The 113,304-nt window shown below is 63.5% G+C and carries 110 protein-coding genes and 2 pseudogenes (2 of these 112 cut by a window edge); 57 read left to right on the top strand and 55 right to left on the bottom strand.

Annotated elements, in window-relative coordinates; genetic code table 11:
- The 7 genes in view from DM872_RS07015 to DM872_RS07045 are tightly spaced (at most 20 nt apart) and all read left to right on the top strand, a layout consistent with a single transcriptional unit that may run on beyond the window.
- Positions 1-340 carry the end of an alpha/beta fold hydrolase gene (locus DM872_RS07015; protein WP_179058781.1) on the top strand. Its footprint begins 530 nt before the window's first position, so the window shows 340 of its 870 coding nt (coding positions 531-870); its start codon lies off the left edge, out of view; it ends in the stop codon at positions 338-340.
- A gap of 19 nt (positions 341-359) precedes the next feature.
- Complete coding sequence (locus DM872_RS07020; RefSeq protein WP_218649109.1) at positions 360-1,361, top strand: VOC family protein; 1,002 nt, start codon at positions 360-362, stop codon at positions 1,359-1,361.
- Positions 1,358-3,109, top strand: a complete 1,752-nt coding sequence (mhpA, locus tag DM872_RS07025; protein WP_179058782.1) for a bifunctional 3-(3-hydroxy-phenyl)propionate/3-hydroxycinnamic acid hydroxylase MhpA — start codon at positions 1,358-1,360, stop codon at positions 3,107-3,109. The genes DM872_RS07020 and mhpA overlap by 4 nt, the downstream gene beginning before the upstream one ends.
- Positions 3,106-3,903: a 2-keto-4-pentenoate hydratase gene (locus tag DM872_RS07030; protein ID WP_179058783.1), complete on the top strand. Its 798-nt coding sequence runs from the start codon at positions 3,106-3,108 to the stop codon at positions 3,901-3,903. The genes mhpA and DM872_RS07030 overlap by 4 nt, the downstream gene beginning before the upstream one ends.
- Before the next feature lie 20 nt (positions 3,904-3,923).
- Positions 3,924-4,874, top strand: coding sequence for an acetaldehyde dehydrogenase (acetylating) (locus DM872_RS07035; protein ID WP_179058784.1), 951 nt, complete (start codon positions 3,924-3,926; stop codon positions 4,872-4,874).
- Positions 4,871-5,899 carry a 4-hydroxy-2-oxovalerate aldolase gene (dmpG, locus tag DM872_RS07040; protein ID WP_179058785.1) on the top strand — a complete coding sequence of 343 codons (1,029 nt, stop codon included), beginning with the start codon at positions 4,871-4,873 and terminating at the stop codon, positions 5,897-5,899. Before DM872_RS07035 ends, dmpG (DM872_RS07040) begins: the two co-directional genes overlap by 4 nt.
- Before the next feature lie 14 nt (positions 5,900-5,913).
- On the top strand, positions 5,914-6,762 hold the full coding sequence (locus DM872_RS07045) for an SDR family NAD(P)-dependent oxidoreductase (protein WP_179058786.1): 849 nt from the start codon (positions 5,914-5,916) through the stop codon (positions 6,760-6,762).
- 68 nt (positions 6,763-6,830) lie between these two features.
- Here DM872_RS07045 and DM872_RS07050 read toward each other — a convergent pair whose 3' ends face one another.
- The 9 genes from DM872_RS07050 to DM872_RS07090 form a co-directional block, all read right to left on the bottom strand.
- Positions 6,831-8,075, bottom strand: a complete 1,245-nt coding sequence (locus DM872_RS07050) for an OprD family porin (protein ID WP_179058787.1) — start codon at positions 8,073-8,075, stop codon at positions 6,831-6,833.
- A gap of 74 nt (positions 8,076-8,149) precedes the next feature.
- On the bottom strand, positions 8,150-9,220 hold the full coding sequence (locus DM872_RS07055) for an amidohydrolase family protein (protein ID WP_179058788.1): 1,071 nt from the start codon (positions 9,218-9,220) through the stop codon (positions 8,150-8,152).
- A gap of 59 nt (positions 9,221-9,279) precedes the next feature.
- Positions 9,280-10,491, bottom strand: coding sequence for a 3-(3-hydroxy-phenyl)propionate transporter MhpT (gene mhpT, locus DM872_RS07060; protein WP_179058789.1), 1,212 nt, complete (start codon positions 10,489-10,491; stop codon positions 9,280-9,282).
- Positions 10,492-10,653: 162 nt separating this feature from the next.
- Positions 10,654-11,670, bottom strand: coding sequence for a 4-hydroxy-2-oxovalerate aldolase (dmpG, locus tag DM872_RS07065; RefSeq protein WP_179058790.1), 1,017 nt, complete (start codon positions 11,668-11,670; stop codon positions 10,654-10,656).
- Positions 11,671-11,681: 11 nt separating this feature from the next.
- Positions 11,682-12,611 (bottom strand): acetaldehyde dehydrogenase (acetylating), encoded by a 930-nt coding sequence (locus DM872_RS07070; protein ID WP_179058791.1) that lies wholly within the window; start codon positions 12,609-12,611, stop codon positions 11,682-11,684.
- An 18-nt stretch (positions 12,612-12,629) separates the two neighbouring features.
- Positions 12,630-13,424 carry a 2-keto-4-pentenoate hydratase gene (mhpD, locus tag DM872_RS07075; RefSeq protein ID WP_179058792.1) on the bottom strand — a complete coding sequence of 265 codons (795 nt, stop codon included), beginning with the start codon at positions 13,422-13,424 and terminating at the stop codon, positions 12,630-12,632.
- Positions 13,425-13,439: 15 nt separating this feature from the next.
- Positions 13,440-14,297, bottom strand: coding sequence for an alpha/beta fold hydrolase (locus DM872_RS07080; RefSeq protein ID WP_179058793.1), 858 nt, complete (start codon positions 14,295-14,297; stop codon positions 13,440-13,442).
- A 20-nt stretch (positions 14,298-14,317) separates the two neighbouring features.
- A complete protein-coding gene (mhpB, locus tag DM872_RS07085; RefSeq protein WP_179058794.1) occupies positions 14,318-15,268 on the bottom strand; it encodes a 3-carboxyethylcatechol 2,3-dioxygenase in 951 nt (316 codons plus the stop codon).
- 1 nt (position 15,269) lies between these two features.
- Complete coding sequence (locus DM872_RS07090; RefSeq protein ID WP_179058795.1) at positions 15,270-16,985, bottom strand: bifunctional 3-(3-hydroxy-phenyl)propionate/3-hydroxycinnamic acid hydroxylase; 1,716 nt, start codon at positions 16,983-16,985, stop codon at positions 15,270-15,272.
- 398 nt (positions 16,986-17,383) lie between these two features.
- Here DM872_RS07090 and DM872_RS07095 point away from each other — a divergent pair, with 398 nt between their 5' ends.
- Positions 17,384-18,199, top strand: a complete 816-nt coding sequence (locus tag DM872_RS07095) for a DNA-binding transcriptional regulator (protein WP_179058911.1) — start codon at positions 17,384-17,386, stop codon at positions 18,197-18,199.
- A 503-nt stretch (positions 18,200-18,702) separates the two neighbouring features.
- Positions 18,703-19,392 (top strand): GNAT family N-acetyltransferase, encoded by a 690-nt coding sequence (locus tag DM872_RS07100; protein WP_179058796.1) that lies wholly within the window; start codon positions 18,703-18,705, stop codon positions 19,390-19,392.
- Positions 19,393-19,534: 142 nt separating this feature from the next.
- On the opposite strand, the gene DM872_RS07105 is transcribed toward DM872_RS07100, so the two are convergent.
- Entirely contained in the window at positions 19,535-20,032 is a 498-nt protein-coding gene (locus tag DM872_RS07105; RefSeq protein ID WP_179058797.1) for a ProQ/FinO family protein, read from the bottom strand.
- 550 nt (positions 20,033-20,582) lie between these two features.
- Here DM872_RS07105 and DM872_RS07110 point away from each other — a divergent pair.
- Positions 20,583-21,758 (top strand): lactonase family protein, encoded by a 1,176-nt coding sequence (locus tag DM872_RS07110; RefSeq protein ID WP_256873307.1) that lies wholly within the window; start codon positions 20,583-20,585, stop codon positions 21,756-21,758.
- A 23-nt stretch (positions 21,759-21,781) separates the two neighbouring features.
- On the opposite strand, the gene DM872_RS07115 is transcribed toward DM872_RS07110, so the two are convergent.
- From DM872_RS07115 to DM872_RS07130, 4 genes are all read right to left on the bottom strand, one after another.
- On the bottom strand, positions 21,782-22,456 hold the full coding sequence (locus DM872_RS07115; RefSeq protein ID WP_179058798.1) for a nitroreductase: 675 nt from the start codon (positions 22,454-22,456) through the stop codon (positions 21,782-21,784).
- Positions 22,457-22,514: 58 nt separating this feature from the next.
- Positions 22,515-23,213, bottom strand: coding sequence for an ArsR/SmtB family transcription factor (locus tag DM872_RS07120; protein WP_179058799.1), 699 nt, complete (start codon positions 23,211-23,213; stop codon positions 22,515-22,517).
- Between the two features lie 79 nt (positions 23,214-23,292).
- Positions 23,293-23,481 (bottom strand): hypothetical protein, encoded by a 189-nt coding sequence (locus tag DM872_RS07125; RefSeq protein WP_179058800.1) that lies wholly within the window; start codon positions 23,479-23,481, stop codon positions 23,293-23,295.
- Positions 23,482-23,768: 287 nt separating this feature from the next.
- On the bottom strand, positions 23,769-24,050 hold the full coding sequence (locus DM872_RS07130) for a hypothetical protein (protein ID WP_179058801.1): 282 nt from the start codon (positions 24,048-24,050) through the stop codon (positions 23,769-23,771).
- Between the two features lie 5 nt (positions 24,051-24,055).
- On the opposite strand from DM872_RS07130, the gene DM872_RS07135 reads away from it, so the two are divergent.
- The 4 genes from DM872_RS07135 (at position 24,056) to DM872_RS07150 (ending at position 28,680) form a co-directional block, all read left to right on the top strand.
- On the top strand, positions 24,056-25,312 hold the full coding sequence (locus DM872_RS07135; RefSeq protein ID WP_179058802.1) for an OprD family porin: 1,257 nt from the start codon (positions 24,056-24,058) through the stop codon (positions 25,310-25,312).
- 223 nt (positions 25,313-25,535) lie between these two features.
- Positions 25,536-26,102 (top strand): GNAT family N-acetyltransferase, encoded by a 567-nt coding sequence (locus tag DM872_RS07140; RefSeq protein ID WP_179058803.1) that lies wholly within the window; start codon positions 25,536-25,538, stop codon positions 26,100-26,102.
- A 174-nt stretch (positions 26,103-26,276) separates the two neighbouring features.
- Complete coding sequence (gene nhaA, locus DM872_RS07145; RefSeq protein ID WP_179058804.1) at positions 26,277-27,626, top strand: Na+/H+ antiporter NhaA; 1,350 nt, start codon at positions 26,277-26,279, stop codon at positions 27,624-27,626.
- Between the two features lie 208 nt (positions 27,627-27,834).
- Positions 27,835-28,680 (top strand): alpha/beta fold hydrolase, encoded by an 846-nt coding sequence (locus DM872_RS07150; RefSeq protein WP_179058805.1) that lies wholly within the window; start codon positions 27,835-27,837, stop codon positions 28,678-28,680.
- A gap of 109 nt (positions 28,681-28,789) precedes the next feature.
- Here the strand turns inward: DM872_RS07150 and DM872_RS07155 are convergent, their stop codons facing one another.
- Positions 28,790-29,266 carry an Lrp/AsnC family transcriptional regulator gene (locus tag DM872_RS07155; protein WP_179058806.1) on the bottom strand — a complete coding sequence of 159 codons (477 nt, stop codon included), beginning with the start codon at positions 29,264-29,266 and terminating at the stop codon, positions 28,790-28,792.
- Between the two features lie 142 nt (positions 29,267-29,408).
- Here DM872_RS07155 and DM872_RS07160 point away from each other — a divergent pair, with 142 nt between their 5' ends.
- Positions 29,409-30,656: a Zn-dependent hydrolase gene (locus DM872_RS07160; protein WP_179058807.1), complete on the top strand. Its 1,248-nt coding sequence runs from the start codon at positions 29,409-29,411 to the stop codon at positions 30,654-30,656.
- Between the two features lie 34 nt (positions 30,657-30,690).
- Positions 30,691-31,911, top strand: coding sequence for a diaminopropionate ammonia-lyase (locus DM872_RS07165; RefSeq protein WP_179058808.1), 1,221 nt, complete (start codon positions 30,691-30,693; stop codon positions 31,909-31,911).
- Between the two features lie 9 nt (positions 31,912-31,920).
- Here the strand turns inward: DM872_RS07165 and DM872_RS07170 are convergent, their stop codons facing one another.
- Positions 31,921-32,532 (bottom strand): TetR/AcrR family transcriptional regulator, encoded by a 612-nt coding sequence (locus DM872_RS07170; protein ID WP_179058809.1) that lies wholly within the window; start codon positions 32,530-32,532, stop codon positions 31,921-31,923.
- A 109-nt stretch (positions 32,533-32,641) separates the two neighbouring features.
- Here DM872_RS07170 and DM872_RS07175 point away from each other — a divergent pair, with 109 nt between their 5' ends.
- Positions 32,642-33,256 (top strand): NAD(P)H-dependent oxidoreductase, encoded by a 615-nt coding sequence (locus DM872_RS07175; RefSeq protein WP_179058810.1) that lies wholly within the window; start codon positions 32,642-32,644, stop codon positions 33,254-33,256.
- 170 nt (positions 33,257-33,426) lie between these two features.
- On the opposite strand, the gene DM872_RS07180 is transcribed toward DM872_RS07175, so the two are convergent.
- A complete protein-coding gene (locus DM872_RS07180) occupies positions 33,427-34,206 on the bottom strand; it encodes a CHAD domain-containing protein (RefSeq protein WP_179058811.1) in 780 nt (259 codons plus the stop codon).
- A 146-nt stretch (positions 34,207-34,352) separates the two neighbouring features.
- On the opposite strand from DM872_RS07180, the gene DM872_RS07185 reads away from it, so the two are divergent.
- Positions 34,353-34,769: a PaaI family thioesterase gene (locus DM872_RS07185; RefSeq protein WP_179058812.1), complete on the top strand. Its 417-nt coding sequence runs from the start codon at positions 34,353-34,355 to the stop codon at positions 34,767-34,769.
- An 8-nt stretch (positions 34,770-34,777) separates the two neighbouring features.
- On the opposite strand, the gene DM872_RS07190 is transcribed toward DM872_RS07185, so the two are convergent.
- On the bottom strand, positions 34,778-35,224 hold the full coding sequence (locus tag DM872_RS07190; protein ID WP_256873308.1) for a sigma-70 family RNA polymerase sigma factor: 447 nt from the start codon (positions 35,222-35,224) through the stop codon (positions 34,778-34,780).
- 245 nt (positions 35,225-35,469) lie between these two features.
- Between DM872_RS07190 and DM872_RS07195 the strand changes: the two genes are divergently transcribed.
- The 3 genes from DM872_RS07195 to DM872_RS07205 all read left to right on the top strand — a co-directional run bounded on the left by DM872_RS07195 (position 35,470) and on the right by DM872_RS07205 (position 41,196).
- Positions 35,470-36,438 carry a FecR family protein gene (locus tag DM872_RS07195; protein WP_179058814.1) on the top strand — a complete coding sequence of 323 codons (969 nt, stop codon included), beginning with the start codon at positions 35,470-35,472 and terminating at the stop codon, positions 36,436-36,438.
- Between the two features lie 235 nt (positions 36,439-36,673).
- The gene (locus DM872_RS07200; RefSeq protein WP_179058815.1) at positions 36,674-39,058 is read left to right on the top strand and encodes a TonB-dependent siderophore receptor; all 2,385 of its coding nucleotides are present in this window, start codon (positions 36,674-36,676) and stop codon (positions 39,056-39,058) included.
- 134 nt (positions 39,059-39,192) lie between these two features.
- Entirely contained in the window at positions 39,193-41,196 is a 2,004-nt protein-coding gene (locus DM872_RS07205; RefSeq protein WP_179058816.1) for a peptidase U32 family protein, read from the top strand.
- A 108-nt stretch (positions 41,197-41,304) separates the two neighbouring features.
- On the opposite strand, the gene DM872_RS07210 is transcribed toward DM872_RS07205, so the two are convergent.
- The 5 genes from DM872_RS07210 to DM872_RS07230 form a co-directional block, all read right to left on the bottom strand.
- Complete coding sequence (locus DM872_RS07210; protein ID WP_179058817.1) at positions 41,305-41,973, bottom strand: TIGR04211 family SH3 domain-containing protein; 669 nt, start codon at positions 41,971-41,973, stop codon at positions 41,305-41,307.
- A gap of 509 nt (positions 41,974-42,482) precedes the next feature.
- Positions 42,483-43,133, bottom strand: coding sequence for an oxygen-insensitive NAD(P)H nitroreductase (nfsB, locus tag DM872_RS07215; protein ID WP_179058818.1), 651 nt, complete (start codon positions 43,131-43,133; stop codon positions 42,483-42,485).
- 137 nt (positions 43,134-43,270) lie between these two features.
- Complete coding sequence (locus tag DM872_RS07220) at positions 43,271-44,023, bottom strand: hypothetical protein (RefSeq protein WP_179058819.1); 753 nt, start codon at positions 44,021-44,023, stop codon at positions 43,271-43,273.
- A gap of 111 nt (positions 44,024-44,134) precedes the next feature.
- Positions 44,135-45,649 carry a DUF5666 domain-containing protein gene (locus tag DM872_RS07225; RefSeq protein WP_179058820.1) on the bottom strand — a complete coding sequence of 505 codons (1,515 nt, stop codon included), beginning with the start codon at positions 45,647-45,649 and terminating at the stop codon, positions 44,135-44,137.
- Positions 45,646-46,500 (bottom strand): DUF6502 family protein, encoded by an 855-nt coding sequence (locus DM872_RS07230; protein WP_179058821.1) that lies wholly within the window; start codon positions 46,498-46,500, stop codon positions 45,646-45,648. Before DM872_RS07230 ends, DM872_RS07225 begins: the two co-directional genes overlap by 4 nt.
- Positions 46,501-46,730: 230 nt before the next feature.
- On the opposite strand from DM872_RS07230, the gene DM872_RS30865 reads away from it, so the two are divergent.
- Positions 46,731-47,339, top strand: a complete 609-nt coding sequence (locus DM872_RS30865) for a hypothetical protein (RefSeq protein ID WP_179058822.1) — start codon at positions 46,731-46,733, stop codon at positions 47,337-47,339.
- A 720-nt stretch (positions 47,340-48,059) separates the two neighbouring features.
- Here DM872_RS30865 and katG read toward each other — a convergent pair.
- Together katG and DM872_RS07245 are read right to left on the bottom strand one after the other, a co-directional pair.
- Positions 48,060-50,255, bottom strand: coding sequence for a catalase/peroxidase HPI (gene katG / locus DM872_RS07240; RefSeq protein ID WP_179058823.1), 2,196 nt, complete (start codon positions 50,253-50,255; stop codon positions 48,060-48,062).
- 298 nt (positions 50,256-50,553) lie between these two features.
- Entirely contained in the window at positions 50,554-51,474 is a 921-nt protein-coding gene (locus DM872_RS07245) for a LysR family transcriptional regulator (protein ID WP_179058824.1), read from the bottom strand.
- Between the two features lie 192 nt (positions 51,475-51,666).
- On the opposite strand from DM872_RS07245, the gene DM872_RS07250 reads away from it, so the two are divergent.
- On the top strand, positions 51,667-51,873 hold the full coding sequence (locus tag DM872_RS07250; RefSeq protein ID WP_077521251.1) for a tautomerase family protein: 207 nt from the start codon (positions 51,667-51,669) through the stop codon (positions 51,871-51,873).
- Positions 51,874-51,950: 77 nt separating this feature from the next.
- Positions 51,951-52,979 (top strand): D-cysteine desulfhydrase family protein, encoded by a 1,029-nt coding sequence (locus DM872_RS07255; RefSeq protein WP_179058825.1) that lies wholly within the window; start codon positions 51,951-51,953, stop codon positions 52,977-52,979.
- A gap of 75 nt (positions 52,980-53,054) precedes the next feature.
- On the opposite strand, the gene DM872_RS07260 is transcribed toward DM872_RS07255, so the two are convergent.
- Entirely contained in the window at positions 53,055-53,267 is a 213-nt protein-coding gene (locus tag DM872_RS07260; RefSeq protein ID WP_179058826.1) for a hypothetical protein, read from the bottom strand.
- Between the two features lie 287 nt (positions 53,268-53,554).
- Between DM872_RS07260 and DM872_RS07265 the strand changes: the two genes are divergently transcribed.
- Positions 53,555-54,286 (top strand): SDR family NAD(P)-dependent oxidoreductase, encoded by a 732-nt coding sequence (locus tag DM872_RS07265; RefSeq protein WP_179058827.1) that lies wholly within the window; start codon positions 53,555-53,557, stop codon positions 54,284-54,286.
- Positions 54,287-54,451: 165 nt separating this feature from the next.
- On the opposite strand, the gene ampC is transcribed toward DM872_RS07265, so the two are convergent.
- Together ampC and DM872_RS07275 are read right to left on the bottom strand one after the other, a co-directional pair.
- Positions 54,452-55,582 carry a class C beta-lactamase gene (ampC, locus tag DM872_RS07270; protein ID WP_444860446.1) on the bottom strand — a complete coding sequence of 377 codons (1,131 nt, stop codon included), beginning with the start codon at positions 55,580-55,582 and terminating at the stop codon, positions 54,452-54,454.
- 161 nt (positions 55,583-55,743) lie between these two features.
- Positions 55,744-56,967 carry a cytochrome c biogenesis protein DipZ gene (locus DM872_RS07275; protein WP_179058829.1) on the bottom strand — a complete coding sequence of 408 codons (1,224 nt, stop codon included), beginning with the start codon at positions 56,965-56,967 and terminating at the stop codon, positions 55,744-55,746.
- Positions 56,968-57,203: 236 nt separating this feature from the next.
- On the opposite strand from DM872_RS07275, the gene DM872_RS07280 reads away from it, so the two are divergent.
- Positions 57,204-57,944, top strand: coding sequence for a response regulator (locus DM872_RS07280; protein ID WP_179058830.1), 741 nt, complete (start codon positions 57,204-57,206; stop codon positions 57,942-57,944).
- The gene (locus DM872_RS07285; RefSeq protein ID WP_179058913.1) at positions 57,944-59,251 is read left to right on the top strand and encodes a sensor histidine kinase; all 1,308 of its coding nucleotides are present in this window, start codon (positions 57,944-57,946) and stop codon (positions 59,249-59,251) included. The genes DM872_RS07280 and DM872_RS07285 overlap by 1 nt, the downstream gene beginning before the upstream one ends.
- A 245-nt stretch (positions 59,252-59,496) precedes the next feature.
- On the opposite strand, the gene DM872_RS07290 is transcribed toward DM872_RS07285, so the two are convergent.
- From DM872_RS07290 to DM872_RS07305, 4 genes are all read right to left on the bottom strand, one after another.
- Complete coding sequence (locus tag DM872_RS07290) at positions 59,497-59,919, bottom strand: organic hydroperoxide resistance protein (RefSeq protein WP_179058831.1); 423 nt, start codon at positions 59,917-59,919, stop codon at positions 59,497-59,499.
- Positions 59,920-59,979: 60 nt separating this feature from the next.
- Positions 59,980-60,726, bottom strand: a complete 747-nt coding sequence (locus DM872_RS07295; protein WP_179058832.1) for an HvfC family RiPP maturation protein — start codon at positions 60,724-60,726, stop codon at positions 59,980-59,982.
- Complete coding sequence (locus DM872_RS07300) at positions 60,719-61,567, bottom strand: HvfB family MNIO-type RiPP peptide maturase (protein WP_179058833.1); 849 nt, start codon at positions 61,565-61,567, stop codon at positions 60,719-60,721. Before DM872_RS07300 ends, DM872_RS07295 begins: the two co-directional genes overlap by 8 nt.
- A 69-nt stretch (positions 61,568-61,636) precedes the next feature.
- On the bottom strand, positions 61,637-62,155 hold the full coding sequence (locus DM872_RS07305) for an HvfA family oxazolone/thioamide-modified RiPP metallophore (RefSeq protein WP_179058834.1): 519 nt from the start codon (positions 62,153-62,155) through the stop codon (positions 61,637-61,639).
- A 345-nt stretch (positions 62,156-62,500) separates the two neighbouring features.
- Here DM872_RS07305 and DM872_RS07310 point away from each other — a divergent pair, with 345 nt between their 5' ends.
- Complete coding sequence (locus tag DM872_RS07310; RefSeq protein WP_179058835.1) at positions 62,501-63,730, top strand: NADH:flavin oxidoreductase/NADH oxidase family protein; 1,230 nt, start codon at positions 62,501-62,503, stop codon at positions 63,728-63,730.
- A gap of 45 nt (positions 63,731-63,775) precedes the next feature.
- Here DM872_RS07310 and DM872_RS07315 read toward each other — a convergent pair whose 3' ends face one another.
- The 5 genes from DM872_RS07315 to DM872_RS07335 all read right to left on the bottom strand — a co-directional run bounded on the left by DM872_RS07315 (position 63,776) and on the right by DM872_RS07335 (position 66,893).
- Entirely contained in the window at positions 63,776-64,210 is a 435-nt protein-coding gene (locus DM872_RS07315) for a nuclear transport factor 2 family protein (protein WP_179058836.1), read from the bottom strand.
- 156 nt (positions 64,211-64,366) lie between these two features.
- Entirely contained in the window at positions 64,367-64,867 is a 501-nt protein-coding gene (locus DM872_RS07320; RefSeq protein WP_179058837.1) for a GNAT family N-acetyltransferase, read from the bottom strand.
- 216 nt (positions 64,868-65,083) lie between these two features.
- Entirely contained in the window at positions 65,084-65,500 is a 417-nt protein-coding gene (locus tag DM872_RS07325) for a cupin domain-containing protein (RefSeq protein WP_179058838.1), read from the bottom strand.
- Between the two features lie 135 nt (positions 65,501-65,635).
- Complete coding sequence (locus DM872_RS07330) at positions 65,636-66,457, bottom strand: AraC family transcriptional regulator (protein ID WP_179058839.1); 822 nt, start codon at positions 66,455-66,457, stop codon at positions 65,636-65,638.
- 94 nt (positions 66,458-66,551) lie between these two features.
- Positions 66,552-66,893 carry a hypothetical protein gene (locus DM872_RS07335; protein ID WP_179058840.1) on the bottom strand — a complete coding sequence of 114 codons (342 nt, stop codon included), beginning with the start codon at positions 66,891-66,893 and terminating at the stop codon, positions 66,552-66,554.
- Between the two features lie 263 nt (positions 66,894-67,156).
- Between DM872_RS07335 and DM872_RS07340 the strand changes: the two genes are divergently transcribed.
- On the top strand, positions 67,157-67,711 hold the full coding sequence (locus tag DM872_RS07340; protein WP_179058841.1) for a magnesium transporter: 555 nt from the start codon (positions 67,157-67,159) through the stop codon (positions 67,709-67,711).
- A gap of 415 nt (positions 67,712-68,126) precedes the next feature.
- On the opposite strand, the gene DM872_RS07345 is transcribed toward DM872_RS07340, so the two are convergent.
- The 5 genes from DM872_RS07345 to DM872_RS07365 are packed head-to-tail and all read right to left on the bottom strand — an operon-like array spanning position 68,127 to position 73,107.
- Positions 68,127-68,444, bottom strand: coding sequence for a cytochrome C oxidase subunit IV family protein (locus DM872_RS07345; RefSeq protein ID WP_179058842.1), 318 nt, complete (start codon positions 68,442-68,444; stop codon positions 68,127-68,129).
- Positions 68,445-68,461: 17 nt separating this feature from the next.
- Complete coding sequence (locus DM872_RS07350) at positions 68,462-69,139, bottom strand: heme-copper oxidase subunit III family protein (RefSeq protein ID WP_179058843.1); 678 nt, start codon at positions 69,137-69,139, stop codon at positions 68,462-68,464.
- A 4-nt stretch (positions 69,140-69,143) separates the two neighbouring features.
- The gene (locus DM872_RS07355; RefSeq protein ID WP_179058844.1) at positions 69,144-69,833 is read right to left on the bottom strand and encodes a cytochrome c oxidase subunit 3; all 690 of its coding nucleotides are present in this window, start codon (positions 69,831-69,833) and stop codon (positions 69,144-69,146) included.
- Positions 69,830-71,605: a cytochrome c oxidase subunit I gene (gene ctaD, locus DM872_RS07360; protein ID WP_179058845.1), complete on the bottom strand. Its 1,776-nt coding sequence runs from the start codon at positions 71,603-71,605 to the stop codon at positions 69,830-69,832. The genes DM872_RS07355 and ctaD overlap by 4 nt, the downstream gene beginning before the upstream one ends.
- 38 nt (positions 71,606-71,643) lie before the next feature.
- Positions 71,644-73,107 carry a cytochrome c oxidase subunit II gene (locus tag DM872_RS07365; RefSeq protein ID WP_179058846.1) on the bottom strand — a complete coding sequence of 488 codons (1,464 nt, stop codon included), beginning with the start codon at positions 73,105-73,107 and terminating at the stop codon, positions 71,644-71,646.
- 321 nt (positions 73,108-73,428) lie between these two features.
- Here DM872_RS07365 and DM872_RS07370 point away from each other — a divergent pair, with 321 nt between their 5' ends.
- From DM872_RS07370 to DM872_RS07385, 4 genes are all read left to right on the top strand, one after another.
- Complete coding sequence (locus tag DM872_RS07370; RefSeq protein ID WP_179058914.1) at positions 73,429-73,992, top strand: TetR/AcrR family transcriptional regulator; 564 nt, start codon at positions 73,429-73,431, stop codon at positions 73,990-73,992.
- 59 nt (positions 73,993-74,051) lie between these two features.
- Positions 74,052-74,531: a nuclear transport factor 2 family protein gene (locus DM872_RS07375; RefSeq protein ID WP_179058847.1), complete on the top strand. Its 480-nt coding sequence runs from the start codon at positions 74,052-74,054 to the stop codon at positions 74,529-74,531.
- Between the two features lie 196 nt (positions 74,532-74,727).
- Positions 74,728-75,627 (top strand): bestrophin family protein, encoded by a 900-nt coding sequence (locus DM872_RS07380; protein ID WP_179058848.1) that lies wholly within the window; start codon positions 74,728-74,730, stop codon positions 75,625-75,627.
- Between the two features lie 93 nt (positions 75,628-75,720).
- Positions 75,721-76,410: an alpha/beta hydrolase gene (locus DM872_RS07385; RefSeq protein ID WP_179058849.1), complete on the top strand. Its 690-nt coding sequence runs from the start codon at positions 75,721-75,723 to the stop codon at positions 76,408-76,410.
- A 7-nt stretch (positions 76,411-76,417) separates the two neighbouring features.
- On the opposite strand, the gene DM872_RS07390 is transcribed toward DM872_RS07385, so the two are convergent.
- Positions 76,418-77,218 (bottom strand): lipase family protein, encoded by an 801-nt coding sequence (locus DM872_RS07390; protein WP_179058850.1) that lies wholly within the window; start codon positions 77,216-77,218, stop codon positions 76,418-76,420.
- Between the two features lie 157 nt (positions 77,219-77,375).
- Between DM872_RS07390 and DM872_RS07395 the strand changes: the two genes are divergently transcribed.
- Positions 77,376-78,272, top strand: coding sequence for a LysR family transcriptional regulator (locus DM872_RS07395; RefSeq protein WP_179058851.1), 897 nt, complete (start codon positions 77,376-77,378; stop codon positions 78,270-78,272).
- A gap of 165 nt (positions 78,273-78,437) precedes the next feature.
- On the opposite strand, the gene DM872_RS07400 is transcribed toward DM872_RS07395, so the two are convergent.
- Entirely contained in the window at positions 78,438-79,781 is a 1,344-nt protein-coding gene (locus DM872_RS07400; protein WP_179058852.1) for an MFS transporter, read from the bottom strand.
- A 318-nt stretch (positions 79,782-80,099) separates the two neighbouring features.
- On the opposite strand from DM872_RS07400, the gene DM872_RS07405 reads away from it, so the two are divergent.
- On the top strand, positions 80,100-81,536 hold the full coding sequence (locus DM872_RS07405; RefSeq protein WP_179058853.1) for an aldehyde dehydrogenase family protein: 1,437 nt from the start codon (positions 80,100-80,102) through the stop codon (positions 81,534-81,536).
- Positions 81,537-81,830: 294 nt separating this feature from the next.
- Here the strand turns inward: DM872_RS07405 and DM872_RS07410 are convergent, their stop codons facing one another.
- Positions 81,831-83,084 (bottom strand): OprD family porin, encoded by a 1,254-nt coding sequence (locus DM872_RS07410; RefSeq protein ID WP_218649138.1) that lies wholly within the window; start codon positions 83,082-83,084, stop codon positions 81,831-81,833.
- Between the two features lie 191 nt (positions 83,085-83,275).
- On the opposite strand from DM872_RS07410, the gene gcvA reads away from it, so the two are divergent.
- Together gcvA and DM872_RS07420 are read left to right on the top strand one after the other, a co-directional pair.
- Positions 83,276-84,181 (top strand): transcriptional regulator GcvA, encoded by a 906-nt coding sequence (gene gcvA / locus DM872_RS07415; RefSeq protein WP_179058855.1) that lies wholly within the window; start codon positions 83,276-83,278, stop codon positions 84,179-84,181.
- A gap of 119 nt (positions 84,182-84,300) precedes the next feature.
- Complete coding sequence (locus DM872_RS07420; protein ID WP_179058856.1) at positions 84,301-85,191, top strand: NAD(P)-dependent oxidoreductase; 891 nt, start codon at positions 84,301-84,303, stop codon at positions 85,189-85,191.
- Between the two features lie 517 nt (positions 85,192-85,708).
- On the opposite strand, the gene DM872_RS07425 is transcribed toward DM872_RS07420, so the two are convergent.
- The 8 genes from DM872_RS07425 to DM872_RS07460 form a co-directional block, all read right to left on the bottom strand.
- Positions 85,709-86,905, bottom strand: coding sequence for a CaiB/BaiF CoA transferase family protein (locus tag DM872_RS07425; protein ID WP_179058857.1), 1,197 nt, complete (start codon positions 86,903-86,905; stop codon positions 85,709-85,711).
- Complete coding sequence (locus DM872_RS07430) at positions 86,895-87,290, bottom strand: PaaI family thioesterase (RefSeq protein WP_179058858.1); 396 nt, start codon at positions 87,288-87,290, stop codon at positions 86,895-86,897. Before DM872_RS07430 ends, DM872_RS07425 begins: the two co-directional genes overlap by 11 nt.
- Before the next feature lie 18 nt (positions 87,291-87,308).
- The gene (locus DM872_RS07435; RefSeq protein ID WP_179058859.1) at positions 87,309-88,115 is read right to left on the bottom strand and encodes an enoyl-CoA hydratase/isomerase family protein; all 807 of its coding nucleotides are present in this window, start codon (positions 88,113-88,115) and stop codon (positions 87,309-87,311) included.
- Positions 88,116-88,125: 10 nt separating this feature from the next.
- Positions 88,126-88,890, bottom strand: coding sequence for an SDR family NAD(P)-dependent oxidoreductase (locus tag DM872_RS07440; protein ID WP_179058860.1), 765 nt, complete (start codon positions 88,888-88,890; stop codon positions 88,126-88,128).
- A 1-nt stretch (position 88,891) separates the two neighbouring features.
- Positions 88,892-90,037, bottom strand: coding sequence for a thiolase family protein (locus DM872_RS07445; RefSeq protein WP_179058861.1), 1,146 nt, complete (start codon positions 90,035-90,037; stop codon positions 88,892-88,894).
- Positions 90,034-90,390 carry a Zn-ribbon domain-containing OB-fold protein gene (locus DM872_RS07450; RefSeq protein WP_179058862.1) on the bottom strand — a complete coding sequence of 119 codons (357 nt, stop codon included), beginning with the start codon at positions 90,388-90,390 and terminating at the stop codon, positions 90,034-90,036. The genes DM872_RS07445 and DM872_RS07450 overlap by 4 nt, the downstream gene beginning before the upstream one ends.
- A 229-nt stretch (positions 90,391-90,619) precedes the next feature.
- Positions 90,620-92,779, bottom strand: a complete 2,160-nt coding sequence (locus DM872_RS07455) for a xanthine dehydrogenase family protein molybdopterin-binding subunit (protein WP_179058863.1) — start codon at positions 92,777-92,779, stop codon at positions 90,620-90,622.
- Complete coding sequence (locus DM872_RS07460) at positions 92,776-93,258, bottom strand: (2Fe-2S)-binding protein (protein WP_179058864.1); 483 nt, start codon at positions 93,256-93,258, stop codon at positions 92,776-92,778. Before DM872_RS07460 ends, DM872_RS07455 begins: the two co-directional genes overlap by 4 nt.
- 399 nt (positions 93,259-93,657) lie before the next feature.
- On the opposite strand from DM872_RS07460, the gene DM872_RS07465 reads away from it, so the two are divergent.
- From DM872_RS07465 to DM872_RS07485, 5 genes are all read left to right on the top strand, one after another.
- Entirely contained in the window at positions 93,658-95,601 is a 1,944-nt protein-coding gene (locus DM872_RS07465) for an alkaline phosphatase D family protein (protein ID WP_179058865.1), read from the top strand.
- Positions 95,602-95,633: 32 nt separating this feature from the next.
- On the top strand, positions 95,634-96,053 hold the full coding sequence (locus DM872_RS07470) for a group II truncated hemoglobin (RefSeq protein ID WP_179058866.1): 420 nt from the start codon (positions 95,634-95,636) through the stop codon (positions 96,051-96,053).
- A gap of 280 nt (positions 96,054-96,333) precedes the next feature.
- A complete protein-coding gene (locus DM872_RS07475; protein WP_179058867.1) occupies positions 96,334-96,762 on the top strand; it encodes a MarR family winged helix-turn-helix transcriptional regulator in 429 nt (142 codons plus the stop codon).
- Positions 96,763-96,784: 22 nt separating this feature from the next.
- The gene (locus tag DM872_RS07480; RefSeq protein WP_179058868.1) at positions 96,785-97,858 is read left to right on the top strand and encodes an HlyD family secretion protein; all 1,074 of its coding nucleotides are present in this window, start codon (positions 96,785-96,787) and stop codon (positions 97,856-97,858) included.
- Between the two features lie 5 nt (positions 97,859-97,863).
- Complete coding sequence (locus DM872_RS07485) at positions 97,864-99,405, top strand: DHA2 family efflux MFS transporter permease subunit (RefSeq protein ID WP_179058869.1); 1,542 nt, start codon at positions 97,864-97,866, stop codon at positions 99,403-99,405.
- A gap of 1 nt (position 99,406) precedes the next feature.
- Here the strand turns inward: DM872_RS07485 and DM872_RS07490 are convergent, their stop codons facing one another.
- Positions 99,407-100,378: an AraC family transcriptional regulator gene (locus DM872_RS07490; protein WP_179058870.1), complete on the bottom strand. Its 972-nt coding sequence runs from the start codon at positions 100,376-100,378 to the stop codon at positions 99,407-99,409.
- Positions 100,379-100,602: 224 nt separating this feature from the next.
- On the opposite strand from DM872_RS07490, the gene DM872_RS07495 reads away from it, so the two are divergent.
- From DM872_RS07495 to DM872_RS30870, 14 genes and pseudogenes are all read left to right on the top strand, one after another.
- A complete protein-coding gene (locus DM872_RS07495) occupies positions 100,603-100,875 on the top strand; it encodes a DUF4242 domain-containing protein (protein ID WP_179058871.1) in 273 nt (90 codons plus the stop codon).
- 8 nt (positions 100,876-100,883) lie between these two features.
- Positions 100,884-101,696, top strand: coding sequence for a class I SAM-dependent methyltransferase (locus DM872_RS07500; protein ID WP_179058872.1), 813 nt, complete (start codon positions 100,884-100,886; stop codon positions 101,694-101,696).
- Between the two features lie 221 nt (positions 101,697-101,917).
- Positions 101,918-102,388, top strand: a complete 471-nt coding sequence (locus tag DM872_RS07505) for an Lrp/AsnC family transcriptional regulator (protein ID WP_179058873.1) — start codon at positions 101,918-101,920, stop codon at positions 102,386-102,388.
- A gap of 425 nt (positions 102,389-102,813) precedes the next feature.
- On the top strand, positions 102,814-104,229 hold the full coding sequence (locus DM872_RS07510) for an APC family permease (protein WP_179058874.1): 1,416 nt from the start codon (positions 102,814-102,816) through the stop codon (positions 104,227-104,229).
- Positions 104,230-104,258: 29 nt separating this feature from the next.
- Positions 104,259-105,095 carry a polysaccharide deacetylase family protein gene (locus tag DM872_RS07515; protein WP_179058875.1) on the top strand — a complete coding sequence of 279 codons (837 nt, stop codon included), beginning with the start codon at positions 104,259-104,261 and terminating at the stop codon, positions 105,093-105,095.
- A complete protein-coding gene (locus tag DM872_RS07520) occupies positions 105,095-106,168 on the top strand; it encodes a C45 family autoproteolytic acyltransferase/hydolase (RefSeq protein ID WP_218649113.1) in 1,074 nt (357 codons plus the stop codon). Before DM872_RS07515 ends, DM872_RS07520 begins: the two co-directional genes overlap by 1 nt.
- 28 nt (positions 106,169-106,196) lie before the next feature.
- Positions 106,197-106,613 carry a VOC family protein gene (locus DM872_RS30335; RefSeq protein WP_218649115.1) on the top strand — a complete coding sequence of 139 codons (417 nt, stop codon included), beginning with the start codon at positions 106,197-106,199 and terminating at the stop codon, positions 106,611-106,613.
- A gap of 25 nt (positions 106,614-106,638) precedes the next feature.
- Entirely contained in the window at positions 106,639-107,454 is an 816-nt protein-coding gene (locus DM872_RS07525; RefSeq protein ID WP_179058876.1) for an SDR family NAD(P)-dependent oxidoreductase, read from the top strand.
- Positions 107,455-107,489: 35 nt separating this feature from the next.
- On the top strand, positions 107,490-108,506 hold the full coding sequence (locus DM872_RS07530; protein WP_179058877.1) for a Rieske 2Fe-2S domain-containing protein: 1,017 nt from the start codon (positions 107,490-107,492) through the stop codon (positions 108,504-108,506).
- A complete protein-coding gene (locus DM872_RS07535; RefSeq protein WP_373273687.1) occupies positions 108,503-109,456 on the top strand; it encodes a PDR/VanB family oxidoreductase in 954 nt (317 codons plus the stop codon). Before DM872_RS07530 ends, DM872_RS07535 begins: the two co-directional genes overlap by 4 nt.
- 15 nt (positions 109,457-109,471) lie before the next feature.
- Positions 109,472-110,371: a cation diffusion facilitator family transporter gene (locus tag DM872_RS07540; protein WP_179058878.1), complete on the top strand. Its 900-nt coding sequence runs from the start codon at positions 109,472-109,474 to the stop codon at positions 110,369-110,371.
- Between the two features lie 38 nt (positions 110,372-110,409).
- Positions 110,410-111,141, top strand: coding sequence for a TorF family putative porin (locus DM872_RS07545; RefSeq protein WP_256873310.1), 732 nt, complete (start codon positions 110,410-110,412; stop codon positions 111,139-111,141).
- A 44-nt stretch (positions 111,142-111,185) separates the two neighbouring features.
- A pseudogene (locus DM872_RS07550) lies at positions 111,186-111,908 on the top strand (PAS domain-containing protein); the annotation flags it as partial.
- A pseudogene (locus DM872_RS30870) lies at positions 111,891-112,145 on the top strand (methyl-accepting chemotaxis protein); the annotation flags it as partial. The pseudogenes DM872_RS07550 and DM872_RS30870, both read left to right, overlap by 18 nt.
- Positions 112,146-112,289: 144 nt before the next feature.
- Here the strand turns inward: DM872_RS30870 and DM872_RS07555 are convergent.
- A complete protein-coding gene (locus tag DM872_RS07555; RefSeq protein WP_179058880.1) occupies positions 112,290-113,090 on the bottom strand; it encodes an aminoglycoside phosphotransferase family protein in 801 nt (266 codons plus the stop codon).
- Positions 113,091-113,284: 194 nt separating this feature from the next.
- Here DM872_RS07555 and aroQ point away from each other — a divergent pair, with 194 nt between their 5' ends.
- Positions 113,285-113,304 carry the 5' portion of a type II 3-dehydroquinate dehydratase gene (aroQ, locus tag DM872_RS07560; protein WP_179058881.1) on the top strand. It continues 424 nt past the right edge of the window, so the window shows 20 of its 444 coding nt (coding positions 1-20); it begins with the start codon at positions 113,285-113,287; its stop codon lies off the right edge, out of view.

Raw genomic sequence — 113,304 nt, forward strand, 5'->3', positions numbered from 1 at the left:
CCAGGTGTCAGACGCGATGATTGAAGAACGCTTCCGCTCCAGCATTGACCCGGAAGTTGTCGCCGCCCCACCACTGCGCCGCCCCAAGGGTCTGAAAGCAGCACTGCGCATGGATTTCACCCGTGATGCCCGACTGGCGCAGTGCCAGGTCCCCACGTTGGTGCTCTGGGGCACCGCTGACAAGGTGAACCGTCCGAGCGGCGGCGAAACGCTGCAAAAACGCATGCCGAACTGCGACCTCTACCTGTTCAACAAAACCGGGCACTGGGTGCAGTGGGAGCGTGCGGAAGAGTTCAACGCGGTTACCACCGGGTTCCTGATGAACCGGGTTCCGGCCTGATCCCCGAGGAGTCGTGCAGATGAATCAGGATATTTTCGGCGCCAGCAGCATGGGCTATGCGCTGATCGAGTCGAATCGGATCGACCATTGGAAGACCTTCCTCAAGGATGGCATCGGGCTCCATCTGCAGCATGCGGACCGGGACTCCCTGGCCTTCCGCATGGACGCGCATCAACGCCGGGTCATCATCCAGCGCGGGCCGGCAGAAGACTTTGTCGCCGTGGGTTGGCAACTGCGCGACCAGGCGACGCTCGACATTGTGCTGCAGCGCCTGAAGGCACGCGGAATCGCGGTCCAGGCCAGCTCTGTGCGAGAAGCAGCGGTACGGGGCGTGGCGCATTTCTGGCGGATTATCGGCCCCAAGCGTTTGGCCATCGAACTGTTCATTGAGCCGCTGACCACCGACGAGCCACTCGACATGCTCTGCGCCGGTTTCATTACCGGCGAGGCTGGCATGGGCCACCTGGCGATCACCAGTCGCCGGGGCAAGGCCATGCGTCGTTTCTGGCAGGAAATTTTCGATGCACGCCAGAGCGACAGCATTGTCGAGCAACTGGCGGGCGTCACCGTGGACATCGACTTCTTCCGGGTCAATCCACGCCACCACTCCATCGCGATCGCCCAGGTCCGTGGTCTGCCAATGGACCCGATCCGCACCAAGGCGCAGCACATGAATCTGCTGACGACCTCGGTAAGCGAACTCACCGATGCCTTCCTGCGCTGCCGCGCCTTGGGCTTCGAGATGGCCCATGAAATCGGCGAGCACCCGAACGATCGCGAACAGTCCTTCTATGTCCTCTGCCCTTCCGGCTTCGAAATCGAGCTTGGCTGGAACGCACTGGAAGTGGATGAGCGCTCCTGGCAGCCCACCACACACCAGGGCATCAGCCTGTGGGGACATCGCCCCGAGAAGACGGGGACCTGGAACAAGCTTTCCACCAATCTGGGCAATTTCGGGCGCGGCCTGCGCTCGCTGCTCTCCCCTGAGTACTCCCCGCTGCAGGAGTCGCATTCGAAATGAACAGCTACAACAACGACAACAAGCTCATAGACGTGGTCATTGCCGGTCTCGGCCCGACGGGCGCCACCCTCGCGCACCTGCTGGGCAAACGCGGCCTTTCCGTACTGGTACTTGAGCGTGAACCGGCCTTCTACGGCAATGCACGGGCTGTCTACACCGACGACGAGTGCATGCGGGTGATGCAGTCGGCGGGGGTGGCCAACGAGCTCGCCCAGGATATGCAGGTGGATACTCCCGCCCAGTGGACCCATGCCGACGGCCGCGTGATCGGACGCTACTGGCAACTCAAGCGTCCGTTCGGCTGGCCCGTGATCAATTTCCTTTACCAGCCCTGGATGGAGACCAAGCTCAGCGAACTGCTTTCGCGCTATCCGCAGGTGCAGGTGCTGCGTGGCCGGGAACTGGTGGACTTTCAGCAGGAAGGTGAGTTCGTCACCCTCACCCACCAGGCCACCCGTAGCTACCGCTTCTCGGACGGTAGCGATGCGCGTGTTGAAGCCGACAGCGATCCCGCGCCTGTCACCCTGAAGGCACGCTACCTGGTCGGTGCCGACGGCGGCCGCAGCACCGTGCGGGAAAAGCTCGGTATTGGCATGGATGGCAAGAACTTCCCTGAGCCCTGGTTGGTGGTCGACCTGGAAATGAAGCAAGGCGAAGACGCCTTGCGCCACATCCCTTACTTCAACTTCGTCTGCGATCCGCAAGGTCCCGTAGTCAGTTGCCCGCAGCCTGGCCGGTTCCACCGTTTCGAATTCATGCTGATGCCCGGTCAGACCAAGGAACACATGGAGGACCCGGCGACCGTACGGGCGCTGATCAGCCGCTTCGTCGACCCCGACAAGTTCGAGGTCAAACGCCGCCTGGTCTACACCTTCAATGCGCTGGTAGCCCGCGAGTGGCGCAAGGGTCGCGTGTTCCTGGCCGGCGATGCCGCCCACATGACGCCCCAGTTCATGGGCCAGGGAATGAGCTCGGGTGTACGCGACGCCTACAACCTGGCGTGGAAGCTGGATGCGGTACTGCGGGGCCAGGCTACCGACAAACTGCTCGACACCTACGGTAGCGAGCGATATCACCATGCCAAGTCGATGATCGACATCTCGGTGCTGATGAAAGATTTCGTCTCCATGTCCAACCCGGTGGCGAGCACGCTTCGCAACCTGGCGGTCAAGGTGCTCGAGGCCACCCCAATCGCCGGTCAATGGCTGCGCGAAGGCGGTTTCAAACCTACCCCAACCTACAAGCCTGGCACCTATCTCGGCCTCCGCCGCAAGGGACGCAAGGGTGTCGAGGGCACGCCGATTCCGCAGCCTCAGGTACGCACATTCAAAGGCAAGCGAGTCCTGCTCGATGAAATCCTGGGTGAGGGCTACGCCTTGATCGGATTGGAAAACAATCCGCTGGACGCCCTCTCGCCTGACTCTCGGAAGATGCTTGAAGCGCTGGATACCCGCTTCGTGACGCTCTATCCCTTCGGCGGCCGCCCCCAGGGCCTGCATGAGAATCGCCGGACGCCTGATGGGTTGGTGGAAGTCGAAGAGCCCGACGGCGACCTGGCCAAGTGGTTCCGCCGCAATGGCCGCAAACACCAACCGGTCGCCATCATCCGTCCGGACAAGTTCGTCTTCGGACTGGTTGAAGCCGAAGACCTCGATGCAGCCCTTTCCGAGTTGAGGGACCAACTGGGCTGGCGGCCGGACCTGGCAACCCGTGACAGCGGCTTCGCATCCCTGAGGAAAAGCGCATGAACCACATCCAGGAATCTCTGAAGCACCTGGAGCAGGCTGCTGCCGCACTGAGACAGGCGCGCCAGGACCGAACGCCTTGTGACCAGATTTCCAGCACTTTCGGCATAGATAGCCTTTCCGGTGCCTACGCGGTTCAGGAGATCAATACCCGACAGGCACTGGAACAAGGTTGCCGTCTGGTCGGCCGAAAGATCGGTCTCACCTCGCAAGCGGTGCAACAGCAACTGGGCGTCGATCGTCCGGACTTCGGCATGCTCTTCGCCGATATGGAAATCGCCGACGGGGAGTCTGTCGATTGCAGCCGACTGATCCAGCCCAAAGCCGAGGGTGAAATTGCCTTCGTGCTCGGCCGCGACCTGCCCAATGCCGATACCACCTTGGCCGAATTGCTTCATGCCACGGAGTACCTGCTCCCTGCGATCGAGATCGTCGATTCGGCCATTCGCGACTGGAAGATCACCCTGGTCGACACCGTGGCCGACAACGCCTCCTCCGCGCTCTACGTGCTGGGCAAGCAACCTACCAGGTTGTCGGCGATGGACCTGCGTCTTGAGGGCATGCTGCTGGAGAAGAACGGTACCCAGGCGTCCATCGGCGTTGGCGCCGCCTGCCTGGGTAATCCGTTGGATGCGTGCCTGTGGTTGGCACGCACGATGGCCGAAGTCGGCCGACCCTTGAAGGCTGGCGACGTACTGCTTTCCGGTGCCCTGGGCCCGATGACCCCGGTCAAAGCCGACGATCACCTCCATCTACGCCTGACGCGCCTGGGCGAAGTCAGCTGCCGGTTTTACTGAGCCTGATCCTGGAAACCCGAATGAACAGTCAAAAGAAACTCAAGGTCGCCATTGTCGGCTCCGGCAACATCGGCACCGACCTGATGATCAAGGTTATGCGTCATGGCCAGCACCTGGAAATGGGGGCCATGGTGGGTATCGACCCAGCATCAGATGGTCTGGCCCGTGCCGCGCGACTGGGCGTGGCCACAACCCATGAGGGCGTGGAAGGCCTGACCCGTCTGCCGATATTCGACGAGATCGACTTCGTTTTCGATGCGACCTCGGCTTCAGCCCACGTGAAAAACGATGCCTTCCTGCGGGCCATCAAACCCAGAATTCGTCTGGTCGATCTGACCCCCGCGGCGATTGGCCCCTACTGTGTTCCGGTAGTAAACGTGGAGGAGCATCGAAATGAGCTCAACGTGAATATGGTGACCTGCGGCGGCCAGGCCACCATCCCCATGGTGGCGGCGGTGTCGCGGGTGGCAAAGGTGCACTACGCCGAGATCATCGCTTCCATCGCCAGCAAGTCCGCCGGCCCGGGGACCCGTGCCAATATCGACGAGTTCACGGAAACCACCAGCAAGGCCATCCAAGTGATCGGCGGGGCGGCCAAGGGCAAGGCGATCATCATCATGAATCCGGCCGAACCGCCCTTGATGATGCGGGATACCGTGTTCGTACTCAGCGCAGCCGCCGATCAAGTTGAAGTCGAAGCGAGCATCGAAGACATGGCGGCCGCCGTGCAGGCCTATGTACCGGGATACCGGCTGAAGCAGCGGGTGCAGTTCGACGAGGTCCGGGACCTGAACATCCCCGGCCATGGCCGCTTCAGCGGGCTGAAGACCTCCATCTTCCTCGAAGTGGAAGGCGCTGCTCACTACCTGCCGAGCTATGCCGGCAATCTCGACATCATGACCTCTGCCGCGCTGGCCACTGCCGAGCGGATGGCGCAGTCACTAAAAAGCTCACGAGGGGATCAGGCATGAATGGGAAGAAGCTCTATATCTCCGATGTGACCCTGCGCGACGGCAACCACGCGATTCGCCACCGGTACTCGATCGAGCAGGTTCAGGCCATCGCCCGCGCGCTGGACCAGGCCAAGGTGGACGCCATCGAAGTCACTCACGGTGACGGCCTGCAAGGCTCCAGCTTCAACTACGGCTTCGGTGCCCACACCGATCTGGAGTGGATCGAAGCGGCGGCAGACGTCATCGAACACGCCACCCTGACCGTGCTGTTACTGCCTGGGATCGGCACCGTACACGACCTGAAGGCTGCCTACGACGCCGGCGCCCGATCCGTGCGCGTGGCCACCCACTGCACCGAGGCAGATGTATCCAAGCAACACATCGAATACGCCCGCTCGCTCGGCATGGACACCGTGGGCTTCCTGATGATGAGCCACATGATTCCGGCCGAGCAGTTGGCCGCCCAGGGCAAGCTGATGGAAAGCTATGGTGCGCAGTGCATCTACATGGCCGACTCCGGTGGCGCGATGAACATGAACGACATCCGCGACCGCATGCGCGCCTTCAAGGCGGTGCTGAAGCCGGAAACCCAGGCCGGTATGCATGCCCACCACAACCTGAGCCTCGGCGTGGCCAACTCCATCGTCGCCGTGGAGGAGGGTTGCGACCGCATTGACGCCAGCCTCGCCGGCATGGGCGCGGGGGCCGGCAATGCGCCGCTGGAGGTGTTCATCGCCGCCGCCGAGCGCCTCGGCTGGAACCACGGCACCGACCTCTACCGGCTGATGGATGCCGCCGACGACCTGGTGCGGCCGCTGCAGGACCGCCCGGTTCGGGTCGACCGCGAGACCCTAGGTCTCGGCTACGCCGGGGTGTACTCGAGCTTCCTGCGCCACGCCGAAGTGGCGGCGGCGAAGTACGGGCTGAAAACCCTCGACATCCTCGTCGAGCTGGGCAAACGGCGCATGGTCGGCGGTCAAGAGGATATGATCGTCGACGTGGCCTTGGATCTCGTGAAGCAGCTGAACCATGCGACTCACTGAAAGGAGCTAAGTACGTGGGTAAAGTCATTCCCAATGGGAAGGTGGCGTTGATCACTGGGGCCAACTCCGGCATTGGCCGTATCACTGCACGGGAGCTGGCACTGCAAGGCTATCGAGTGTTTCTCGCCTGTCGCTCGGCGGAACGCACTCGCCCCGTCCTGGATGAAATTGCCCAAGCCAGCGATGGGACCGCTAAAGCTGCCTACATCCCACTGGATCTTGCAGATCTGGACTCCGTACGGCGTTGCGCGGAGGCGTTTCTCAAACTTCGCCTTCCACTGCACCTGTTGGTGGGGAATGCCGGACTGGCCGGCCAACGCGGGCTGACAAGATCCGGATTCGAGCTGACATTCGGCACCTGTCACGTTGGCCACTTCCTGCTGGTACAGCTCCTGCTCGAAAGCCTCAAGGAATCTGCGCCTGCGCGGGTCGTCATGGTCTCCAGCAAAGCTCATCGCCATGCACGGACCATCGACATGAGCGCTGTACGTCAGTCTACGGCCAGTCGGACCGGACTCAAGGAATATGCCGAAGCCAAGCTCGCCAATCTGTTGTTCACACGGGAATTGGCAAAGCGCCTGGACGGGAGCGGAGTGACTACCTACGCAGTGCACCCTGGTGTCGTTGCCACCAACGTCTGGCGCGCCCTCCCCGCGCCAGCTGCCTGGCTAGTCAAGCAATTCATGCGCAGTGAATCTGATGGAGCAGCCACCACTCTGTACTGCGCAACAGAACCTACCTTGACCAACCAGAGCGGTCAGTACTACGTGGACTGCAAGGAGGCCGAACCATCCGCCGTAGCGCAAGATGTTGCTCTAGCTGCCAAGCTTTGGGAATTGAGCCAGGAGTGGGTCTCCAGGTGATAGCGCCCTTCTCCATGGAAAGCTCCTGATGGCCGACTGCGTTGGCGCAGTCGGCCAGTTCTATCGCCTCACCATAACTTGAACGTGTAATCGATGTTGATGCGAAGTTCATCCACGTCTCTGGCGAAATCGCTCTGATAGTTCGCCTGGCGCAGTCGTACGGCTACACCGCGTAGTGGACCACTCTGTACGGCATAGGCCAGTTCGATGTCGCGCTCAGACTCCTCAACAGAGGAGGCGAAGCCAGGAAGCTCTATGTCGGTTCCCTTCACGTAGCGCCACATGGCACGGAGACCGGGAGCACCAAACGCTGCGAAGTCGTAGTCGTAACGCAGCTGCCAGGTGCGCTCCTTCGGATTCACGAATTCACTGACCAACAGCCCCTCCGAGTTCACATTGACGCTGGTGCCGCCAACGTAAGGCAGCGCGGTGTCGCCCCAAAGCTGCATATAGCCCACGCCGAGGGCATGAGGCCCGGACTGCAACGTGAACATGCTGCTCAACGTCCGATTGTCTACCTTGCCCGCGGCTCCTTTTCCATCCTCGCGGCTACTGAAGACACGGATGTCACTCTTCAGCTTGTACTGCCCAAACGGTACGGTGTGTAGCGCATCAACATAGTCCTGGACGTAGAGGTTCTTCAGCTGGGCGTGGTAGTAGCGCGTGGATAGCTGATCGCTCCAGAGGTAGTCAGCACCAAGGACATTCAGCTCATCTGACGTGGCTGCCCCATTGAAGCGTCGATTTGGACTACTGATCGTGAAGTGTTCACTGTTGGTCGAGTCACGGAGGGTAATGCGATCAAACGCTGCAGCATGCAATGTTAAACGGTCAATTTCCTGCGACTTCAAATAGGCCCCCTCCAGTAACGGGGGAAAGAGTCGCATGGTATTGGCCAGAGCTACCGGTAGCGTCGGCTGCATGGTGCCGACCTGCACCTCGCTCTTCGAGATCCTGACCTTCCCCGCAACACCAAACTTGGAGTATTCGTCGTTGACTTCGCGGCTTGCACTATCGAAGGACAACAGACCCGTACCCGTTCTTCCTGGCCCGGAATCGAGCTTGATGCCCAGCATGCCCACCGCATTGAGTCCGAAACCGACAGGCCCCTCCGTATAACCAGAAGCAAGATTCAGAATGAATCCCTGCGCCCACTCTTGAGCCTGGGACTGCCCTGCACCAGAACGGAAGTCCCGGTCGAAATAGAAGTTTCTAACCTGAAGCTGCGCGGAACTGTCCGCTATGAAACTGCTTGCGTGAGCGCCATGGCAAAGCACAGCCAGCATCACGCCGATGGAGGCATGACTGTTCATGATTGTCTGTTCTTGTATTTGTAGACAGGGAAACTCAAGGCCTACCCGCGAATGGGCGGATAGGCCTGAATCGACTATTTGGATAGGCGTGGGAACAACGGCAGGGCAGATTGGCGGTTGATCGCTTCCAGATTCCCTGCGGCAAAGCCTTCGTAGTTATCGAGTCGACGCGTAAACCATTCGACCTTCGGGTTGATGGCATACGGAATATCGCTGCCAAACAGCACATGGCCGGGCTTGGCGAACGCCATGAGACTTGGCAGAACTGTCGCGCTGGCGGACAGGGCCGTGTCGAAGTAGAAGCTACGCATCTGCTCGATCAATTCGTCTGGAGTGAAGCCAAGGCCCAAATTGCCCAGACTCTGGGCGAACCTGTCAGCGCCGTATGGGATAAAGCCACCGGCATGAGACAGGATGATGCGAACCTTAGAAAATCGCGTCGTTATGCGATTGCTCAACAGACTCAACGCAGCACGTGTAGTGTCGAATGGGTAGTCGACTGTAGGTCCGGGAATCCCAGGAATCAGTTCCAGTTTCGGCTGGGTTGGATGTACCAGGACAACGGCCTCGCGACGGTTCAGCTCTTCCCAGATCGGTTCGAAGCGCTTGTCGCCTAAATAGATGCCCTCGTAATTGGAAAGCAGGATCACACCGTCAGCTTTCAGACGCCCAAGGCAGTAGTCGAGTTCCTTGATAGCTCCGTCGATATCTTGCATCGGCAGCGTCACGAAGCTGCCGAAACGCCCCTGATAATCCTGGCCCAATCCTGCAGCGTACTCGTTGACACGCCTTGCCATGTCTCTCGCCGCCTGCCCTTTCCAGCCGGCCACTCCTGGGGCCGTGAGGGACAGCATGGCAACGTCGATACCCAACTCATCCATGAACTCGATATCCGATTCCGGGCTCCACTTCGGCATCTTCCAGCCCGATGGGTCCCCCCCGTTCTTGGCAAGGTCCTCGGCCCAGAACGAAGGGACGAAATGGTGATGAACATCCACTCGACGTGCCTTCGCATTGATACTTCCCGAGCGGAAAGGTGACGAGCCGGTGTCTGTAGCGCTGGCTGCCGAGACTGGAAGCGCACCCAATACGGCCGAGCCGCCGATAATTACACCTGCTGAAGAAATGAAGTTTCTGCGGTTCATTGTTGTTGTCCTGTTGTACCGAGGTAATACATGTTCGACGTGATTGCGAAGTCGGAATGTCAGGCTGGTGTCGCGGTGGCTTGACTGCGCTTCAGGAGGTAGAAAACCACCCCTCCTGCGATGACGATTCCGGGAGCGGCCGCCAGCATCACACCGGCTGTCCCTGTGCCCAGAGCCAGCATCTTTCCGGCCACCAGCGGACCGCTCATGGCGCCGAGGCGTCCGACGGCCACGGCACTGCCAACGCCAGTGGCTCGCACTTCGGTGCCGTAAAACTGTGGTGCCATCGCATAGAGCACACCCTGCCCTCCCGTGGCGAAAAGCCCTGCAACGAAACCGGCTACCAGCATGCTGTCGAAGCTCTGGGATAGGCCCAGGGCGGCCAGAGAAATGAGGATGCCAACGTAGATCAGCGCGGCCATGGCCCAAGGCGGCAGTCGGTCGAGCAAGGCGCCCAGTGCCAGGGTGCCGACCGCCGCGCCCAGTTGCAGCGCGAGCATCACCCAACTGGCCTGGCTGGGGCTGTAGCCCTGTCCCACCAGCAGGCTAGGCAGCCAGTTGATGAGGATGTAGACCACCATCAAGGTAAAGAAGTAACTGACCCAGAGCAGCAGCGTCGAACGGGCCGCGCCCGCGCGGAACAGTCCATGCCAGACGCCACTGCGCACCGGTTCGAGCTTGCGCTGGTGGAACTGGCTGGATTCGGGCAGGTACAGGCCCAGCAGCGGCACGATCAACAGAGGCACCACCCCACCAACGTAGAACACCAGTTGCCAGCCACCATTGAAGCCGGCGATGCCAATGCAGGCGGCCAGGGCCGCACCCAGGGGCACACCGCAGTACATCATGCTCACTGCTGAGCCACGCAGTCGTTCGCCCGCCACTTCAGACGTCAGGGCAATCAGGTTGGGCAAGGCTGCACCCAAGCCCACGCCAGTGAGTAGACGCGCCAATAACAGACTCTCAAGACTCCAAGCCTGGGCGGTGACTAGAGAGAACAGCCCGAATAGGGCCACCGAGCCCATCAGTACCGCCTTGCGGCCGACACGGTCGGCCAGCCAGCCACCGACGAAGGCGCCGGGCAACAGTCCGAGGATGCCGGCGCTGAAGACCCAGCCCATCTGCATCTTCGACAGTTCGAATGCAGCCGCCATGCCTTGCGCGGCGATGCCGGCGGCCTGCAGGTCGAGGCCTTCCATCAGCGCTACCAGGAAGCACAGGCCGATGGTGGTGTAGACACGACGGGAGTCGTGGGCAGTGGTTTCGATCATGATTCAAGGCACCCGTAATTGTTTTTGTAGGGAGTCGCAGTGTTGTTTTTGTGGGGGCGATTTCAATCGCTGAGGGCAGCGCAGCTACCCCCTTCAAACCTCGACAGGCAGACCTGCGGCCTGCTTAGCGAATGAATTCGCCCCCACAGGTTGCTGCCGCCCTCAGGCCCGGCGCGCCAGCAAGTCCAGGGCCACGTCGACGATCATGTCTTCCTGGCCGCCGACCATCCGGCGTTTGCCCAGCTCGACGAGGATGTCGAGGGTCTTCAACCCGTATTTCTCGGCGGCCACTTCGGCATGACGCAGGAAGCTGGAGTAGACGCCGGCATAGCCGAGGCCGAGGGTCTCGCGGTCGACCCGAACCGGGCGGTCCTGCAGCGGCCGCACCAGGTCGTCGGCGGCGTCCATCAGCCGGTAGAGGTCGGTGCCGTGGTTCCAGCCCAGGCGTTCGGCGGCGGCGATAAAGACTTCCAACGGCGCATTGCCGGCCCCGGCACCCATGCCGGCGAGGCTGGCGTCGATGCGGTCGCAGCCCTCCTCTACGGCGACTATGGAGTTGGCCACGCCGAGGCTGAGGTTGTGGTGGGCGTGCATGCCGGTCTGGGTTTCCGGCTTGAGCACCGCCTTGAAGGCGCGCATGCGGTCGCGGATGTCGTTCATGTTCATCGCGCCGCCGGAGTCGGCCATGTAGATGCACTGGGCGCCGTAGCTTTCCATCAACTTGCCCTGCGCGGCCAGCTGCTCGGCCGGAATCATGTGGCTCATCATCAGGAAGCCGACGGTGTCCATGCCGAGGCTGCGGGCGTATTCGATGTGCTGCTTGGACACGTCCGCCTCGGTGCAGTGGGTGGCCACCCGTACGGAACGGGCGCCAGCGTCATAGGCGGCCTTCAGGTCGTGCACGGTGCCGATGCCGGGCAGCAGCAGCACGGTCAGGCGCGCGTGCTGAATGACATCGGCAGCCGCTTCGATCCACTCCAGGTCGGTGTGGGCGCCGAAGCCGTAGTTGAAGGACGAACCCTGCAGGCCGTCGCCGTGGGTGACTTCGATGGCGTCGACCTTGGCCTCATCCAGGGCGCGGGCGATGGTCTGCACCTGCGGGATGGAGTACTGGTGGCGGATCGCGTGGCTGCCGTCGCGCAGGGTCACGTCGGAGATGTAGAGCTTCTTGCCGTTCATGGGCGGTCTCCTCAAGCCTTGAGCATGGATTGCGCCATGCGCTCGGCGGTGGCCAGCGCGGCGGAGGTCATGATGTCGAGGTTGCCGGCGTAGCTCGGCAGGTAGTGGGCGGCGCCTTCGACTTCGAGGAAGATCGAGGTCTTCAGCCCGCTGAAGCGGCCGTGGCCGGGGATATTCAGGTCGTGGACCTCATCGAACTGCACCCGTTGCTTCAGGCGATAGCCCGGCACATAGGCCTGCACGGCGGCGGCCATTTCTTCGATGCTCGCCTCGACCCTGGCCTGATCGGCTGCTTCCGAGAGCACGAACACGGTGTCGCGCATCATCAGCGGCGGTTCGGCCGGGTTCATGACGATGATGGCCTTGCCCTTGGCCGCCCCGCCGATCACTTCGATGGCTTTCGAGGTGGTCTCGGTGAACTCGTCGATATTGGCGCGGGTGCCGGGGCCTGCGGATTTGCTGGCAATCGACGCGATGATCTCGGCGTAGTGGACCTTCGCCACGCGGGACACGGCGGCGACCATTGGGATGGTGGCCTGGCCGCCGCAGGTGACCATGTTGACGTTGAGTTGCTGGAGGTTCTGCTCCAGGTTCACCACCGGCACGCAGTACGGGCCAATGGCGGCCGGGGTCAGGTCGATCAGGCGAATCCCCGGCTTCACGCTGCGCAGAAAGGCGTCGTTCTTCACGTGGGCGGAGGCCGAGGTGGCGTCGAAGACGAAATCGATCTCGTTGAAGATCGGCAGGCGGGTCAGGCCTTCCACGCCTTCATGGGTAGTGGCCACGCCCAGTCGTGCTGCGCGGGCCAGACCATCGGACGCCGGGTCGATACCGACCATGGCGCCCATTTCCAGGTGTTGCGCGTTGCGCAGCACCTTGATCATCAGGTCGGTGCCGATGTTGCCGGAGCCGACGATGGCGACTTTGCGTTTCTTGCTCATGGGGAGTTCTCTCTGCAATCAGTCGGCGCTGAACTGGACGGCCACTTGGCCGATACCGTCGATCACCGTTTCGAAGCGGTCGCCCGCAGCTACGGCGGACATCGGGCCCAGCGCGCCGGTCAGGATCAGGTCACCGGCCTTTAGTGGTTCGCCCAATCGGGCCATGGTGCGGGCCAGCCAGACGGCGGCGTTGAGCGGATGGCCGAGGCATTCGGCACCGCTGCCACTGGACACCAGATCGCCGTTGCGGGTCATGCGCATGGCGGCCTGGCGCAGGTCCAGGGCGTCAAGGCGACGGGCCGGACCGCCGAGCACGAAGCAGCCGCTGGAGGCGTTGTCAGCCACGGTGTCGACGAAGCGGATGTTCCAACCCGCCACGCGGCTGCCGACGATCTCCAGGGCCGGCAATACCCAGCCGGTCGCGGCCAGGACATCGGCAAACCCGGTGTCGGCGCGCGGCAGGTCACGGTCGAGGATCAGGGCGATCTCCGCCTCGATTTTCGGCTGCAACACGCGACCGAAAGGCACCACTTCGTTGTCGCCGTAGCTCATGTCGGCGAACAGGGTGCCGAAGTCCGGCTGGTCCACGCCCAGTTGGGCCTGCACCTTGGGATTGGTCAGGCCGATCTTGCGGCCCACTACGCGACGCCCGGCCGCAATGCCGTGGGCCACGTTCAGGCGCTGGATGGCGTAGGCGGCTTCGCCGTTGTCTTCGCCGATGCGCTCACGCAACGGGCCGATGGCCTCGCCGTTGGCTTCAGCCGTGCGCAGGCCAGCGGCCAGTTGTTCCAGGGAATCTCGGGAAAGGGTCATCTCGCACCTCGGGACTCAGTGGGTGAGGAAGTCCAGCACCATGCGGTTGAACTTGTCCGCGTGTTCCCACTGGGCCCAGTGGCCGCAGTTGTTGAACACGTGGAGTTCGGAGTTGGGGATGCCGGCTACCAGGCGCAGGCCGGTGTCCATGGGCACGAAGCGGTCGTTGCGGCCCCAGATCACCAGGGTTTCGGCCTTGATCTCCGCCAGGCGCGCGCCGAAATCGGGGAACTGCTTGGGGTTGGCCGCAAGGCTCCTGACGAAGTTTTCCAGGTGATCGCGGCGCGCCAGCATGTTGTCCAGACGGGACTGGAACAGCGCCTCGGTGAGGTCGCTGGGGTCATAGACGAAGACGTTCATCATCTTCTTCAGGTTGTCGATGGTCGGCTCGCGGTACAGGCCTTGGAGCAGCTTGATGCCCTCGGTGGGCATCGGCACGAAGGGGCTGGCGCCGCCGGTGCCACCGCCCATCAGCACCAACTTGCCGACCCGTTCCGGCCAGCTCAGGGCGAACGCCACGGCACTGTGACCGCCCATGGAGTTACCGACGATATGCACCCGGTCCAGGTCAAGCTGATCCACCAGGCCCTTGAGGATGCGGGCGTTGAGGTCCGAGCGAGAGCCGCTGCAGACGATGGAATCGCTTTTGCTCCAGCCCGGGCAGTCCAGCAGGATCACGCGGAAACCGGCGTTCACCAGTGGTTCGATGTTGCGATTGAAGTTGGCCCAACCACTGGCACCGGGGCCGGAGCCGTGGAGCATGACCACGGTTTCGCCGCCCTGGCCGCAGTCGTTGAAGTGGATGTTCAGCTCCTGCTCGCCTTCCTGGATGCGGATGAACTGGCTGGTGGTTGCTTCGGTAATGGCAGACATGTCGGATTCTCCGGAAGGGTTCAGGAATGCGCCAACGGGCGGGCGCCAAGGGCGCCGAAGCCGGCGATCCATTCAGGGATCGGGCGGTAGTAGTGGCCTTCAGCCTGATAAGGGCCGAAGGCGGACAACGCGGCGAAGGCGGCCACCCAGGTTTTCACTTCATGGGTGGACTTGCCGGCGATGGCCGAAAGCTCGGCGTTGCCAAGGCCATCCAGCTCAGTCAGCCGGGCATCGGCGAGGGTGTCGAGGAACTGCTGGTCCCAGACAGGGTTCAGCGGGTGAAGACTGTTCTGGTCTTCCACGAAGCGCTCGGCAGCGGTGATCACCCGCTGTTGCCGAGCCTCGCGTTCATCGGCCGGCAGGTTTCGGCCGCTGCCCATCAGCCGGTCGGCCATGCGGGCGTCGACTTTGGCCAGTTCCGGCACCGGCGGCTGGTGCGACAGCCCACCGGAACCGAGAAACAGGACCTTCTTGTCCAGCGTCCGGGCGAAGCGCCCGATGGCCTCGCCGAGCAGGCGGGCACGCTGGAAACTCGGCAGCGGGATGGCCACCGAGTTGACGAAGACCGGGATCACCGGGCAACGATCGAGGCCGCCAAGCAGCAGCTCCAGCGGTTGTGCAAAGCCGTGGTCCACCTGCATGCGGTAGGACACGGCGACGTCCACGCCAGCCTCCAGCACCGCGTCGGCGCAGGCCTCGGCGATGTCTTTCGGCACGCTCAGGGTGCCTGCGGCAGTGCCGAAGTCGCCGATGGCGTCGGCGGCCATGCCGATGCAGAAGGACGGCATCACGTCGTAGAAAAAGCCGTTGTAGTGGTCCGGGGCGAACAGCACCACCAGCTCCGGGCCGAACTCAGCAATTCGAGCGCGGGCTTCGGCCAAGACCGCATCGACTTCGGCGAGTACCTCCGGCGTCGGGTCGACGTGGCCCACCAGTGGTGTGTGGGACAGGCATTGCACCAGGGCACTCATCTCAGGCCACCTTGCTCGCCAGCGGCTGCTGGCTGATCTGGGGCAGCGCCGAGAGCGCGCGGGACAGGGCGTCGCAGGTGCGGCCGACGGTCTGCGGAATGGCCAGGCCGGCGACGAAACGGTCCGGACGCAAGATCACGATAGAAGCCGGGTAGCAGCCGAACCAGGTCTTCAGGCGGCCCGTGTGATCGCCAACGCGGATTACCCCTTCCGCCACCTCACGCTCGGCCCTGAGCTGGGTTTCCGGGAGCACCTGGATGAAGCGAGTGCCGAGATTCCGCCAGAAGGCCACCTGTTCGGCAGACAGACCCCAGGTCGGGTCCACGCCCCAGGCGATGATCGCGAAGTGGCTGCCGATCACGTCGTCCAGCAGCTTCTCTTCGCCGCCGTCAGCCACAACGCGCGGTTGGATGAACATCCGCCCCACAGGGGAGTCCTTCACCTCGGAACCTGCCGCCACCAGCGCGCCCTGGTGGTACTGCGGCATCGGCTTGAAGCGCATTTCCAGGAAGTAGCGTTTGATCGGCGGCAGGTAGTTCAACAGCCAGGAAATGCCGTCACGCAGTGTGCCCTGCCAGCGCTTTGGCGGCGCCAGGACATGCCCGGCCAGTACCGACAGATCGATCATCGCCTTGGCGTGGTCGCGGCGCTCCTGCTGGTAGCTGTCCAGCAGCTCCTCACCCGCCAGGCCCTTGACCACCAGGGCCAGTTTCCACGCGAGGTTGCAGGCATCGCGCATGCCGCTGTTGTAACCCTGGCCCTGCCACACCGGCATGATGTGCGCGGCGTCCCCGGCGAGGACGATGCGTTTGACGCGGAACTCCCCGGCCAGACGGGCGTTGTGGGTGTAGACGCGCTTGCGGATCAGCTCGACGCGGTCCGGGTCCGGCAGCACCTTGGCCAGCAGCTTGCGCATGTTCTCCGGCTTGCCCAGTTCCTCTTCGGTCTCACCGGGCATCACCATGAATTCGAAACGGCGCACGCCATGAGGCAACGCCGCCGAGACGTAGGGACGTACCGGGTCGCAGCAGAGGTAGACGTTGGGCGTGGCCAGCGGGTCGTTGGCGATGTCGATGACGATCCACTGGTTGGGCGCGGTCTTGCCTTCGAAGGAAATACCCAAGGTGCGGCGCACGTAGCTGTTGCCGCCATCGCACGCCACCAGGTAGCTGGCACGCACGCTCTCGCGACCTTTGGGTCCGTCCATCTCGAGGCTGACGCCATCGGCGTCCTGGCTGAAGCCGACCAGATCGCGAGAGAACAGCACCTTCACGTTGGAGAAACGCGACAGGCCCTGATGCAACACCGCATCGACCTGAGGCTGGATGAAGGCGTTGCGGCGGGACCAGCCGAACTCGTCGGTCATCGGCTGAATATCGGCGAAACAGCGGCCCTTGGGGGTCAGGAAGCGCATCGCGTGCCATGGCGTGGTGTGCGGCAGGACCTTGTCCACCAGGCCAATGGCCTGGACGGTGCGCAGGGATTCGTCATCGATGCCGATAGCACGCGGGTAGTCGATCAGCTTGTCGAGTTTCTCGATCACCAGAACCTCGACGCCGGATTGGCCCAGGTAGTTGGCAATGGTCAATCCCACGGGGCCCGCGCCCACCACCACCACGTCGGCGTGGTACTCGGCAGGTTGAGCGTTGTCGGGTCGATTGGCGTTCATTGTTTTCATGGTTCTCACCGCGTGGATCAGAGTTGCGAAGCCCGGCATCCCGGAAAGCGGGCAAGCCGGTCCCAGCCCACGGCCTGGCGGGAGGCCGCGGGAAAGAAAATTCAGGAGTGCTAGAGGTGTTGGGCGTCAGGCCGGGATGGCTGACCGGTGCCTTCGTCGGGCACCGACGTGCAGATCAGGGGAAGTCGGGACGCGATGAACGTCGCAGGCGGACTCGACAGCGGGAGCCGTCTCGCGGGGAACGGCGAAACGTCCGCGGAAGGGCTCGGCAGGCAAGGCAGTCAGGTGCGCTGGTTTCATGATTCGTCCCCGCTTGGGTCAGGGTTTTTAGTTGTTGCGGCGAGTATAGGAATCGCCTTACTTGTCCTACAATGAAAAACAACCTTGATGTGCACCTAGTGCACATCGTTGATTTAAAACGCTTTTATGGTGAATTCATGGCAAGTGATCAGGGCTCTGACTACAAGACGGTGCGCGGTCTGACACGTGGACTGGCCCTGCTCAACACCCTCAACCGTCTGGACGGTGGCGCCAGTACGGCGCGCTTGGCGGAGCTCACCGGCCTGCACCGCACCACGGTGCGCCGGCTGCTGGAAACCCTGCAGGACGAAGGCTATGTACGCCGTAGCGAGTCCGACGACAGTTATCGCCTGTGCCTGAAAGTGCGCGAGCTGAGCGAGGGTTTCCGCGACGAGCAGTGGATCTCGGCCATTGCCGCACCACTGCTCGCCGAGCTGCTGCAGGAAGTCGTCTGGCCCACCGACCTCTGTTCCCTTGATGTGGATGCCATGGTCGTGAGGGAGACCACGCATCGCTTCAGTCGGCTGTCATTCCATCGGAACATGGTGGGACGCCGCTTGCCATTGCTGCTGACCGCCACGGGATTGGCTTACTTGGCATTCTGTCCGGAAGTGGAGCGAGAACAAATCATCGCGCTGCTGGCCAGCCGCAATGACGAAGAGACCCGCCTGGCACGCGAGCCCGTCGCACTGGACAATTTGCTGAGGAAGATTCGTCACAATGGCTATGCGGAGAACTTCATGAACTGGAATCGAGAGGAGAAAATCGCCGCCATCGCCATTCCTGTGCGCCATAAGGAGCAGGTCCTGGGCTGCTTGAACGTGGTTTATGTGGCGAAGGCAATGACCATTGCGCAAGCGGTCCAACGCTTTCTGCCGGCGCTTCAACGTACTGCCGTAAGCATCGAAGCGGCTATTGGCAGTAACGATCAGTTCTCGACTCGTTCCCAGTAGCGCCCAATCAGTTGCTTTGAATTCGCCATAAACCGCGCGGGATGATCTCTATTCAGTTGCCACCGCGCCCCCTCCTCGCTCGGTTGTCCCGCTCTCGCGTAGTCTGACTCTGGTTGTCTCGGTCACTCTTGTTCAATGGCAGGAGTAGTGCCGGCCTCGACGTGAATGCTCTGTGTGGACTGTCCCGAGCTGGATAGACGTAAACCGATGCCTGCCATAGCCAGACGCGGCCCAGGGTGAACGGTAGCTACCGGGCCACATGCGGACATTCAGAAACGAGAAGAAATTGGTCGCCCCGCTTCGCCTCCAGTACACACCTTGAATCCGCCCACCAACATTGCCGCGCTCAACCCATGCACGTCCGGTCGACAAACAGCTCCCGAGCACTATCCCGGCTCTGCCGACTTTCTCGGGCGTTTCGTTGACAACGCGCGATGCTCTCGGGCGTTACAATGGCGCCCGCGCCGATTCCTCGAATCGGGCACGCCAGGAGCCAGCTTCAGATGTTCACCCTTGTATACCTGGACACATCGCCGCCCGAATCCCTGAAGAGTCAGGTTCTACAGATGGTGGTGGATTACTTCAGCGACATCAGCCCAGTGCCGCTGACGCCCAGCAATCCGCTCTATCAGCTGTATCAGTACGTGATTGGCTACGAGGTGCACCTGTATCTGCAGGCCATGAACAACGCCTCGGAAAGCACCGCGCGGTTGATCCTGGCCCTGGATGATGAAGATCCCTCCCAGGTGCTGGGTTTTGCCCTGTACCTGCCGAGCCCGGATGATGCCGAGGCCTGCACCCTGGCCTATATGGCCGTCAAGGCCAGCCACCGCCGACGCGGTATTGCCCGGGCGATGTTGCAGCAGATGATTGAATATCGGCCCCACGCCGAACTGGCCTGCGCGGCGAACAAGGTGCCGACCTTCGAGTCGATGGGATTTCAGATACTGGCAGCGCAAGGACCGCACGTGCTGCTGAACACCCGCGATCACCGCTCGGACGGCATGGTGGCGGTGCAGGATCTGGCTCCGATATTCCAATCCAAGGAAGTACGACAGATCCACGCCTACCTGGTGCAACAACACGGCAAGAAGGCCATGAGCGAGGCCGAGAACAAACGCGACCGCCTGCTCGACCAGATGGCCCATCAGGCTCAGGCATTGGTGAAAGAGCGTTTCCCTACGATCCACTGACGACCAAAGGGACAGCTGCTTCTTTGCGTAGAGCGACCATTCTCGACAAGAAGCGGCCCGTCGAATCGCCTTCAGAGCACCACATGCCCCTGCGGGCACTGGTTAACTTGGGCGACTCGACTCCGGGCTCAGATGCTTCCAATCATTCCGCTACGGTATCGACGGCAGGGTCCTGGATGGCTTTTTTGGGTTTCGAACGGTTACGTCGTTCTTGCCCGCGGTGCCGCGAGGCTTGCTGCTTCGCATGCAGCGCCTGACTTGCCGTTACCGTGCCAGCGGCTTGGCCGTTCAGGTCCAGGCGCGGCGCGTTCTCGACCATGCTCGCCCAATAACGCGTTCCGCGGCACCAGGTAGAGATCCCCAATTTGAGCTGTTCGCTGGTAATTCCGAGCAATTCCAGATGCTGCTCAGCATCCTTGAAAATGCCCTCCTTCAGCGGAACCTTGGGGGCCGGATTGACTGGAAACGCCAAGGGGAAGTGCTTCTGCAAGCGCCAGATCGCTTCCACTGCAGGATCCTGCTCACGCGGCTTTGCCTGGGGAGAGGGCTTCCGTTTGGCAGGCTTGGGGCTGGCAGTCTTTTCTTGCTTTGCTTCAGCCCGCAGGCGGTCACGTAGTTCAGCTAGTTGTTCAAAACCCATTATTCAGTTCACAGCTTCATGGTTGAGTCGTGGCGCAAGGTTATCCCATGCAGCCTTGAAGGTGCACACACGTCGGTCTGAGACCAGGGATGGCTTGCGATAATTCCCGGCCTTTTTGGCAAGTCACGGCACGCAAGGCCGGAACATTCTAACGCCTGTCTGTGCACGGGAGTATTCTGAAAGCGTCCCCAAAGAGGGATGAAGGTTGTGCAGCTTCCGCGAGAAGCACCCTTGGGCACAGCCGCGTCATAGCAAATCAAAAGAAGACTGCCGCCACGTCTCCCCTCCCCTAAAAAGACGTGGCGGGCTTTCTTGAGCGCCAATCGCTAGGCCAACTGGCAGTGGAGACGAGGAAGCTCCTGACTTGAATCCTTGACCGCTTCGTCTGCGAGTTCCGTTTCACCCGCGACAATCCCTGATTTCGTTTTGCGAACAGGCGGTGACGGCCATTCGATAGACATAGATGTTGCGTCCTCCTGAACCCAGCCCACCGGATTACAGTCAACCGGACATCCACCCGGAGCTCGCGACCATGAAGAGGACCCTCGGCATGCCTGATCCGCTGCTCGCCCCCATCGACCAGAGCGCTGGTGCCACCCCCACAGCCTGCTTCCACCTGCTGATGGGAACCTATACCCAAGGTCGCAGCGAAGGCATCTATCTCTATCGCTTCAATGCCCAATCAGGCAGTCTTCATGGGCCCGTTGGCCTGATCCGCAGCGCGAATCCTTCTTTCATCGTCCTGAGCCGAAATCGACAGCTGTTCTTCGCCCTCAATGAAAATGCCGGTAATGCGGATGACGGCGACGGCGGGCGTGTCAGCTCCTTCCGTTTCAATCCCCGCACGGGCGAAATGCATGAGGTGGATTCGCGGGAAACACAGGGCGACGAACCTACTTACGCCAGCATCAGTCCCGATGGACGCTATCTGTTCGTCGCCAATTACGCGTCTTTATCCGGCGGCTCATTGGCCGTGATCCGGGCAGGTTCCAGTGGCGCGCTCGGCGCGGTAAGGCAGTGCGAGGCCTACCCCGGAAGCGGCATCAACCGGGACCGGCAAGCGACCGGCCACATGCACTCGGCGGTGATGGAGCCTTCAGGCGAATACCTGTTCGCAGCGGACCTGGGAGCGGACAAGGTCATGGCCTACCACTACCGGCCAGACAATCCGGACCGGCCGTTGGAACCCGCCGACCCGCCCTACTTCCCTGCGCCGCCCGGTAGCGGACCCCGGCACATCGTGTTTTCCGAGGATGGCCGCTTCGCCTATCTGACGCTGGAGCTCTCAGGCGCCGTGATAAGCCTTTCGCACAGCGGAGGCAGGCTCACGGAATTGCAGACGCTCCCGCTTGCACCCGCCGGCTTCTCCGGCCAGGTGGCTGCCGGGACGCTGCATCTTTCCGAGGATGGTCGTTTCCTGCTGGTACTCAATCGTGGTGATGACAACCATCTGATCGTCTTTTCGGTAACCCCTGACAACGGCCTTCTCACCTTCGTCGATCGCTCACCGGTGGGACGCATGGCTCGCGAGTTCGTGCTCGCACCCGGTGGGCGGTTCGTCCTGGTCGCCAATCAGGGCGACAACAGCATCGACGTATTCAGCCGCAATCCCGAATCCGGACAGTTGGGCGACAAACTGCAAAGCATCCACGTGGACACCCCAGCGTTCCTCGCCCTGGTACCGATGGACCCGGAAGTGAATGAGAGAGAAGGCTCATCCGGGTAACCGGCAGATCCAGCGAGCACGAATCAGGCAAAACCTCTCAGCTGGGCAAATTCTTCCACCGGCGCGCGATCCGAGCGCAGGCTGTTGACCGGTGCCGAGCGATCCGCATGGCCCAGCGCCATGCCGCAATAGACCAGTTCGTGCTCCGGCAGCTCGAAATGCCGGTGCAGGCTCTCGCGCACCATGCCCCAGGCTTCCTGCATACAGGTCGCAAGACCGCGTTCTTCGGCCAGCAGGGCCAACGACTGCATGAACATGCCGACATGCGCCCACTGGCCATGCCCCATGGAACGGTCGATGACGAAGAAAATGCCGACCGGTGCGCCGAAGAACTGGTAGTTGCGCGAGAGATTGCGCAGCCGCGCAGCCTTGTCTTCACGAGGAATGCCGAGAAGCGCGTACATGTCCTCGCCCACCTTGTAGCGGCGTGAGCGGTACGGATCGCTGAGTCCTTCCGGGTAGATGGGATGATCACCCGCCTCGCCCCTTGGGTTCTTCAGCAGGGTTTCAACAGCAACTCGCTCCAGGGCGAGCTTTTCTTCCCCGCTGACCACTATGACTTTCCATGGCTGAAGGTTGCCGCCCGACGGGGACCAGCGCGCGTCCTCGAGCAGGTCCAGCACGGTTTGCGCCTCGACCGGCTCGGCAGTGAAGGCGCGGACAGATATACGTTTTCTCAGCAATTCGGCTACCGACATTGGCGTACTTCCCCAGCATGGAATGGTAAATGGTGCGTGGAATTGGATAGCCGCGGCTTCAGCGCCGGACGAGCGCCATGCCGAAGCTTTTCGACAGGCTGGAGGCTCCCTTGGGCGTCACGCTCAAGGCGCGGGAGTCGAGGTGACGGGTTACCCAGCCGCGCTTGAGCATCAGGTCCAGCAACGCCGCACCCAGTGCACCGCCGACATGCGGCGTGCGTTCGCTCCAGTCCATGCACGGATAGGCCAAGCGCCTGCGCTGACGTTGCACGTCGGCCAGGTCGATTCCCAGTTGCCCGAGCCCCTGGCTGCCGGCGTCGGTGATTCGGTAATCCTTGTCATGGCTTTCGATCCAGTTCGCCGCCAGCAACGCATCGTGCAATTGCACGGCGACTTCACCCGCACAGTGGTCATAGCAGGTGCGCGCTTGGCGCAGCACCGAGGGTGTCGAGGGACGGAAGGCCACTGCAGGCGCGCCTGCCAGCGACAGCAGGCTCTCCAGGGTCTGCGCGACCTGGCGGCTCGCCAACTGGTAGTAGCGGTGACGGCCCTGCACGTGCAGCACGACCAGCCCCTGCTCCAACAGGCGGGCGAAATGACCGCTGGCAGTGGAAGCACCTATGTCGGCGACAGCGGCCAACTCGGTCGCCGTACGAGCATGGCCATCGAGCAGGCTGCAGAGCATGCGTGAGCGCGCCGGATCGGCAATGGCGCCGGCCAGCGCGGCAAGGTGATTGTCGGCGGTATCTGCATCCATGGTTCGGTGCTCCCCGAAGAGTTCAGTCTCGCCGTCATCATAATCGGGCTCGAACCCTGTGGAGAGAGTTCGCCACGTCCTAACCCTTCTTTGGCAGAAAAGTCGTGTTCGCGGCGCTCATGCGGGGAATAAAAAAAAGGCCGCCTTGGGCAAGGCGGCCATTAAATAAAACCAAAGGATTGATGAAGTGGAGGAAGCCAACCGCAATCCTGGGGGAGACCAGAAAGCGCACTTGGCTAAAGTCTTCATCGAGGGCAAGTGTACGCATTTCTCCCTGTATCCAAAATCAAATACGTTGATAGGAACTATTGATATGGATTTATGGGATTTGATTCGTTCAATTGTTTGTCGCCCAGCCATCCGAAACTCTTGACATGCACATTTAAGTTCGGATTGATTTAGCGGAAACGTCTATTACGGCACCCGCAGCGAATCTGTCAATTATCCATAAGTATCTTCATGGTGCAGTCGAAGCGATTAACCGCGCGCAACAAAAAAAGGCCACCTCCGAAGAGGTGGCCGAATCAGAGAGTAAGTTGATGGAACCTGGTCGATTCACGGGGAGAATCGACCATTCCCTGTTCCCTCGCGCACAGCATACCCAGCTGCAAATTTGATAAATATTAATCTCATCAATATGCGTAATTGATGATTACAGTTTTTTGATTGATGCCGCACGTGGTAGTTGTTTGCGCGCTTCGCGTCGGCAAAGCCGGCAATACAACGAGAACCAAAGGACTTTCCTATCAGCCCACCGGCAGGCCTCAGTGCTTCCCGGCGGTTGGTAGCTTCTTGAATTCCTGCCTTATCAAAACCAACAAAGACCATCAGGAGCATCCGTGATGCAACTCAATCCCCTGAGCGCTCTGGCGCTGGCGGTTTCCGCCGCTCTCGCTGTTCCCGCCATGGCCAGTGAGCAATCCGAATCAAAGGGATTCGTCGAAGACGCCAGCGCAACCCTGCTGCTGCGCAACGCCTACTTCAACCGTGACTACAAAGACCACACCAACGACGCCAAGACCTGGGGCCAGGGCTTCATCGGCACCTTCGAGTCGGGCTTCACCCAGGGCACCATCGGTTTCGGCGTCGACGCCTATGGCCTGCTGGGCGTGAAGCTGGACAGCGGCCGTGGTCGCAACTATGCCGCTTTCTTCGACACCGATAGCGATGGCCACCCGGTGGACGATCTTTCCGAAGCGGGTGCGGCGGTGAAACTGCGTTTCTCCAACACCGTGCTCAAGTACGGCAACCAGTTCCCGTCCCTGCCGGTGCTGGCCTATGACGACAGCCGCCTGCTGCCCCAGGCCTTCACTGGCACCCTGCTGACCAGCAAGGAAATCGACGGCCTGGAGCTGAACGTCGGCCGCTTCACCGGTGACAGCCCCATGGGCGACCCGGCGCGCGACCCCAACCGCCTGAAGAGCATCGACGTGGTCGGCGGTAGCTACACCGTCACCGACGACCTGAGCGTGAGCCTCTACCACTCCGACGTGGAGGACCAGTTCAAGAAGTACTACGCCAATGTGAACTACAACATTCCGTTCACTGAGCAGCAGGCGCTGAACTTCGACTTCAACATCTACCGCACCAAGTACGACGACGGCTCCGACGCGGCACTGGCCTTCGGTGGCGACGGTCAGGACGACAAGAACACCCTGTGGAGCCTGGCCGCCAAGTACAGCATCGGCGCCCACGCGTTCATCGTCGCCCACCAGCGCAACACCGGCGATGCCGGCTACGCCTACGACTTCGGCGACGGTGGCAGCACCATCTACGTGGCCAACTCCTACTACTCGGACTTCAACCTGGAAGACGAGCAGTCCTGGCAGGTCAGCTACGAGCTGGACTTCGGTGGCTATGGCATCCCCGGCCTGAGCTACAAGTTCGCCTATGTTCGCGGTACCGACATCGTTGCCGGTGGCGAGAACGATGGCACCGAGCGCGAGCTGTTCAACCAGTTCAAGTACGTGGTGCAGGATGGTCCAGCCAAGGACCTGTCGTTCAAGCTGCGCAACTCCATCTACCGCGCCGACAATCAGGTAGGGCCGGACCTCAACGAAGTCCGCGCGTTCATCGAATACCCCATCAGCATCCTCTGATGCGTCGGGTCGCGCCGGTCAGCCGGCGCGACTTCCCTCCTTCGCTTGCGTCAAAGCAGGCGCGCGCCCAACTCCCCTGCCCCATGACAGCGGCCATCAGGGCTCGGGACGTGCGGCTCGTCGGTTGATTTTTCCCCATCCCGACTCGCTTGATCTCCATCAATCCGCCGCAGCCGATTCGGCGTAGAAAAAAGGACAGGTTTTCACTACGGAGTACGCAGCCATGTCCCAGCTACAGTGCGCGCATTCTCACGCCACCCCTGTCCGCGTCCCTGCCCAGGAGGAGCATTGGGTCGAAACCCTTGCGGACGGCAGCCACGTCCTAATCCGCCCGTTGCGTCCGGAAGATCGGGAGCGCGAAGCCGAGTTCATCCGCGACCTTTCCCCGCAAACACGCCACTTCCGCTTCCTGTGCGCGATCAAGGAAGTCAGCGACAGCCTGCTCGACCACCTGATGGAGGTCGATTACCGGCGCAAGATGGCCTACGTCGCATTAGTGCATCGGGCCGGCAAACCGGTCGAAGTCGGGATCAGTCGTTACGCCGCTTCCGATGACCCCACCCAGTGCGAGTGCGCGGTGACCATCGCCGACGCCTGGCAGGGCCTCGGCCTGGACGAGATCCTGATGCGCCATCTCATCGACACCGCTCGCGATAATGGTTTCAAGCGGATGTTCTCGATCGATACCGTGGCGAATGTCCGTATGCAGCGTCTCTCCCGGGCACTGGGCTTCACTTGCAAACGCGACCTGCAAGATGCCTCGCAACTGATCCACAGCCTCGCGCTCTGAGCGATGGTTTTCACGCCTTTCGGGATAGCCGGAACGTCATGCCCGGCGAAACAGGTGCTGGCCAAATTGAAAAAGGCAGGGTAGTTTACGCGCCGGGTGTCTGGCAGCGCATATGCGCCAGACAGGTTTCATGTGTTGGTCGGGCCGCCGCACAAGCTGCTGAGTATCAAGACCATGAACCAAGCCCCTTCCCGAAAGGCGCTGCCGGCTGTGCAGCGCATTGCCGACAAGGCATTCTCCGCGTTCGAAAAATTCATTCACATCGAAGCCGTCAGCGGCATTGTCCTGCTGATCGCCGCCGCGGCTGCGTTGATCTGGGCCAACTCCCCTTACGCCAGCAGTTACGAGCACCTGTGGCACATGCCGCTGTCGTTCGGCATCGGTGATTTCGTCATCTCGAATTCACTGCACTTCTGGATCAACGATGCGTTGATGACGGTGTTCTTCCTCGTCGTGGGCATGGAAATCCGCCGGGAGATCCATGAAGGCGCACTGGCCAACGTCAAGCTTGCCACCCTGCCCATAGTGGCCGCGTTCGGTGGCGTCCTCGTACCCGCCCTGCTCTACCTCACACTCAACAGCACCGATGGCCTACGCCAGGGATGGGCCGTGCCGACCGCCACGGACATCGCCTTCGCAGTCGGCGTCCTGGCGCTGGTGGGCCGCTCGGTACCAGCGTCGGTGCGCGTCTTCCTGCTGGCGTTGGCGATCATCGACGACATCGTCGCCGTGGTGATCATCGCGCTGTTCTATTCCGGTGGCCTCGATCCGCTGGGCTTCGCCATCGCCGCTGCCGGTATCCTGCTGGTGCTCGGCCTGCAACGTATCGGCATCGGTTCGGCCTACGCGTACCTGCTGCCCGGCGCGCTGCTCTGGTTCGGTCTGCTGAAGACCGGCGCCCACCCGACGCTGGCAGGTGTGGTGCTGGGCCTGATGACGCCGGTACGCCCGGTGAAGGTCATGGACCCGCCTTTGCAGCTGGCCTCGCGCGCCATCAATGACTACGCCGAGCGCGAGCAGGCGGCCAACGGTGCCTCTGAGCTGATCGAACCGATCAAGCAACTTCGCCACGCGCAACGCGAACTCCTGCCGCCGGTAATGCGCGTGCAGATGGCCCTGCATCCCTGGGTTGCTTTCCTGATCATGCCGCTGTTCGCACTCGCCAACGCCGGAGTGAGCCTCGCGGGTGTCGACCTTGACCAGGGCGGATCGCTGGCAGTGCTTTCGGGCGTGGCGCTGGCCCTGGTGCTGGGCAAGCCCCTGGGGGTTCTGTGCAGCAGCTGGCTGATGGTGCGCATGGGCTGGTGCACCTTGCCACCGGGCATGACCTGGGCGTGGATGGGGCTGATCGGCTGCCTGGCCGGCATCGGCTTCACCATGTCTATCTTCATCGCCAACCTCGCCTTCAACCAGCCAGACCTGCTGGGCGCCGCCAAGCTGGGCGTGCTGATGGCTTCGGTCGTCGCCGGGGTGAGCGGGCTCATCTACGGCCGCGTGCTGGTGAAACGCTCCCAGCGGAGCTGACTGCACTGAATCAGCGCTGGCCGCCAAACCGATTGGCGGCCGGTGCCTTGGCCGCAGTATCCACCTGCCTGAGCTACCCTGCGTAGTTGCCATCATTGCTTCGCGTGCACGGGGCCAGGCCCCTCCTCCTTCGCGCTGCGGTTGCGGACCGCGATGACGGTACAGCGAACCATCATCCTGCCGCCCAACGCCCCGAGGGAGCGACGCCATGCCGAACGTTCTGTCCGCCAGCCAGGTACCCAACCAGTTCATCGAATGCAGTGGCCGTCGCCTGGCCTACCGCGTGATAGGCGATGGCATGCCCATGGTGCTGTGCCTGCGTTTCCGCGGGGTCATGGATTCCTGGGACCCGGCCTTCATCGATGATCTCGCAGCACAGGGCTTCAAGGTGCATGTGTTCGACTACAGCGGCCTGGGCCTGTCTGGCGGTACACCGACCTACGACCCGGCATCGCTGGCACGCGACACGCTCGAACTGATCACCACATTAGGGCTGGGCAAGGTCGTACTCGGCGGCTGGTCACTCGGCGGCATCGCCGCACAGGTCGCCATGCTGCAAGCGCCGCAGCTGGTCAGCCACCTTGTGCTGCTCGGCACCACGCCGCCCGGTCAACTGGTGAAGACCGGCGAAGCCCTGTTCTACGAACTGGCGCGTCGCGAGAACGACTTCGAGGATTTCGTGCACCTGTTCTTCGAACCGACTTCGCCCACCAGCCGCGAAGCCGCGCTGCGTTCTGCCGAGCGCATCGCTGCCCGTCAGGAAGGCCGCTGCCCTGAAGTTCCCCACGAATGGGCTGGGCAGCAGCTGGGGGACGGTCCGCGCAATCCGATGTTCCCGCTGCAGCCTGCACTGGATGCACTGCGCAACACCCATACGCCCGTGCTCCATCTCGGCGGCGACCATGACATCGTGTTCCCGGTGGAGAACTGGTATGCACTGAGCCGCAGCCTGCCAACCTTGCATCTGGTCACCCTGCCCAGCACAGGCCACGGGCCGCACCTGCAGTACCCGAGGGCCAGCGCCAGGCACATCGCTGCCTTCGTTTACGACTGAACGGCGATATTGACGGCACGTCAGGAATGGCTGTGTAGCTTCAGCGCCCGTAGGAGCTGGCTTGCCAGCGAATGACCCCGTTTCGCTAGCAAGCTAGCTCCTACAAGGCTCAGGAATCCGCGTCGAGGTCGAGCGGGACTTCCAGTCCCACCTTCACATTGCTCATGGATACCAGCGTTCGGAAGCGCCTGACGTTGTTGCTCTCGAAAAAGAGCTGCCGCGTCAGGTCGGTGTATTGCTCCATGCTCTTCACCGCGAGCACCAGCACGAAGTCGAACTCGCCCGCCACGTAGTAGCACTGCTGCACCTGCGGGCAGGCAAGGAAGCTGCGTTTCATCGCGTCCAGCAGGTCCAGCCGTTCGCTTTCGACCTCCACCTCCGCAATCACGGTCAACTGATGGCCCAGTTGCTGCGGGTCCACCAGGGCGACCGTCCGGCGAATCACGCCGTCCTCGTTGAGGCGTTTGAGCCGGCGGTTGACGGCCGCTGCCGAGAGGTTGACGCGCTCTCCCAGTTCCGCCTGCGAGAGGCCGGCGTCCTGCTGGACTTCCTTGAGCAGCTTGAGATCGAAACTATCCAGAGTCATGGGCAGGGCTCGATTGAAAACTGATCGAATCGGAGGATTGCTGCAATAGAAATGCGCTAATGGCCCGCATTCAGAGAAAAGAGTACGCAGCGGAGCAATATTATTACGCCATTGCCTGATTTGCTTTTCCGGAGCCGGCCCGATGAGACCTCTTCCCGAACTACGCCCCTTGCAGCTCGACGCTGAAACCTTGCTGACGCAGATCCGTGACCTGGGCGAGATCGGCATGGAGCCCGGCTGGGAGGGTCGCACGCGCATCGCGCTGACCGATGCCGACAAGTCCGGTCGTGACCGACTGCGCCAATGGATGGATGCGCTGGCCCTGGACGTGCGGGTAGACCGTATCGGCAACATTTTCGGCACCCTGCGTGCGGATGATGATCAGCAGGCGCCACTGATGATCGGCTCACACATCGACAGCGTCGCCGACGCCGGCGCGCTGGATGGCTGCTACGGCGTGCTCGCGGGGCTCGCTGTCGTGCGGGCGTTTCGCGAAGCCGGCACGTCACCTGCCCGCCCGATCACGGTTGCCGCCTTCACCAATGAGGAAGGCGTGCGTTACCAGCCGGACATGATGGGCTCGCTGGTGCACGCGGGCGGACTGGACATCGATGCTGCCCTGAATACCCTGGGCACCGACGGCACCCGCCTGGGCGATGAACTGGCCCGTATCGGCTACGCCGGTGATCTCGAACCCGGCACGCTGATACCACACGAATACCTGGAGCTGCACATAGAACAGGGGCCGATCCTGGAAGCCGAAGGCATCCAGATCGGGGTGGTCGAAAACCTGCAGGGCATTTCCTGGCAGCAGGTCACCATCACGGGCAGCGCCAACCATGCCGGCACGACACCCATGCACCTGCGCCGGGACGCAGGCTGGGTAGCCAGCTCCGTTGTCAGCGCGCTACGCGAAATTGCAGTCGACGGGACGCTGGCAACGGTCGGCTGCATGCGCTTCGAACCGAATCTGATCAACGTCATTCCGCGCAGGGCGACGTTCACCGTGGATCTGCGTCACCCCGATGAAGGCCGGTTGCAAGTGGCCGAACAGAACCTGGCCGCCTTGCTGGCGCGCCTGGCTGGTGAGGAAGGTGTCGAGGTCCATAGCGAGCAATTGGTGCGGTTCGAGCCCGTGACCTTCAATCCGGCGCTGGCTGCCGCCATCGAAGCCTCGGCTGGACGCCTTGGATTCAGCCACAGGCGCATGACCTCCGGCGCCGGCCATGATGCGCAGATGATCGCGCGCATCGCGCCGGCGGCGATGATCTTCGTGCCCAGCCACGGCGGTATCAGCCACAACCCGCGTGAGCACACCCCTGACGACCTGCTGCTGGCCGGCGCCCAGGTGCTGCTCGATGTGGTGCAACAGCGGCTCGCCCAATCCTGACCGCCCTTCCCCGCCTTCCTTTCCGGAGTTCACGATGCTGACCGCCAACGCCAATGCGATTCGCCGCCCCTATCCAGACGACTTGCGCGCCATCATGAGTGTCGCCCAGGCCGCCGAGAGCCGCGCCTGGCTGTCCAGCTGGAGCCGCTTCGAATGCGCGATCACGCCGCTGTGGCAATTGCCTGACCTTGCCGATGACCTGGGCGTCGGCCAGGTGTTGCTCAAGGAGGAGGCCGTGCGCTCGGCGCTGGGCAGCTTCAAGGTGCTGGGCGCGCCCATTGCGCTCGTGCGCCTCATCCTTCGGCGTTTCCCCGAGTTGGGCTTGGAGCCCCGCGCCTTGCTCGCAGGCGCGCATGCAGCGGCTCTGGCCGATTTCACGGTGATCAGCGCCACCGACGGGAACCATGGCCGGGCCCTCGCGGCCGCGGCGCAAAGCGTCGGTTGCCAGTGCGTGATCGTCCTCCACGCCCACGTCAGCCGCGAACGCGAGCAGGCCATCGCGGCGTACGGCGCACGCATCATCCGCATTGACGGCAACTACGACGACTCGGTGCACGAAGCCGCCAGGCTCGCAGAGGCAAACGGCTGGACCGTGGTGTCCGACACCTCCTACGAGGGCTACACCGAAATTCCCCGTGACGTGATGCAGGGCTACGGAATCATTGCCGCGGAGGCACTGGAAGCGCTGGAGCCGACAACCACCGAATGCCCTTTCAGCCACATCTTCCTGCAGGGCGGCGTTGGCGGTCTGGCGGCTGGTATTGCCAGCTACCTCTGGGAACGTTACGGCGCCGAGCGGCCCACCATGATCGTCGTCGAACCGAGACAGGCCGACTGCCTCTATCAGAGCGCCCTGGCCGGATTGGCGACCCGGGCCAGCGGCACCGTGGACTCGGTCATGGCCGGCCTGGCGTGCGGCGAAACCTCACCCTTGGCCTGGCAGTTCCTGGAAGGCTGCATCGACCATTTCATGACAGTCGAAGACGCCGAGGCGGTGGTTGCGATGCGCCTGCTGGCCAAGGGCAGCGGAAGGGACCTGCCGCTGGTGGCTGGCGAGTCCGCAGTGGCGGGGCTTGCCGGGCTCAGGCAACTGATGGGCACGCCCCAGGCCGCTGAACTCGGGCTCGACCGCCACTCACGCGTCCTGCTGATCAGCACTGAAGGGGCCACCGCACCAGCGCTCTATGCCGAACTGGTGGACGAGCCCGCGAGCGCGGTTCTGGCACGTCAGGAGGACTGGTTGCGGGCTCGGTGACGCCTAACCTCAATTGCGCCGGGCGTTGCGTTCGACCATCGCCACGATGGTTGCACGGAGTTCGTCCCGCGCCTCCTCCGGCGTGATCTCTCCGGTGACAGCGGCATGGGACAGCGCCTCCGCTGCACCCAACATGACGCGCAGCCCGGCCGGGGCTAGGCCGTCCTTCCCCGCGAAGGGCGCCAGCGCAGTCCGACATTTCGCCAGGAATGCAGACTCGTACTCGCACTTGATGGACTTCAGTTCGGGCGAAGCATCCAGGGACGCAATCACGCCCGGTATCTCCCGCCCCTGCGACAACACGCACTGGACATAGGACGAGGCGATCACCCCTGCCCTGCCCTCCAGGGTCGGCTCGCTGGCTTCCAGGGCGGCATCCATCAATACGGTCTGGCGGGTGTCGAAGTCCACGTACAGCGCTGCAAGCAACCCCGCGCGGGTCTTGAAATGGTCATAGACCACGGGCTTGGTAACACCCGCCTGCTCGGCCAACCGGCCCAGCGACAGCGCATCGGTGCCCTCCTCGCGGACCATCTGCCAAGCGACATCCAGCAACTGCCGTTGCCGCTCTTCCCGGGATAACCGACGGCGCGGGCCCGCCTCTTCATCGAGTGTTGACATGGCTAACCTACCAAACGTAAGTTACCAACCGTAACTTACTAAAAGTAACTTGGCGCACAGAATATCCGGCGCCAGGTCCAGCCGCAATCCAGTCACAGGAAGCCCTGCCATGCACGCCCTGATTGTCGTCGCCCATCATGATCCCCGCTCGCTCACCCACAGTCTGGCCGCACAGATTGCCGAAGGATTGAAGCTTTCCGGCCATGACGCGGAAATCGCCAACCTTGCCGCAGAGGGCTTCGATCCGAGGTTCAGCTTCGCCGACCATGCCGTCCACCGCCACCAGGTGGCACCACCGGCCGACGTCGCCGCCGAGCAGGCACGGATCGACCGCGCCGATGCCCTGGTGCTCGCCTTCCCCGTCTACTGGTGGTCGATGCCTGGGATGCTCAAGGGCTGGATCGATCGGGTCTTCGCCAACGGCTGGGCCTTCGAGTACAGCCAGGAAGGTGGCCTCAGGAAGAAACTGCGTCACCTCAAGGTCCATCTGATCGGTGTGGCGGGTGTCGATGCAGGTACTTTCGAACGCCACGGCTATGACAGCGCCATCAAGACACAGATCGACCACGGCATCTTCGATTACTGCGGCGCGACGGTAGTGTCCTCTTCCTTGTACTTCGAGTCGGAATCCAGCGACGTCGAGCCTTACCTGGATGCGGCTCGCGCCATCGGTGTGGACATGTTCGAGGCCGTTGCGAAGCCCGCGGCAATCGAGGCGATCTGAACGGCTATGTCCGCGTTAGCTGTTGCCAGAGATCGACCGCCGGTCCAGGAGCCTTGTAGGAGCTAGCTTGCTAGCGAAACGGGGCCATTCGCTGGCAAGCCAGCTCCTACGGGCAATGCAGCTACTTGCAACACTTAATGCAGACACAGCCATCTGAACCGCCGGGCGCCCTAGGCGGCCGACGGCGATTTTTCTTCCAGGCATTCGGCCAGGATGGAAAGTTCGACTTCGGCTGCACTCAACTCGGCAGCTCCGGCGATTTCCCAACGATCCTTGAGCACCAGCAAATCTACATCCTGCTCAGCTCGCAGGCACCACTGGAAGTGGTCGTGCCAATCCCCCAGTGCGGACTGCACGGCCTTAAGCGCCGAGACTGCCTCCTGCCCAATGGACGATAGCCTCGGGTAGGTTTCGTGGGCGTAGCGCATGCGTTTGACCAGAAGGCGTAAGGCGTGGCGATCGAATGCCGGATCGGCCAGGGATTCGCGCAACTGTTGCAGTTGCCGTTGCAGGCGAATCCGCACGCGCTCGCGGAGATTGTCGAGTTCGCCATTTCGCTCTGCCTCACGCATCCGTGCAGGCCAGGCATCCAGCACCACCATAAGGCGCTGCAACGTAGCGCTGCGCTCGATGACCGCGTAGTGGGATTCCAGCAGGTGCCGGCGGCGCTCGGCCTGATCCATGAAGCCTTGCCGCTGCAATTCGACGACCAGCACTTCGAGATCACGCACCGGGGTCGTTAACCGGCCGACGTCCGCGGCGACCGCATCCAGCTCCTTCGGTATCGCCAGGCGACGCATCGGGCGCAGCAGGCTGCGCAGTTTTCGCAGATTGATCCGCAGGTCATGCAGCGCTTCTTCATCCGTGCGGCAAGCGAGTCGTGCATAAGCGTGGTGAAGTCCGACTTCCAGTCCCAGCACCTGGGCGATTACCGAATCGATGAATGACATCCTGACTACTCTTCGCGGCAAGGTGAGGGGAGCGTAGCTGGCAAACATGAGAATGGTGTTGCAGCGGGCCGATTCGCCCCCGACATGGACAGGATCATCGGGGTTATGGCAGCGTCCTGCCGACAATGCAGCCAGGAGAGCTCGACATGAGCGACAAGAAGGAAGCGATAGCGCGATTCATCCAGGAGGAATTTCCCCAGACCCGCGTCGTCGTCGACGCCGTATGGGGGCGCAGCGCGCGCGTGTCGCAGGAGGTCGATGAGTCCGACCTACGACCTGGCGGTACCGTTTCCGGCCCCACCCTGATGGCACTGGCCGACGTAGCCCTCTACGTTGCACTGCTGGGTGAGATCGGCATCGTTCCGCTGGCGGTCACCACCAGCCTCACCATCAACTTCCTGCGCAAGCCCGAAGCGAGCAAACGCATCATCGGCGAATGCCGACTGATGAAGGTCGGCAAGACCCTGGCGGTAGGCGAGGTCTCGCTCTTTTCGGAAGGGCTGGAGGAGCCGGTGGCCCATGTAGTCGGCACCTACTCCATTCCGCCGGCTTCGATGCGCTGAAGGAGCGGTTACAGCACTTCGCGGCACCGCAGCATGGCGTCGCGGAGCATGTAGTTGACCAAGGTGGTGGAGACGCCCAGCGCCTCGCCGATTTCCTTCTGCTTCATGCCGTGGATGCGGTACATCTCGAACGCTCGGCGGGTGCGCTCCGGCATCTGCGCCATGACCTCGGCGATGCGTTCGAGTATCTGCTGGTCCGACACCCGCTCTTCCGGTGTACCCGCGTCGCAGATGACGGTGGCGTCGACTTCCGTCTCCACGCAGATCAGCCGTTCCTCCAGCAGGCGCCGCCGGTAGTGATCGATGGAGAGATTGCGCACGATGCGGGCCAGATACGAGCCCTTGGACCGGATGGTGTCAGGCACGCCGGGACCATCCAGCTTCATGTAGGCGTCATGCACGATGTCTTCAGCCTGGCTGCGGCAGCCGGTGATCCGTGTAGCGACCCTGATCAATCGGTCTCGCTGCTCGAAGAATACTTCGAGCAATGGGGACCCGCCCCCGGCCGCTCCTAGCTTCTGCATGAGACACCTGAATGATTTGCGTTGAGTTTCGACGCCGCCGGCGAATTTATTCTGATTAAGAATTATTTTCAATAATCATTCACTGCTGCATAGTGGCGCCGCCCCGGTCTGTAATTGCCCTTCTGCGCAATTCAACGCTTCTAGTAAGCTTGCGAAAATTTTCACCTCTGATTCCGATGCCAGATAGCCCATCCCCCCACGAATCGCTGCGTGCAACAGCCGTAGACTGGTGCATCCGCCTGCATTCCGGCGAGTGCTCCGAGGCCGAGCTTCAGGCGTTCAAGCGCTGGCACGATGCCGATCCGGCACACGCGGCCGAGTACGCCAGGACGAGCAAGATCTGGCAGCTCAGCGTGAAGGTGCCACCGCTGCAGGAAGCACCGGCAATGGCACCTGCTCGGCGGCGTTCGCCGGTGCGGGTCATGGCGCGAGCAGCGGCAGTATTGCTGGTGCTCGGAGGCGCCTGGGCAGGCGGATGGTCGGTCGGCGTATTGCCCGGCAACGTTCGCTACTACATGGCCCAGGAAGACAGGCGGCAAATCAACCTGCCGGACCAGAGCCGCGTCGAGCTGAACCGCAGGACCAGCCTCTGGTACCTCGGCTACCGTGCACAGCGCAGCATCACGCTCACCGAAGGCGAGGCGTACTTCGATGTGCAGCGCGACGTTGGCAAACCCTTCCTGATCCGTACCGACAATGCCCAGGTCCGCGTCACCGGTACCCACTTCAATATCTGGACCGCCCCACAGCGGACGACCGTGACCGTGACTCAAGGCACCGTGATCGCCTCGCCGCTCGCATCTGACCAGGCTTCCGAGCTCACCGCCGGCTTGCAGGCAGTATTCGTCCCGGGCCAGCCGCACCAGCTCAAACGGGTCGACCCAGCCAGCGCCGCTGCCTGGCGTAACGGCAGGCTGGTGCTCGATGACGCCAGCCTTCGCGAGGCCCTGCCGCAGATCAACCGCTACCTGGACCTGCCGCTGACGCTGGCGGATGACGGCGCCGCTGAGCTGCGCATCGGTGGCAGCTACGACACTGCGGAACTCGAGCAACTGGTATCCGCCCTCCCCCATATCCTCCCCGTCCTGGTCCGCCGCTCCGGCGACACGCTGCTCCTTTCCCACCGCCCCGTCAGCGCCCGTTGATTTCCGCCTAGCCAATCGGCAACCCCCTGCGAACCTGGTTTTTGCACTTTCTTCGCAAATGCCATTGAAAAAAATTCGCACTCGTCCGTCGTTGAGGGAAAGCCCCCAAAAGCGCTTCGTCATCGTGGCCGACAGGCCGGTGGCTGGCGCCGCGCCGGAGTCTTTCTTCAATGCTTCCGCGCGACGACCAAGGCGCAGCGAACATCTGTCCAGCCCTACAAGAACCAGGAGCATCATGAACAATCACCCACTGGACCACGCCAGGCATTACCTGCACCGTTGCATCACCGGTGCAGCCGCCGGCCTCCTGCTCGCTGTGACATTGCCGGCGCAGGCCGAGCCGGTGCAGCTGAGCATTCCCGCGCAGCCCTTGTCTTCCGCCCTCGCCGCGCTGGGCAGCCAGGCGAACGTGCAGATCGTCTACAACCAGGACGTGGTCGCCGGGCTCAGGAGCAGCGGCGTGTCCGGGACGATGGAACCTGCGGAGGCGCTGCGCCAGTTGCTGCAGGGCACGTCCATCACCTATCAGGTCAACGGCAGCCACATCATGCTTACCGCTGCCAATGACGAAGGGGCTGCGTTCGCCCTGCCGACCACCAGCATCGTCGGCCAGGCGTACAGCTCGGTCAGTCCGGATGACGGCTACGTGGCCAAGCGCGCATCCGCCGGCACCAAGACCGATACGCCGATCATCGAAACGCCCTACTCGGTTTCCGTCGTCACCCGCGAGCAGATCGAAGCCCAGCAACCGAAGACCGTCGCCCAGGCGCTGCGCTATACACCGGGCGTCAATGCCGAGCTGGCGGGCCCGCAGTTCGTGACCGACCAACTGATGATCCGGGGCTTCCAGCAAGGCACGGGGCGCATGCTGCGTGACGGCACCCGCACCTTCCTCCCCGATTTTCTCGGTTGGGACGCCCCGGAGCCCTATGGCCTGGAACGCATCGAAGTTTTGCGCGGCGCCAGCTCGGTGCTTTATGGCGCCACCGATCCGGGCGGCCAGATCAACCTGGTGAGCAAACGCCCGACCACCGAGCCCCTGCGCGAAGTGCAATTGCAGGCCGGCAACCTCGATTACAAGCAAGGTGCATTCGACCTCGGCGACGCCCTGGATGAGGAAGGTGTCTGGAGCTATCGCCTGACCGGGCTGTTCCGCGAAGCCGATGCCCAGACCGACCACATCACCAACCGCCGCCAGTACTTGGCCCCGGCCATCAGCTACCGTCCCAGCGATGACACCGAGCTGACCTTCCTCGGCGAATACCAGAAGCAGACCGGCAACTTCGCCAACGCACTGCCCGCCTCCGGTACGGTGTTCCGTGATCCGCGCGGTCGCCTGGACCGCGATACCTACGTCGGCGACAGCGCCTTCGACTTCATGACCAACGAGAAAACCTCGGCGGGTTACGTCTTCGAGCACCGCTTCGACGAGATCTGGACCCTGCGCCAGAACGTCCGCTACAGCTATTACCGGCAATCCAGCGCCGAGCTCGCCCTGTTCGGTCCGGCAGGTGGCGGCCAGTACTCGCGCTTTGCCGACCAGCGCAAGGGCGATGGCCGCCTGTTCACCATGGACACGCAAGTGCAGGCCAATTTCTTCACCGGCGACCTGGACCACACCCTGCTGACCGGCGTCGACTACAACAATGGCAAGTTCGACCAGGAGCAGGCGCTCAGCTTCGTCGGGGAAACCTTCGACCCCTTCAACCCGGTGTATGGCCAGCCGTTGACCCTGTTCCCGGTTATCAACAACGACTACGAGCAGAAGCTGGCCCAGACCGGCGTCTACCTGCAGGACCAACTCAAGTTCGACAACTGGGTGTTCCTGCTGGGCGGTCGCTACGACTGGGCTACCGACCGGAACGATGGCCGCTCCCCACAAACCCAGAAGGACGAAAAATTCAGCGGTCGCGCCGGTATCGTCTACCTCTTCGAGAACGGCCTGGCCCCTTACCTGAGCTACAGCGAGTCCTTCCTCCCGGTGATGGGCTCCACCCTGAACAACTCGCAACTGGACCCGGAAACCGGCAAGCAGTACGAGCTGGGCCTGAAGTATGAGCCGCCGGGCGGAAGCAGCCTGTACACCATCGCCGTGTTCGACCTGACCAAGCAGAACGTCACCGAAACCGTGGGGCCTGACCGCATCCAGGAAGGCGAGGTGCGCTCCAAGGGCGTCGAGCTGGAAGCCAAGACGGAGATCACCCGTGGCTTCAACCTGATCGGCAGCTACACCTGGAACGACGTGGAAGTCACCGAGTCCGAAAGCGGCATCGAGGGCAACACCCCGTTCCGCGTACCGGAGCACATGGCGTCGATCTGGGGTGACTACGTGATCCAGGGCGGTGCGCTGGAGGGCCTGCGCATCGGCGCTGGCGCGCGCTACGTAGGCAGTACCTACGGCGACCGGGAGAACAGCTTCAAGGTGGACAGCTACAGCGTCGTGGACGCCCTGATCAGCTACCAGCTGGGCAAGGTGGATGCCTCCCTCGATGGCGTGGAAGTCTCGCTGAACGCCGCCAACCTGTTCGACGAAGAATACGTGGCCGGCTGCTTCAGCGCCGTCGGTTGCCAGTACGGGCAGCAGCGCACCGTCTACGGCACCGTCACCTACAACTGGTAATGCCGGCTCCGGCGACCAAGGCTTGCAGCCTGGCCGCCGGACAAAGCGATCCTCCATCCGGCACCCCATGGATGCTCAGGTGGCGCAGGCCCGGTACAATGCGCCCCCTGCATACGTGCCGGACCGTGATTGCCATGTCTTTGCCCAAGAACCAATTAGAACTGCTCAGCCCCGCCCGCGACGTCAATATCGCCCGCGAGGCCATTCTGCATGGCGCCGACGCCGTGTACATCGGCGGCCCAAGTTTCGGCGCCCGCCACAACGCCTGCAACGAAGTGGCGGATATCGCCAAACTGGTGGAATTCGCCCACCACTTCCATGTGCGCGTGTTCGTCACCATCAACACCATCCTCCACGACGACGAACTGGAACCGGCGCGCAAGCTGATCCACGAGCTGTACGACGCTGGCGTCGATGCGCTGATCGTGCAGGACATGGGCGTCCTCGAACTGGACATCCCGCCCATCGAGCTGCACGCCAGCACCCAGACCGACATCCGCACCGTGGAGCGCGCAAAGTTCCTCGACCAGGCCGGGTTCTCCCAACTGGTGCTCGCCCGCGAACTGGACCTCAAGCAGATCCGTGCCATCGCCAATGAAACCGATGCTGCCATCGAGTTCTTCATCCATGGTGCCCTCTGCGTCGCCTTCTCCGGGCAGTGCAACATCTCCCACGCCCAGACCGGTCGCAGCGCCAACCGGGGCGACTGCTCCCAGGCCTGTCGCCTGCCCTACACCCTCAAGGATGACCAGGGCCGCGTAGTGGCTTTCGAGAAGCACCTGCTGTCGATGAAAGACAACAACCAGAGCGCGAACCTGAGCGCCCTGGTGGACGCCGGCGTGCGCTCGTTCAAGATCGAAGGCCGCTACAAGGATGCGAGCTACGTCAAGAACATCACCGCGTACTACCGCCAGCGCCTGGACGGCATCCTCGCCGAGCGCCCCGACCTGGCCCGCGCCTCCAGCGGCCGCACGGATCACTTCTTCGTGCCGGACCCGGACAAGACCTTCCACCGTGGCAGCACCGACTATTTCGTCACCGAACGCAAGATCGACATCGGCGCCTTCGACACGCCGACCTTCACGGGCCTGCTGGTTGGGCAGGTGGAGAAAGTCGGCAAGCGCGACCTGATTGCCGTGACCCATGAGCCGCTGTCCAACGGTGACGGCCTCAACGTGCTGATCAAGCGCGAGGTTGTCGGCTTCCGTGCGAACATCGCCGAATTGAAAGGCGAGTTCGAGGAAGAAGGTGAAAAGCGCTGGCGCTACCGCGTCGAGCCCAACGAAATGCCCGCCGGCCTGTCGCGGCTACGCCCGAATCACCCGCTGTCCCGCAACCTGGACCACAACTGGCAACAGGCGCTGCTGAAGACTTCGGCGGAACGTCGAGTTGGCGTGAGCTGGAAAGCCAGCCTGCGCGAAGACGGCCTGGAGCTGACCGCCACCAGCGAGGAAGGCGTGAACGCCAGCGTGAGGCTGGACGGTCCGTTCGGGGCGGCGAACAAACCCGAACAGGCCCTGGAGCAACTGCATGACCTGCTGGGCCAGCTTGGCACCACCAGCTATCACGCTCAGAACATCGAATTGGATGCGCCGCAGGCGTATTTCATCCCCGCGTCCCAGCTCAAGGCCCTGCGCCGCGAAGCGATCGAAGCGCTGACCGCAGCCCGTGTAGCCGCTCACCCCCATGGCAGCCGCAAGGCCGTCAGCGTGCCGCCGCCGGTGTACCCGGAAGCCCACCTGTCGTTCCTCTTCAACGTCTACAACCAGAAGGCTCGGGACTTCTATCACCGTTACGGCGTGCAGTTGATCGATGCAGCCTACGAGGCGCACGAGGAAGCTGGCGAAGTCCCGGTGATGATCACCAAGCACTGCCTGCGGTTCTCCTTCAACCTGTGCCCGAAACAGGCCAAGGGCGTGACCGGCGTGCGCACCAAGGTGGCGCCGATGCAATTGGTCCACGGGGATGAAGTGCTGACCCTGAAGTTCGACTGCAAACCCTGCGAGATGCACGTGGTGGGCAAGATGAAGGGCCACATCCTCGACCTGCCGCAACCGGGCAGCGCGGCGAGCAATGTCGTGGGCCAGATCACCCCGGACGATCTGCTCAAGACCATCCGCCATCGCGGGCCGCACTGAGCCCAGGCGAGCAGCGCCCGCCCCCGCTAGTGGTCGCCAACCGGGGCACTCGCGCTGCAGTGCCCCTTCATCGGGACTGGCTCGCTGATTGCTCGGCGAGCCAGCCGATCAGACCCACTGATCGTTACGCTTGCGCCGCACTCGCAGGAAAGTCGGCAGGATCAGCCCGGCCAGCAGTCCCGCACCGGCGATGCTGCCGCCGTAGACCATGTAGCGCATCAGCACCTGCTTGTTCTCGTCGCCCAGTTGCGCCTGCGCATCACGCAGTTCGGAGCGCGCCTGGGTCAGTTCGGCATCCAGTGCCGAGCGCGCCGCCTGCAGCTCGTCGATCAGCTTCTTGCGTGCATCCAGCGTCTCCTGCATGCCCTGAACACGGGACTTCCACGAATCGTCGATACCGGCGAGCTGCGCACTGAGCTCCGTCACTTTCTGCTCGAGCTGCGGCAGGCGCTCGGCCTGGCCGGGCACTTCCTGCAGGTCACGGCTGGGAATCCACACACTGCTGCCGTTCTGGCCGCGAACCTGGCTGTAGTCGCCCTGGGTCGTGAGCAGCTCGACTTTCTGCCCGGAAGAGAGCGTACCCACGATGCGATATCCGTCGGTCGGGCCGCTACGAACGTAGGTCGTCAGGCTGTCGCTCACCCAGCGCACGTTGCCGGCGGGTTCCTCCGCGTGGACCGATCCCCCGGACATCAACAGGCCACCCAGCATGAGGGCGCCGAAGGCACGGGACTGGAGCGGGGAAACACGGGCGTGGAAACGACGGAACAGGGTCATGGGCAATCTTCACATGGCGATGGGGACAAAACCCGGCAAACGGGCATGAAAAAAGCCGGCCAGGCAAATTGCTCCAGAACGGTAAGCGATCAGGATGGAACGGAAGGCAGCGAGTCGCCCAGGTAGCGAAAAGCCATGCAATCCACCCAGTGGGCCGACAGCAGACAGACCGCGTACGTGTGGATTGAGTTCACTCGCGGCAAAAGTGCGGGATGGACGGTCTGCAATGGCACCAACCCAGTGGGAGCGAATTCATTCGCGAAGCGGACGGCAGGTCCGCCAATCGTTGGGCTTCGCGTAGCTCAGCCACAACCTACGGCCCCACTCCGAGCGGGCTCGCAACAGCCCTCACCCCCGGCCCCTCTCCCAATGGGCGAGGGGTGATTCGCGCCGGCACCGCCCTGCCATGGCACCAACCCTGTGGGAGCGAATTCATTCGCGAAGCGGGCCGCAGGTCCGCCAATCGTTGGGCTTCGCATAGATCGGGCCTACGACTGCCCGCATTAGCCTCAGAGGGTGGTGATGAGGCGCTCGGAAGGCAGGCGCGATTTGGGCAGGTCGGCGTTGAAATCCGTCTCGCTGCGGTGCCCCAGGGCCACCATGACCACGCTGGTGTAACCCTGCTCGCGAAGACCCAATTCGGCATCCAGCGATTGCGCATCGAAGCCCTCCATCGGCGTGGCATCCACGCCAAGGGCCGCGGCACCGAGCAGCAGCGTGCCCAGGGCCAGATAGGCCTGCTTCTCCATCCAGTGCTGCAGGTCCTGGCGCTCGCGGTGCAGATTCACATACGTCTGCCGGGTGCGCAGTTGGCCGGCGCGGGCCTCTTCGTCACGGAAGCGGCCGTCTTCCTGCTCCTGCTCCAGAACCTGCGACAGATGGGCATCGGTCATATCCATACGGGCGCAGATGAGGATTACGTGCGACGCGTCCAGCACCTTGGGCTGGTTGTAGGCGTAAGGCCCTTGGGTACCTTTGGCCAGGCGGGCCTTGCCTTCGTCAGTGCCGGCGACCACGAAGTGCCAGGGCTGGGAATTGACCGACGAGGGCGCCTGCCGGAGCAGCGCCAGCAGCTCGTCGATGGTCGGCTGGGCAATGCGCCGAGCCGGGTCGTAGGCCTTGGTGGTATAGCGCTGGCTGGCAAGGGAAGCGGGATTCATGGTTGCACTCCGGGTTTCGGTGACGGTATGGGCGCGGAGTGTGACGGGGATGTGCAGGCGCAAACAGCGGCCGGATGGAGAAGGACTTTCAAAGGAAATACGAAAATGAATCACGCTCAGCGGTTATTTTCGTCGCGTCAGAACCTGTGGCTCAGCATCACGCCGCCACCGGCGTCCGGACTCGCATCGGAAAAGCCTGCCAGCGCGTAAACCTGGACCTTCCATTCGGCGTCGAGTCTTTGTGTCAGGAACAAGGTGAATTCCTGGATTTCGTCGCCATCGGAGGTCACTTTCTGTCGCCAGTCATACGCGGCGCCGACGGAAGTCGCCGGTGCCACGCGCGTTACCAGGCCCAGCGAGGCGAAGATCGGGTCGCGGAAGTCAGTGTCGGACGGATCGCCGAACTTCTTCCAACCGAGGGTGGCGAAGCCACTGAATGCACCGAAGCCCTGCGTCAGGTCCACCTGGGCCGAAAAGTCGGTCTCGCCGGTACCGAGGCAGTGATCCTCATCGGCTGTCGGCAGCTTCACCTTGCCTATCAAGTCCACCAGCAGGCTGCCGCCGTCACTGCCGTCCAGCAATGCATAGTCGGCGCTGCCCACCGTGTCGCCAAGGCCACTTTCTTCGCTGCCGCAGTCACCGGCCAAGGGTTCGCCATCCGGCCCCACGGCAGGATTGGTGATGCGCAGATAAGGAATGGTCAGCTTGTAGATCATCGGCCCGGTTTCATATTTGCCGACCACCGGGACGTACCAGGTTTCACTGACAGTCGGCGTTCCGTACTTGCCTCGCGAGTAGTCGAGCCCCGTCGTAACCGTGAAGTCATCCGCCAGGGCCGGTGCCGCCAGGATTGCCAACAGGATCGGAGAAATAACGCGCGTGACGGGCATGCGTACCTCATTGCGCTCAAGAGCACTCGGCGCCCCGGTCGGCCGGGGTTCCCTCCCAGATTAGCTGGCACTCCGGATTACGCCCCGGCTTTCCCGCACAGGTCAGGCCGCCTAATGGGGGCCGGACCGGTCCACCCGCTCCACCTCTTCCGGGCGTTCCACTGTCTCCGGACGCTCGACCTTCTCTACTTTCTCTACCTTTTCAGGCTTCTCGACCTTTTCCGGCTTCTCGACGCGCTCCACACGCTCGATCTTTTCCACGCGATCCGGCTTATCGGGACGATCCGACCGCTCGATCTTCTCGATCCGTTCAATTCGCTCGACGCGCACGCCATTCTCGAAAATCTCGATGCGTTCGCGGGTTTCCACACGGTCAGCGGACTCTCGGGTTTCTATCCGCTCCCGGCGTTCCAGCTCTCCGGATGCGGACTCCACCTCCCGCTCTATCCGTTCCCGCGTCTCGCCGGCGTCGTCGCGTCCGCTTGATTCAGTCCTCACCCGCTCCACCGAATCATGGCTGCCACTGCCGGAATTCCCGCTTCCATGATGTTCCGACTCCGACTCCGACTCCGTCTCACCGGAACCCGATCCACTGTGCTCCGAGCCGTGGCGAATGGAGCCGGCGGGGTTGTCTCGGACGAACTCGATCCGCTCGGCCTGGATGCTCCGCCCTGCCCCGATCACCCCGGCAACGCGTACGCGCTGGTCAACCGCCAGCTCCGTCGACCGCCCACCGCTGAATGCAGTGCCATGTCCCAGTTGCACGGTGAATCCGCCCAGCTCGACGCGATCGCCGTGCTGCCTATGCACCAGCCCTTCCACGACAACATTGCGTACGCGTCCCTCGAATGGCAGGCCCGGATCGACCCGGCTCTGGACGACATCCAGTTGCCGGCCGTTCCAGTTGCCTCGTACCAGCACCTCTGCATTGGGCGCCAGCCGCTTGTTGGTCAGGGCGAGGCCCTGCAGTTCGCCTGGCCGCTCGATGGCGCCGATGGCGCTGGCCTGGGCGAGCTTCGGTGCCCGGTCGATCCGGCTGGCGACGACTTCACCCGTGGCGTTGCGCAGACCGCTGACGCGCACCGCATCCCCAACGCGCAGCCCTGATGTCACGCGGGCGTCGCCGGCGATGCGAACGGGCTGCCCCATCACGCGCAGCGGCGCGCTCGCCGAGGCCACCGCCGTAACCGGGCCTTCGTAGGCATGGAGGATGGCGATGTTCCGTGCCACCAGTCCTCTTGCCGTTGCATGGGCTTCCACGGCTACTACCTGGCCGATGGCCAGGTGCCCAGTACTGGCCGGCACGCCGTTTTCGCTGAGTGGCACCTTGCTGTCGTAGTGGACTTCCACGCCGTTGACGCAGATCGAGCCGAAGCCGGTGATGGTGCCCACGATGCCGGTACCCCCAATGCCGCCCTCGTCAGCGGGTGCACCGGTGCCGCCTATTCCTCCGTGATCCGCAGGCGCGATAGGCGCCCCGGTACCGCCTATGCCGCCGGTAGCCACCGCACCGGTGCCGCCCATGCCTCCCGGATCAAGGCAAACGGGTGCGGCGCTTGCGGGTAGGGCCAGCAGCGTCCCACCCAGCAGGGCCAGGGTGCACAGGAAACGTGAGGCGATGTTCATGGCTTGCGGGCTGCTTCAGACCGGGAGGCGTCGGCTGGACTGCCTTCAGTGTAGAAATAAAGGCCGATGGTGATGCGTTGCCGCGCCTCGGGCTTCGGCACGTCGCGCGCCTCCAGTTCCGCGGCCAGCTGGTTGAAACCGATCAGGACCTGCATGCCTTCGGCGCTGACCGCCTGGCGCAACTGCTCGACCGCAGACGACGAAAGACTGTCGTAGTGGACGCTGCGTTCGAAGAAGGGCTCGCCCTCCTCGGTAAGGTTGTGCACGGCCGCGCACGCATGGTCATGCAGGTTGTGGCGGAAGTACGCTGCCTTTTCATCGAACCCGCGCTGGGGAATGAAGGCCATGGTTTCCAGGTGCACGCAGTCCTGCTCGTCGATCCGAACGACGCCCAGGCGCTGCCACTCGTCCAGCACCACGCGGGCTCGGATGTCTTTGCTGACCGTCGCGACCAGCCCATCGAAGGAGCATTCCCTCCCGCTGCTGGCGAGACGCGGTAAAGGCAAAGGGCGTCCGGGTTGCTTGCAGAACGGTGCATTGTTCAGCCAGACGCTGACCAGGTGCGCACCGAGGGAGATGTTTTCCGGCAGAGGGTTTTTCTCGTCGCCCGCGCCACTGCGCAAGCGCTTGACGTCCTTGCGATGGACGCCCGTGAGCAGGCTGATCCGGCTGTCGGTAGGGGGTTTGTCGTCCAGCCGGAATTCACGCTCGGCTACGTTGACGAAGATTTCCTTGAGCAACTCGGCGAAGCAGTTGTAGGTGACCCCTTTCCTCAGCATCAGCCTCACCAGCGGCCGCATGACGTGCTGGAGCGCCGGCAACAACGAGGGCGGGAAAGCGGGCAACTGCATTCAAGGTGCTCCTGTCGATAGGAATACTCATATGTTGCGCGGGTAGACGTTCCCGGCAGCCTGCCCTGAACGTCACCCGCTGTTATTGACGGTGCTGACTGTGCCCCCGTTCCTTCAGGCAATCGCACCGCCTATATGGCCAGGCGGGTCACACGGGCACCGGTGCCACTCCGGGTCCCGTGCAGCCTCGGGCTGGCCGCTCAGACTCCGCCCCGATCGTCTCCGACGTCATGGTCAGGCCCATCATCTGCGCCTTGGCCCACGCCATGTGCTTCGCCCAGATCGTGATCGGGGCCGTCGTCCGCCCCCCGTCCCACACCGTGCGCTTCGCCGACATCGTGGTCAGCACCATCGTCTGCGCCATGTCCGACGCCATGTGCCTCACCGACGTCATGGTCCGCACCGTCATCGGCACCATGGCCTACGCCATGGGCTTCGCCGACATCGTGATCCGCACCATCGTCGTTGCCACGACCGCTGTGCGCACTGCCCGGTCCACTATTGCCGCCGTGTCCACTGGCGGCGCCGTCGCCGCTGTGACCGGACCCACTGTGGCCACCACCACCATCACCGCCGTGGCCACTTCCACTGCCGCCTCCACTGCCACCACCGCTCCCACCACCACTGCCGCCGCCGTGGCCACCACCACCGCTTCCGCTGCCTCCGCCGTGCCCGCCGCCATGCCCACCGCCATGCCCACCGCCGCCGCCACCGCTGCCGCCGCCACTACCGCCACCGCCGCCGCTGCCTCCGCCACCACCACCGCTGCCTCCATCTTTTGCGTAAACACTGGAGAAGCCGCCGATGTAGTCAGGGACCAGAACGGTCGAGGCCGATAGAACGCCGCCAATGGCCAGCGCCAGCAAACACTTCTTGAGCAGCATGATGAACCTCCGAACGGAGTTGCGTAGTCATCTCCCTATCGAACGCAAGCATTGGAAAATGGGTTACCGCGTCCTGAAAAGCCAGTGCCCAACCCGCTCAACCCTTGCATACGAACCTTGAAGTCAATTTCAGAATTCGCATGCGTCCTGTAAGCCGGTTTGTATTTTGGTGTGGGATTTTTTCCCACGTCTTGAGGCTAGCCCCGACTGATCGAGTGTCAACGACCGATCATCCGGAGCTGCACTTGTAGGAGCGAGCTTGCTCGCGAAACTCTTGAGCCCGCCCGTTCGCGAGCAAGCTCGCTCCTACATATTGGGTCCGTGCAGAACCCAGGCTTGCCGTGCAAAACCAAGCGGAGCTCAGTGCCAACGACTGAGAATCCGGAGTCGTACTTGTAGGAGCGAGCTTGCTCGCGAAGCGCTTGAGCCTGCCCGTTCGCGAGCAAGCTCGCTCCTACATATTTGGTCCGTGCAGAATCCAGGCTTGCCGTGCAAAACCAGGCGGACTTCTGCGCCAACGACTGAGAATCCGGAGTCGCACTTGTAGGAGCGAGCTTGCTCGCGAAGCTCTTGAGCACCCTTTGGACGAAAAAAAGCCGCCGACAGGGGTGCCCTGCCGGCGGCGTGGGTCAGGCAAGTAATGCAGCAGGCCCATCCGGACCTGCCATTCCACCCTTACTTCAGGTCATAGCGGTCCGCGTTCATCACCTTGGTCCAGGCGGCTACGAAGTCGCGCACGAAGGCCTGCGGCGAGTCGGAACTGCCGTAGTACTCCGCGATAGCCCGGAGCTGGGCGTTGGAGCCGAAGACCAGGTCAACTACGGTCGCGGTCCACTTGGGTGCGCCGCTGCTGCGGTCGCGGCCTTCCAGTACATTCGAATCGGACGCAGACCGCTCCCACTTGGTCCGCATGTCCAGCAGGTTCACGAAGAAGTCGTTCGTCAGCGTTTCCGGACGCGAGGTGAATACACCGTGCTGGGACTTGCCGAAGTTGGCGCCGAGTACCCGCAGGCCACCTACCAGCACAGTCATTTCCGGCGCGCTCAGTTTCAGCAGTTGGGCCTTGTCCACGAGCATTTCTGCCGTCGAATCCTCGTAGCCCTTCTTCACGTAATTGCGGAAGCCATCGGCGAGCGGCTCCAGGGGTGCGAAGGAATCCACATCGGTCTGCTCTTGCGAAGCATCGGTACGGCCGGGCGCGAAGGGCACGGTCACATTCACACCGGCGTTCTTCGCTGCGGTTTCGACACCCACGCCGCCGGCCAGCACGATCAGGTCAGCGAGCGAGACTTTCTTGCCGGAGGCGTTGAAGTCCTTCTGGATGCCTTCCAGGGTGGAAATCACCTTGGCCACTTCAGCCGGCTGGTTCACCTCCCACGCGTTTTGCGGTGCCAGACGCAGGCGCGCACCGTTGGCGCCGCCACGTTTGTCGCTGCCACGGAAGGAAGATGCGGCGGCCCAAGCAGTACTCACAAGTTGCGAAACCGACAGTCCGCTCGCGGCGATCTTCGCTTTCAGGGCAGCTACATCCTGGTCATTCACCAGCGGGTGGTCGACGGCAGGAACCGGGTCTTGCCAGATCAGCTCTTCCTTCGGCACCAGCTTGCCGAGATAACGGCTGCGCGGCCCCATGTCGCGGTGGGTCAGCTTGAACCACGCACGGGCGAAGGCGTCCGCCAGTTCCGCCGGGTTGTCCTTGTAGCGACGGGAGATCTTCTCGTAGGCCGGGTCCATGCGCATCGCCATGTCGGCGGTGGTCATCATGGGTGCGTGGCGCTTTGACGGGTCGTGGGCATCCGGCACCAGGCCGTCTCCCGTCGTCCCCTTGGGCTTCCACTGATGGGCGCCAGCTGGGCTCTTGGTCAGTTCCCATTCGAAACCGTAGAGGGTTTCGAGGTAACTGTTGTCCCATTTGGTCGGCGTCGGCGTCCACGCGCCTTCCAGACCGCTGGTGATTGCGTCGCCCGCGATGCCACTGCCATGGGTGCTCTTCCAGCCGAAGCCCATGTCGACGATATCGCCGCCCTCGGGCTCAACCCCTACCTGCGCGGCGTCGCCCGCGCCATGGCATTTACCAAAGGTATGGCCACCGACGGTGAGGGCCACAGTTTCCTCGTCGTTCATGGCCATCCGGGCAAAGGTCTCGCGGACGTCACGCCCCGAAGCGACCGGGTCGGGATTGCCGTCCGGACCTTGCGGATTCACGTAGATCAGGCCCATCTGCACGGCAGCCAGCGGGTTCTCGAGCTGACGGTCTCCGCTATAGCGGCTGTTGGGTTTGTCGCTGGTGGCCAGCCATTCCTTCTCGGCGCCCCAATAGACGTCTTCCTCCGGTTCCCAGATATCCACGCGACCACCGCCAAAGCCGAAGGTCTTGAAGCCCATGGATTCCAGCGCGACGTTGCCGGTCAGCACCAGGAGGTCGCCCCAGGACAGCTTGTTGCCGTACTTCTGCTTGATCGGCCACAGCAGGCGGCGCGCCTTGTCGAGGTTGCCGTTGTCCGGCCAGCTGTTGAGCGGCGCGAAGCGCTGGTTACCGGTCCCCGCACCGCCACGGCCATCGGCGATGCGGTAGGTACCGGCAGCGTGCCAGGCCATGCGGATGAACAGCGGGCCGTAATGGCCATAGTCAGCCGGCCACCACTCCTGCGAGTCGGTCATCAGGGCGTGCAGGTCCTTGACGACGGCGTCGAGGTCGAGGGTCTTGAATGCTTCGGCATAATTGAAATCAGCCGCCTGTGGATTGGAAGCAGGCGAGTGTTGATGGAGGATCTTGAGATTCAGTTGGTTGGGCCACCACTGCGCATTCGATGGCATAACACCCGCACTCACATTTTTCCCTGCGAACGGGCACTTAGCTTCACTGGACATGCTTATCTCCTCTCTCTTTTGTCATCAGCCAACCAGTCTATTCAGCTTGGAATCCAGGCGCCGACCCAGCCAATAGGTTTTGGAAATGGCATTGATAGTAGACAAGGAATGTGAAATCGATACGGGCTCGGCCCGCCGGAACAAGGCCCGCGCCACCTGGGCAGCGGTGATATCCCATGGGATTTCAAGGGCTTCCGGGCCTTATCACAGGGAGTGCTGAACCTGTTCGGGAAGATGATGAAACGATCTTTCAGCCATAGCCGAATTCAATCGCCGGGCCGGTAAAGGCCCCCACCGATCAGACCTTCCACTCCCGCTGGCACTCCATCAGGAAGTCGACGAAGGCGCGCAGGCGCAATGGAACATGGCGCCCATGGGGATACAGCAAGGTGTAAGGGCGAGAGCGACCGCCGAACTCCGGAAGCACCTCCACCAGTGAACCCTCTTCCAGGTCCCGTTCGACAATGAAGCGATAGGTCTGGAACAGCCCAGCGCCGTGCCTGGCCAGGGTCACTCCGCCCAGCACATCGTCCGAGCAACAGTAGTTGCCGTTGGCGAAGATCTCACGCTCCTTGCCGTCCTCGGTGAACAACCAGGAGATACGTCGTCCACTACTGGGCAATTCGAACTGGATGCAATCGTGCTGTTCGAGGTCGTCGAGGCTGGTGGGCGTCCCGGCGCGGGCGAGGTACTCCGGCGTGGCGATCACGACCAGTCGCGCATCTTCCAGGTGCCGGGCGATCAGCGTGGAGTCCGGCTGGGCACGCACACGGATCGCCAGGTCGTAGCCTTCCGCGACGAAATCGATGTTGCGGTTACTCAGGTGGATGTCGATCTTCACGCCGGGGTGGCGTTCGCGAAAGCGGGACAGCAGCGGCAGGATGCGGTAATGCCCGTACGTGGTGGGAATGCTGATGCGCAATTCGCCGACGGGTTCGAGCTGTTTGCCCATCACCTCGCGCTCGGCTTCGACCAGTTGGGTCAAGGCTTGCCGGCATTGTTCGAAGTAGGCACGGCCGCCTTCCGTGAGGCGGATGCTCCGCGTGGTACGCACGAACAGGCGCGTGCCCAGGCGCTCCTCCAGCCGCGAAATCGAGCGGCTCACGGCCGCCGGCGTAACCCCTGCCGAAAGCGCCGCAGCCGTGAAACTCCCCGCCTCCGCGGCAAGACAGAAGAGCTCGATGCTGCCCAGCTGGATGTCATCGAAATGCCGTTTCACGATTCATTACACCGGGTATCAACTGAAGTATCCAAGGCTACATTTATCCGCCCATGCGGCACAAATATAGTGCGGGTGCTTCCGCTCAGCGAAGCCGTCCAGGCCTACCATCTGTTGGTGGCGAAACCATACCGAGGGCGCATCGTCCTGTTGCCCCGGTGTTCACTGAAGCAACTCCGTAGGAGCCAAAACATGCCATTCGTCAGCGTTCGAATCACCCGTGACGGCGTTACCCGGGAGCAGAAAGCCCAGGTCATCGCCGAAATCACCGACACCCTGCAACGCGTGCTCGGCAAGCGCCCGGACCTCACCCATATCGTCATCGAAGAAGTGGACACCGATAACTGGGGCTACGCCGGTATCACCACCACGGAGTACCGCAAGAACCAGCCGGGATGACCCGCCCGTGCCCTGCCCCACCCGGTATTCGCCGGGTGGGCAATCCATGACGTCGCAACACCACAGGAGCAGCCTGCATGTCGAACGATCTCGGTCACCTGGATGCGGCCCTCGCACGCTACGCCAGGGTGACGCTGCTGGAAGGCGCGACGCCCATCCAGCGTCTTTCACACCTGAGCGCCCTTCCCGAGCTGAATGGTTGCAGCCTCTATGTGAAACGCGATGACCTGACGGGTCTGGGCGGTGGCGGCAACAAGCTGCGCAAGTTGGAGTTCCTGCTCGGCGAAGCGCTGGCCGAAGGTGCCGATACCCTGGTCACCTGGGGCGGCCTGCAATCCAACCATACGCGCCTCACTGCAGCCGTCGCGGCTCGCCACGGCCTCGCCTGCGAATTGATCCTGGCCCCCTCCGCCGTGCGCACCGACGACGATTTCCGCCATGGCGGCAACCTCATTCTCGATGGCCTGTTCGGTGCGACCCTCCACCGCCTGCCGGAGGGCGCCTCGCCCGACGCCTACGCGGCCGAGCAGCAGGACAGGCTCAGGCAACAAGGCCAAAAACCCTTCTTCATGCCCCTGGGCGGCTCCAGCCCCAGAGGCAGCCTGGGCTATACAGCCTGTGCGCTCGAAATTCTCCGCCAGGCATCGGCCCTCGACCTGGAATTCACGCAGATCATCATTCCCAATGGCAGCGGCGGCACCCACGCTGGGCTCTTGGCGGGCGTTGCGCTGACGGGTGCTTCCACGCGTATCACCGGCTACACCGTACTTGCCACCGAGGAGCAGGCGCTGGCGGCTACCGTCGACAAGACCCGCCAGGTCATGCAGCTCCTCGATTCGTCATCCACTTTGGATGAAAGCTTGGTGAGGATCGACGGGAGCCAGCGTGGCGATGCCTACGGTGCGCCTACCGAAGCGATGCTTGAAGCCACTCGACTGCTGGCCTCCCACGAAGGATTACTGGTCGACCCGGTTTACGGCGGCAAGGCATTCGCAGGCCTGCTGGCCGCAGCCCGACGGGGTGATTTCCCAGCGGGCAGCAACCTCCTCTTCGTCATGACCGGCGGCCTGCCGGGGATCTTCGCCTACCGCTCCGCCTACGAGTAAGGGATGCGGCCGGGGGAATACGCCCGGCCGATTCTCTTACATCAAGGGATTACCCTCCCCCGCACGGAACTGCCGTCAGCCTTGCGCGCGCTCGATCGGCGCTTCGAGCGAGTCGCTTGCCACGCCATCCCTGCCCGCCTCTGGCAATGCCTTCCGGCTGCCGAGCGGAGTCGATTGGAAGCACACGCCGCTTGAGTTGCGCTGATTCTCGGTGGCGGCATTGGTGTGCACGGCGACACCGGCCAGGGAGAAGGCTATGGACGTCAGGAAGCTTTTCAGGGTTTTCATCGATTTCATCCCACGGAGGTCGTGGGCATCAGTCTCTACGGCGCGGATGCCCTCGATGTGTCGCACCGTGGCTACTTTGCACACCTGTGTAAGCCCCGGCCGCCCAGATACAGAAGCGTACAAATCGGCTCTCCAGCGCTCACGATATTAGTTACACCACGTATCAACTGAAACAAGGCAAAGCGGATTTTTCGACTTCAAGCGCATGAATATAGTCCTCCCCAACAGCGACCAACTTTCCGGACCCGCTGAAAGAAGCCCCCGACTATCTCTGCGAGGAACACACCATGAGCAAGAAAACCGCAATCATCACCGGCGCATCCAGCGGCATCGGCCTGGGCCTGGCCAAAGCCTTCATCGACAACGGCTACAACGTCGTCGGTACTGCCCGGTCCAGTGAGCGCCTCGAGGAAGCCGCCGCCAGCCTGGGCAATCCGGCCAGCTTCATTGGCGTCGCCGGTGACGTTGCCGATCCGGTCACTGCACGCAACGCCTTCGCCGCGGCCATCGAAGCCTTCGGCAGCGTGGAAGTACTGGTCAATAATGCCGGCTTCTTCCTCCCGAAACCCTTTGTCGACTACACCCCGGAAGACCTGGAAGGCCTGCTGGATACCAACCTCAAGGGCGTCGTCTACACGTCCCAGGTAGCGGCGGCGCACATGCAGCAACAAGGCGGTGGGCACATCATCAACATCTCTGCGGCGGTCGCCCTGCAGCCGAACATCAACGTACCCGCAGCCCTGCCGGTACTGATCAAGGGTGGCGTCAACCAGTTGACCCGTGCCCTGGCCCTGGAGCTGTCTCCGCACAACATCCAGGTGAACGCGGTGGCCCCCGGCATCATCGACACCCCGATGCACGACCCGGCCGCTCGCGACTTCCTCAACAACCTCGCGCCGTCGGGCCGCGTCGGCACCGTCCAGGAAATTGCCGATGCCGTGCTGTACCTGGCCAAGGCCGACTTCACCACCGGCGTCGTCCTGGCCGTGGATGGTGGCATGAGCACCGGCAAGTGGTAATGGCCTGAGGGCAGGAAAAAGGGAGGCTTCGGCCTCCCTTTTTTATGGGGACCTGTAGGAGCGAGCTCGCTCGCGAAAGATTTGCGCCGGGTTGTTCGCGAGCAAGCTCGCTCCTACACGTTCAGCGTGAGAGCCCGCAGCCGCCCCACGAAATCTCCCTACAACCTACGGCTTCGCGTCCAGTTCCCCGAGAATGCGGTACGCCAGCTTCACCCGTTCTTCGTTTGGATAGTTCTTGTTGGCCAGCAGTACGATGCCGAGCTGCTTCTCAGGCACGAAGGCCACATAGGCGCCGAAGCCATTGGTCGAGCCGGTCTTGTTGACCCAGACCGCCTGTTGCGGCGCCAGGGGCGGCGTGAGGGCCGTGACGGCATGACTTTCAAGGGCCATCTGGCTGGCATTGCCCTCCAGCAGCGTTTGCAGCGCCACCGGGTAGTCGTACTGCTCCCAGATCAGGTCCTGGGTCATGGCCCCCAGCCTGTAGTAGCCAGTGCGCGTGGCGTCTATCGCCTTCTGCAAGGCGCCATCCATTACAGCCAAGCCCAGGTTGGCTTCGACGAAATGCAGCAAGTCCTTGCTGCTGGTCTTCACGCCATAAGCTTCTGCCGCCAGCATCGCCGGGTTCACCCGTACGGGCGCGTCCTGCTTGTCATAGCCTTGGGCGTAACGCGGCATCGCACTGGTTGGCACGTCGATCCAGGTGTTGTCCATGCCGAGCTTCGGCAACAGGTCGCGCTCCATCGCCTGGGCATAGGGCACGCCCAGGCTCTTGGCGGCCACCACACCCAGCAGTCCGATGCTGGGATTGGCATAGGTGCGATAGGTGCCCGGGGCGAACTGCGGTTTCCAAGCGCGGTAGTAGTCCATCAACTGGCGTTCGTTGCGGACGTCATCGGGCAATTGCAGGGGAAAGCCGCCAGCGGTATGGGTGGCGAGATTGAGCAGCGTCACCTGGTCCATCCGGCTACCCTTGAGCGCCGGCAGGTAGTTGCTCGGGCTGTCGGTGAGCGACAACTTGCCAGTGGCTGCTGCGTAGCTGGCCAAGGTCGCGGTCAGGGTCTTGCTGATGGAGCCCACTTCGAACAGCGTGTCGCCGGTGACAGCCTCACCGGTGGCCTTCGATGCCACGCCATAGTTGTAGAAGCGTCGCTCGCCCTGGGCGATGACGCCGATGGCCAGGCCCGGAATGCCGTACTGCTGCATCACCTGGCGAGCGGCCTGTTCGGCGCTGGCGTCGATGGCTTCCGGCGCGTCGTTCGCCATGGCCTGGCCGCCGAGCAAGGCTGCAAGGCTCATCAAGAAAATCTGTGCGCGGCACGTTCCTGTCGGGCGCATCGAGCTCGTCCTTCGATCATGGATAAGGGCGGAAGAACCTACCATCTCGGGCAAGTCCCTCCAAAACACCTTTACCACCAGGTATTGCGCGGCGCCTCCTGCAGCCGCGCACCGGGATCAGATCAGCTTGCGGTCTTCCCCGCTTCTGCTCGTTCCTGCAGCAGCTTCTGGATGATCGCCTCCTGGTCCTCATAGTCGCCCTCACCGATATGCAGGTGACGGACACGCCCGTTGGCATCGATGAAGTAATGCGCCGGCCAGTACTGGTTGGTGAAGGCATTCCAGATTCGGTACTGATTGTCGACGGCCACCGGATGCTTGACGCCCAGGCGATCGATCGCCTCACGCACGTTTTCGATCTTCCGTTCGAAGGGGTATTCGGGCGTGTGCACACCGATCACCACCAGGCCCTTGTCGGCGTAGCGCGCGGCCCACTGGTTCACGTACGGCAGGCTGTTGCGGCAATTGATGCAGTCGAAGGTCCAGAAGTCCACCAGCACTACCTTGCCAAGCAGTTGTTCGTTGGTCAGCGGCGGGCCATTGAGCCACTGGGTCGCACCCTGCAGCGACGGCATCGCGCCCAGGTCTGGCAGTTGTTCGATGCTGTCGGCACGGGCGCTGCCCACCACGCTCTCCAGCATGGCTGGAACACCCTCGATCACCTTACGCTCAAGTTCGGCCGCCAGCCGGGAAGACCCCACGCCGGACAGCTGGTCAGTGGTGCCCGTGGCAATGCCGACGACCGCCAGCAACGCCACTGCACCGGCGCCGCGACGCAGCCATTCCACCGCGCCCAGCGACAGCTTCGCCCGCTGGAACACGCCACGCCCGAGGAAGATCAGCCCGCCCATTGCCACGGCACCGCCGAGCCCATAGCTGAGCAGCAGCAGGCTGGTGGAGGCACTGGCGCCGTTGAGCATGGCACCGGACAGGATCAATCCCAGAATGGGGCCGGCACAGGGCGCCCAGAGCAGGCCGGCGGCAAAACCCATCAGCCAGGCCGAAAGCGTTGGCGGCAGGCTGCGGGCATCACCCTGCAGGCGGTCCCCCAACCACACCCAGGGACGCGACAGCCAGGTGCCAACTCGCGAAGAAAGCAGGGCCGCCGCCGAGGCGGCCAGCAATACCAGGGCAAGATAGCGTCCCCATTGGCTGGCGTTGATCACCCATTCACTGGAAACCACGGCGAGGCTGGCGAGCACGGCAAAACCGGAGGCCAGCCCAGCCAGCGTCAGCAATGGCAACCAGGCGGGACCACCGGCACGGGAGAACAACAAGGGCAGGACAGGCAGTACACAGGGGCTGAACAGGGTCAGCACCCCGCCTAGAAATGCAACGAGCAGCATAGGCACCTCAGTGGCAGATGGGGCCCGGTACGCTCCGGGCGGGGGCGGACGCAGGGGGCATCCGCTGGGTACCCATTTCATGGCGGGGAGGTATCGCCGATGTGTCCGGTGCCGACCGGGATTGCGCTGGCAGGTATCAGCAAGGGCGGCGGATACAGTGGAATACAAAGGGTGGCGGGCAAGCGCGGGAATGCCCGATACACTGGGCGTCGAACAGCCACTAACGAGGTTATTCCATGGACCATGTCGATCACATCCTGGTCGTTGACGACGACCGGGAGATTCGCGAACTCGTCGGCAACTACCTGAAGAAGAATGGCCTGCGCGTCAGTCTGGCGGCCGATGGCCGGCAGATGCGCGCCTTCCTCGAGGCCAATGCCGTCGACCTGATCGTCCTCGACATCATGATGCCCGGCGATGACGGCCTGCGCCTGTGCCGCGAACTGCGTGTGGGTAAGCACAAGGCGACCCCGGTGCTGATGCTGACAGCGCGCAACGAAGAGACCGACCGCATCATCGGCCTGGAAATGGGCGCCGACGACTACCTGACCAAGCCCTTCTCGGCCCGTGAACTGCTGGCGCGGATCAACGCCGTGATTCGCCGCACCCGTATGCTCCCGCCCAACCTGCAGATCAGCGAAAGCAGTCGCCTGATCGGCTTCGGCAAATGGCGCCTGGACACCACGGCCCGCCACCTGCTGGATGACGAAGGGACGCTGGTCGCCCTGAGCGGCGCGGAGTATCGACTGCTGCGGGTATTCCTCGATCACCCGCAGCGCGTGCTCAGCCGCGAGCAATTGCTCAACCTCACTCAGGGCCGCGAGGCGGACGTGTTCGACCGTTCCATCGACCTGCTGGTGAGTCGCCTGCGCCAACGTCTGCAGGACGATGCGCGCGAATCCGCCTATATCAAGACGGTGCGCAGCGAAGGCTATGTCTTCTCGCTACCCGTGCAACTGATCGAGCCCACGACGTGATGGCCCTGCCCCGCTGGCCAACCACCCTGGCCGCCCGCCTGGCGCTGATCTTCCTCACCGGGCTGGTACTGGCCTACGGGATGTCCTTCGCCTCGCAGTTCTACGAGCGCTACCAGACCGGGCGCGACGTCATGCTCGGCAACCTCGAACACGACGTGAGCACTGCCGTGGCGCTGATCGACCGCTTGCCGGCAGAGGAACGTGCCACCTGGTTGTCACTGCTGGAACGGCGCAACTACCGCTATCGGCTCGATGCGGGCACTCCGGGCGAGCCCATGGACATGACCCAGCCCCACATGGCGGCCAGTTCCATTGCAGAGGCGATCGGCCAGCGATATCCGCTGCGTTTCGAAAACATTCCCGGCCCCCGGCCGCATTTCCAGGCGCACCTGACATTGAGCGACGGCCGCCCGTTGACGGTGGACGTCACGCCCGGCCCCATTCCGATGGCCCAGTGGCTGCCAGTGATGCTGATCCTGCAATTGGCGGTACTGCTTTTTTGCACCTGGCTGGCGGTGCGCATGGCGATCCGTCCGCTTACCCGCCTCGCAGAGGCCGTGGACCATCTCGACCCGGACACGCCCGGCCCCGAACTCGACGAACGCGGTCCCCAGGAAGTCTCCTACGCGGCCCGCGCCTTCAATGCGCTGCAAGGACGCATCGGTGCGTACCTGAAAGAGCGCATGCAGTTGCTGGCCGCCATCTCCCACGACCTGCAGACCCCCATCACGCGGATGAAACTGCGTGTGGAGCAGATGGACCCCTCCCCGGAGCGCGAGAAGCTGTGGAGCGACCTGAACGAAATGCAGCATCTGGTGCGTGAAGGCGTTGCCTACGCCCGCAGCATGGACGGTGCCAGCGAAGCGCTGTGCCGGGTCGACCTCGATGCCTTCCTCGACAGCCTCGTGTGCGATTACCAGGACAGCGGCCAGGCCGTGACCCTCGCGGGCTCCAGCGGCCTGCTGCTGGAAACCCGCCCCCATGCTTTCCGCAGGGTGCTCAGCAACCTGATCGACAACGCCCTGAAGTTTGGCGGCAGCGCCGAGGTGGCCGTGCAACGAGATGCACAGGGCAAGGTACAGGTGCTGGTGAACGACAACGGACCGGGCATTGCCGAAGAGGACCTGCAGGAGGTCTTCAAGCCGTTCTATCGCGTGGAAAGCTCGCGCAACCGCACCACCGGCGGCACCGGTCTCGGGCTGGCCATCGCCCAGCAATTGAGCCAGGCACTGGGCGCACGCCTGACTTTGGCCAACCGCGACGGCGGCGGCCTCTGTGCACGGCTGGAGCTTGGCGCTGCCGATTGAGGTAGCAACGTAGGATGGGTTGAGCCCGCGATACCCATGCTGTTTCTCGGAGCCGATGGGTATCGCTTCGCTCAACCACATCCTACGAACTGACCGTAGGAGCGAGCTTGCTCGCGAAAAGATCCTGCCCCGGCTGTTCGCGAGCAAGCTCGCTCCTACACGATCACCTTCGGCGATGAGACCGCACCGCAACGAAAAAAGCCCGCGCGCTCTGGGCACGCGGGCTTTGGCCTGGCCGATTTCGATCAGGGAATGTCGAAGGTCACCTCGATGTTGTCGCGGGTTGCCTTGGAATACGGGCAGAGCTGGTGAGCCATTTCGACCAGACGGGCTTTGTCATCGCTCGCCAGGCCCGGCAGTTCCACCCGCAGCTTCGCCGCCAGGGCAAAGCCGCCGTCGGCGGTGTTGCCCAGGGCGATGTCGGCGACCACCGCCACATCGTCCGGCAGGCGGATTTCCAGGCTCTGGCCGGCGCGGCGCAGGGCGCCAATGAAGCAGGCCGACCAGCCGACGCCCAGCAGTTGCTCCGGATTGGTTCCCGGTCGGCCCGAGTTAGGTGGACTCAGGCGCACGTTCAGCTCGCCGTCGGAGGATTCGCCACGACCATCGCGGCCACCGGTGGTGCGTGTCTGGGCGGTGTAGAGGGTGCTTTGCAGGATTGCGGTCATCAATGTGTTTCCTGGCTACAGGGAAGGAAGTGCCGGCGGGCGCCGGCATTTGTCTGCGCCTCAGATACGGGTGCCGAGCACCACGCCCTGGGCGCGCAGGTTTTCCAGCAGGGCCAGGCCTTGCGGCAGCAGGTCCTCGCTGTGCACGCCTATGGCTTCGGCCAGGGCGTGGAGATGTTCATGGCCGGAGCAGTCACGTTCCTGCAGGGACATGAGCAGCGCATGAGCAAGCGGTGCCAGGCGCGAGAAGTGGATGTTCTTGTCGACACCGCGCCGTGCCAGCACCAGGGTCGGTTGATCGGGCACGTCGTTCGGCAAGAAGTCGGGACCGATCTCGCTCACCGGCCACTGATAGGCCAGCGGCCAGGCCAGGCTGGACAACAGGGGAATGCCGTCGAGCAGGTTGCCCTCGGGATCATGGGCCTGTTCCTCGCTGTCGCTGAGGAGCAGCGCAGCTTCCACCCACTCGTAATGGGCCAGTTCCGCCAACCAGGCCGGCAGCTCGAGCGTGTCGGCGCCGCCCTCTTCCAGATAGCGGACGAACTCCCCGGAGATTTCAGTGAACAGCGGCGTCTGGCAGCGGTAATCGGCAAAGAAAGCCTCGATCAGGACCTGCCAGCGCTGCGCACCGAGGCTGGCGCGGATGACCGGGAAGCAGCCCGCAAGCAACGACTCCACATTGCCGAAGAACAACCGGCGGTACACCGCCAGGCGGCGCGGTTCGATACCGGGAGGCGGCGCGTTGTTCTGTGGGTCGCGCACATGGCGCGCCATGCTCATCAGCTGTTCATGCAGGACTTCATGCACGGCGCACCTCCGGCCACAGCATGGCTGCCTGCTGGCGCGCGCGAATCTGTTCGACCTCACCCAGCAGCTCCGTCAGCGGCGGGAAGTTGAAATCGCGTTCCAGCAGCGTCGGTAGCGCACCGAAGCGCTGGTAGGCCTGTTCCAGTAGCGACCAGACGTCGCCCTTCACCGTGGCTCCATGGGTGTCGATCTTCAGGTCCGGCGCTTCGTCGTAGTGACCCGCCACGTGCAGGTAGACGACCCGCTCCGCCGGCAGAGCAGCCATGTACTCGCTGGCGTCGTAGCCGTGGTTGATCGAGTTGACGTAGAGGTTGTTGACGTCCAACAGCAAGTCGCAGTCGGCCTCCTCCAGCACCGCACGCAGGAAATCGATCTCCTGCAGGGCCTGGTAGGGCGCGGCGTAGTAGGAAATGTTCTCCACGGCGATGCGTCGTTCCAGGGCGTCCTGGGTCTGGCGGATGCGCGCGGCGACATGGCGTACCGACTCGTCGGTAAAAGGCAGCGGCAGCAGGTCGTAGAGCTGGCCATCGTCCGAGCAGTAACTCAGGTGCTCACTGAAGAACGCGACCTTGTGTCCGTCGAGGAACTCGCGGATGCGCCGCAGCAGCTCACGATCCAGTGGTGCCGGGCCGCCGAGGGATAGCGAGAGGCCATGGCAAGCCAGCGGGAAGCGATCGGACAGGCGCGCCAGGGCGTCTCCGTGGTGTCCACCGACATTGATCCAGTTGTCCGGGGTGCACTCGAGGAAATCCACGGCACCGGCATCCATCGCCAGTAGCTCGGGCAGCAAGGCACGGCGCAAGCCAAGGCCGGCACCCTGGGGGAAGGCAGCAGCGTTCATGGGTGTTCTCCCGAAGGTGAGGAACCTCCCCGGCGGAAGGCACCGGGGAGGTGGATCAAGATGCGAGGATCAGTTCTTGGCCTGGCTCATCTTGGAAAACAGCTCGGTGGGGACTTTCTTGCCGTTGGACAGGTACTGGTTGCTGCGGAACTTGTAGACCTCGCCCTCGGACAGGAAACCGTCCTTGTTGGTGTCCATCGCAATGAACTCCGCTTCGCCCTTCGGTGCCACGGTCAGGAGTTCCTTGCGGGATACCAGGCCGTCGTCATCGGTATCGGTGCGCGCGAAGGAGGCATCGCCGCACTTGCCTTCGCCACATTTGCCTTCGGCCGCCTTGGTGTTGCTTGCTTCGGCGGCACCGCACTTGCCTTCACCACACTTTCCTTCGGCGGCCTTGGAACCGCTGGCTTCCGCCGCACCACATTTGCCTTCGCCACACTTGCCTTCAGCGGCCTTGTCGGCAGCGGCGAGCATGTAGCCCTGGGGCAGAGCCTCAACGGCGAAGGCCGAGGTCATGTGCATGCCGCCGGCCAGAGCGACAGCGATCAGGCCAATGCGGGTCTTGTTCGAGAACTGGGGGCGGGACATGGCGTTTCTCCGGATACGTTGCGCGACCAAGGCGCGCTGGGCTTGCCACAAGGGCTATTGGGACCCTGGAGCGAGGCGCCTGGGCTGGCCTCGTTCGGGTGTGGCCATTTCGCCTCAGCCGTGTATCCGTGACGTATCTGGAGGGAAAAGCATTTGTAAGCGACTCGATGAAGATCGGGGCCTGGATACATTGGGATACGTCCTGCACCTACCCGCGCGTCAACGGGGATTTCACGGCACCCGTTGCAGGTCATTCCAGCCCTTGCCCGAGCATTCGCCCTGACCTATTGACATTAAAGTTAACTTTAAACTTAGGATTCTGGCTCCGCAGAAGAGGAGCTACCGATGAGCCTGTTCGAACCACTTGCACTGCCCAATGGCGCCCGGATACCCAACCGCCTGGCCAAGGCGGCCATGGAAGAAAACATGGCCGACGATAACCATGCGCCGTCCGCAGAGCTGCTGCGCCTCTACCAGCATTGGGCCGATGGTGGTGCCGGCCTGATCATCACCGGCAATGTGATGGTGGATGGCCGCGCCATGACCGGCCCCGGTGGCGTGGTGCTGGAAACGGACAGCCACCTCGAGCGCTTCCGGTGCTGGGCTGAGGTCGCCCGCTCGCGTGGTGCCCAGGTCTGGATGCAGATCAACCATCCGGGTCGACAGACACCGGCCGCCCTGGGCCAGCCGACCCTGGCACCCTCCGCCGTGCCGCTGGACCTGGGCAAGTTCTCCAACCAGTTCCGTGTGCCCCGCGAAATGTCCGAAGCGGATATCAAGGACGTGCGCAGTCGCTTCGTCACTGCCGCGCAACTGGCCGAACGCAGCGGATTCAACGGCGTACAGATTCACGCCGCGCATGGCTACCTGCTGAGCCAGTTCCTCTCGCCGATCAGCAACAAGCGCCAGGATCGCTGGGGCGGTTCCATCGAGAATCGCGCACGCCTGCTCATCGACATCGTCCAGGGCGTACGTGACGCGGTGTCGCCGGGGTTCGTGGTGTCGGTGAAACTGAACTCGGCGGACTTCCAGCGCGGCGGCTTCAGCCCGGAGGATGCGCGCAGTGTGGTCGCCATGCTCAACGAGCATCGGGTGGACCTGGTCGAGCTATCCGGTGGCAGCTATGAAGCCCCGGCCATGCAAGGCCAGGCTCGCGATGGCCGCACCCTCGCCCGCGAGGCCTACTTCCTCGAATTCGCTGAAAGCATCGCAGCCATTGCGCGGATGCCTTTGATGGTCACCGGCGGTATCCGGCGGCGCGCCGTGGCGGAGAAAGTCATCCAGAGCGGGATCGCCCTGGCCGGAATGGCCACGGCGCTGTCCATCAATCCGAATCTGCCGCGGGAGTGGTCGAACGGTGGCGACAGCGCCCCTGCCCTGCGCCCCATCACCTGGAAGAACAAGACCCTCGGCGCCATGGCCAACATGGCGGTGGTGAAGTACCAGTTGCAACGGTTGAGCAAGGGGCGCGCTACGCGACCGAATGTTTCGCCGCTGCTCGCCCTGCTGGGGCAGCAGGTTTCGACCTCGACCCGGACGCGGCGCTACCGCCGCTGGATCGCCGGGCGGAACTGACGGCGTGCACGGGCCATGGGCGATCTCATGGCCCGTGCCACACCCTCAGACGGCAGCCTTGGCTTCCGCCAGATAGGCGCCCAGACGTCGTCCCATTTCTGCGCCGAGGGCCTGCAGGCCGCTCATGGGGCGAACCATCACCTCGAAATCGACGATCTTGCCCTGCTCGTCGAAGTGGATCATGTCGATACCCTTCAGCTCGCGGCCATCGACGTGTGCGCTGAACTCCAGCACGACACCAAGGCCATCGGCGGTCGCCAGCTGGCGGTGATAGGTGAAATCGTTGAACACCTTGAGCACGGTATTGAGGATGGTCGAGACCACCATTGGCCCCGGATAAGGGGTGTGCGCCATGGGCGAGCGGAACACCACATTCGGCGCCAGCAATTCCGGCAGCGCGGAAAGATCCTGCTGCTCGACCATCTCGTGCCAGCGTTGCAGCGAGGCAGCGGCCTGGGGTTGCAGGTTCAGTTCGGACATCGTCACTTCCTCTCGATTTGTTCTTCTGGAAGCCCGACAGGCACGCATCGGCGCAGCACTGTCGGGGGCTGGAAGGACGATACGACCCGGAAATACCCGGCTCAATGATCGAAAATGACAGCTTTATGATCCGGCCGTACAACTTGCAACGCGCCCTCAGTGAGTCGTTCGCGTCACCCGGTAATTCAGCAACTGCGGATCATCATCCAGGGCGATCTCGTGCACCGGCCGCTCAAGCTCGGCCAACACGGTGCGCCAGAACGCCAGGGCGATTTCGTCCTGCGGGTAGAAACGCACCAGCCAGTCGTTGGTTCCGCTGGTCAGCACCTGCGTGGCCACGGCGCGGCCAACACCCTGGCGCCGGTACTTCTTGAGGATGAACAGGTCCGCCAGCTCGAGGGCATCGATCCCGCGCAGTTCGCTTCGCTCGATCAGCAGGAACCCGGCGATGAACCCGTCCACCAGGATCAGGTGCGCGCTCCAGAGCGCTTCCTGCCAGTAGCGCGCCAGATGCTCGTCATGGATGTAGAAGCGACCGTCGACTTCAACGTCTTCCTGTTCCCAGTCCGAGGACTCGTAGGCGTAGAACTGATACAGGTTGCGGATCAGCTCCATGTGCTCGGGGCCGGTTTCGACCAGTTCGATGGCGCCGGTCATGGGCGCTCACCGTGGCAGGGTTTCGGATGCGAAAGGAAGGATTGAATCGACGGCATGGACATCTCGGTGCAAGGAAATACGCGGCGCATATTCTTGCAGAAGCCGAGGCGCATTTGTGTAGGAGCGAGCTTGCTCGCGAAAGATCGTGCTCGGGACCCTTCGCGAGCAAGCTCGCTCCTACAAATGCAGCGGCATCACGGACAAGTGCCGCCCCGCTTACTCCTCCAACTTCAGCAACGGTTTACCTTTCTGCACGATGTAGGTCGCCAGCTCCGATGCCTTGTCCTTGCCGACGTTCGTCGCGACATGGGGGGTGCCCGCGGGGATGAACAGGGACTCACCCGCCTTGAGGATGACGTTTGGACGCCCTTCCAGTTGGTACTCGAAGGTGCCTGAAATCACGTAGGCGACTTCCGCGCCCGGGTGGGAATGCCGGGGTGACACGACGCCCGGTTCGAAGTCCACGCGCACCTGGATGGCTTCGTAGCCGGGTACTTCCAGGTCATGCCGGGTGAGGTCCGTGCGGTGGATGCCGTTCTGCCAACTGGCCTGGGGCTTTTCCTCATGTGCCTGGGCAAGACCGGTGATCGCCAGCAGTGCCGCAGCGACGGTGAGGGTTCGTAGGTTCAACATGGCAGGTGCCTCCGGGTGAAAGATTGGGTGGCTTCACCCTATCCACGGCATCTGCCGACGTTGTGTCGGGACTCGGCGGCTTCTGAAAGCGCACGTATATGGCAGCGTGACGGACACACGAATATACAAAGTGGCTTACTCCAGCCGCTGTACCCACTCCCTCGGGCTGGCGCCCACCTTGCGGCGGAAGGCCCTGGCCAGGGCGGATGGGCTTTCGTAGCCCACCTCGTCGGCGATCAGCGCAATCGGCCGACCTTCCCGCAGACGCTTCTGCGCAAGGCTCACGCGCCAGCTCACCAGGTAATCCGCCGGCGTGATGCCCACCACCTCGCGGAACTGCGCGGCGAAGCTGGCGCGGGACATGTTGGCGGCCAGGGCGAGATCGGCCACTGACCAGGGTTTCGCGGGGTCCTCGTGCATCAGGGTCATCGCCTTGGCCAGACGCGGGTTCGCCAACCCTGCCAACATGCCGCCGGACAGTTGGTTGCTGTCCATCAGATGGCGCAGGAGCTGGATGACCATGAGTTCGAAGAGGCGATCGAGGACGGCTTCGCGCCCGCATTCGTCGCCGAAGGCCTCGCTGAACAGCCAATCGATGATGCCGGCAACGCTCGGCACGGAAGACAGGGGCAGCAGCAGGTAATCCGGAAGTGCCCGCGATAACGGGTTGTCGACGCCGCCGTCGAACTCGAGGGTGGCGCACACCAGCTCAGCGCCGTCCTCGTCGCTGGCGCTCATGCGGTGGGCCAGGGGTCGTCCCATCAACCAGAGGCTCGGCGCATCGACCACAATTCCCTCGCCATGGCTCGAAGCCAGCGTCACACGTCCTGCGCGCAGCAGGTGCAGATACCCGCGAGGGACATCGCCGGGGTAGGCGGCCACGCCGCAGAAGCCGCCGCTGAAGAAGGTCGAGGCATGCAGGCTGAAATTGCTCAGCAAGGACGACAGTCGATCCACGTGTCTCACCCTGGGACTCAGACGAGCTGGAGCTTTGCTGAGATGACAAGGGCGTGGCTCATTCAACTCATCCGCGCCCTTGCTCGTGTTGCCGTCAGCCCAACTGATCGATCATCACCGTGTTGGTGTACACCAGGCTGCCATCGCTTTCGCGGTGACCTACCAGGTGGAACAGCCCACGTTCATCGTCCTTGCTGAGAAAGACGCGGAACTGCAGGTCCGAAAGCGAACCGCACTCGCTGGGCGTGACCAGCTCCATGTGCGCCATGTCGGCATCGATCATCATGTCCGGCTCATGGGTTTGCTGCAGGTGCTCTTCCGCTTCCTCGAGTAGCAGATGATCGGCATTGTTTAGGTGGAAGTGCAGATCCCCCATCGGAACGGACTTCTCCGCGCCCTGGGGTTTGCACCAGCTCTTGATGGTCAATGTATTCATCTAGCAACCCTCCTGACTCGTGCGTTGCCACGCCAGCTGTTCAATCAGCAGTTTAGACAAGGACCACCATCTGGACGGGCAAGTCATCGGCCAAGGCCGCGTGCATCAAGGGCTACAGGCCTTCGACAAGAATCCCGGATGCTATAATTTTCCAGTGAAAGAACCCTGGATTTTCAGCCAGGGCTCGAGGATAACCATCGGGAATAACGCCATCGATTGCGGGAGGCGAACGACCACTTCGAACCAGTATCCGGAGGTGAGTCATGAATAGGCACTACTACATCAGCAACAACCTCGATGACCTGGAAACCCTCGAGTCCGAACTCGAGGCCAATGGCATCAATACCGAGCAGATCCATGTCCTGAGCGACAAGGACGCCGACGTCGAACAGCACCATCTCCATGATGTGAATTCCTTCATGAAGCAGGATGTCGTCCACTCCGGCGAGATTGGCGCGCTGATCGGCGTACCACTGGCCGCGCTGGTGCTCCTGGGCGCCTGGCTGGCGGGCTGGACCGACACACCGGCAGGATGGGTACCCTTCGTTTTCCTTGCGGTGGTCATCTTGGGCTTCTGCATCTGGGAAGGCGGCTTCTTCGGCATCCAGGTACCCAATGCACACTTCCGCAACCTGAAGGAGAAGGTCAAGGAAGGCGAGCACATCTTCTTCGTGGATGTGGACCCGGATCAGGAATCCGTGCTCGACCGGGTCATCAATCACCACCCGCAGCTCCGGCTCGCCGGCACCGGCTCCGCCTCGCCGCACTGGATCGTTTCCTGGCTGCATCGGTGGCATCAGTTCAAGCGGACCATCTAGGCCCTGGGAGAGGGATTCCCCTACGCAGCCTCTGTAGGAGCGAATTCATTCGCGAAATGACGAGGCACGGAGCCAGCCGATAGCAGCCCTCACCCCAACCCTCTCCCAGAGGGAGAGGGGGCTGCCCGTGCCCGGGTTCGGTCCTGTGGGGGCGATTTCAATCGCCAAGCAGGACGCAGTCCTGCCGTAGGTTGGTCCGAGGAACGAGGCCCAACATTGCGGTACCGCGTGTGTGGTTACGACGCTTGGTGGATGAAAAAAGCGTCATCCACCCTACGGGCCAGCTTCGCTGGCCAATCGCAAATGAATTCGCTCCCACAAATGGATCGGCGCAGTCCTGTAGGGGCGAATTCATTCGCCAAGCAGGACGCAGTCCTGCCGCGAATCGTTGGGTTTCGATTCGCTCTACCGCAACCTACTGCCCCAGGAACGTTCCACGTGTGAAGAGCACGTAATCCGCCTCGGCGGCCATCAGCCCCACCAGCACCAGCAGGCACAGCGGCGGCACCAGGATGGCGTAGACCAGTGCCAGGCGCTCCCATGCCATGTGCATGAAGATCGAGACGATCAGACCTGCCTTCAACAGCATCAGGATGATGATCATCGACCAGCGGAAATACCCGGTGAAGTGGAAGTAGTCCACCAGGTAGGACAGGGTACTGAGGATGAACAGCAGCCCCCAGATCTTCAGGTACAGGCTGATCGGATGTTGTTGACCCTGTGCGTGCGCCATCTGATTTCTCCCCTGCTCTACCACAGGTAGAAGAACGCGAAGATGAAGACCCAGACCAGGTCCACGAAGTGCCAATACAGCCCGGCGATTTCGACGATCTGGTAGTTCCCGCGTTGCTCGTAGTCCCCACGCAGCACCTTGAAGGCCACGGTGCAGAGATAGATCACGCCCACCGACACGTGCAGTCCGTGGAAGCCGGTGATCATGAAGAAGCAGGCGCCGAATTGCGCCGCACCCATGGGGTTGCCCCAGGGCCGCACGCCTTCGGAAATGAGCTTGCTCCATTCGAATGCCTGCATGCCGACGAAGGTGGCGCCACAGGTTGCGGTGGCCAGCATCAGGGCTGCGCAGCGTACCCGTTCGCGGCGATAGGCGAAGTTCACCGCCATGGCCATGGTGCCGCTGCTGCTGATCAGCACGAAGGTCATGATGGCGATGAGGATCAGGGGAATGCTCGCGCCGCCGATGGTCAGGGCGAAGACTTCGCTCGGATTGGGCCAGGTGGCGGTGGTGCTGATGCGCACCGACATGTATCCAGTGAGGAAGCAGGTGAAGATGAAGGTGTCGCTGAGCAGGAAGATCCACATCATCGCCTTGCCCCAGGGCACCTGCTTGAAGGCATCGCGATCCGAGGACCAATCGCTGGCTATGGTGCGCCAGGTGCTGGGGGCCGCATTTTCCCGTGTAGTCGCCATGGCCTCACCTCAGCCCGCAGAAGGCCGCGATGGCCTGGTAGGTTTCCGGGGTGCTGGTGAGCAGCGCGAAAAGCACCAGCCACAGCCCCAGCAGGTAGTGCCAGTAGAACGCACACAACGCCATGCCGGTCCGTAGCCGTTCGCTCGGGGCGGGGCGCAACATGCGTAGCCCGACCATCGCCCAGGCCACTAAGCCACCGGCCAGGTGCACCCCATGCAGGCCGGTCAGCAGATAGAAGAAGCTGTTGGCCGGATTGCCTGAAACGAAGTACCCAAAGGCGGCGAATTGTTGCCAGACCCAGAGTTGGCCCGCCAGGAATGCCACGGCAAAGGCACCGCCGAGGAGGAACGCCAGACCCGCGGTGCTCGCCTGGTTGCGTTCCCCAGCGACCTTGGCCCATTGCAGACAGCCGCTGCCGAGTGCCAGCAGCGCTGTATTCACCCAGAGCATCCACGGATGGGCCAACGGTGCCAACGGATCGGTCAGCGGACGCCAGTCCGAAACCTGGGAGCGGATGATGAAGGCCAGCAGGAACAGCAGAAACAGCGCCGTCACCACGCCCAGGAACACCGCCAGGCCGACTTTCGCGGTGCGGTAGCGTTGCTGTATCGACGCCTCGGGGCCATGGGCGTCGCCCGGACTCCAACCACCGGGCTCGGCACCGCCTGCGTGTTTCCAGAGTTGCGTGCTCATGGCCGTTTCTCCACGGGCGCCGGCTTGCCTTGCGCCTCTCGCATGCGCTGCAGTTCTTCCTCCGAGACGGTCTGCGGCACGAAGTCCTGCTCGATGCCCGGCACGCTGTAGTCATAGGCCCAGCGGTGCACCACCGGCAGTTTCTCCCGCCAGTTGCCATGCACCGGAGGCGTGTCCGGTGTCTGCCATTCGAGGCTGGCAGCCTTCCACGGGTTGCCGCCGGCGGGTCGTCCCTTGAAGGTGCTCCAAGCCAGGTTGAACAGGAACAGCAGTTGCGATGTGCCCACGATGAGCGCGGCGACAGTGATGAAGGCATTCAGGTCCTGGGCGGACTGCGGGATGAAGGCGTAGTCCGGGTAGGCGTAGTAACGCCGCGGCATCCCCAGGAAGCCCAGGTAGTGCATGGGGAAGAAAATGGCGTAGGTGCCGAGGAAAGTGATCCAGAAGTGCAGCTTGCCAAGCGTGTCGTTCAGCATCCTGCCGGTGATCTTCGGGAACCAGTGATAGATGGAACCGAAGACGACCAGCACTGGCGCCACGCCCATCACCATGTGGAAGTGCGCCACCACGAAGTAGGTGTCCGACAGCGGGATGTCGACGATCACGTTGCCGAGGAAGAGCCCGGTCAGGCCGCCCACCAGGAAGGTCACGATGAACGCCAGGGCGAAGAGCATCGGCACGGTCAGGTGGATGTCGCCATGCCAGAGCGTCAGCGTCCAGTTGTAGACCTTGAGGGCGGTAGGTACGGCGATGACCAGGGTGGTGACAGCGAAGAAGAAGCCGAAATACGGGTTCATCCCGCTGACGTACATGTGGTGCGCCCAGACCACGAAGCTCAGCACGCCGATGGCGATGATGGCCCAGACCATCATCCGGTAGCCGAAGATATTCTTCCGCGCATGGGTGCTGATCAGGTCGGAAACCAGGCCGAAGGCCGGCAGCGCGACGATATACACCTCGGGGTGGCCGAAGAACCAGAACAGGTGCTGGAAGAGGATCGGGCTTCCACCCTGGTGATCCAGTTGCTGGCCCATGGAGATCACCGCCGGCATGAAGAAGCTGGTGCCCAGCAAGCGGTCGAAGAGCATCATCACCGCGCTGACGAACAGTGCCGGGAAGGCCAGCAGCGCGAGGATCGAGGCCATGAAGATGCCCCACACCGTGAGCGGCATGCGAAACAGCGTCATGCCGTGGGTACGTGCCTGCAGCACCGTGGTCACGTAGTTCAGGCCGCCCATGGTGGCGGCGACGATGAAGATCGCCAGGGACACCAGCATCAGCACGATGCCCCACTCCATGCCCGGCGTGCCTCCGGTGATCGCCTGCGGTGGATAGAGCGTCCAGCCCGCCCCGGTGGGGCCGCCCGGGACGAAGAAGCTGGCCAGCAGCACCAGCACTGCCAGCAGATAGAACCAGAAACTGAGCATGTTGACGTACGGGAAGACCATGTCCCGCGCGCCGACCATCAGCGGGATCAGGTAGTTGCCGAAACCACCAAGGAACAGCGCCGTCAGCAGGTAGATCACCATGATCATTCCGTGCATGGTCATCGCCTGGTAATAGGCGCTCGGGTCCATGAATTCCAGGCTGCCGGGGAAGCCGATCTGCATGCGCATCAGCCCGGACAACACCAGCGCGACCACGCCGACGAAAATCGCGGTCAGGGAGTACTGGACGGCAATGACCTTATGGTCCTGGCTCCAGATGTAGCGGAAAAAGAAGCTGCTGGGTTCGTGCAGCACATCAGCTTCGGCATGTTCGACGTAAGCCATCGGATCTCCTCCGGTAACGAGTCGGAGTCCTTCTGGAGCTACGGCGCCTGTTCCTGCCTTGCGGCGTCGGGATTCGCCCTGGACTTGATGAAGGCGATCACTGCATTCAGTTCCTGGTCGCTGAGCTTGAAGACCGGCATGACCGGCGCGTAGCCCTTGACCAGTGAAGCTTCAGGTTTGAGCACGGACTCCCTGAGATAAGCGTCGTCCGCCTTCACCTTGCGGTCGTCGGCAAGCGTCTGCTCCTTGCCGTACAGACCCTGCCATGTGGGGCCTATGCCCTTGCTGCCGTCGAGGCTGTGACAGGCCAGGCAACCGAGCGACTGGGCCACTTGCTGCCCCTGTTCGGCGGTATCGCCACCCTCGCCTGTAGCACCAGCTTCGCCCTGCTCTTTCTGTCCGGCCGCGCTCAATGACTTGATGAAGGCCACCAGGGCGGCCAGCTCATCCTGGCTGAAAGTATAGGGCACCATCACCGGCGGAAAGCCCTGCACCAGGCGGGCCTTGGGATCGAGAATGGACTCCTTCAGATACGCCTCGTCCACCTTCACGCTGCTGCCATCCGCCAGCTTTTCATCACGGCCGTAGAGCTCCTTCCACCCCGGCCCCAGGCTCGCACTGCCGTCCTGGCTGTGACAGGCGCGGCAGCCGTGGGTTTCCGCCAGCTGGCGACCGGTCTCGAGCAGATTGTCCTGGCTGGGTTTGCTGGCAGCGGCCAGGGTATCGGCAAAGGTCGGCTGGCCCGCTAGCCATTGCTGGAAGATGTCGGGCGGCTCGACCAGCAGCATCCCGCGCATATTGAAATGCCCGACGCCGCAGAACTCCGCACAGAGGATTTCGTACTTGCCGAGTACCGTCGGGGTGAACCAGAAGTGCGACACCATCCCCGGGACCATGTCCATCTTTCCGCGTATCTGCGGGATGTAGAAGTTGTGCAGTACATCCTTCGAGCGCAGCAGCACCTTCACCGGGCGGTCCAGCGGCAGGCGCACCTCGTTGTTCCTGATCAGCACATCGTCCTGGCCGTTGGGGTCCTTCGGGTCCAGACCCAGCGGATTGCCCGCGTCGACCCACTTCACATCGGCACGGCCGAGCTGGCCGTCCTTTCCGGGAAAGCGATAGGCCCACTGCCACTGCTGGGCGACCACTTCCAGCGGATAGGCATCCTTGGGCACCTGGACGAAATCGCTGTAGACCACCAGACCCGGCGCCAGCATGCCGATGATGCCAATCGAGGTGGCGACGATGAGCCACCACTCCAGCTTGTGGCTCTCCGGCTCGTACTTGGCGCGGCGACCCTCGCGATGACGAAAACGGATGATGGCCACCGCCATGAAGCCGACGATGGCGATGAAGAACACACCGGAGATGATCAACGTGATGAGCAGCGTGGTGTCGATGGAGCCCCAGTTGGAAGCAGCCGGGGTCAGGTGCCAGGGCGCCAGGAGATGGAACAGCACGGACGCGACAACGATGATGATCAGGATGATTGCTATCGCCATGTGCCCGTCGCCTCGTTCCTGATGCTCGCGCACGTTGGCTGTGTGCGACGGTCATCGGTGCAGCAAATCGCTTTCCGGCTCCCGGTATGGCCGGAAGCTCGGCCTCTGTTCCCCCAGTGGCTGATTTCGTCGGAAGTATAGTCGCTGGCGGCGGGCTGCCCGGTCCGCTGCACACACTGCTTCAAGGCGGCATGGGATTACACTTCGGCAACGATGGAATGGGTGCGCTGAACCCATGGCCTTCATCCATCGGAAGACCGTTCATACCTTTTTCAGAAAAGAGGCTTGCTCGTGGAGAACGATCGTTCTACCATCTTTCACATGGACAGCAAATCAACTACCGATGTCAGAGATAAACTTCTCGAAACCGCCGAAGACCTGATTTACAGGAACGGTATCAATGCCACTGGCATGGACCTTCTGGTCAAGACTTCCGGAGTTTCGCGAAAGAGTATCTATAAATACTTCGGAACCAAGGACGAATTGGTAGCAGAGGTATTGAGACAGCGCGACGAGCGCTGGATGAACTGGTTCAGAAACGAAGTCGAAAAGGTCGAAACGCCCGAAGCACAGTTGCTGCAGATGTTCAGCGTGCTCAAGGGCTGGTTCGAGTCGGATGGCTTCAGGGGCTGCGCCTTCATCAATACCGCAGGTGAAACGGGTGACCCTCAGGACCCCGTTCGCCAGGTTGCCAAGGAGCACAAAGAAAAGTTGCTCGATTTCGTTCTCGGGATTTGCCAGCAATATGGAGCCGTCGATGCGGACGCCCTGGCCAGGCAGTTATTAGTCCTGATCGACGGAGCCATTACCGTTGCCCATGTACTCGGTGATAACAACTCGGCAGATACTGCGCGGCAAGTAGCGCAAACACTGTTGGGTAAATAGGAAGTTATCGAGCGGGCAACTTCAAACTTTGAACCTTCTATTTGTATTGGAGACTATCCATGTCCTCTAACGCTGAAGTTCGTCCGCCGCTTCCCCCTTTCACCCGTGATTCGGCCATCCTGAAAGTGCGCCTGGCCGAGGATGGCTGGAACAGCCGCGATCCGGAGAAGGTCTCCCTCGCCTATACCCTGGATACCAAGTGGCGCAACCGCGCGGAGTTCGCCTTCAACCGCGCCGACGCCAAGGCCTTCCTCACCCGCAAGTGGGTCAAGGAACACGAGTACCGGCTGATCAAGGAACTCTGGGCCCACTCCGACACCCGCATCGCCGTGCGCTATGCCTACGAGTGGCATGACGACTCGGGCAACTGGTTCCGCTCCTACGGCAACGAGAACTGGGAGTTCGACGAGAACGGCCTGATGTTCAACCGCTACGCCTGCATCAACGACCTGCCCATCAAGGAAACCGAGCGCAAATTCCGCTGGCCCCTGGGCCGTCGCCCTGACGACCATCCGGGCCTGTCCGAACTCGGTCTCTGATCTCACCACTACTGACGCGGCGCCCCTCCGGTGCCGCGTCTCATCATCGATGCCATCTATGCGTGGCACGCAGGACTCAGCGTTTTCTCGTACGCCTCATAAATGGCGTCGATGACCCGGTCATCAATAGCGATTGGACGTAACGCCCGCCGCAGCCTTAGCTTTCGCTTCTCGAACAGCCCGGCGTCCCTATCCGATGATCGTCCGCCCCAAACCCAACCTGCTGATAATCCTCACCGCGCTGAAGGGCTCCATCGCGCGGCACATTGCCCTGCGCACATTGCTGATCACCCTGCTCGCCTGCCTCATCGTGGTCGTCGAGCGCCTGCATCCGGGCTGGTTCACCCGCATCAATGCCATGCCCTTCACACTGCTCGGGCTGTCGTTGTCGATCTTCCTGAGCTTTCGCAACAACGCCTGCTACGACCGTTGGTGGGAAGGCCGCAAGGCCTGGGGTCAGATCATCATCGAAGTCCGCTCCTTCGTCCGCCAGAGCGTGGCGATCAGTGATGCGGCCCTGCGCGAGACCGTGCTGCGCGAGTTGTGCGGATTTGCCCACGCGCTCAATGCACGACTGCGCGGTGAAGATGAACAGGCTGCGGCGCGTCCCTGGCTCAGCGAGGAGCCAAGCGCCTATGGGCTCAACACCAGCGACGGCATCCTGCGGAAGATCGGCGGCCAATGCGCGCGGCTGGCCAGCCAGGGCGAGCTCAATGAGTGGCGCTACACCCTGCTGGAAACGCGCCTGTCCGGCCTCAGCTCCGCTCAGGCCACCTGCGAACGGATCAAGACCACGCCGCTGCCCTTCCCCTATACCCTGCTGCTCCACCGCACCAGCTACATCTTCTGCCTGCTGCTGCCCTTCGCCATGGCCGGAACCCTGGGCTGGCTGACGCCGATCATCACCATCATCGTCGCCTACACCTTCTTCGGCCTGGATGCCATCGGCGACCAGCTCGAAGACCCGTTCGGACGGGACGAGAACGACCTCGCCACGGACTCGATGGTGCGCGCCCTGGAGCGGGAAATCCTCGATGCGCTAGGCCAGCGCGACCTGCCGCCGCCGCTGGAGCCCGTCGATTACGTGTTGACCTGAGCCCGGTATCCGATGGCCGGTGACGGCTACACAGGCAACCGATCCATGGCTGGCTAGTCTTGGCAGACGTCCCTGCATGCGAGGAGTCCGCTCATGGCCAACCTTCCCAATATCCTGCTGGTCCACGGTGCCTGGGGTGATGCCTCGCACTGGCGTGAACTGATTCCGCTGCTGCTGGATGCCGGGTACCCGGTCAGGGCCGTGCAGAATCCGCTAACGTCCCTGGCCGACGACGTGGCGCGCACCCGCAAGCTGGCCGAATCCCTCGGCGGACCGACGCTGCTGGTGGGACATTCCTACGGCGGAGCGGTGATCTCGGGGGCTGGACACGCGGCCAACGTGGTCGGCCTGGTATTCGTCGCCGCCTTCGCGCCAGATGAGGGGGACAGCCTGGGTGGCATCTTCGCCCGCGCCGAACCGCCCCAAGGTGCCGGTGGTATCCGTCCCGATCCGGAGGGTTTCCTCTGGTTGGCGGGCGACAGCTTCCACGCCAATTTCTGCGCCGACCTGCCCGAGCGAGACGCCCAGGTCATGGCGGTCACCCAGAAACCCATTGCCGCGCGTTGTTTCGAAGACAAGGCTGGAGCGCCGGCCTGGCGCGACAAGCCCAGTTGGTATCAGGTGTCATCGGGTGACCACATGATCCCGCCGGCCACTCAGGCCTGGATGGCCGAGCGCATCCAGGCCAGGAAGACCATCACCCTGGATGCCAGCCATGCGTCGCTGGCATCGCGTCCCAGGGAAATATTCGCGTTGATCGAGGAAGCGGTGAAATCGCTGTAGCCGCGTTTCACCCCTTCATCGGCGCATTCGGATTGTCGATCGCATAGAGGTAACAGTCCGCCATGCTGTGATCACCGGCAAAGCTGCTGTAGCTGGCGGTGAAGGTCACCGCCTGGCCCAGGTGCTGGTAGACCCAGGAATCGGTCACGCCCGGCGGGACCTCGGGTACCAGGTCGCTGTCGTTGACGACACGGTACGTGGGGATGTTCAGGCCGTTGTAATAGGCGGCGAAGTTGGGGTCGACCACGCGCGGGCTGGCGAAGTTGTAATGCTGCAGCGGCTGGTCCGGCCATTGGGTATGCAGGTCGAGCACCGCCAGGCTGGACAGTGCGCTGCCCAGGCTGTGGCCGCAGACCCAGAGGTCACCACCCGGCTGCAGGACATCCAGTGCTTGCAGTGCCTGGTCGCGCAGGGAGGTGTAGAGCTTCAGGAAGCCCGCGTGGACCTGGCCTATACCCGACTGCCAGGGGTACGCAACCTGCTTCGCCTCCAGATCATCCACCCAGTCCTGCGCCGACTCGGTCCCGCGAAACACCAGGTACACCGCACCGCTGGGGTCGCTCGCGGCAAAGCCGAAGGGCTCAGACTCATTGATGTACTTCAGCTCGCTGAGGATGCTCCAGACCGGCGCGGAAAAGCTCCACCCGCTCATGCTCGGCGCCTGCCAGTTGAAGTCAGAAGGCTTGCGCGGTTTGTCCTGCTGCAACCATTGCTCGTACTGGTCGTAGGCTGCTTCCACCAGGTTGGCGCATTGCAGCGCCTGGGCCAGGGAAAACGCCGAGGGGAAATACATGGGAAGACTGGGCATGCTGGCCTCCTTGCCGATGAGATGTGGGGTTCCACTCTAGCCCAAGCCCGGCTTGCGTACAGTGGGTCGGTCCGCTTTTCCGTTTGATTGCCTGAGGCGTCTTTACTCCTGTGTAAATCCCAATAAGCTCGCTTGAGCTATTGAGCAGGATTCACCAATGAAACCCGTCTCCGCCGCGGACCTGAATATCTTTCTAAGCATCGCCGCCCACCTCAGCTTCAGCCGTGCAGCTGTCGAACTCGGGCTTTCCCCTTCAGCCCTCAGCCACGCCCTGCGCGCCCTGGAAGAGCGGCTGGGGGTGCGCCTGTTCAACCGCACCACCCGCAGCGTCGCCCTCACCGAGGCCGGCGAACGCCTGTACGCCCGCATCAAACCGGCCTTCCGCGATATCGACGACGCCCTGGAGGACCTCAACCAGTTCCGCGACACGCCGTCCGGTACCCTGCGCATCAGTGCCGGCCGCGCTGCTGCGCAACTGGTACTGCTGCCGCTGGCGAGTCGTTTTCTGGCGGCGTACCCGGATGTGACCCTGGAAGTCTCCGCCGATGATGCGCTGGTGGATGTGGTCTCCGCCGGCTACGACGCGGGCGTGCGCTTCGGCGAGCGGCTGGAGGCCGATATGGTGTCCCTGCCCATCGGGCCCTACATGCGTTCGGTGGTGGTGGCGTCACCGGACTTCTTCGAACACCATCCCGTGCCACGCAAACCCGAGGACCTCCACGGTCTGCCCTGCATCCGCCATCGATTTCCCAGCGGCAACTTCTACCGCTGGGAGTTCGAGCGCGGCGCCATGCAACTGGAGATCGAAGTGGACGGCCCCCTCACCCTCGGCGACGTCGGTCTGATGGTCGGCCCGGCGTTGCAAGGCGTTGGGCTGGCTTACGTGTTCGAAGAGATGGTGGCCGAGTACATCGCTGAAGGACGTCTCGTGCAGGTACTGGAAGACTGGTGCCCCTACTACTCCGGCCTGCACCTCTATTACCCCAGCCGGCGCCAGGTACCGGCGGTGCTCAAGGCCTTCATCGAGTTCGCGCGGGCGGCGCGGCAATCCTGATGGTGCGAAACAGAGAGGCCGAGCCCGGAGGCTCGGCCTTCTGCAAATCGATCAGTCCGTAGGGTGGAAATCGCTTTTCATTTCCACCATTCGATCCCACCCCAGCCACCGATGGTGGACCGGTGAAACGTGGTCCACCCTACACGGCTACATGACATCCGCCGATCAGCGCAACGGCTGGCCCTTCATTTCCGGCATGCGGATGTAGACCACCAGGCTCACCAGGCTCACCGCCACCAGGTAGATCCAGAACAGATGTCCGTAACCGGCGCCCGAGATGGCGGTCATGATGTACGGCGAGGTGCCGCCGAACAGGGTGACCGACAATGCATAGGGCAAGGCGATGCCGGTGACCCGCACCTCAGCCGGGAACTGCTCGGCCATGGTCACGGCCGAGGCGGCGCCGAAGCCGGTCATGATCACCATGGAGACAGTCTGCAGCAGGGCCACTTCCGCCAGGCTGATGCCCTGGTACAGCAGGCCGAAACTCGGCCAGGCCCAGAGGATCGACGCGGCGGCGAAGGCGATCAGCATCGGCCGGCGACCAATGCGGTCAGCCAGCATCCCGGCCAGCGGCAGCAACAGCAGCGACACACCCACGGCGAAGACCCCGGCCAGCAGCGTTTCGCGGATCGGCATGCCGGTCACCAGATGAACCTGCGAGGGGTAGCTCACCATCCACACGTAATTGAGCAGGTTGCCCGCCATGGCCACGCCGATCACTCGCAGCACGTCCTTGCGGTGCTTGGTGAAGATGTCGCGGATCGGACGTTTCTCGACCGCCGCCTTCGCCACGCGGGACTTGAATACCTCTGTCTCCTTCACCGACAGACGAATCCAGAGGGTCAGCACGCCCATCAGCGCAGCGATGACGAACGCCACGCGCCAACCCCAGTCTTCCAGGGCCGTATCACTGCCCACCGAAGCCAGCACCACGCCGAGCAGGAAGGACACCAGGGTGCCGGCGTTGATTGCGAACCACTGCCAGGAGCCAGCGAAGGCGCGACGATTGGAGGGCGCGGACTCGATCAGGAAGGCCGACGCGGAACCGAACTCACCACCGGCGGAGAAGCCCTGGGTCAGGCGCGCCAGAATCAGGATGATCGGTGCCGCGATGCCGATGCTTTCGTAGTTGGGGCAGAGGCCGATCACCAGCGAGGCCACCGACATCAGCAAGATCGACAGGGTCAGGCCCTTCTTGCGGCCGTAGCGGTCGGCGAACACGCCGAGCACCGCGCCGCCGATGGGCCGCATGAGGAAACCGACGGCGAATACGGCCAGCACCGAGAGCAGCGCGGTCAGGCTGTTGCCCGCCGGGAAGAACTGCTTGGCGAGGATGGACGAGAAGGTGGCGTAGATCACCCAGTCGGTGTACTCGACTATGGTGCCCAGCGTGGCGGCCACGATGGCCTTCTTCTCGGTGCGCGTCAGTTTGTGGCCTTCGGCGGCCGTGGCGGCTGGGCTGATATCCGGCATGAGACCACCAATCGCACTATTGTCGTTATGCATTGCATCGCTCCCGTGAGCACACTTTTTGTTGTTGATCGCCCGAAGGCGTTCTCTTCTGGTTAGCGAGCAAGATGCAGCGCCACGAAGGGCCGGTGAAGCGAGATTTCCGCGCTGTTCGCTTGAGTTAAACGCAAGCTACAGCGCAGGGGCGGCGCCCGGTGCAGGCCAGGTGACGCTTGATATTTTTTCAAACCACGGAAGCTGAAAACTCCTTTGAAGGCACAGCGCCGAATGCCCAACCTGCCCCCAACGCCCGAGTCGACAAACAAGAACTGCACCCACTCATGATCCGGGCCTTGAACTGAGGAGACTCGAAGCATGTTCCTGAAAGTTGAGAGCTACATCGGTGGACGCTGCCTGGCGCCGGCTGGTGGTCGCTACGTCGACAAATTCGACCCGCGCACCAGCGAGAAGCTGGGCGAAGTCGCCAACAGCGGCCCCGAGGACGTGGAGCTCGCCATCCAGTCCGCCCAGGACGCGCTGCCCGCCTGGCGTGACATGCGCCCTTCCGAACGTGGCCGCATCCTGATCGAGCTGGCGCGCATCGTGCGCCGTAGCGAAGACCGCCTGGGCAAGCTGGAGAGCGCCGAGACCGGCAAGCCCGGCCGCGAGATGGCCACGCTCATGGACCTCACCGCGCAGTACTTTGAGTTCTATGCCGGGCTGGTCAACGCCATGGACGGGGAAGTGATCAACCAGGGCCCGAACTACCACGTCTACACCCGCCGCGACCCATTCGGCGTGATCGGCGCCATCCTGCCCTGGAACGCCCCGCTGCATCAGGCCGCGCGGGCTATCGCCCCGGCCCTGGCCACCGGCAACACCGTGGTCGCCAAGCCTTCCGAGCACACCTCCGCATCGCTGGTGGAACTGGCGCGCATTGCCGTGGAAGAAGCCGGCCTGCCTGCCGGCGTGTTCAACGTGATCGTCGGCAAGGGCAGCGTCATCGGCCCGGTGATGGCCCGCCACCCGCTGATGCGCAAGATCTCCTTCACCGGCGGCATCACGGCGGGCCAGGAGCTGGGCCGCATCGCCGCCGAACGCATCCTGCCGTTGACCCTGGAACTGGGTGGCAAGTCGGCCAATATCGTCTTCGACGACGCCGACCTCGACGCCGCCGCCAAGGGCGCCACCACCGCCTTCACCTGGAACAGCGGCCAATGGTGCTGCGCCGGCACCCGCCTGCTGGTGCAGAAAAACGTCCATGACCGCTTCGTCGAGAAGCTGGTGAGCGAAGTCGCCGCCCTGCGTGTAGGCCCGGACTTCGACTCCACCTCCGGGCCCATCACCACGAAAGCACAGTTCGAGAAGATCCAGAGCTACTTCGAGATCGCCGCGCGCGAGGGCCTGAAACCGGCCATCGGCGGCAAGGTGGCCAGCGGCGAAAACCTGGGCAAGGGCTGGTACATCGAGCCCACCGTCTACACCGGCGTGACCAACGACATGACCCTGGCCCGGGAAGAAATCTTCGGCCCCATCCTCTGCGTCATTCCCTTCAAGGACGAGGCCGATGCCCTGCGTATCGCCAATGACAGCGAGTTCGGCCTGGGCGCCGGCATCTGGAGCCGCGACATCGGCCGCGTGCATCGCATGGCCGCAGGCCTGGAGGCCGGGCGCATCGTCGTCAACGAGTACAGCGGCGGCTTCGTCCAGACTCCGTGCGGCGGCTTCAAGCAAAGCGGCTATGGCCGCGAGCAAGGCATCGACGCCCTTTCCCACTACACCCAGTTGAAGTCGGTGATCATCCGGCTCTGAAGTCAACCCTGTTCAGAACAAACCCCGCATCACGCGGGGTTTTGTTTATCGATGCTTTTGTAGGGTGGATGACGCTCCTTTCATCCACCAGCGGTGCCCGGCTCACCCGTGAATGGTGGAAGTGAAGAGCGGCTTCCACCCTACATAAATTTCAACTCCGGCCTCGTGCGGGGCATTGCTTTTCGTAGAGTGGATGACGCTCCTCTCATCCACCAGCGATGCCCAGCTCACCCGCGAATGGTGGATGTGAAGAGCGACTTCCACCCTACATCGACAATTGAATCCGAACTCACATCACCACAGCGGCACGGTATAGGTCACGATCAGCCGGTTCTCATCGATATCCGGGCCGAAGTTGCTGCGCACCGTCGCGTTGCGCCATTTGAGACCGAGGTTCTTCAGCGGTCCTCCTTGCACCACATAAGCGATGTCGGTATCCCGCTCCCACTCCTTGCCCTCCTCCACTCGCCCGTTCACTTCCACGCCGTCGCCCGAAAGATAGCGGGTCATGAAGGTCAGTCCGGGTACGCCCAGCGAGGCGAAGTCAAAGTCATAGCGAGCCTGCCAGGAGTGTTCGTCTTCGTTGCCGAAGTCGTTCACCTGCACCAGGTTCACGAGGTAGCCGTCGGCGCCGCTGACGTAGGCAAAACCGGTGTCGCCCGACATGCGCTGGTAGCCGAGCCCCAGGGCATGGGGGCCGCGTTTGTAGGTGAACATTGCCCCCAACGCGCGGTTGTCGACGTTACTGCCGCCGTCGTCCTGGCTTTTCGCCCAGCGCAGGTCCGACCTGATGGAGCCGGCCTCGCCCAGGTCGAGCAGGTGGCCGAGGGTGAAGTAGTGCTGGCGGTAGATGCCGTCCAGCGCGCCGTAGTGATAGGAGGTGGTGAGGGCCGGCGTCCATTTGTACGTGGCGCCGGCGAAGTCCAGCGCATCGCTGGTCTTGTGGCGGCCCAGGACGATGTTCCGCGCCCCGCCATTGAACACCTGCATGTCCTCGTTATCGGAGGAGTTGCGCAGGTTTACCCGGTCGATCCGGCCCAGGTCCAGGCTGAGGTCCTGGACTTCCGCGCTGCTCAGCCAGGCACCCCGGAAGGTCTGCGGCAGCAGGCGACTGTCGTTCGACAGCGCAATGGGCAGCTTGGGCTGCAGGGTGCCAACCTTCAGCAGGCTTTGGGACGCGCGCAACTTGGCGGTCAGCCCCAGCTCACCGTACTCGTCCTGGGCCCGATTGGGCTTTTCGCGATCGGATTGCAGCAGGCCGGTGCCGGTGCGGACCGGGCTGGAATCGAGCTTCACGCCGAGCAGGCCCAGTGCGTCGACCCCGACGCCGACCGGCCCCTCGGTAAAGCCCGATTCGTAACGCAGCAGGAATCCCTGCGCCCATTCCTCGGCCTTGCTCTGCGGCGCGCTGTCCTGGCGGAAGTCACGGTTGAAGTAGAAGTTGCGTAGCTCCAGGCTGGCCCTGGAATCCTTGATGAAATCGGCGCTGGCGGTGCCGTTGGCACCCAGGGTCAGACCGAAGAGCGCAAACAGGGTTTGCGGACCCATGCGAGTGGTCCGGTTGGGAGTGGTCATGGAGCGGCTCTCTCTTGTTGTTGTGGTACGTCCGGAGCCGATGCTAGGAACCCGCCGGAGGCCGCGACAAACGATTAAAACAGGCCTTTCGCTTGAGATTTACTCAATCAGAACTAGAGTAAGATTCCGCGCCATTTCACCTCTCAGACAAGAAGATCCGGAACATGGACAGACTGCCGCCACTCAACGCCGTGCGGGCTTTCGAGGCCGTCGCCCGGCACCTCAGCATCACCCTTGCCGCCGATGAATTGAACGTTACGCCCGGTGCCGTTTCGCGGCAGATTCGCGCACTGGAGGAATACATGGAGCAGCCGCTGTTCCTCCGTGGGCACCGGCAGATCACCCTCACTCCAGCGGGTGAGCAGTACTTCAAGGCAGTGGCGCGGATCATCGAGGAACTGCGCAGCGCCACCCGCAAGCTCAAGCGCCCGGCCAAGCGCCGGCAGATCAAGGTGCGCGCCTATACCACCTTCGCCATGCAATGGCTGATTCCCCGACTGGCCAGCTTCCATCAGGAAAATCCCAAGATCGAGGTGCTGCTGACCGCCTCTCTGGACCCGGTGGACTTCCACAAGGAAGACCTGGACGCTGCCATCCGCCTTGGCAACGGCGACTGGCCCAACTGCAATTGCCATGTCCTCAGCGACAACATCCTCGCCCCGGTGTGCAGCCCCACTCTGCTCGACATCGGCCCCGGCCTGCAGGAGCCGGCGGATGTGGCCGAGTACACCATGCTGCATTCCATTGCGCGGCCTGACGACTGGAGCCACTGGTTGCAGGCCGCAGGCGTGGGCAGCGCGGTGGATGCGCGGGCCGGCATGACCTACCAGAGTTCGTCGATGGCCTATGCGGCGGCCACCGGCGGCCAGGGCATCGCCATTGCCCAGCTGTTCCTGGTCGAGAAGGAATTGCGCGAAGGCACGCTGGTGCGCCCATTCCCACAGACCGTCGACATGGGCGCCTACACCTATTACCTGCTCACGCCGAGACACCGGCCGGAAAGCGAGGACATGTCCACCTTCCGCCTCTGGTTGCTGGAGCAGGCACGCCAGACCCGTCAGGCCGCTTGAGCTTTCCTCAACGCTCCCAGGCTCAAAAGTGCTTTGTCCGCGTCGCTCGCGGCTTTCTAGGATGGCCCTCTTCACCCGAACAGGGGTGAAGACCCATCCGTTGAACTGGAGCGACAAGAATGAACGAGAGCATCGGTTTCATCGGCCTCGGCGCCATGGGCCAGAGAATGGCGCGTCACCTGCTCGACCATGGCTTCGGCCTGGAACTCTGCGACAGCAACCCCCAAGCCCTCGAACCCCTGCTGCAACGCGGCGCCCGCAGTCACGCCACACCACGAGCGGTGGCCGATGCCGCGCAAATCGTGCTGGTCTGCGTGCCGACGCCGGAGATTGTCGAACAGGTCGTGCTGGGCGAGAACGGCGTGATCCACGGCGAGAGCGTGCGCGTGCTGGCGGACCATTCCACCACCGGCCCGAGCGTCGCCCGCCGCCTAGACCAGGCACTCAACACGCGCGGCATCGCCACCCTCGACGCCCCACTGGCCGGCGGCGTGGCCGGTGCCGAAGCCGGCACCCTGTCGGTGATGGTGGGCGGCCCCGCAGAGGCCTATGCGCGCTGCCAGCCGGTGTTCGCTGCGTTCGGCCGCAAGGTGGTTCACCTCGGAGACACGCCCGGCCTCGGCCAGAGCCTCAAGCTGGTGAACAACATGATCGTCGGCGCCACTCTGGTCGCCACCAGCGAGGCGCTGCTGTTCGGCATCAAGGCCGGCCTCGAACCAGGGCTGATGCTGGACATCCTCAACGTCAGCACGGCGCGCAGCTACACCAGCGAACAGATCCTGGCCGGGACCGTACTCAAGCGCGAGTTCGACTTCGGCTTCCGCCTCGACCTGATGCGCAAGGACATCCGCCTGTTCCTGGCCGAGGCCGAAGCCAACGGAACGCCCGCACTGACCTGTGCCGTGGTCAAGCAGCTCTTCGACCAGGCCATCAACAGCGGCGAGCCGACCCGTGACATGACCCATGTGGTGCAGGTGCTGGAAGGCTTGGCCGGGGCAAGCATCGAGTAACGATCAACCGGTAGGAGCCAGCTTGCTGGCGAAGCTCCTGAGCTGACCTTTCGCGAGCAAGCTCGCTCCTACACAAAGCCTCGAACCATCACCGTGCATAGCGGTGCCGCAGAGGATGGATGTAGGAGCCAGCTTGCTGGCGAACCTCTTGAGCGGACCTTTCGCGAGCAAGCTCGCTCCTACACAAAGCCCCGAACCATCGCCGTGCGTAGCGGTGCCGTAGAGGATGGATGTAGGAGCCAGCTTGCTGGCGAAGCTCCTGAGCTGACCTTTCGCGAGCAAGCTCGCTCCTACACAAAGCCTCGAACCATCGCCGTGCGTAGCGGTGCCGTAGAGGATGGATGTAGGAGCCAGCTTGCTGGCGAAGCTCCTGAGCTGACCTTTCGCGAGCAAGCTCGCTCCTACACAAAGCCCCGAACCATCGCCGTGCGTAGCGGCGCCGCAGAGGATGGATGTAGGAGCCAGCTTGCTGGCGAAGCTCTTGAGCGGACCTTTCGCGAGCAAGCTCGCTCCTACGCTACGCAGTGATCACCGCACCGCTTCCCAGCATCTGAGCCACTTCCAGCTCACTGAAACCCATCGCTACCAGCAGCTCGCGGGAATGCTCGCCCTTGTCTGGTGCCGGGCGGTAGGGCTGCTGCGCGGCCTCGGCGCTGTTCACCGGGAAACCGGGGACCCGCAGCGCACCGTGCCTGGGATGTTCGATGGTCGCGAGCATGCCGTTGCTGACCAGTTGCGGGTGTTCCAGCAGGTCGCTGTAGTCGGCCACCCGGGCGCAGAGGATATCCGCCTCGCGCAGGCGTTCCAGCCAGTAGGCAGTGCTGCGGGTACGGAAGATTCCATTGAGCACGTCCTGCATCTCGGCCCTATGCACCACGCGCTGCGCGGAGGTGACGAAGCGCGGGTCGCTCGCCCATTGCGGATTACCGAGTACGGCGCACAGGCGCTCCCACCGGTTGCCGTTGTACGCCGCCACCATCAGCCAGCCATCTTCCGTCTGGAACGCTTCGTTGGGTGCGGAGTATGGCGCGGCACTGCCAATGGGCGTGGGCAGCTCGCCGTCGCGCAGGTAGCTGCTGATGGACGATTGCTGCAACGCGAGTGCCGAGTTCATCAGGCTCACGTCCAGGTGGCCGCCCTGCCCGTCCCGCTGACGGGCCTGTAGTTTCGCGAGAATCGCCATGCAGGCCATGTAGCCGGTCACCACATCCACCACCGGTGCCTGCACCTTGCAGGGCGGCGCGCCGGGCGTGCCGATCAGGCTCATCAGCCCGGAGTCCGCCTGGAGGATGCCATCCACCCCGGCGCGGCCCGCGTAAGGGCCGTCCTGGCCATAGGCGGATATGGAGCAGTAGACCAGCGCCGGATTGATCGTGCGTGCCACGTCGTAGCCCAGGCCAAGCCGGGCCATCACGCCGGGGCGCATGCTTTCGATCAGCACATCTGCTTCTTCCACCAGGCGCCGGGCCACGGCCAACCCCTGCGGGTTCTTCAGGTCCAGGCAGAGTCCCTGCTTGCCCCGGTTGAAGCCGTGGTAAAGGGCGCTGGAGTCACCGACCCAGGCCGGCCCGAGGGTGCGGCCTAGATCGCCTTCCGGCGGCTCGACCTTGATCACCCGCGCGCCCATGTCGGCCAGCAGCATGGTGCAAGTGGGGCCGGCGGCGATCTGGGTGAAGTCCAGCACCGTCAGGCCCTGCAAGGCGTTACGCAGCATGGCGGCGCTCTCCTTGCTTGAAGGTCCCCTGGCCGGTGGCCAGCAGCTCACCGTCCAGCGTTTCCAATGACGCCTCGGCGAAGTAGAGACTACGGCCGCTGCGATTGACCTTGCCCCGAGCGATGACGGTGCCAGAGCGTGCCGCCTTCAGGTAGGCGATATTCAGCATCACCGTCACGCCGTGAACTTCTTCCTCCTCCACGGACGCGTGCAGCCCGGCGTAGCCGCAGGCAGCATCCAGCAGCGTCGCGACCAAGCCGCCGTGCAGCATCCCCTGCCGGTTCAGATGACGCGTCTCGATAGGCATGCGGAACTCCGCGGCGCCGGGGGCCCAATGGACCAGTTCGACGCCAAGGCTCTGCAGGAATGGATTGCGCAATTGCATGGTGATCCTCCCCGGCGCCTAGCGCCCCTTGTACTGCGGCGGACGCTTCTCGGCGAAGGCCGCGCGGCCTTCCAGGCGGTCTTCGGTGTCGCGCAGAACGCCCCAGTAAAGTTCAGTCAGGCGCTGGGCGTCGGCATCGGACAAGTGCGCCGTCTGCCGCGCCAGCGATTGCAGGGCCTGGATCGCCAGCGGCGCCGCCACGGCAATCCGCTCACCCAGCTCCAGGGCGCGCTGCAGCAGAGCGTCAGGTGTTTGCACCAGTTCCGAGACCAGCCCGATGCCAAGTGCCCTGGTCGCATCAATGCGCTGGCCGGTCAGGGCCATCTGCATCGCATGGGCCTGGGGAACCGCCTTGAGCAGGCGATGCAGGCCGGACACTGCCGGTATGGAGCCCACCACGGCTTCCGGCAGGCCGAAGCTGGCGTTGCTGGAGGCGATGCGCAGGTCGCATTGCAGCGCCAGCTCCAGGCCTCCGCCGAGGCAATGCCCGTTGATGGCGGCGATCAGCGGCTTGCGCAAGTCGAGGTCGGAAAGGTCCATCAGGCGGACGTACAGCCCGTCGTCGGCCGCCAGTTCCTTGTCGAGGAACAGCGCCTCTGCGTAGGACGCGTGGGAGGCGCGGGTGCTCTTCAGATCGGCACCGACGCAAAAGGCACGATCCCCCCCGCCGGTGATGATCGCCGCGCAGATATCACGGTTGTCCCGGACCTCCACCAGGTGCCCACGAAGGGCACGCAGGGAGTCGATGTCCAGCGCGTTGAGGGACTCCGGGCGATCGAGGCGGATGACCGCGATCGCCCCCTGGGTTTCCATGTGTACAGGCATGATGACCTCCTCAGACGCTGGCCGACGACAGGCTGCGCCCACCGCAGACGTAGAGTGTCTGGCCGGTGACGTAGGAACTGGCCGGGTCAAGGAAGAACTCCACCGCGTTGGCGATGTCGTCCGGCGAGCCGATCCGCTTGACCGGCACAGTGTCCTTAAGGCGTGCCTGCACATCCGGTTCGAAGGCCTGGAACAGCGGCGTATCGACGATGCCGGGCGCGATGGTGTTGACGGTGATGCCCTTGGCCGCGAACTCGATGGCCAGGCTGCGAGTCAGGCTCACCACACCGCCCTTGGCGGCGGAGTAGTTGGCCTGGCCGAAACCGCCCAACCAGGCGCGCGAGGACAGGTTGACGATGCGTCCAAAACCCGCATCCAGCATCAACGGCAGGGCCGCCTTGCAGCAGAGGAACTGCGCGCGCAGGTTGGTATCCACCACCAGGTCCCAGTCGTCTTCGGTCATCTTCAGGAAGCGCTTGTCCCGCACCACGCCGGCGTTGTTCACGAGGAAGTCCAGGCGTCCGGATATTTCCCGCATCTTCGCGAAGGCACCCTCGACGTCGGCCCCCTGGGTGAGGTCCAGGGCGATGCCGTGGGCGTCGTACCCCTCCTCCTGCAGCCGCTGAACGGCGTCCAGCAGGGCCGCTGCATCGCGATCCAGCAGGTAGACCGTGACGCCCTGTAGCGCCAGGCGAGTGGTGATGCCCAGGCCAATGCCACGGGCGGCGCCAGTCACGGCCGCCACCTGGCCTTCATGGAAACGTTGTGCAGTCATTTCACACCCCCAGCACATGAACGGACGACGCGGCGTGGTCCACGCCGGCAATGCCACCACCGGTGCACTGGGCAACGCCGATGCGCGGGTTGTCGGCCTGACGGCCCGTGGCGCGGCCCTGCAATTGCCACATCAGCTCGACCATCTGCGCCACGCCGGTGGCACCCAGCGGATGCCCCTTGGCGAGCAAGCCGCCGCTGGGGTTCACCGGCACTCGCCCGCCGAGTGCGGTGGCTCCCGAATGCAACAACGCGACCGCTTCACCGTGAGGTGCGAGACCCAGGGCTTCGTAGTAGAGAAGTTCGGCAATGGTGAAGGCGTCGTGCAGCTCCACCACGCCCACGTCACGCGGATCGACGCCGGCCTGCTCGTAGGCCAGCCGCGCAGCGCGGGCGGTGATCTCCGCATCGAGGATGTCGTCACGGGCGCCTTCGCGCAGGCCGGACACGACGATGGAACCGAGCACGCGCACGTCCCGGGCGTGGGGGCCGGGCCTGTTGCCGAGCACCAGCGCAGCGGCGCCATCGACCTGGGACGGGCAGCACTGCAGCAGGGTCAGCGGGTCGGCGATCATGCGCGAACCCAGCACCTCTTCCAGGGTCACTTCGCTGCGCTGCTGGGCGTATTCGTTGAGGGAGCCGTGATGGCGGTTCTTCACCGCCACGCGGGCGAGGTCGGCCGGGTTTGCGCCGCGCTCGTGGATGAAGCGCGTGGCGCGCATGGCGTAGACCGCCGGCAGCACCATGCCGGCCTTGGCAAAGAGGTCGGTCTTCTCGTCGTTGCGCTGCAGCGGGATGGTGCCACCGCCCAACTGGGTCAGCTGTTCGATGCCAAATACCAGCACGCGCTCGTACTGCCCGGCCAGAATCGCATGGCGCGCCAGGTGCACCGCGGTGGCGCCGCTGGCGCAGGCGTTCTCGACGTTGTAGACGGGGATGCCGTCCAGGCCCAGGTCCCGCAGGATCACCTGGCCGAGGATCATGCCGCCGAGCACATTGGCACAGTAGATCGCCTGGATCTCCTTCAGCGCGAGTCCCGAATCAGCTACGGCAGCGAGTATCGCCTGCTGCGCCAGTTCCGGCGCCATCACACCCTGGTGACGGCCGAAGCGGGTCATGGCTCCGCCCATTACATGCATCTGGTTCATGGGCGGGTCTCCACGGATTCGAACTGATAGCCATAGGTCTGATTGGGCACCACGCGGTAGCTGGCGCCGATCACCGGACGCTCGCTGCCATTGATGCGGCCGAACAGTCGAACCGGACCTTCGAGGTCCAGGTAGCCCAGGGCGAAGGGCACCAGGCCGCTCTTGGGGGCCGGATGGATGATGGTGAAGCTGTACAGCTCACCCTCGCCGGCCAGCGTCTCGGTGCGGTACTGGTCGGCCAGCGGCGAATGCGCGGGCAGCGCCGGGAAAACCAGTTCGCCCGTGGCAATGTGGCGGGAGCCAAGCAGGCGCGAGGGGCTGGCGTCTCCCCATAGGGATGGCAGTGGGTTCATGTCGACCTCCTGTTGTTTTCAGCCGCGTGAACGGCTCTGGACTGAGGCTATGGTCGACATCGGGTGGGAGCCCGACAAACGATATAAAGACCGCGGCTGGTTGAGTTTTTTGCAAGCGTAAGCCGTGCTGCGCCCCGCCGGGAAAGCACGCACCAGCAGTAGCAGGGGAGGTTCGGAAATGCACAAGCAGCCCCTCTCCGCGCTGGGAGAGGGGCTGATGAAGGGCTCGTCAGGCTTGCTTGAGCTGCGCTGGATCGATGGGCAGACTGCGCAGGCGCTTGCCGGTGGCGGCGAAGATGGCATTGACCACCGCCGGGGCGATCACCACGGTGGACACCTCGCCCAGGCCGCCCGGCGATTCGCCGCTGTTGATGATGTGGGTCTCGATGGGCGGCACCTCGTTGAGGCGCAGCAGGCGGTAGCTGTCGAAGTTGGCCTGCTCTACGCGTCCATCCTTGAACGTGATGTTGCCGAACAACACCGCCGTCAGCCCGAAGATCGTGCCGCCCTGCATCTGCGCGACCACTGTGTCCGGGTTGATGGGAATGCCGCAATCCACCACGCAGATGACCTTGTTCACTTTCACCATGCCGCCGGCATCCACGCTCACTTCCGCGACCTGCGCGGCATAGGTGCCGAAGCAGTAGGTCAGCGCGACACCACGGCCCTGGCCGGCCGGTAGCGGTGTATCCCAGGCGGATTTCTCCCGCAGGGTTTCCAGCACCTTCACGGCACGTGGGTGTTTCTCCAGCAACGGGTAGCGGTAGGTGAAGGGATCGACCTTGTTCATGACGGCCAGTTCGTCGAGGAAGCCTTCCACCATGAAGCCGTTCTGGGTGTGGCCCACGCCGCGCCAGAACGCCGGGGTAATGCCCTTGGGCGGTTCGTGGCGCACGTAGTGCACGGCGAGATTGGGAAAACCGTAAGGTCCGCAGGCATCGCGCACAGCGTCGCCGTCGACCCCGTTCTTGAATCGGTCCGGCGCCCAGCGCGCGATGATGGACCCGCCGGTGACCTTGTGGGTCCAGGCAATGGGCCTGCCCTGCTCGTCCAGGCCGGCAGCCAGGTGGTTGTAATGAAATGGGCGAAGCGAGCTGTGGCGGGTGTCTTCCTCACGGGAGTAGATGACCTTCACCGGGTAATCCACCTGCTTGGCGACTTCCACGGCATGCCCAACGAAGTCTGTTTCCAGCCGACGCCCGAAACCGCCGCCCAGCAGCTGGTTGTGCACGACCACCTTGTCTTCGGGCAGGCCGGTGAGCTGGGCAGCGAGCGCCTTGGCCCGCGCCGGCACCTGGATGCCGACCCAGAGGTCGCAGCCGTCCTTGCGCACATGGGCGGTGCAGTTGACCGGTTCCATACAGGCATGGGCGAGGAACGGCACCTGGTAAACCACCTCGACCTTCTTCGCCGCCTTGGCCATGGCGGCCGGCACGTCCCCTTCGACGCGCGCCTGGACACCTTCCGCCTTGGACGCTTCGGCGATGTTCTCCAGCAGAGTGGCACTGGAGACCTTGCCGTTGTCGCCCTCGTTCCACTTGATCGAGAGCGCCGCCAGGCCCTTGCGTGCCGCCCCCATGTGGTCGGCGATCACCGCCACCGCATCCTGGGTACGCACGACCTTGTGCACGCCCTTGACCGCTAGGGCCGGGGCGTCGTCCACCTCGGCCAGGGTGCCGCCGATGATCGGGCAGATGGTGATCGCGGCAACCTTCATCCCCTCGGGACGGGCATCGATGCCGAACATCGCCTTGCCCGTGACCTTGGCGGGACCGTCAGTGCGCTTGGCCGGCGTGCCGATCAATTTGAACTGGGCCGGGTCCTTGAGTGGCACCTCAGCCGGAACCGGCAACTGCGCGGCGACATCCACCAGTTCGCCGTAACCGAGCTTGCGACCGCTTTCGGCATGCACGACAGCACCGTTCTCGGCCTTGCAGCTTTCCACCGGCACCGACCATTGCTGCGCCGCGGCCGTCACCAGCAGCGTACGCGCGGTGGCACCGGCCTGGCGCAGGGGCGTCCAGTTGGCCGGTACCGAGGTGGAGCCGCCGGTGACCTGGAAGCCCAGCATGGGATTGGCGTAGCGCTTGTCGTCGGCCGGGGCATGTTCGATCACCACCTGTTCGAGCGGCACCTCCAGCTCCTCGGCGATCAGCGCCGGCATCGAGGTATAGGTGCCCTGCCCCATTTCTACCGGCTGGATGATGAAGGTCACCTTGCCGCTGCGGTCGATGCGGATGTAGGCATTGGGACTGAAGTCGCCTTCGGCGGCCCCGGCAGCGCCCATCAAACCCGGCAAGGTGAAGCTGATCAGCAGGCCGCCGCCTGCGGCAGCGCTGGCCTTGAGAAAGCCCCGGCGGCTGAGGCCAGGCAGGAAGAGGTCGTTCATGCTGCGTCCTCCCCTTTGGCAGGTTGTGCCTGGGCGGCAACCTTGATGGCTTCGCGGATACGCAGATAGGTGCCGCAGCGGCAGATGTTCCCGGACATCGCGCCATCAATCTCCACATCACCGGGGTTGGAATTGGTCGCCAGCAGCGCCGTGGCCGACATGATCTGTCCCGACTGGCAGTAGCCGCACTGGACCACTTCCTTCGCCAGCCAGGCCTCCTGCACGCGCTTGCCGACATCGGTTGCGCCGACGCCTTCGATGGTGGTGATCTCCGCACCGACCATGCTGCTGACCGGCATCACGCAGGAGCGTACCGCCGCACCGTTCATGTGCACGGTGCAGGCTCCGCACAGGGCCATGCCGCAGCCGAACTTGGTACCGGTCATGCCCAGCACGTCACGCAGCACCCAGAGCAGCGGCGTGTCGGGGTCGACATCGACACTGTGCTCAGTGCCATTGATCTTCAGGGTGAGGGCCATGTTGCCTCCCGTTGGTGTTCATCAGGACAGTGCCCGTCTGCGCGGGCGTGCACGGTTCGCCAGGGCGGTACGGCGGCCCCGGATGCAAAGGCAGGGAAAGGAATGGATCAGGGCGCGCCGGAATGGGCTTCGGGTAGCGTGCCTGGGAATTCGAATGTCATCCGGCCAACAAGCGGAACCTGAAGCATGGTTGCCTCCGTGGGCAGGCCGTTCCATCAGGGCTGGGCTGCTGGCGACTCCGAGACGCCAGCGGGAATGATTCGAGGATGCTAGGAGTCCTGGCAGGAACTGCCAATTGATTTAAACGCCTTACTCGACTGAGTTTTTTTCAAGCCGTTTCGGCAGCCGCCGCCTCTCGCGGTATCCTGTTGCGCCCTTTTGTACAGGCCCATCGTCCAGATGTCCGCAGTCCCGAACCCGGAAAACCTCCCCGCCGTCCTCGCCGGCCCCATGCTGCGCCGTATCGAAGCGCGCCGCCTGGTGTTCTGGCTGGTCGGCTCGCGCCGGTTGTCGCCGGTGCTGCGGTTGTCCGTGGAGGGTGGTGTCGAGTATCCGCTGGGCGACGACAGCTGCCGGGTGATTCCTTTTGGCCGGCACGCGTTCCTGCATCTGATCGACCTGCGACTGGAAACCTCCCTGCCCCTCGATCAGCAGATCGACTACGACCTGTTGATCGACGGCGAGGGCATTGGCCAGTGGGCGCCGCATCTGGTGCATGAGCACGCAACGCAGCCGAGCTTCGTCCTGCGCTCGCGCATCGACCAGTTGCTCCACGGCTCCTGCCGCAAGCCACACTTTCCGGCCAACGACGGCCTGCTCTGTGCCGACCGTCTGCTGGCTGCCGATCCAGCGCCCGAGCAACGCCCGGCCTTGCTGATGCTCAGCGGCGACCAGGTCTACACCGATGATGTGGCCGGCCCGATGCTGCGCGCCATTCACCAGTTGATCGCGCGGCTCGGCCTCTTCGACGAGCGGCTGGAGGGGGCGATCGTCAGCGACAGCGCGGCGCTGTACGGCCATGCCGCCTGCTACTACCACCGGGCGGATCTGCTCCCCGCGCTGGAAAGCAACGAGACCCTGCGCGAGCGTTTCTTTGGCGGCGCCCGCAAACCCATCTTCACCAGCGCCAATGCGGAGAACCATCTGGTGACGCTGGCCGAGGTGCTGGCCATGTACCTGCTGGTCTGGTCGCCGGTGCCCTGGACGCTGGTGGCGCCGCAAATGCCAGCACTGGAACCGAAGGAAGCCGAGCGCTACCGCCTGGAAGAAACGCGCCTGCAGGGCTTTCGCGAGGGACTGCCGGGGGCGGCGCGGGTGTTCGCCCACCTGCCGACGCTGATGATCTTCGACGACCATGACATCACCGACGATTGGAACCTCTCCGCGCAGTGGGAACTGACTGCCTATGACCATCCGTTCTCCAAACGCATCATCGGCAACGCGCTGGTCGCCTACATGCTCTGCCAGGGCTGGGGCAACGATCCCGCGGCGTTCAGCGAAGTCCTGGACAAGGCCGAAGCGCTGACTGCCACCGCCGCCGCCGACAACCATCTCGACAGCGCGGTTCTGGACGGGTTGATCGACCGTATGATCACCTTCAATCACTGGCAATACGTGCTCCCCACCACGCCAGCGATGGTCGTGCTGGATACCCGGACCCGCCGCTGGCGTAGCGAGATCGACCTCTCCCGGCCATCTGGCCTGCTGGATTGGGAAGCCCTGAGCGAACTGCAACAGGAGCTGCTGGATCATCCGTCAGCGATCATCGTTTCCCCGGCGCCGGTCTTCGGGGTCAAGCTGATCGAGACCGTCCAGCGGGTCTTCAGCGCCTTCGGCCAGCCGCTGCTGGTGGACGCGGAGAACTGGATGGCCCACCGGGGGGCGGCCCAGGTGATCCTGAACATCTTCCGCCACTCGCGCACGCCAGGCTCCTACGTGATCCTCTCCGGCGACGTGCATTACTCCTTCGTCTATGAAGTGCTGATCCGTCATCGCCAGGGCGGCCCGAAGATCTGGCAGATCACCAGCAGCGGCATCAAGAACGAGTTCCCACGGCGCCTGCTCGATGTGTTCGACCGCCTCAACCGCTGGCTCTACTCGCCGCGTTCGCCGTTGAACTGGTTCACCAAGCGGCGACCGATGAAGGTGATGCCGCGCACGCCGGCACACAGCAAGGCCGGTGAACGGTTGTGGAACTCCGCCGGGCTCGGGCAGGTGTTCTTCGATGCCGAAGGACGCCCAGCGCGCATCTTCCAGCTCAACGCCAATGGCGCCGAACCCACCGAGTTCCTCGAGGAACGAGACGACCAACCGGACGGACTTCCGGTGGCGCGGCGGGTATGATGCCGGCCCGGAATTCCTGACGGTCAGCTTCCATGAGTAACACTCTTCCCTTCGGCACCGGCGATGCCTCCTACCAGGCCGCTGGCGGCATAGACGGCCTGCGACGGCTGGTGGACGATTTCTACCGGCTGATGGACGAACTGCCGGAAGCCGCCGACCTGCGCCGCCTGCACCCGGACAGCCTGGAGCAATCCCGCGACAAGCTGGCCTGCTTCCTCAGCGGCTGGCTGGGCGGCCCGAAGCTGTTCAGCGAGAAGTACGGCTCCATCTCCATTCCCTCCTTCCACGCCCAGTGGCCTGTCGACGAATCCCTCAGCAGCGCCTGGCTGGGCTGCATGGAGCGCGCCATTGCCCAGCAGCCCTTCTCCCCTGAGTTTGCCGAGTACCTGCTGTCACAGCTGAAAGTGCCGGCCCACCGGGTGGTGCAGGCGAGCCGCGCCAGGCACGGGTAAGCGGCAAAATCCTGTGGGGGCGATTTCAATCGCTGTGCGGACCGTAGGTTCGCCCTGCGGCCCTGCATGGGGCAGCTGCGCAGCCCTTCGCGAATGAATTCGCTCCCACAAGATCTGCCTCCTGACGTCTTTGACGGCTCCCCGACCATCCCTGTAGGGGCGAATTCATTCGCCAAAGGGCGACGCAGTCGCCCCCACAAAAAGCTGCTTCCTGAAGTCTTTGACGGGTGACCAGCTGCGTCCATATAGTAAGCAACGCTTATTATATGGACACCACATCATGCCCCGCCTCGAAGAGAGCATCGGCTTCCTCCTCACCGATGCTTCCCGCCTGATGCGCCGCTCCTTTGAGCAACGCATCACCGGCAGCAGCCTCACGCTCGCCCAGGCCCGTGCGCTGGCACATGTCGCGCGTAACGAAGGTTGCCGCCAGGTCGAGCTGGCCGACCAGCTGGAGGTGAAGCCCATCACCCTCGCCCGCTTGCTGGATCAACTGGAGCAAGCCGAGCTGGTGGAGCGCCGCCCCGATCCTGATGACCGCCGCGCCTATCGGCTCTACTTGCGCCCCCAGGCCGACCAAGCGCTGGACGACATCCGCACCGCCGGCGCCGCCATGCTCGCCGTGGCACTGCAAGGCTTCAGCGAGGCTGAAGCGGACGCGCTCGCCAGTGCCCTTCGCAAGATGCGCAGCAACCTTTCATCCCGTTGATTCCAAAAGGAAGCGCAACGCCATGAACACCCACACGGTCATCGTTCCGGAACAGGACGCAGCGACTGCCAGCAATCCCCGCAGCAAACGCCTGCTGCTGATGGGCGTCGTTCCCCTTCTTGCCGTGGGCCTTGGACTGGCCGCCTATCTCCATGGCGGTCGTTTTGTCGAGACGGACAACGCCTACGCCAAGGCTGACAAAGTGCCGATCAGTGCCGATGTGTCCGGCACCATCACCGAGGTGCTGACTCGCGAGAACGATCGGGTGGACGCCGGGCAGGTGCTGTTCCGTATCGACCCGGCGAGCTTCCGCATCGCCATTGCCAGGGCCGAAGCGCGATTGGCCCAGGTACGCACCGACCTCGCCGCCCTGAAAGCCAGCTACCAGGAAAAATCTTCCGAGCTGGCCCTGGCCCGCACCCGGCACGCTTATGCCGAGAAGGACCTGCAGCGCCAGGCCAACCTTGCGCAGAAGGGCTACCTCTCACCGGCCAGGCTCGATGAGTCGCGCCAGGCCACCCAGATCGCCGAACAGGAAATCGACGCCCGCGAGCACGACCTCAAGCGCATCGCCGAGAACCTCGGCGGCAGCCCGAATGTGCCGGTGGAGCAACACCCGACCTACCTCAGCGCCCAGGCCGAGCTGGAGCAGGCGCGCCTCGACCTGCAACGCTCCGAAGTCCGCGCGTCGCTGCCCGGCAGCATCAGCAAGGTGCCGCAGCCCGGCCAGTACATCAGCGCTGGCAATACCGCGATGACCCTGGTGGTGGACGACAACCTCTGGGTGGAAGCCAACTTCCCGGAGAAGGACCTGACCTATGTACGGCCCGGTCAGGCGGTAGACGTGCGCTTCGACATCTACCCGGACAACCTCTGGCACGGTGAAGTGGAAAGCCTGAGCCCGGCCACCGGTTCCGAGTTCTCGGTGCTGCCGGCGCAGAACGCCACCGGTAACTGGGTGAAAGTGGCGCAGCGGGTGCCGGTGCGCATCCACCTGCAACCCGACGCCAAGCTACCTCCGCTGCGCGCCGGTCTGAGCGCGGTCGTGGAAATCGATACCGGCCACCGCCGCAGCCTCGCCAGCCTGCTGCCCTGATCGCCATGAACACGAAAGCCGCCCGGAGCGCCGGCAACCATCGCTGGCTGATCACGCTGTCGGTGATGCTCGCCACCATCATGCAGGCGCTGGACACCACCATCGCCAACGTCGCCCTGCCTCACATGCAGGGGAGCATGGGCACCACCCAGGACCAGATCAGCTGGGTGCTGACGTCCTATATAGTCGCCGCCGCCATCTGCATGCCGCTGACCGGATTCATCGCCGCGCGCTTTGGCCGCAAGCGGCTGTTCATGTGGTCCATCGTCGGCTTCACCATCGCCTCGATGCTCTGTGGCGCGGCGCAGAGCCTGGAGCAGATCGTCCTGTTCCGCCTGCTCCAGGGCGTGTTCGGCGCCAGCCTGGTGCCACTGTCCCAGGCGGTCCTGCTGGATACCTACCCGACTGAGCAGCATGGTTCGGCCATGGCCATCTGGGGCGTGGGGGTGATGGTCGGCCCGATCCTCGGCCCCAGCCTCGGTGGCTGGCTCACCGAGTACTACGACTGGCGCTGGGTGTTCTACATCAACCTGCCCTTCGGCCTACTGGCCTGGTTCGGCCTGACCGCCTTCCTCAAGGAAACCCCCATCGAACGGGAACGCCGCTTCGACCTGCTCGGCTTCGCGCTACTCGCCCTGGCCATTGGCGCCCTGCAACTGATGCTGGACCGGGGTGAATCCCAGGACTGGTTCCACAGCCCCGAAATACTCGTCGAGGCGGTGCTGGCGGGGCTTGGTCTGTATCTGTTCATCGTCCACGTGCTGACCCATCGCGAACCCTTCATCGACCCGGCCATGTTCCGCGACCGCAACCTCAGCATCGGCCTGATGTTCATCTTCATCGTCGGCATCATGCTGTTCGCCACCATGACCCTGCTGCCGCCATTCATGCAGAACCTGATGGGCTACCCGGTGCTGGATGTGGGCAACCTGATCGCGCCGCGCGGCCTGGGCACCATGGCAGCAATGATGCTGGTGGGCCGCTTGATCAACCGTTTCGACCCACGGGGAATGATCGGGCTGGGCCTGGTGCTCACTGCCTTTTCGTTGTGGGAAATGACCCAGTTCACCGATCAAGTCAGCAGCTTCGCCATTGTCCGCAGCGGCATGGTCCAGGGCTTCGGACTGGGGCTGATCTTCGTGCCGCTGTCGACCCTGACCTTCTCCACCCTGGCGCCGCGCTACCGCAACGAGGGCACCGCGCTGTTCAGCCTGATGCGTAACGTTGGCAGCGGGATCGGCATTTCCCTGGTGATCAGCTACCTGGCCCAGCGCACACAGATCAACCACGCCACCTTCAGTGACTACATGACGCCTTTCAACCAGGCCCTGATCCAGGCGACCGAACGTGGCGCAGTCGACCTGTCCAGCCCGGCGGGATTGGTGGCGTTGAACCTGGACGTGACGCGCCAGGCGACCATCCTCGCGTACCTGCAGGACTTCCGCCTGATGATGTTCGTCACCCTCGCCTCCCTGCCGTTGCTGCTGTTCCTGCACAAGCCGCCGAAAACATCCGGCGCGCCGCAGACCCACGCGGTGATGGACTGAGCTAGCCAGCCGCCACGCCCCTGGCCCGGCTTCGTCGCCAGGCGGCCGGCGGCGCACCGAACTCGCGGCGGAAGGCACGACTGAAGGCCGTGTCGGTCTGGTAGCCGACGTCCTCGGCGATACGCGCCAGTGGGGCATTGCTGCGGCTGAGCAGGTTGGCGGCCAGGAGCATGCGCCACTGGGTGAGGTACTGCATGGGCGAGCTGCCCACCAGAAGCTGGAAGCGTTCCGCGAGTACCGATCGCGAGGTGCCTGCAGTGCGCGCCAGCTCCTCCAGGGTCCAGGCCTGGGCCGGGCATTTGTGCAGGGCCGTCAGCGCCGAACCGACTATCCGGTCCCCCAGCCCCGCCAGCCAGCCAGTACGCCCATCGGCCTGCTCGTTCATGTACAGGCGCAGCACTTCGATGAACAGCACTTCCGCCAGCTTGGCCAACACGCCCTCGCCACCCGGTCGCGGTGACTTCGCTTCCGTGAGTGCATAGCGCACGGACGCTTCCAGCCAGGGACCGGCACTCGAACCCCGTACGTTTACCCGAACCAGGGGAGGCAAACCGGCCAGGAGTATGTCCGCCAATCGCGCATCGCAGGCCAGGTAGCCACAGACCAGGCGCGTGATCGCCCCACCGCCGCCATACGCCAGTTGCCGGGGTCGGCGCGCCAGCACTTGGTCCAGCCGCCCGCCCTTGGCCGGCGGCAAGCCGGGCTGGGAGGTCATGCGATGGGCGTCACCCTGGGGAAACAGCACCGCGTCACCGGCCGACAGACGCACGGGCTCCTGCCGGCCGATTTCGACGAAGCACTCGCCTTCGGTGATCAGGTGGAAGATCACCACGCGCTCGGCGCCCGGTTCCAGCAGCGGCGCCACCGTATCGGCGCGGGGTGACTGGTAGCACCAGGGGGCGCTGAAGCGTGCGTTGATGAAGATGGCGCCGACCAGGTGGACGACGCGCAGGGTTTCCGACAGTGCATCCATCAGCCCGAACCTCCAGCGCAATTCTGAAATTCTGGTCGGTCGCGGGAACAGGCAGCGTTTCGTCGGATAAGTGGCGCTGCGCGGACGATCAAGCAACCCTTGCCGACGCTCGGACAGGACGGTGCCCCTTTTGAGGCGGATAGTTTTGCCCAGCACGTCCTTGCTGCCCGTTGTACCCAAGGCGTGTCGGCAACACCCAAAAAGCCAAGAAACCAGAGGTCCCCATGCCCAAGTTCCTCATTGAAAGAGAGATACCGGAAGCTGGAAAACTCACGGAACGAGACCTCAAAGCCATCTCGCAGAAGTCCTGCCGGGTACTCAAGGAAATCGGACCAGAGGTGCAGTGGGTCCAGAGCTACGTCACCGACGACAAGCTGTACTGCGTCTACATCGCCAACGACGAGGAGCTGATCCGCGAACACGCCCAGCGTGGCGGATTCCCCGTCAGCCGCATTTCCCGCATCAGCTCGACCATCGATCCGACCACAGCAGAATGAGCCCCGAAATGACTTCCGCAATTGACCTGAATGCACTGAAAAGCAAACAAATGGCCTCCTGGGCCAGCGGCGACTACGCCGTCATCGGAACCACCCTGCAGTTGGTCGGCGAACTGCTCGCCGAAGCCTGCGACCTGCGCCATGGCGAGTCCGTGCTGGACGTCGCGGCTGGCAATGGCAACGCCACCCTGGCCGCCGCGCGTCGAGGCGGACGGGTGACCTCGACCGACTATGTAGCGGCGCTGCTGGAACGTGGCCAGGAACGCGCCCGCGCCGAGCGTCTGGAGGTGAACTTCCAGACGGCTGACGCCGAGAACCTGCCCTTCCCTGACGCCAGCTTCGACGTGGTGCTGTCGACCTTCGGCGTGATGTTCACTCCCGACCAGGTCAAGGCCGCCTCCGAGCTGGCCAGGGTCTGCCGACCCGGTGGGCGCATCGGCCTAGCCAACTGGACCCCGGATGGCTTCATCGGCCAGGTGTTCAAGACCCTCGGCCGCCACCTGCCCCCGCCACCCGGCGTGCAGCCTCCTTCGCTCTGGGGCGTGGAGAGCCACCTGCGCGAACTGTTCGACGACAGCGCCCGCGAGATTTCGGTGGCGCGGCGACTGCACAACTTCCGCTACCAGTCGGCAGCCCACTTCCTGGAAGTCTTCCGTACCTGGTACGGCCCGGTGCACAAGGCATTCGCCGCCCTCCCCGAGGACGGCGCCGTCGTCCTGGAACGTGACCTGATGGAGCTGCTCGAACGCTACAACCGTGCCGGCCCAGAGTCGCTGATCGTGCCCAGCGAATACGTGGAGGTGGTGATCACCCGTCGTTGAGGTGAAGGTCGTACTTGCTCCTGTGGGGGCGAATTCATTCGCAAAGGGACGCGCAGCATCCCCTGAGATTTCGAGGGCCGGCCCTTCGGTCCGGTTAGCGAATGAATTCGCCCCCACGGTCTTGCGAGCACGACGAGACAGCACCCGCTTCTGAATCGGCGCATTTCTGGTAGCCTCGGGGCTTTCCGCCGTACCGGCCCAGCCATGGAAGCCCAGGACCCATGCCCACTTCGATTCTCGACCCACTGGACTATGAAATCGTTCGCGAACTTCAGGAAGACGGACGCCGCGCCTTCCGCGAAGTCGCGCGCAACCTGTCGGTTCCCGAAGCCACGGTCCGCACCCGAGTGAAGCGGCTGCAGGACCAGGGCATCCTGCAGATCCTCGCCTTCACCAATCCCTCCAAGCTGGGCCAGGCCAAACTCGCGCTGTTCTTCGTCTCCGTCGCCCCGCAGGATCATGATCGGGTGGTCGACACCCTTGGCCGCTGGAGTGAAGTCAGCTACCTGTCCACCACCCTCGGCACCGCCGACATTTGCGTGCAGGTCCTCTGCCGCGACGACGAGACCCTCTGGGGCCTGCAACAGAAAGTGCGCAGCCTGCCCGGCGTGCAGGACGTGCGGATGATGCAGGAAGTGAAGGTGCACAAGATCCGCTTCACCATTCCTTCGGCGCAGCCGACCGAAGAATGAGCTGAATTCAAAGCACCTTGTAGGAGCGAGCTTGCTCGCGAAGGATCGTGCTCGGGCTGTTCGCGAGCAAGCTCGCTCCTACCCACAATCGCTCCGCATCTTGAACCACCGCTCGTCCGCGCATTGCGCATTTCTCACCCCACACCTTCCCGCATTGCGCATTTCCCTCCGCGCCATTTTCGCGCATCGCTCTCCCTGACCCGCCCCAACTCCCGCCGCCACCCCCTTTAGCACGGGCCTTTCCGAGCGGATTCCGCCTTGGTGCATCAGGCGTGCCATTCTGGCGCAATGCGTATTTTTATTACACTCACATTGCGCAATGCGTATTTTCAATCGACATAAACGTGTACATGCGCAATTAAACGGCATAGCATCAACTCATCGCGCGACCTTCCTACAAACACAACACAGATGAGGGCGATGCAATGCACCAGGCCAATCCAGGCTCCGAGCCATCGGCAGTACTCGCAAAATCCATTCGCTGGTGGGACGGGGTGGCCATCACCCTGAGCCTGCCAGCCGCTCTGTTCGTCGGCCTCGGCTATTCCATCGGCGCCATCGGTGCCTGGGCGGCACTGGCACTCTGGGCGACCATCGCCGCCGTCGCGGTCCTGCATAACTGGGTCTATTCGGAAATGGGCGCCATGTTCACCGAGAAATCCGGTGGCATCGCGCTCTACGCCAACGAAGCCTGGAGCCAACGCATCCCCTGCCTCGGCCCGCTGGCCACTTACGCTTACTGGTTTGCCTGGGCCACGGCTCCCGCCATCTGGGGCCTGGCAGTGGCGCAGATCCTCACCGAGCAGTTCTTCCCCAACGCCAGCTACAGCCTTGACCTTGGCGTGATGCAACTCGACCTGCCGCAGCTGATCGCCTTGGGCGTGGCGCTGTTCTCCTGGGCACTGAGCATGGTCAACCTGCGTTTCACCATGATCATCATCACGGCCGCCGGCGTGCTGCTGATGATTCCGGTACTGATCTTCAGCGGCAGCTTCCTGGCCAGCGACTGGAATACCGGCAGCTTCACCTGGCGCATCAGTGCTGACGCCGCTGGCCTGCGCACCGTGCTCGCCTGGCTGTTCGTGATGGCCTGGTCGGCCTACGCCGTGGAAGCCGCCGCGTCCTTCATTCCCGAGTTCCGCGACACCGTGCGCGATACCCGCAAGGCCCTGCGTATTTCCGCCTTGATCCTGCTGCTGGTGTTCACCCTGACACCGCTGGGCCTAGCCGGACTGCTGGGCGAGCAGGCGCTGGCCGAGCATCCCTACGGTTTCCTCCAGATCGGTGCGCAAGTGCTGCTGGGTGGCGGCGCCGCGCTGATCACCCTGGTGCTGATCGCCGGCATCCTGGTGCTCTCGGTCATGGGTACCGCTGACGCCGGCCGCGCCCTCTACCAGAGTTCGCTGGACGGCCTGACCATCCGCCAGTTCGGCACCCTCAACCGCTCTGGCGTGCCGGCCCGCGCCGTCACCGTGCAGTTGCTGATCAACATCGCCCTGGTGCTCTTCGTCGGTAACGCCCTGGCGGTGATCGTCGCCGGCAACGTCGGCTACGTATTGGCCCACCTGCTGGCGGTGGCCGGTTTCGTGGTGCTGCGCAAGGACCGTCCGGATGCCACCCGACCGATTCGCCTGGGCCGTGGCTGGATCGCCATCGCCGCCGGCCTCGCCCTGTTCGATGGACTGATCCTCGTGGTCGGCACCACCAGCGCCTCCATCACCGGCTACGGCGGCCTGAAGGAAGTCGGCATCGCCATCGCCGTCCTGGCCATTTCCCAGGTGCTGTTCCGCCTGCGCCGCCTGCAGGACCGCGCCCTGCCCGCCACCGCGCCCTTTCACTGATCCTGATAACGCCAGAAGGAACCGCCCTGATGAGCATCGATAACAAGGCCCGCCTTGCGTGGCCGAACAAGCGCCCTGTTGCCGTTTCACTGACTTTCGACGTGGACGCGGAAGCCGGCCTGCTGGGTGACAGCCCGAATTTCGCCCGGCGCCTGACCAGCCTTTCCGAGGGCCGCTTCGGCGTCACCCGTGGCGTGCCGCGCATCCTCGAACTGCTGCGCCGCCACAAGATTCCGGCGTCCTTCTTCGTGCCTGGTCACACCGCCGACCTGCACCCCGGGCTGATCGAGCAGTTGCTCGAAGACGGTCACGAAGTCGGCCACCACGGCCACATGCACCTGCGCAGCGACCGCATCTCCAGCGCCGAGCAGGAAGAAGAAATGGAACGGGGCCTGGAAGCCCTGGCCCGTGCCGGCGCGCCGAAACCCGCCGGCTACCGTTCCTCGTCCTGGGAACTGACCCCGGAAACCTTCGAGCTGGTCCTGGCCAAGGGCTTCGCCTACGACTCCAGCTGCATGGGCGACGACCGCCCCTACTACGAAACCTGGAACGGCGCCTCCATCCTCGAACTGCCGGTGCACTGGTCCCTGGACGACTGGCCCATGTTTGGCTGGGGCATCGACAACGGCGGCAACTTCACCCATCCGCGCACCCTCGCCGACACCTGGCTGGCCGAGTACGAGTCGGCCCGCCGCGATGGCCGCCACACCACCTTCACCATGCACCCGGAAGTGATCGGCCGCGCTGCGCGCTTCGAGCAGCTGGAGCGTTTCGTCGAGCGACTGGTGAGCGACGGCGATGTCTGGTTCGCCCGCCTGGACGACGTGGCGAAGCAGGTGGCCCCGCAACTGAAGAAGGTGGCCTGATGAGCATTCGCTTCCGTTCCACCGCCGTCGCGCCTGCTGCCCGTGGCCTGGAATTCGGCCGCGCGCATGCCGAGAAGATCCAGGCAACCGTCGACCGCTACCACGCGCTGTTCGAGCGGGTTGCCACCCGCCCCTACGACCTGCGTGCCCTGGGCAGCCAGGCATTGGTGCGCATCGCCGCGTTCGCCCCGCCGCTGTATGACGAAATCCTCGCCATGGCGGAAGGCGCCGCAATCGAGCCGTCGTACCTGGGCGCCATCAATGCGCGCACCGAGATACTTGCCTTCCTGGGTGCCCAGCTGCGTGGCGAATGCTCCACCGTGGTCCGCCTGGAGCCGTTCAGCGGCACACCGGCAACAGCGCAAACCTGGGACTGGTACGCGGAGTTCGCCGACCACTGGCTGACCTGGGAAATCCCTCATGCCGACGGCAGCCTGACCACCACCGTCACCGAGTTCGGCATCGTCGGCAAAGCCGGGGTCAACAGCCGTGGCCTGGGCGTGCACTTCAACATCCTTCACCACGCCCGCGACGGCCAGGGCATCGGCGTTCCGGTGCACGTGGCCTCGCGCTGGATGCTGGACAGCTGCAACGACATCAACCAGGCCCTGCAACTACTGGGCTCGGCCAAGGTATCGGCGTCCAGTTCCCTGACGTTGATCGCGGCCAAGGACAACTCCAGCGCGGCGGTATCGGTGGAGCTGCATCCTGGCGGACCGGGCCTGGTGTTCCCCGATGCCGATGGCCTGCTGGTGCACACCAACCACTTCCTTTCCAGCCCAGCGCAGGAGTTCGACACCGAACCCGCCGCCTACCCGGACACCCTGATTCGCCACGACTTGCTGGTGCGCCGCCTCAAGGGCCGCCAGGGCCTGACGCCACAGAAACTGCTGTCCGCACTGAACAGTCACCTCGGTGGCGGTGCCGCCCTGTGCTGCCACCCGGACCCGGCGCAACCGGCCGCAGGCCAGTACGCCACCCTGGCGAGCATCGTCATCGATGTCGCCAACGGCACCCTCACCGCCCTGCCCGGCGGCCCCTGCGGCCATCCGGACTGGCTCGACAACCACTGAACCCAGACAACAACAAAGGAGCCATCCCATGCTCAAGCTCAAACGCCTCGACAACATGGACATCCTCACCAACGACGTTCAGCGCCTGGTGGACTTCTACCACGGCACCCTGGGCCTCGGTTTCTTCCTGCCTTACGTGGCCGAAGAGAAGTGGGCCGCCATCGAGATGGGCAACGTCACCCTGTACATCTTCCACACCACCGATACCACGCCTGTGGAACGTCGCACCGCCGTGAACCTGGAAGACAAACCGGGCTTCGACTCCTTCGCCTTCGAGGTGGAGAGCCTCGACGCCGCGCTCGACTACCTCGACGGCAAGGTGGAATGGGTCACCGCTGAGCCCATCGAGTGGCAGCACCCCAACGGCACCCACTACCGCTACCGCCCGATGTTCGACCCGGACGGCAACATGCTCTACGTCACCGAACCGCACAAGACCGTCTGACCGCCTCAACCACCGGAGAAACCCCATGACTGCTGCAACCCAAGGGGCCCTGGCAACCCAGGCGCCCGAGGCGGTGCTCGCCCTGTCGCCGGCCGCCCAACGCCTGGAAGGCCGTGTCGCCCTCATCACCGGAGCCGGCCGTGGCGCCGGCCGTGCCCACGCCCGCCTGCTGGCGTCCCGTGGCGCGGCGGTGGCCATCGTCGATATCGACGAAGATGTGGCCCGCGCCACTGCTGCTGAAATCGAAGCCGCCGGTGGCCGCGCCATCGCCCTGGTGGCCGATATCACCGAGCGCAATCTGGCCGAGCGCCTGGTGGCCGAGGTGGCCGAAACCCTCGGCGGGATCGACATCCTCGTGCACAACGCCGGGATGATGTACTCGCTCAAAGGGCTCGCCGACACCGATGACGCCAATTTCGACCGCCTGCTGGCGATCAACGTCCACGCGCCGCTCTACCTCACCCGCGCCGCCCTGCCGCACCTGCGCAAGAGCCGCGCCCCGCGCGTGATCTTCATCAACTCGCAGTGGGGCCAGGTGCCCGACGGCCACTCCTACGGCTACATGGTGGGCAAGGCCGCGCAGCTGGGCCTGATGAAGACCATGGCCAAGGAGTTCGTGAGCGAGGGAATCCTGGTCAACGCCATCACCCCCGGCGCCATCCTCACCCGCATGGTCCCCGAGGAATACGTGGAAGGCGAGAAGGCCAACATCCCGCTGGGCCGCCTGGTCCACCCCGAGGAAATCGCCGCCGCCGTGGCCTTCCTCGCCTCCGACGAAGCCGCGTTCATCGCCGGCCAGGCCTTGCCGGTGAACGGTGGCGCCCTGGTCGTCGGCATCTGACCCCACAACAAGAATTACGCCGTGAGGATTCACCCATGACTACTGCACTCCCCCAGCGCCAACGCGCCGAACAGGCCATGCGCCGCCAATGGTTCCCGGTCGCCCGTTCGGCCGACCTGGCCACCCCGCAATCCGCCACCCTGCTGGGCCAGCGTCTGGTGGTGTACCGCACCGAGTCCGGCAAGGCCGTGGTGCAGGACGCCCGCTGCCCGCACCGTGGCGCCGACTTCGCCCTCGGCAAGGTGCATGGCGAGAACATCGCCTGCCCTTACCACGGCTGGCAATTCAGCGCCGAGAGCGGCAAGTGCAGTCACATCCCTTCCCTGGAAGACCAGTGCAAGATTCCGCCCCAGGCGGCCATCAAGACCTACCCGGCCATCGAGCGCTTCGCCCATGTCTGGACCGTGCTGGAAGAGCCCGCCACCGAGCTCTACGCCCCCGAGCAATGGAGCAATCTGGAGCTGGACTGGCTGGCCGCCACGCCACTGGAATCGCCTACCGGCGTGGCCGTGGCCATCGAGAACTTCCGCGATGTCGCCCACTTCCCCTTCGTCCACGAAGTCTCTATGGGCCCCAGCAAGCACGTGGTCGAGCCGCTGAACGTCAAGCGCGAAGGCCTGGATATCTGGATGCAGCGTCCGCTGGATGCCGGTGACGGCGACTGGGCCAACGATGGCGACTGCATGATGTTCTACCACTGCGTCGCGCCGGGCCTCGCCAGCATCACCTACGACTACGAGCGCCTCGGCAAGCGCATCGTCGCCGGCTTCCCCAGCCCGGTGGCCTATGACGAAGTGAAGATTTTCTGGGGCGTGGCCAACGAGCGCGACTACAAGGGCCTGGGCCTTGAGGAATGCCTGCGCATCGAGGAAATGGTCTACCTGGAAGACATGCCCATCGCCGCCGGTATCTGGCCGCGCGAGATCGACTGGGACGGCGTCTTCGTCGAGCACTCGGTGCCGGCCGACCTCTTCACCCTCAACTACCGCCGCGCCTTCCGCGAGTTCATCGAACGCGCCAACCAGCCGGTGGCACCGCAGGTGGCGTCGTGAACGGGCAGATCGAGGTCCTGATCACCTGCATGCGGCTGGAGGCCGAAGGCGTGATCTCCCTCGAACTGCAAACACCGGAGCGCACGCCGTTCCCGGAATGGAGCGCGGGCTCACACATCGACCTGCTGCTGCCGTCCGGGCTGGTGCGCCAGTACTCGTTGCATGGCGACCCGCGCGACCGCTCGCGCCTGTCCATCGGCGTATTGCTGGAAGCCAAGGGACGTGGCGGCTCGCGGGAAGTGCACGAGCACCTGCGGGTGGGTCAACGCATCGCCATTCGCGGTCCGCGCAACGCTTTTCCGCTTACCGCAGGCCAGCGCTACTTGTTCGTTGCAGGGGGGATCGGCATCACGCCGATCCTCGCCATGGCCCGCGAGGTCCAGCGCGCTGGTGCCGACTGGCAGCTCATCTATGGCGGCCGCTCGCGCCGCTCCATGGCCTTCATCGATGAGCTGCTGGCCCTCGGCGGTGATCGGGTATCCATCCAGCCGGCGGATGAAACCGGGCTGCTGGACCTGGAAGACATTGCCGCCCGCGCCGCCGACGACCGTCATGTCTACAGCTGCGGCCCGGCGCCGCTGCTGGATGCGCTGACCGAGCGCTTCAAGGTGGACGGCCTGGCCGACCGCCTGCACCTGGAACGCTTTGCTCCGGCAGCGCCTGCGCCCTGCGCCAGTAACGGCCAGGGCCTGACGCTGATCCTCGGCCGCAGCGGTCGCGAAGTCGTGGTGCCGGACGAGCTTTCGGTCATGCAGGCCCTGCGCGAAGCCGGCTGTAACGTGTCGTCCTCCTGCGAACAGGGTGTGTGCGGCATGTGCGAAACCCGCGTGCTGGCCGGTGAGATCGATCACCGCGACATGCTGCTGACCGACGCCGAGCGCGAGCGCAACAACGTCATGATGGTCTGCGTCTCCCGCGCGCGGACGCCGACCCTCACACTGGACCTTTGAAGGAGGCAACTCGGGATGGCCGGGATCGAACAGCACATCCTCAAGGTGTCGATCCTGGCCACCGCACTGGTGGCCTGTGGCGGCATCGCCTTCGGCCTCTGGGCCGGATCGCAGTCCATCGTCTTCGACGGGCTGTTCAATGCCATCGACTCCTGCATGGCAGCGCTTTCGCTGATGGTCTCGCGGCTTCTTGTGAAGCAGCCGGGCCGGCGCTTCCAGCAGGGTTACTGGCATTTTGAACCGCTGGTGCTGGCGCTCAACGGCAGCGTGCTCGTGCTGCTTTGCGTCTATGCGCTGATCAACTCGGTCAGTGGCCTGATGCGAGGTGGGCACGCCCTGGCGTTCGACACGGCACTGATCTATGCAGTCGTCATCCTGGCCTGCTCGGCGCTGATGCTCGGCTACCAGCGACGGCGCAACCGCACCCTGAAGTCCGAGCTGATCCAGCTCGATATCCAGAGCTGGCTGATTTCCACCCTGATCACCGCTGCCCTGCTGCTGGCCTTCGTCGCGGGTTTCCTCTTGCAAGGCACAGACTGGCAATGGCTCGCCCCCTACATCGACCCGGCCATCCTCGCCCTGCTCTCATTGCTGCTGATCCCCGGCCCGCTGCGCACCGTGGTCAAGGCGTTGAAGCAGGTCCTGCGCATCACCCCGGAAGCGCTGGACCACGAGATCAGCGGACTGATGGCCGGCATGACCCGACGCTACGGCTTCGAGTGCAGTTCCCACTCGGTCGCCGAGATCGGCCGGGGGCTGTTCGTGGAAATCCAGATCGTGCTGCCCGAAGCGATGGACCGCTGGCGGGTTTCCGAACTGGATGCTGTGCGCGCGGAGATCGCCGCCGCCATTGGCCGCGAAGGCCCCAACCGCTGGCTGGCGATTGCCTTCACCCGTGATCCCCGCTGGATCTGAACCACCCACCACCAAAAGAAGAAAAAGGAGAAAGTCCCTTGAACCACGCCCTGAAAATGGCCGTGGCCGGCTCCCTGCTGGCCAACTGCAGCCTCAGCCAGGCCATTACCCTCAACGACGACTTCAGTGTGGCCCTGGAGGCGGGCCTGTTCAGCGATTACCGCATGCGGGGCCTGTCCCAGACCATCGGCGACCCGGCGATCCAGGGCTCGGCCACCCTGCTCCACTCCAGCGGGCTCTACGCCGGGGTCTGGAGTTCGAATGTCGACTTCGGTGGGGACAGCAATACCCGCCAGGAACTGGATGGCTACGCCGGCTACTACTGGCAGGCCACCGATGACGTGAGCCTGGATGTCGCCTGGTACAAGTACGTCTACCCCAAGGAAGGCGGCCTCAACTACAGCGAGTACTTCGCCGAACTGAAGGCCTACGGCGCCAAGCTGGGGGGCTACTACTCCGACGACCTCTACGGCGACCAGAGCATGCTCTACAGCTACCTCGGCTACGGCTTCAGCCTGCCCGGTGACGTGAGTCTGGAAGCCCGCTATGGCTGGGTGGACTACAAGGACCCGGTGTGGATTTCCGCCAGTGGCAGCGCTCGAGACAGCTACAACGAGTGGGAAGTGAAGCTCGGCAAGAGCCTGTTCGGTCTCGACTGGTCCGTGAGCTATATCGACACCGATCTTTCCCAGGCCGAGTGCAGCAACTACCTGGGCTTCGACGACCTGTGCTCCGCCACGCTAGTGGCCGGCGTCGGCAAGACCTTCTGAGTGGCGGCGTGCGTCGTGTGCGGCGCACGCCCGGAGTTCCCATCATGTGGTTCAACAACGAATCCGCGCGGCTGGTGCCGCAACTGTCCGAATGGATCGCCCGCCTGCTCAACGGCCAGCCCGTCGAGCCCAGTGGGCAGTTGGCCGTTCACCCCTCGCTGCGCCAGTCGCTGGAACGCCTGCAACTGGCCTGGCGACAACAGCGCGCGGCGCTCGACAACCACGAACCGCCGCCCTGCACGGAAGAAGAGTTCACCACCCTGCAGCGCCAGCTCGATGACGGCATCGACCAGCAGGCGCTGCTCCAGGCCCAGCTGGACACCGCGCGCCAACTGCTGGGGGAACAACAGTTGCGCCTTGCGCAATGGGACCAGGAACAGCGCGCCTGGGAGCTGACCCGTCAGACGCTGACCGAAGGCAGCTGGGACCTGCTGGTGGCCAATGGCGACCCGGACCATCCGCAAAGCCGCATTCGCTGGTCCGAGCAGTTCTGCGCGTTGGTCGGCCATAGCCGCAGCGAACTGCCCGATGGCTGGGACAGCTACAACCAGATCACCAACGCGGATGACCTGAAGGTGGTGATGCGGCACTTCGGCGAGCTGGTCCGCGATCCCTCACCGGAGGCGTCATATGTGGCGGAGTACCGCATGCGTCACAAGACCCGTGGCGATATCTGGTTCCGTGAACGGGCCCGCTGCCTGCGGGACGAGCGTGGTGTGCTGCTGAGAGTGACCGGCGCGGTACGCGACATCAGCGATGAGAAGCAGGCCGAAGCCGCGCGCCAACGGGAACAGGCGGCGATGCAAGCCACCTACGACCAAATCGCCCAGGTGGTGGGCGTGATCAAGGCCATCGCCGACCAGACCAACCTGCTGGCCCTCAACGCAGCCATCGAAGCGGCCCGCGCCGGGGAAGTCGGGCGGGGCTTCTCGGTGGTGGCGGACGAAGTGAAGAACCTGGCCCGCCGCACCCGGGTAGCGACACAGGAAATCCAGGACATGCTGGAGCGGCGATAGGCTTCCCTGACATTGGTCCGAAATGCTCCGATTGGCAGGATGAAGTCAAACTTTCTGTAGGAGCGAGCTTGCTCGCGAAAGATCGCGCTCGGACTGTTCGCGAGCAAGCTCGCTCCTACCCGGCAATAACCCCTACAGGGTGAGCGCCTCGACCGCCAGCCGCGCCACAGCCATATCAGACTCGGCGGAAGCGCCATCCCCGTCCTCCAGAAACCAGGCGGCGGAAAGCCCGGCATAGGCCAGCACCCAGCGCAGCAGCCGCTCCCGCCCCAGACCGGAGGCTTCGGCGATCACCGCCACCTGACGGGCGAAGCGCTCGGGACGGGTCACGGTGGGCAGCTCGGGATTGCAGATCATGTTCGCGTAGTCGTACCCGCGATCACCGATCACGCGTTTCGGGTCGATGGCCAGCCAGCCGCGCTCGCCGAAATCGAGCACGTTCTCGTGGTGGATGTCGCCATGCAGCACCACCACTTCGCGCTGTGAACCCAGCAGTTCGCGGGCAACACTGGCAGCCTCGGCGAACAGCCCTCTCCGTTGCCGCGCCGCCGGCCACAACGAGCGGAACCATTCTTCCAGGGTGGCCAGATCCGGCGCCGGGGTCGGCCTCGGCGCATGCAGCCGGGCGATGGTGGCGCAGGCGATCCGGCTGGCCTCGTCGTCATGTCCCTCCAGGGCCATGCGCATCAGCGATCCGGGGCCGGTTGCCCGCTCCATCAATAAGGCATCGCCCTCGAGCCGATAGACCTGCGCCGCGCCTTCGCCATCCCACCAGCGCATCACCTGCGCGCCTACTTTCTCTTCACTATCCCGGGCGACTTTCAACATCGCCGGCGATCCCTCGAAACGTACGGGCAACAGATCGCTGCCGGGCGTGCGGATGGGTTCGCCGTCAGGCTGCAGATTCCATTGGTCCAGGTATTTCTCGAACACGGCCTTTTGCTCCTTGCAGAGGGTCGTCAGGTCCAGCGCTTCAGTCTGGAAGATCGATGTTAGCCGCTTTCCCGTCCGATAACCGCACGAAACAGGTTGCGGAAAATTGACGGAATTAACTGGTTAGTACATTTTCATTTACAGCCTTTTCCGGCTCGCCTGCCGGACCAGAACAACAACGGAGAATTGCTGCAATGACCCGCACCGTCCTCGT

The sequence above is a fragment of the Pseudomonas taiwanensis genome, assembly GCF_013393345.1.
In the GTDB taxonomy this organism is placed as follows: Bacteria; Pseudomonadota; Gammaproteobacteria; order Pseudomonadales; family Pseudomonadaceae; genus Metapseudomonas; species Metapseudomonas resinovorans_C.

Coding starts and splice junctions, on each gene's coding strand:
- DM872_RS07020 (WP_218649109.1), top strand. CDS start 360: ATGAATCAGGATATTTTCGGCGCCAGCAGCATGGGCTATGCGCTGATC.
- mhpA (WP_179058782.1), top strand. CDS start 1,358: ATGAACAGCTACAACAACGACAACAAGCTCATAGACGTGGTCATTGCC.
- DM872_RS07030 (WP_179058783.1), top strand. CDS start 3,106: ATGAACCACATCCAGGAATCTCTGAAGCACCTGGAGCAGGCTGCTGCC.
- DM872_RS07035 (WP_179058784.1), top strand. CDS start 3,924: ATGAACAGTCAAAAGAAACTCAAGGTCGCCATTGTCGGCTCCGGCAAC.
- dmpG (WP_179058785.1), top strand. CDS start 4,871: ATGAATGGGAAGAAGCTCTATATCTCCGATGTGACCCTGCGCGACGGC.
- DM872_RS07050 (WP_179058787.1), bottom strand. CDS start 8,075: ATGAACAGTCATGCCTCCATCGGCGTGATGCTGGCTGTGCTTTGCCAT.
- DM872_RS07055 (WP_179058788.1), bottom strand. CDS start 9,220: ATGAACCGCAGAAACTTCATTTCTTCAGCAGGTGTAATTATCGGCGGC.
- mhpT (WP_179058789.1), bottom strand. CDS start 10,491: ATGATCGAAACCACTGCCCACGACTCCCGTCGTGTCTACACCACCATC.
- dmpG (WP_179058790.1), bottom strand. CDS start 11,670: ATGAACGGCAAGAAGCTCTACATCTCCGACGTGACCCTGCGCGACGGC.
- DM872_RS07070 (WP_179058791.1), bottom strand. CDS start 12,611: ATGAGCAAGAAACGCAAAGTCGCCATCGTCGGCTCCGGCAACATCGGC.
- mhpD (WP_179058792.1), bottom strand. CDS start 13,424: ATGACCCTTTCCCGAGATTCCCTGGAACAACTGGCCGCTGGCCTGCGC.
- DM872_RS07080 (WP_179058793.1), bottom strand. CDS start 14,297: ATGTCTGCCATTACCGAAGCAACCACCAGCCAGTTCATCCGCATCCAG.
- mhpB (WP_179058794.1), bottom strand. CDS start 15,268: ATGAGTGCCCTGGTGCAATGCCTGTCCCACACACCACTGGTGGGCCAC.
- DM872_RS07090 (WP_179058795.1), bottom strand. CDS start 16,985: ATGCCGGGCTTCGCAACTCTGATCCACGCGGTGAGAACCATGAAAACA.
- DM872_RS07095 (WP_179058911.1), top strand. CDS start 17,384: ATGGCAAGTGATCAGGGCTCTGACTACAAGACGGTGCGCGGTCTGACA.
- DM872_RS07100 (WP_179058796.1), top strand. CDS start 18,703: ATGTTCACCCTTGTATACCTGGACACATCGCCGCCCGAATCCCTGAAG.
- DM872_RS07105 (WP_179058797.1), bottom strand. CDS start 20,032: ATGGGTTTTGAACAACTAGCTGAACTACGTGACCGCCTGCGGGCTGAA.
- DM872_RS07110 (WP_256873307.1), top strand. CDS start 20,583: ATGCCTGATCCGCTGCTCGCCCCCATCGACCAGAGCGCTGGTGCCACC.
- DM872_RS07115 (WP_179058798.1), bottom strand. CDS start 22,456: ATGTCGGTAGCCGAATTGCTGAGAAAACGTATATCTGTCCGCGCCTTC.
- DM872_RS07120 (WP_179058799.1), bottom strand. CDS start 23,213: ATGGATGCAGATACCGCCGACAATCACCTTGCCGCGCTGGCCGGCGCC.
- DM872_RS07125 (WP_179058800.1), bottom strand. CDS start 23,481: ATGCGTACACTTGCCCTCGATGAAGACTTTAGCCAAGTGCGCTTTCTG.
- DM872_RS07130 (WP_179058801.1), bottom strand. CDS start 24,050: ATGCTCCTGATGGTCTTTGTTGGTTTTGATAAGGCAGGAATTCAAGAA.
- DM872_RS07135 (WP_179058802.1), top strand. CDS start 24,056: ATGCAACTCAATCCCCTGAGCGCTCTGGCGCTGGCGGTTTCCGCCGCT.
- DM872_RS07140 (WP_179058803.1), top strand. CDS start 25,536: ATGTCCCAGCTACAGTGCGCGCATTCTCACGCCACCCCTGTCCGCGTC.
- nhaA (WP_179058804.1), top strand. CDS start 26,277: ATGAACCAAGCCCCTTCCCGAAAGGCGCTGCCGGCTGTGCAGCGCATT.
- DM872_RS07150 (WP_179058805.1), top strand. CDS start 27,835: ATGCCGAACGTTCTGTCCGCCAGCCAGGTACCCAACCAGTTCATCGAA.
- DM872_RS07155 (WP_179058806.1), bottom strand. CDS start 29,266: ATGACTCTGGATAGTTTCGATCTCAAGCTGCTCAAGGAAGTCCAGCAG.
- DM872_RS07160 (WP_179058807.1), top strand. CDS start 29,409: ATGAGACCTCTTCCCGAACTACGCCCCTTGCAGCTCGACGCTGAAACC.
- DM872_RS07165 (WP_179058808.1), top strand. CDS start 30,691: ATGCTGACCGCCAACGCCAATGCGATTCGCCGCCCCTATCCAGACGAC.
- DM872_RS07170 (WP_179058809.1), bottom strand. CDS start 32,532: ATGTCAACACTCGATGAAGAGGCGGGCCCGCGCCGTCGGTTATCCCGG.
- DM872_RS07175 (WP_179058810.1), top strand. CDS start 32,642: ATGCACGCCCTGATTGTCGTCGCCCATCATGATCCCCGCTCGCTCACC.
- DM872_RS07180 (WP_179058811.1), bottom strand. CDS start 34,206: ATGTCATTCATCGATTCGGTAATCGCCCAGGTGCTGGGACTGGAAGTC.
- DM872_RS07185 (WP_179058812.1), top strand. CDS start 34,353: ATGAGCGACAAGAAGGAAGCGATAGCGCGATTCATCCAGGAGGAATTT.
- DM872_RS07195 (WP_179058814.1), top strand. CDS start 35,470: ATGCCAGATAGCCCATCCCCCCACGAATCGCTGCGTGCAACAGCCGTA.
- DM872_RS07200 (WP_179058815.1), top strand. CDS start 36,674: ATGAACAATCACCCACTGGACCACGCCAGGCATTACCTGCACCGTTGC.
- DM872_RS07205 (WP_179058816.1), top strand. CDS start 39,193: ATGTCTTTGCCCAAGAACCAATTAGAACTGCTCAGCCCCGCCCGCGAC.
- DM872_RS07210 (WP_179058817.1), bottom strand. CDS start 41,973: ATGACCCTGTTCCGTCGTTTCCACGCCCGTGTTTCCCCGCTCCAGTCC.
- nfsB (WP_179058818.1), bottom strand. CDS start 43,133: ATGAATCCCGCTTCCCTTGCCAGCCAGCGCTATACCACCAAGGCCTAC.
- DM872_RS07220 (WP_179058819.1), bottom strand. CDS start 44,023: ATGCCCGTCACGCGCGTTATTTCTCCGATCCTGTTGGCAATCCTGGCG.
- DM872_RS07225 (WP_179058820.1), bottom strand. CDS start 45,649: ATGAACATCGCCTCACGTTTCCTGTGCACCCTGGCCCTGCTGGGTGGG.
- DM872_RS07230 (WP_179058821.1), bottom strand. CDS start 46,500: ATGCAGTTGCCCGCTTTCCCGCCCTCGTTGTTGCCGGCGCTCCAGCAC.
- DM872_RS30865 (WP_179058822.1), top strand. CDS start 46,731: ATGGTCAGGCCCATCATCTGCGCCTTGGCCCACGCCATGTGCTTCGCC.
- katG (WP_179058823.1), bottom strand. CDS start 50,255: ATGTCCAGTGAAGCTAAGTGCCCGTTCGCAGGGAAAAATGTGAGTGCG.
- DM872_RS07250 (WP_077521251.1), top strand. CDS start 51,667: ATGCCATTCGTCAGCGTTCGAATCACCCGTGACGGCGTTACCCGGGAG.
- DM872_RS07255 (WP_179058825.1), top strand. CDS start 51,951: ATGTCGAACGATCTCGGTCACCTGGATGCGGCCCTCGCACGCTACGCC.
- DM872_RS07260 (WP_179058826.1), bottom strand. CDS start 53,267: ATGAAAACCCTGAAAAGCTTCCTGACGTCCATAGCCTTCTCCCTGGCC.
- DM872_RS07265 (WP_179058827.1), top strand. CDS start 53,555: ATGAGCAAGAAAACCGCAATCATCACCGGCGCATCCAGCGGCATCGGC.
- ampC (WP_444860446.1), bottom strand. CDS start 55,582: ATGAGCCTTGCAGCCTTGCTCGGCGGCCAGGCCATGGCGAACGACGCG.
- DM872_RS07275 (WP_179058829.1), bottom strand. CDS start 56,967: ATGCTGCTCGTTGCATTTCTAGGCGGGGTGCTGACCCTGTTCAGCCCC.
- DM872_RS07280 (WP_179058830.1), top strand. CDS start 57,204: ATGGACCATGTCGATCACATCCTGGTCGTTGACGACGACCGGGAGATT.
- DM872_RS07285 (WP_179058913.1), top strand. CDS start 57,944: ATGGCCCTGCCCCGCTGGCCAACCACCCTGGCCGCCCGCCTGGCGCTG.
- DM872_RS07290 (WP_179058831.1), bottom strand. CDS start 59,919: ATGACCGCAATCCTGCAAAGCACCCTCTACACCGCCCAGACACGCACC.
- DM872_RS07300 (WP_179058833.1), bottom strand. CDS start 61,567: ATGAACGCTGCTGCCTTCCCCCAGGGTGCCGGCCTTGGCTTGCGCCGT.
- DM872_RS07305 (WP_179058834.1), bottom strand. CDS start 62,155: ATGTCCCGCCCCCAGTTCTCGAACAAGACCCGCATTGGCCTGATCGCT.
- DM872_RS07310 (WP_179058835.1), top strand. CDS start 62,501: ATGAGCCTGTTCGAACCACTTGCACTGCCCAATGGCGCCCGGATACCC.
- DM872_RS07315 (WP_179058836.1), bottom strand. CDS start 64,210: ATGTCCGAACTGAACCTGCAACCCCAGGCCGCTGCCTCGCTGCAACGC.
- DM872_RS07320 (WP_179058837.1), bottom strand. CDS start 64,867: ATGACCGGCGCCATCGAACTGGTCGAAACCGGCCCCGAGCACATGGAG.
- DM872_RS07325 (WP_179058838.1), bottom strand. CDS start 65,500: ATGTTGAACCTACGAACCCTCACCGTCGCTGCGGCACTGCTGGCGATC.
- DM872_RS07335 (WP_179058840.1), bottom strand. CDS start 66,893: ATGAATACATTGACCATCAAGAGCTGGTGCAAACCCCAGGGCGCGGAG.
- DM872_RS07340 (WP_179058841.1), top strand. CDS start 67,157: ATGAATAGGCACTACTACATCAGCAACAACCTCGATGACCTGGAAACC.
- DM872_RS07345 (WP_179058842.1), bottom strand. CDS start 68,444: ATGGCGCACGCACAGGGTCAACAACATCCGATCAGCCTGTACCTGAAG.
- DM872_RS07350 (WP_179058843.1), bottom strand. CDS start 69,139: ATGGCGACTACACGGGAAAATGCGGCCCCCAGCACCTGGCGCACCATA.
- DM872_RS07355 (WP_179058844.1), bottom strand. CDS start 69,833: ATGAGCACGCAACTCTGGAAACACGCAGGCGGTGCCGAGCCCGGTGGT.
- ctaD (WP_179058845.1), bottom strand. CDS start 71,605: ATGGCTTACGTCGAACATGCCGAAGCTGATGTGCTGCACGAACCCAGC.
- DM872_RS07365 (WP_179058846.1), bottom strand. CDS start 73,107: ATGGCGATAGCAATCATCCTGATCATCATCGTTGTCGCGTCCGTGCTG.
- DM872_RS07370 (WP_179058914.1), top strand. CDS start 73,429: ATGGACAGCAAATCAACTACCGATGTCAGAGATAAACTTCTCGAAACC.
- DM872_RS07375 (WP_179058847.1), top strand. CDS start 74,052: ATGTCCTCTAACGCTGAAGTTCGTCCGCCGCTTCCCCCTTTCACCCGT.
- DM872_RS07380 (WP_179058848.1), top strand. CDS start 74,728: ATGATCGTCCGCCCCAAACCCAACCTGCTGATAATCCTCACCGCGCTG.
- DM872_RS07385 (WP_179058849.1), top strand. CDS start 75,721: ATGGCCAACCTTCCCAATATCCTGCTGGTCCACGGTGCCTGGGGTGAT.
- DM872_RS07390 (WP_179058850.1), bottom strand. CDS start 77,218: ATGCCCAGTCTTCCCATGTATTTCCCCTCGGCGTTTTCCCTGGCCCAG.
- DM872_RS07395 (WP_179058851.1), top strand. CDS start 77,376: ATGAAACCCGTCTCCGCCGCGGACCTGAATATCTTTCTAAGCATCGCC.
- DM872_RS07400 (WP_179058852.1), bottom strand. CDS start 79,781: ATGCATAACGACAATAGTGCGATTGGTGGTCTCATGCCGGATATCAGC.
- DM872_RS07405 (WP_179058853.1), top strand. CDS start 80,100: ATGTTCCTGAAAGTTGAGAGCTACATCGGTGGACGCTGCCTGGCGCCG.
- DM872_RS07410 (WP_218649138.1), bottom strand. CDS start 83,084: ATGGGTCCGCAAACCCTGTTTGCGCTCTTCGGTCTGACCCTGGGTGCC.
- gcvA (WP_179058855.1), top strand. CDS start 83,276: ATGGACAGACTGCCGCCACTCAACGCCGTGCGGGCTTTCGAGGCCGTC.
- DM872_RS07420 (WP_179058856.1), top strand. CDS start 84,301: ATGAACGAGAGCATCGGTTTCATCGGCCTCGGCGCCATGGGCCAGAGA.
- DM872_RS07425 (WP_179058857.1), bottom strand. CDS start 86,905: ATGCTGCGTAACGCCTTGCAGGGCCTGACGGTGCTGGACTTCACCCAG.
- DM872_RS07430 (WP_179058858.1), bottom strand. CDS start 87,290: ATGCAATTGCGCAATCCATTCCTGCAGAGCCTTGGCGTCGAACTGGTC.
- DM872_RS07435 (WP_179058859.1), bottom strand. CDS start 88,115: ATGCCTGTACACATGGAAACCCAGGGGGCGATCGCGGTCATCCGCCTC.
- DM872_RS07440 (WP_179058860.1), bottom strand. CDS start 88,890: ATGACTGCACAACGTTTCCATGAAGGCCAGGTGGCGGCCGTGACTGGC.
- DM872_RS07445 (WP_179058861.1), bottom strand. CDS start 90,037: ATGAACCAGATGCATGTAATGGGCGGAGCCATGACCCGCTTCGGCCGT.
- DM872_RS07450 (WP_179058862.1), bottom strand. CDS start 90,390: ATGAACCCACTGCCATCCCTATGGGGAGACGCCAGCCCCTCGCGCCTG.
- DM872_RS07455 (WP_179058863.1), bottom strand. CDS start 92,779: ATGAACGACCTCTTCCTGCCTGGCCTCAGCCGCCGGGGCTTTCTCAAG.
- DM872_RS07460 (WP_179058864.1), bottom strand. CDS start 93,258: ATGGCCCTCACCCTGAAGATCAATGGCACTGAGCACAGTGTCGATGTC.
- DM872_RS07465 (WP_179058865.1), top strand. CDS start 93,658: ATGTCCGCAGTCCCGAACCCGGAAAACCTCCCCGCCGTCCTCGCCGGC.
- DM872_RS07470 (WP_179058866.1), top strand. CDS start 95,634: ATGAGTAACACTCTTCCCTTCGGCACCGGCGATGCCTCCTACCAGGCC.
- DM872_RS07475 (WP_179058867.1), top strand. CDS start 96,334: ATGCCCCGCCTCGAAGAGAGCATCGGCTTCCTCCTCACCGATGCTTCC.
- DM872_RS07480 (WP_179058868.1), top strand. CDS start 96,785: ATGAACACCCACACGGTCATCGTTCCGGAACAGGACGCAGCGACTGCC.
- DM872_RS07485 (WP_179058869.1), top strand. CDS start 97,864: ATGAACACGAAAGCCGCCCGGAGCGCCGGCAACCATCGCTGGCTGATC.
- DM872_RS07490 (WP_179058870.1), bottom strand. CDS start 100,378: ATGGATGCACTGTCGGAAACCCTGCGCGTCGTCCACCTGGTCGGCGCC.
- DM872_RS07495 (WP_179058871.1), top strand. CDS start 100,603: ATGCCCAAGTTCCTCATTGAAAGAGAGATACCGGAAGCTGGAAAACTC.
- DM872_RS07500 (WP_179058872.1), top strand. CDS start 100,884: ATGACTTCCGCAATTGACCTGAATGCACTGAAAAGCAAACAAATGGCC.
- DM872_RS07505 (WP_179058873.1), top strand. CDS start 101,918: ATGCCCACTTCGATTCTCGACCCACTGGACTATGAAATCGTTCGCGAA.
- DM872_RS07510 (WP_179058874.1), top strand. CDS start 102,814: ATGCACCAGGCCAATCCAGGCTCCGAGCCATCGGCAGTACTCGCAAAA.
- DM872_RS07515 (WP_179058875.1), top strand. CDS start 104,259: ATGAGCATCGATAACAAGGCCCGCCTTGCGTGGCCGAACAAGCGCCCT.
- DM872_RS07520 (WP_218649113.1), top strand. CDS start 105,095: ATGAGCATTCGCTTCCGTTCCACCGCCGTCGCGCCTGCTGCCCGTGGC.
- DM872_RS30335 (WP_218649115.1), top strand. CDS start 106,197: ATGCTCAAGCTCAAACGCCTCGACAACATGGACATCCTCACCAACGAC.
- DM872_RS07525 (WP_179058876.1), top strand. CDS start 106,639: ATGACTGCTGCAACCCAAGGGGCCCTGGCAACCCAGGCGCCCGAGGCG.
- DM872_RS07530 (WP_179058877.1), top strand. CDS start 107,490: ATGACTACTGCACTCCCCCAGCGCCAACGCGCCGAACAGGCCATGCGC.
- DM872_RS07540 (WP_179058878.1), top strand. CDS start 109,472: ATGGCCGGGATCGAACAGCACATCCTCAAGGTGTCGATCCTGGCCACC.